The following is an 84427-nucleotide window of genomic DNA, read 5'->3' on the forward strand; positions in this document are numbered from 1 at the left end:
CCAGCTGGACGTCGCCGAGGACCGCGGGGCCCGGGTGAACCAGGCCATCGAGCAGGAGCGGCAGGCCAGGGGGGAGACCCCGCCCGACCACACGGCACGCCTCGTCGGGCACGGCTGACGTACGACAGGATCGACCCGCACGGCAATTCCGAGTCACGGCGCGAGTCCACGCAAGGACGGAGTGCAGCAATGGTGGTATCGACCTGCCCCTACGCCGTAGATCTGACGGGCAGCCATCTGGTGGAGGAGGCCGCGGAGCTCCGGGGGCACGGTCCCGCGGCGCGGGTCGAGTTGCCCGACGGCGTCCTGGCCTGGGCCGTGACGCGGCACGCGTACGCCAAGCGGCTGCTGGTGGACCCCCGGATATCCCGGGACGCCCGCCGGCACTGGCCGAGCTTCGCCGACGGGCGGATCGGCGAGGACTGGCCCCTGTACCACTGGGTCAGCGCGGAGAACATGCTCTCGGCCTACGGGCAGGAGCACTCCCGGCTGCGCAGGCTGATCGCAGGGGCGTTCACGGCGCGCCGCAGCGCGGCCATGCGGCCCCGCGTCGAGACCCTGACAGCCGCCCTGGTGGACTCCCTCGCGGCCCGGCCGGCCGGCCGGACCGTGGACCTGATCACCGAGTTCGCGCTCGAACTGCCCGTCCAGGTGATCTGCGAGCTGTTCGGGGTCTTCGACGAGGGCGACCGGCAGGCACTGCGCCACGGGCTCAGCGAGTCCATGCGCACCTCGGCCACGGCCGAGGAGGTGCGGGCGGCCCAGGCGAGCCTGCACGAGGTGCTGGTCCGGCTCGTGGCCGTCAAGCGGCTCGCGCCGGCCGACGACCTGGCCTCCGCCCTGATCGCGGCGCGGGACCAGGACGGGACCCGGCTGAGCGAGGGCGAACTCGTCGACACGCTGCTGCTGATGATCGGTGCCGGCCACGAGACCACGGTCAACCTCCTCGGCAACGCGATCGTCGAACTCCTCTCCCACCCAGACCAGTTGCAGCATGTGCGCAGCGGCGCGGCCGACTGGGAGGCGGTGGTCGAGGAGACGCTCAGGATGCGCGGGCCCGCGGCGTTCGTCCCGTTGCGGTTCGCGGTCGAGGACATCGACCTCGGCGAAGGGGTGGTCATCCGCCAGGGCGACCCCGTGCTGATCTCCTTCGCGGCCACCGGCCTCGACCCGGACGAACACGGCCCCGACGCCGAGGAGTTCGACGTGCTGCGCGGCGAGCGACGCGATCACCTCGCCTTCGGACACGGCGCGCACCACTGCCTGGGCGCCTCACTGGCCCGACTCGAAGCGCGCGTCGCCCTGCCCGCGCTGTTCGAGCGCTTCCCCCGCATGCGCCTCGCGCGGCCGGCGGCGGAGCTGGAGGCGACCGTCTCCTTCATCACCAACGGCTACCGCAGCGTGCCCGCGGTGCTCACCCCGGAGCCCGGCCGATGATCGCGGTCACCGGCGCCACCGGGACGGTGGGGGGCCTGGTGGCCCGGCTGCTCGCAGACGACCGTCCGGTACGGCTGCTCGCGCGCGACCCCGCGCGGGCCGCGGAGCTGGGGATCCCCGGCGAGGCCGTGGCGGCCGACTTCGGCGACCCCGCCTCGCTCGTCGCCGCACTGGCGGGCGCGCACGCGCTGTTCGTGGTCACGGCGAACCCGCTGCAGCCCGAACACGACCCGAACCTCCTGGCCGCCGCGCGCGAGAGTGGCGTACGGCACGTCGTGAAGCTCTCCGCCCTGGCCGTGGCCGACGAACGGGCCGACGACCTGATCACCCGGTGGCAGCGACGGAACGAGGACCTCGTGCGGGCCTGCGGCCTGCCGTGGACGATCCTGCGGCCCCGGTCCTTCATGTCCAACTCCCTGGCCTGGGCCTCGTCGATCCGTACGCGGGGCGTCGTCCAGGCCGCCGACGGCACGTCACGCAACGCGTGCGTCGCCCCGGAGGACATCGCCGCCGTCGCCGCGCTGGCCCTGACCGGCGGCGCGGGCGAGGGCATGACCTACCCGCTGACGGGCCCGGAGGCACTGTCCGCGGCCGAACAGACCGCCGTACTGGCCGAGGTGCTCGGCCGCCCGGTGCGGTTCGTGGGCACGACCCCGGAGCAGGCGTACGAGGCCTGGTCCAGGCGGTATCCCGAGCCCGTCGCCCAGGCCCTGCTGCACAGCGCGCGCCGGCAGCGGGACGGTGCCAAGGAACTCGTCGACCCCACGGTCGAAAAGCTCCTCGGCCGCCCGGCGCTGACCTACCGCGACTGGGCACACCAGCACCGGCACGACTTTCTCTGACCCGCCCTCCCGCCTCGCCCGCCCGGACCCCGGGCGGGCCGCACGTCCGGGCCGACGCCGACGGAAGGATGCCCATGTCCAGCCCTCCCTGCGAAGTGCTGATCGTCGGCGGCGGTCCGGTCGGCATGCTGCTCGCCGCCGAACTCGGCGCGTACGGCGTCGCCACGACCGTCGTCGAAGCGCGGCGGACCACGTCCGACGAGCCCAGGGCCGGCACGCTGCACGCCCGGACCGTCCAGTCCCTCGCCCGGCGCGGGCTCGCCGTCGGCGCCTCCGACGCGGCGGGCGGGGGCGGCGAGCCGTTCCACTTCGCGGGCCTGCCCGGGCTGTCCATCACCGCCCCGGCCGCGGAGCCGGCGGTCCTCGTCAAGCGGTCCCAGGCGGATCTGGAGCGCCACTTCGAGGCCGTGGCCCGCGAGCGCGGGGTGCGGGTGCTGCGGGGGCACCGCGCGGTGCGGATCGAGCAGGATCCCGGCGGCGTCCAGGTCGTCGTCGCGGCGGACGGCGGCACGTGCCGGCTGCGGGCCTCCTACGTGGTGGGCGCCGACGGAGCCCGCAGCACCGTCCGCGAGCTGTGCGGCTTCGCCGCCGTCACCCATCCCGCGACCGTCTCCGCCCTGATGGGCCGGATACGGTTCACCGACCCGGCCGGCGTCCCGCTCGGGTGGCAGCGCACCGAACGCGGCTGGACCTCCGCCAAGTGCGACGAACAGGGCCGCGGCCGGCTGCTCACCCTGGACTGCCGCGGGCCGCACCCCGACCGCGCCAGCGCGCCCACCCTGGAGGAGCTGAGCGCCGAGGCCGCACGGATCGTGGGCCGGCCCGTGCCGCTCGCCGATCCGGTGCACCTGTCCCGGTTCAGCGACTTCTCCCGGCTCGTGACCGGCTACCGCCAGGGCCGGATCTTCCTGGCGGGCGACAGCGCGCACGTGCACTTCCCCGTCGGCGGGCAGGGACTGAACACCGGTCTGCTGGACGCCCTCAACCTGGGCTGGAAACTGGCCCACGCCCTGCGCGGCCGCGCGGGGAAGAACCTGCTGGACACCTACGACCGTGAACGCAGGCCCGCCGGACAGCGCGTGGTGGACAACACCCGGGCGCAGCTCGCGCTGATGCGACCCGGCCCCGAACTCGACCCGCTGCGCGCCCTGATGGCCGATCTGCTGCCGCTGCCCGAGGTCGCGAGGCGACTGGGCGGGATGGTCAGCGCCCAGGACACGGAGTACCGCGACGGGGCCGCCGCGCAGTCGGTCTGGGAGGGGCGGTTCCTGCCCAACCAGCCGCTGGCCGCGGGCGCCACCGACCTGATCGCCCTGCTGGGAGAGGGCCGGCCGGTGCTCCTGCTGGGCGACGGCGCCGACCGGCCGGGCGGCGCGGAGGGCTGGGCCCACGTGCTGCGCACCGCCAGGGCCGCCGGGCCGCTGCCGGACGCCGACGCCGTGGTGGTGCGCCCGGACGGGTATGTGCTGTGGGCCTCCGACGGCGGGGAACTCGCCGGGACGCTGCGGCAGTGGTTCGGTGAGCCGCGCGAGGAGTTCTCCCGCCCCGCTTTCGCCGGCGCCGACCGCTCAGCCGACCTCGGCCGGTGTCTGATGGGCTACCAGCTGGAGTTCCTGTGACCCCTCGGAAGAAGCCCTGAGGATCGACTGCTGCAGCCGCTGCACCGGCGCACTCGGCTCCAGCCCCAGGTCCCGCACGAGATGGCTGCGCAGCCGTTGGTAGACCCGCAGCGCCTCGCCGGGGCGGCCGGCCCGGTACAGCGCCAGCATGAACTGGCCGTACAGGCTCTCGTGCAGGTCGTACTGGTCGACCAGGACGGTGAGTTCGGGCAGCAGTTCGCGGTGCCGGCCGAGGATCAGGTCCGCCTCGATCCGCCGGTCGAGCGCGCACAGCCGGGCCTCCTCCAGCCGGCGGGCCTGCGCGTGGAGATGCCGGCCCGGCTCCACGTCGACGAGCGCGGGCCCCGTCCACAGGGCGAGGGCCGTGTGCAGCAGGCGGGCCGCGTTGCTGTGGTCGCCGGCCTCCATCGCCCGGTAGCCCTCGTTGCTCAGGCGCTCGAACTCGCGGAAGTCCAGCGTGCCGTCGGCCGTGTCGAGCAGGTAGCCGCCCGGCAGGGTGACCAGCACGTCCTTGGCCGTGCGCGCGGGCGCGCCGCCCGCCGTCCCGGGAAGGGCGGAGTCGATCAGCTCCCGCAGCCGCAGCACGTACGTCTGCAGCGTGGTGCGGGCGCTGCGCGGCGGGTGGGCGCCCCACAGCTCTTCCACCAGGACAGCGGGCGGCACGAGCTGGCCCGCCTTCAGGGCGAGCAGGGCGAGGACCTGACGCGGCTTCGGAGCGGTCGGGACGATCCGCGTACTGCCCAGCCGTGCCGCAAAGCCGCCGAGTACTTCAATCTCCATGTCTCTCCCCAGGTCCGTAGGCGCAAGGCCCGTAAGGGGCGCGCGATGTCTGGCGTGTCTCAGGGAACTCGGGACTTGCTTGACCACCAAATTAAACAGCACGCCCGGTTCTTTTTCCAGGGGGTGGGAAGGATTCGTGCGAGCGGTCTGCGCCTCCGGCGCGCCCGGGGTTCCGTTTTGGCCCCATCCTGCGAAACTTCACACGCCAAGCTGACAAACCGCATCGACGGTTTGTTAATCTTGGCGCAGTTGACGGGCGAGTTCTGCGAGACCGGCAGGTTCGCTCCGTACGGGGGCGTCATCTCCATGCTCCCACCACGGGTTCATGGAGCGGCTCGGGAGCTACGGAGCACCTCGATGGTCAAGCAGGAACGTGCCGTTCGGACCCGCAACGCGCTGATCACGGCGGCGGCCGAAGACTTCAGCCGGATGGGCTACAGCCCTTCCTCACTCCTGTCCATCAGCCGTCACGCCGGCGTGACGAGCGGGGCGCTGCACTTCCACTTCCCGACCAAGGTCGCCCTCGCCTCCGCGGTCATGACGGCCGCGGTCCAGCGCCTGCACGGGATCGTGGAGCGGTGCGAGAAGCGGATGCCCGAGGGCGCCGTGCTGCAGCTCCTGATCGACGCGGGCCATGAGCTGGTCCAGCAGCTGCGCGACGACGTGGTGCTGCGCGCCGGGTTCGACCTGGAGGGGGACCCCGGGTGCCCGCAGGGCGTCGGCGAGGTGCGCGCCCACTGGTACCGGTGGGTGCAGGCGACCCTGGAAAGCGCGCAGGAGGCGGGGGAGTTGCACCAGGGGCTGTCGGTCGAGCACGTGGCGAGCGCGGTGTTCGTGTGCACCGTGGGGATCCAGATGCTCGGCCGGCGGGACGCGAAGTGGGTCTCGCGCCGCACGCTGACCAGGTTCTGGTACCTGGTGCTGCCGCGGATCGCGGCGGGCGAGGACGGTCTGGACGCCGCGGGGTCCGGCTGAGGCCGCGCGCCGTCGTACGGATCAAACCGTACCGGCCGCTCGGTCCGTATGGGGGCTTCGTCGTGTCGGCCGAATGATGAATACGCCGTTAAGAGTCCGCTGAATTGCATTGCCGGCCGGAAGCGGGATTTCCGCTTCCGGAAACTGTGAGGTGAACGGCGCAGATTTTCCTCGGGGAGCACCTGAACTAAACCGGTGAGCCCGTATATTTCATGGGGCGCCCTTTCGAACCACGCAGTCAACCATCCTTGATCCGTCGGGAAGAGGGGATCCCATGACCCTGCTCGTTCGCCAGCAAGAGCCCACCCGCGCTCCCGCCTGGCAGGGAGTCGAGGACCTGCCGCAGCTCACCACCACCGTTCCGCGTGAGTACGTGCACCGCGCCTCACTCGCCGAGGTCTTCCTCACCGGATGCCGCCAACTGGGCGGCACCCACTTCGAGTTGACGGGGCAGTGGCCGCGCGCCCACACCTTCTTCACCAACGGTGACGGGACGCGGCACGACCCCATGCAGGCCGCCGAAACCATTCGCCAGGTCGGTCTGTTCCTCGCCCACTCGGAGTTCGGTGTGCAGCTGGGCCATCACTTCCTGCTGCGGGACATGGAGTTCTCCGTGTGCCCGGACAACCTGGACATAGGGGAGCGGCCCAGCGAGCTCATACTCGACGCCGCCTGCACCGACGTGAAGTGGCGAGGGAACCGCCTCGTCCAGTTCGCCATGAGCATCACCATCGAGCGCGAGGGACGTCTCGCGGCCCGCGGCAGCGGGCACTTCACCTGCGTCGCCCCGGCCGCCTACCGCCGTCTGCGCGGGTCGCGCACCGAGGCCGGCGCCGCGGCGCAGCCCCGTCCGCTGCCCGTCGAGCCCTGGCGGGTGGGCCGCTGCGCCGCCTCCGACGTCGTGCTGTCGGCCACCGACCAGCCGGGCCGCTGGCTGCTCAGCCCCGACCCCCGCCACCCCATCCTGTTCGACCACGGCGGCGACCACGTGCCCGGCATGGTGCTGATCGAGGCCGCCCGCCAGGCGGCCTGCGGGCTCGTGGAAGCCGGCGCGTTCCTCCCGGTGCGGGCCGCCACCGAGTTCCACCAGTACGCCGAGTTCGGCACACCGTGCTGGATCGACGCCGTCCTGGCGCCGCCGGCACAGCCGGGCATGCTCAGTGTGCATGTCCGGGGACTTCAGGACGGCAACGAGGTGTTCAGCACCCGGCTGGACGGGATGTGCCCGCAGAACGGCGAATCCACCGACCGGCCGGCCGGGGAAGAACAGCGTATTGATGCCTGACGGTCGCATCGGTTCGGGTATTCCGGTTCGGTGCATTCCGGTTCGGCGTATTCCGGTTCGATGCATTCCGGTTTCGGGATTCGGGCTGTGACGGGTTCTTCTGAGCCTGTCACAGCCCGAAGTTCCGTACCGGGCATTCCGGTTCGGGTGCGGAGGTCACCGACGGCGCGCTGCCGGCGCCGAGCGTCGCGGTGAGTCCGGCGTCGACGGGAAGGACGACCCCCGTGATCCAGCGCGACCTGGGGCCGGCGAGGAACAGGACGGCGTCACCCACGTCCCAGCCGGTGCCCTCGGTGGCGAGCGGGGCGGCGAGCCTGCGCTGTTCGCGGTCGCCGTCGTCGACGCCCTGGGAGTGGACCATCGGGGTGTAGACATAGCCGGGGGCGAGCGCGTTCACCCGGATGCCCTCGGGCCCGTGCTGGGCGGCCATGGTCCGGGTGAGGCCGACGACCGCGGCCTTGGTCGTGGGGTAGGCCACCGTCGGGTGCCCGCCGGTGAGGCCGACCGCCGAGGACATGTTGATGATCGACCCGCCGCCGGCGACGCGCATGCGCGGGATGGCGGCACGGGACATCAGCACCATGGAGTTCAGGTTCAGGCGCAGGCACCGGTCCCAGGCGTCGAGGTCCACGTCGACCACGGTTCCGGGCGGGCCGGCGACGCCGACGTTGTTGACCAGCACGTCGAGCCGGCCGAAGGCGTCCACCGTCTGCCGGACCACCCCGGCGCAGGCGTCCGGGTCGGTCACGTCGGCGGTGAGCGCGAGCACGTCCCCGCCCCGCTCGGCGACGAGTCGCCGGGTCTCCGTCATGTTCTCGGGCGCGGAGTCGACCACGACCACATGCGCCCCGGCCTCGGCGAGCAGCACCGCGGCGGCCCGGCCGTTGCCGATGCCCGGCGCGCGGGAGCCGCCGCCGGTGACGATCGCGACCTTGCCCCGCAGACCGAAGTCGATGCTCATGCCTGACTCCCCTTCCGGCCGGCCGGCTGCTCAGACCTGCCGGGCGCGGCCGGCCCAGTAGCGCTCGCGCAGGGCGCGCTTGAGGACTTTCCCGTTGGCGCTGCGCGGCAGCGAGTCGACGAACTCCACCCGCTTGGGCGCCCGGATGCCGCCCAGCGTCTTCCTGCACAGCGCGATCAGCTCGTCCTCGCGGATCCGGGCGCCCGGGTTGGGCTCGACCACCGCGGTGACCGCCTCTCCCCAGTCGTCGTGCGGCACTCCGATGACGGCACAGTCCTGCACGGCCGGGTGACTCCAGATCACCTGCTCGATCTCGCTCGGGTAGATGTTCAGACCGCCGGAGATGATCATGTCCTTCTTGCGGTCGGTGATGAACAGATAGCCGTCCGCGTCGAAGTGGCCGATGTCGCCGGTGTGCAGCCATCCGCCGACGACGGTCTCGGCCGTCTTGTCGGGCGCCGCGTAGTAGCCCTTCATGACGAGGTCCCCGCGGACACAGATCTCCCCGGACTGCCCCGCGGCGACGGCGCGTCCGTCCTCGTCCTGGATCTCCACGGTCACCAGCGGGTACGGCCGGCCGCACGAGGTCAGCCGGGAGTCGGGAGCCACGTTCCCGGCGACGAAGTGTTCCTCGGGGCGCATGAAGCAGACCCCGGCGAACGCCTCCACCTGGCCGTAGCACTCCATCAGGACCGGGCCGAACAGGCCGATGGCGCGCCGCAGTTTCTCGGCCGACATGGGGGCCGCGGCGTAGAGCAGGTAGCGCAGCGAGGACAGGTCCCGCCCGGTGAGTCCGGGTGTCTCCATCAAACGGTAGACGACCGTGGGCGCGAGGAAGATCTCGGTGACGCGGTGCCGCTCGATCGCGTCGAGGATCGCCGCTGGCTCGGCCCTGGGCAGCAGCACCACCGTGCCGCCGCGTGCCGTGGCGGCGAGGCTGATGACGCCGGACGCGTGGGCCATGGGCAGCGCGGCCAGGTTCACGATCGGGTCGTCGCCGCGGTACTGGAACGACATCATCAGGTGGGCCAGACACGTCGACAGGGACCGGTGCGTGTTCATCACGCCCTTCGGCGCACCGGTCGTCCCGCCGGTGGACGAGATGGCGACCACGTCGTCCATCTCGTGGTGCACGCGGGGTTTCGTGTCGGGCAGACCGGCGGTCCACTCGGCCAGCGCGGGGTTGCCGTCCGCCGCGTCGTCGAGACACACGTACTGCGCGACCTTCGGCAGCGAGGGCGCCAGCTCGGCCACGACCGGCGCCATCGAGGGGTGGTAGAACAGCACCTCGCAGTCGAACGCGTCGATCACGCGCCGCAGGTCGGCGGGGGGAGTGGTCGGGTTCAGCGGTACCCAGGCCAGCCCGGCCCGCCAGATGCCCAGCACGCCGATCCAGCCCCGCGCGTCGTTCGGGGACAGCACACCGGCCTTGGCCTCGCGGGTGAACCCCGACCGCAGCAGGGCGTGCGCGATGCGGCACGACAGCTTCCCCGCCTCGTCGAAGGTCCAGGTCCGCTCGCCGGACACGTACGCGACCGAGTCCGGGCTGTGCCGCCAGCCCCGGTCGAAGAAGTCGATGATCGCCATCAGGCCCCCAAGATCGTGATGGTGGCGACCGCTTCCTCGCCGGCGTAGAAGCCGCCGCTGTTGTCGGCGATCGCGATCCGTGCGCCGGGCACCTGCCGGACCCCGGCCTGACCGCGCAGTTGACCGACCAGCTCGTACACCTGGGCCAGGCCGGTCGCCCCGAGGGGGTGCCCCTTCGACTCCAGGCCGCCCGACGGGTTGACCGGCAGCCGTCCGCCCAGCGCGGTCACCCCGGCCTCGGCGGCCGCGCCGCCGGCACCGGGCTCGAACAGTCCGAGCAGTTCGGTCTGCTGGATCTCCCCGAACGCCGTGGCGTCGTGCAGCTCGGCCACGTCGATGTCCTGCGGGCCCAGGCCGGCCTGCTCGTAGGCGCGCAGCGCGGCCAGCCTGCTGATGTGCTGGTCCCACGCGGCCGGCGGGTGCGCCACGCCCGTGCCGACCACGCTCGCCAGGACCCGTACGCGCGCACCGCGCGAGGCCAGTCGGCGCAGCCCGCGCTCTCCGCACACCACCGCGGCCGCCGCCCCGTCGGTGATCGGCGCGCACATCGGCACGGTGAGCGGGAACGCCAGCGCGCGGGCGGACAGGACGTCCTCGACGGTGAACTCCTTGCGGTAGTGCGCCTTCTCGTTGTGCACGGAGTGCCGGTGGTTCTTGGCCGAGGCCGCGGCGAGCTGCCGTTGCGTGGTGCCGAACCGGTTCATGTGCGCGCGGGCCCAGGCCGCGTAGACGTCCATGAAGATGCTGCGCTTGCCGGCGTGGGCGGCATCGGCCGTACCGCCGAACGCGGTCAGGGTCGCGGCCAGCGCCGCCGGGTCCGACACGTCGTAGGCACCGTCGAAGACCGCCATCGCGCGGTCGCGGTCCTCGACGTTCATCTTCTCCGCGCCGACCGCCAGCACGATGTCGGCGGCACCGGCGCGGACCTGACCGACCGCCAGGTGCAGTGCGGTGGCGCCGGTGGCGCAGGCGTTCTCGACGTTGAACATGGGGATGCGCTCGAACCCCATGCCGCGCAGGGCGACCTGGCCGCCGATCATGAGCTGGCCCTGAAGGGCGCCCTGGGTGGTGTTGCCGAAGAACGCCGCCTGCACATCGCGCGGCTCCAACCCCGCGTCGGCCAGGGCCTCCCGCACCGCTTCGGCCGCCAGACCGGGCACGTCACGGTCGGTGTGACGGCCGAACCTCGTCATCCCCACCCCGGCGATCCACACCTGCTCCGCCACGGGTCAGCTCCTTTGCGCCTGAAGGAATCTCGTCGGCCGTGCCGGCGCGAGGGCGGCGGCACGCAAAAAGATGTCGCACACGCGGAATTCGCGTCAATATTCGTTTTTCACGTCATGCTGGGAAAAACCATCAGGGGCAGCCGACCACCTGGGCCGCGTACGACAGGCCCGCGCCGAAACCGAGCAGGAGGACGGGGGCGCCGCCCGCGACCTCGCCGCGCTCCACGAGCTTGGACAGGGCCATGGGGATGCTGGCGGCGGAGGTGTTGCCGGAGTCGACGACATCGCGCGCGACGACGGCGCCGGTGGCGCCGAGATGCCTGGTCACGGCCTCGATGATCCGCAGATTCGCCTGGTGCGTGACGACGGCGGCCAGCTCGGACGGTTCGATCCCGGCCCGCTCGCAGGCCCGGCGGGCCACCGGGGCGAGGGAGGTCATCGCCCAGCGGTAGACGACGTGTCCGTCCTGCCGGAACAGCGCGGGCGGACCGGCCGGACCGGTGGTCTCCAGCGTGATGGCCGAGCCCCGCTGGGGCTGCGAGCCCCACACCACCGGGCCGACGGTGCCCGCGGCGCCGCCCTCGGCGGCCGTGAGGACCGCGGCGCCGGCGCCGTCGCCGAAGATGACGCAGGTGGACCGGTCCTGCCAGTCGAGGAAGTCGCTCATCTTGTCCGCGCCGATGACCAGCGCGGTACGGCTGCTGCCGCCGCGCACGGCCAGATCGGCGCCGGCGAGGGCGTAACTGAAGCCCGCGCAGGCGGCGTTGAGGTCGAAGACGGCCGCGGCGGGGATCTCCAGCTGCCGGGCGACCCGGGCGGCGATGCTCGGCATACGGTCCACGGCGGTGCAGGTCGCGACGGTCACCAGGTCGATGTCGGCGGCATCCACCCCGGCCCGGGCGACGGCCTTGGCGGCGGCGATCGCCATGTCGGCGACGCTCTCGTCCGCGGCGGCGATGTGGCGCGTGGCGATGCCGACGCGGGACCTGATCCACTCGTCGGAGGTGTCGACCCGGGCGGCCAGGTCGTCGTTGGTGAGCACGCGCGTCGGCTGGTGGTGGGCGATCGAGACGATCCGGCTGCCGGGCAGGGTGGCGGGCACGAGTCCTCCAGAGGGTCGGTTCCGGGGAAGCGAGGGGTCAGGGCCTGCGGCCAGGGGGTGGCGTTCGGATCAGGCCGGCCGCGACGAACGGTGCGGATCGGCGGACCCGAGCGGGGTCGTGGGGCCCCTCCCGCGCGAGCGAAGCCGAGCGTGGGGGAGTCGGCGAGTGACGACAACACGGCTGGGGGTGCCCCCTCTGGGGGAGTGCGTGCCAGACCCCGCGACGCCGGCGTGATCCAAACGACACCCCCCAGGTCAGGCCACGTCCCGCCGCGCGTGCGGAAGGGGCTCGGGCCCCGCCGCGGCCAGGGCGTCGGCGATCGTCGCCAGCACGTCGGTCACCGCCGAGTGGAGGAAGAAGTGCTCGCCGGGCAGGACGACCAGGCGCGAGGCGGCGCCGGTCTGCCGCAGCCACCGGTGCAGCTGGTCGCTCGCCACCAGGGGGTCGGCGGCGCCGCCGAACACCGTCAGCGGCACCGTGAGCGGCGGCTGCGCGTGGTACCGGTAGGTCTCCAGCAGCGAGAAGTCGGCGCGCAGCGCGGGCAGGATCAGCTCCATCAGCCCGGGGTCGTCCAGCAGTTCGGCCGGCGTGCCGCCGAGGAAGCGCAGTTCCTCCAGCACGTCGGCGTCCGGCGCCGCGTGGATCGGCTGCCGGGTGCGCGGCAGGTCGGGGGCGGCGGAGCCGGAGACGAACAGGTGCGCCGGCTGGGGCAGGCCCCGCGCGCGCAGGGTCCTGGCGAGTTCGAAGGCGATCAGGCCGCCCATGCTGTGGCCGAACAGCGCGTACGGCCGCTCCAGGTGGCCCGCGAGGGCGTCGGCCAGCATCTCGGTCATCAACGGCATCCTGCTGACCGGGGTCTCGCCCCAGCGGGCGCCGCGGCCGGGAAGCTCCAGCGGGTGCACCCGGACATGGCCGGGGGCCAGATCGTGCCAGGTCCGGTACGCCGAGGCGGCGCCGCCCGCGTACGGGAGGCAGAAGAGCCGGACCCCGGCCTCGTCCCGCGGCTCCGCCTGGGCGAACCATGGGTTGCGCATGGTGTGCTTCTCCTTCGTCTCGCCGTCGTCCGCCGCGGTGCGGGCGCGGCGGACCACGGTCGGTCGGTCAGTCGGTCAGGGCGAGGGCGCCCGACGGGCAGGTCGCCACCGCCGCCCGCGCGGCGTCGGCGGCCTCGCGCCCGCACTCACCGGCCGTGAGCAGCACGACGGTCCCGTCGTGCTCGGACTGGTCGAAGAGACCGGGTGCGGTCAGCGCGCACATGCCCGCGCCGACGCAGCGTTCGGTGTCAGCCTGGATCTGCAAGGTCGTACCCCCGTGCCGTGGGTGTGCGCGGACGTCAGACGGCCACGCCGCCGTCGATCTGGAAGGTCGTGCCGGTGATGTACGCGGCCCGGTCCGAGAGAAGGAACGAGACCAGGTCGGCGACCTCGTGCGGCTCGCCGAACCGCCCGAGCGGGATACGCTGCCTGAACCGCTCGCGGACCTCGGCCGGCAGCGCCGCGACGGGATCGGTGGCGACGAAGCCGGGCACGACCACGTTCGCCCGGATCCCGTACCGCCCGACCTCGCGGGCCAGGGACTTGGTGAACCCGATGATCCCGGCCTTGGACGCGGCGTAGTTGGTCTGCCCGGCGTTGCCGTACAGACCGGCGATGGAGGACATCGTCACGATCGCGCCGCGCCTGCGCTCGATCATCCCGTTGATGACGGTGCGGCAGACGTAGTAGGTGCCGTCGAGGTTGACCCGCTGCACGTCCGCCCAGTCGTCGTCCTCCATCGCCGCCAGCGGGCCGTCGCGCAGCACGGCGGCCGAGGTCACCACCGCGTCGAGGGGACCGAGCGCGTCCTCGGCCCCGTCGACGAGTTCCTCCACCGCGACGCTGTCGCCGACGTCGGTCCGGCGGATGTACGACCGCCGGCCCAGCGCGCCGATCTCCTTTCCGAGGCTCTGCGCGGCGGCCGCGTCGGAGGCGTAGCACACCGCCACGTCGAAACCGTCCTCGGCGAGCCGCAGCGCCACGGCGCGGCCGATCCCGCGTGAGCCGCCCGCCACCAGGGCCACCGGGGCGCCCTGGCCCGTCCGGGCCGCGTCGATACCGCTCATGCTCTCTCAGCTCTCCTGGTTCTCTTGGTCCGCGTCCGCCGCGAGCAGGCGGCGCAGCTCCGCCTCCACGTCGTCGTCGGACAGGCCCGCGAGCAGTTCCAGGCCGTCGTCCGGCTCGGCCTCGTCGCGGCTGAGGACCTCGATGGCGGCCTCGGGGCGCCGCGCCGCGCCAGGGGCCGCCGCCAGCAGGTCCGCGGTGCGCGCGACGGTGGGGTGCTCGAAGAAGGCCCGCAGGTCGAGTTCCGTGCCGAGGCGGTTCTTCAACCGGGTGCCGACCTGGACCGCGGCCAGGGAGTGGCCGCCGAGGGCGAAGAAGTCGTCGTCGACGCCGACCCGGTCCACGCCGAGGATCTCCTGCCACACCTCGGCGATCTCCTGCTCCCGGGGGGTGCGGGCGGCGACGTACGGCGTGTCCAGGTCCGGGCGGGGATGGCTGCCGCCGGGCGGCGCGAACTGCCCCATCTCCTGTTCGAGCAGCTCGGGGGTGAGGGAGCGGGCCAGGTCGCGCATGGCCGTGAACTCCCGGTGGGAGACGACGAGATGGGCGGGCAGGTGCGGGGCGGCGAGCAGCCGGGCGAAGACGTCCTTGCCCTGCTGCTCGGTGATGCCCTCGGCGAGGGTGCGCAGGACCCCGCCGGCCCTCTCGCCGGGGCGGTCCTCGCCGGCCGCCCCCTGGCCGGGCGCCGGCTGCTCGACGGCGCGCGTGATCTGCTCGCGCAGACCCTCCAGGTCGTTGATCCGCTTGATGGTGAAGTCGCCGATCCGGGCCAGCAGCCGGCCGTCCGGGTCGAGGATCTCGATGTCGCAGGTGCTGGTCTCGCCCGCGGAGTCCGCGGCCCCCTTCACCTCGACATAGGCGTGCACGGTGCCGGTCAGGCCGTGGAAGACGCGCAGGCTGCGGTAGCTGAACGGCAGATAGTAGGTGTCGGGCGCGTGGACCCGGGCGGTGCCGCCGGCCGCGTCGAGCAGCGCCGGGTGCAGCAGGTAGTGCTCCAGGTCGCCGTGGTACTCCTCGTCGAGGTGCAGGGTCGCCATCACGTGCCTGGGGCCGACCTGGATCTCCCGCATGCACTTCCAGCGCGGCCCGAAGGAGAACTCGATCGGGCCGCCCTTCTCGAACCGGTCGAGCCGCAGCCCGAGTTTGATCGACTCGTCGGTGTCGAGGACCTCCGTCACCGCGCAGGCGGCCCGCAGCGCGGCCAGGTCGCGCACGGTGTCCGGGGCCGGCTCGTGGAAGGCGACGGTGCCGCGCGCGTGATCGGTCCAGGCCGCGGCCCCGGGGGCGCCGGTGCGGCTCTGCACCGCGAAGTGCCAGCCGCCGTCGCGTTCCTCGATCGTGGTGAAGACCTCGCGGCTCTGCCCGTCGGGGACGACGACCGGGATCATGTACTGCACGTCACCGATCTCGATGTCCCGCCCCGCGGCCTGCTCGGCGACGGCGGCCCGGACCAGTTCCAGGTAGGCGGTGCCCGGCACCAGACCGTGGCCCTGGATGCGGTGGTCGGCGACGATCCAGCTGTCGTCGGTGCTGAACACCGTGGCGTAGGTGCGGGACGTGGCGCCGGAGCGGACCAGGCGCCGCAGCAGCGGGTGGCCGTGCAGCGGGGTGCCGGAGTCGAGGCCGAACCGGGAGCCGAGGCCGGCGGCCATGCCGACGTCCCGCCAGGTGTCCCAGCCGACGGCGGTGACGGGCAGCCCGCCCGCCCGGCGCCGGTGCTGCGCCCACGCGTCGAGGAAGGCGTTGGCGGCGGCGTAGTCGCTCTGGCCGGGGCCGCCGAGGACGGCGGTCACGGAGGAGCACAGCAGCATGAAGTCCAGCTCGTCCGCGCGGCAGACCCGGTCGAGGACGATCAGGCCGTGCGTCTTGGCGGCGAGGACCTGGCCGGCGTCGGCCGGGGTCCTGGTGATGATCATGCCCTGGGAGGGCAGGCCGGCGGCGTGCACGACGCCGTTCAACGGGCCCGCCGCCGCGCGCAGTTCGCCCACGGCGCGCAGCATCTGCTCCTCGTCGGTGACGTCGGCGCGGAGCAGCACGACACGGGCGCCGAGGGATTCGAGGTGCCGCAGCCGCCGGATCCGGGTGCTGGTGGGGTCGGCCTCGTCGTGGGCGGCGAGGTGGGTGTCCCAGTCGGCGGGCGCCGGGAACGCGGAGCGGCCCAGCAGGCCGAGGACCGGCCGGTCGGCCGCGGCCGCGATGTGCTCGGCCATGGCGAGGCCGAGGCCGCCGAGGCCGCCGGTGACGAGGTAGACGCCATCGTCGCGCAGTCCGGTGCGCCCGCCGTCACCGGGGTCCGTCCGGTCGATCCAGTCCACCCGGTCGAAGCCGCGCGCCCACACATGCCGCCCGCGCAGGGCGAGTTCGGTCCCGGTGTCCGTGCCGGTGAGGACGGCGTGCACGGCGGGTACGGCGTCCTCGCCCGGGGCGTCCGGGTCGGTGCCGGTGATGTCCAGGACCCGGCAGGCGGTACCGGCGGTCTCCTGGGGGATCACGGTGGCCGCGCCGAGCAGCAGGGCGTGCTCGGGCCGCAGCGGTTCGTCGCCGGTGACGTCGTACACGCCGCGGCACAGCACGTCGAGGACGGCCGGGGCGGGCAGGTGCCCGGCGCCCAGGGCCTGGGCGAGGGCGAGGAGGCTGTCGAAGCCGGTGCGGCGAGCGGCGTCCAGCCGCTCCCGGGTGGGCTCCGTGCCGTCGAAGGGGCCGTCGGCGGGGCCGTCGCCGGGACCGTCGGCGGTGCTCCACAGGTGGACGAAGCGGAAGCACCGCCCGTCCCCGGCCGTGAGGGGAGGCGCGGCCAGGGACGAGACGAGTGCGGACAGGTGGTCACGGTCGGCGGGGTCCAGGGTCCAGGAGTCCTCGCCGGTGCGTTCCAGACCGTCGCCCGCGCGGACGCGCACGACGCGGTCGCCGGCGGCCGCGAGGCGCCCGGCGAGGCTGTCGCCGAGGGCGAGTCCGGCGCCGAGGACCACCCAGGTGTCGCCGGTGGCCGCGGCCCTGCCCGGGGCGGGCAGGGCGAGCCGCTGCCAGCCGGGGGTGTAGAACCAGCCGTCCGCGCCGGCGGCGGGAGCCGCGGTGCGGGGGGCTGCGGCGGGCTCCACCCAGTAGCGGCGCCGCTGGAAGGCGTAGCCGGGCAGCCGCACCGGGCGGCCGCCGTCCGGGCCCTGGACCGCGGCCCAGTCGACGGCGACACCGGCGCTCCACGCGGCGCCGAGCCCCGTCAGCAGGTGGGCGTCGTCCGGGACGTGCTCGCCGGGGTGCCGCAGGGAGCCGACGGCACTGCGGGCCGGACCCCAACCGCGGTGGGCACGGGCGAAGTTGGCGAGGTTCTGGCCGGGGCCGACCTCCAGCAGGACGAGGCCGGGGTCGGCGAGCAGGACGTCGAGGGCGTCGCCGAACCGCACCGTCTGACGCAGATGGGCGCCCCAGTACTCGGGGCTGGTCGCCTGTTCGGCGGTGAGCCAGGTGCCGGTGACGTTGGACAGCACCGGGGTCCGCGGGGCGTGCAGGGTGACGTCGCGGACCGCCTCGGTGAAGGGGGTGACGGCGCCGTCCATGTCGGGGGAGTGGAAGGCGTGCGAGGTGTGCAGCCTGCGGCAGCCCACGCCCTCGTCCCCGAGCCGCCGTTCGAGGGCGTCGACGGCCTCGGGGGTGCCGGAGACCACGGTGAGCGCCGTGGAGTTGACGGCGGCGAGCGCGAGACCCTCGCCGAGGCGGGCGGTGGTCTCCTCCTCGGACAGGAAGACGCTGAGCATGGCGCCGTGCGGCATGCTCTGGACCAGCCGGCCCCGGGTGGCGACCAGCCGTACGGCGTCCTGGAGCGAGAACACGCCCGCGAGGCACGCGGCGACGTACTCGCCGACGCTGTGCCCGACCATGGCGCGCGGCTCGACGCCCCAGGACTGCCACTGCCGGGCCAGGGCGAACTCGACGCAGAACAGCGCGGGCTGGGCGAGCCGGGTCTGCCGCAGCCGCTCCGCGGCCTCGGGACCCTCCGCGTCGAGCACCAGGGCGCGCAGGTCCTCCCCGAGGTGCGGGGCGAACAGCTCCGCGCAGCGGTCGAACTCGGCGGTGAAGACGGACCGGCGGCCGTACAGGCCGCGGGCCATGCCGGGGTACTGGGCGCCCTGCCCGGGGAAGAGGAAGGCGACCGGGGCGGCGTCGGGCGCGGCGGCCGGGGCCGGAGCCTGCGCGAGCCTCCGCAGCGCGGCGACGGCCTCCCCGGTGGTGCGGGCGACGACGGCGCCGCGGTGCGGGAACCGGGCCCGGCGCCGGGCCAGGGTGTGGGCGACGGCGTCGAGGGCGGTGCCGGCGTCGGCCTCCAGGTGGTCGGCGAGCCGGGCGGCCGCCGCGGCGAGCGCGGGCGCGGACTTCGCGGACAGCGGCAGCAGCCGGGCCGGGGCCCCGGTCGCGGCCGTGCCGTCGGGCTCGGCCGACTGCTCGGCGGGGGGCTCCTCCAGGACGACGTGGACGTTCGTGCCGCCGATGCCGAAGGAACTGACCCCGGCCCGGCGCGGGGTGTCCGTGCGCGGCCAGGCGCGCAGCTCGGTGTTGACGTAGAACGGGCTGCTGTCCAGCTCCAGGCCGGGGTTGGCCCGCTCCCAGTGCAGCGTCGGCGGGATCGCCTCGTGCCTGAGGGCGAGGGCCGCCTTGATCAGGCCGGTGACACCGGCGGCGGCGTCGAGGTGGCCGACGTTGCTCTTGACCGAGCCGATCGCGCACGTGCCCCGGGCGTCGGTGCCCGCGCGGTAGGCGCGGGTGAGGGCGGCGATCTCGATGGGGTCGCCCAGCGGGGTGCCGGTGCCGTGGGTCTCCACGTAGCCGACGGTGGCGGGGTCGACGTCGGCCAGGGCCAGTGCCTCGGCGACGACGTCGGCCTGGCCGTCGACGCTCGGCGCGGTGTAACCGGCCTTCAGGGAGCCGTCGTTGTTGACGGCGCTGGCGAGGACGACCGCGTCGACGCGGTCGCCCGCGGCCCGCGCGTCGGCGAGGCGGCGCAGGACGACGAGGCCGGCGCCGTTGCCGGGCACGGTGCCCTCGGCGTCCGCGTCGAAGGCGCGGCAGGTGCCGTCCGGGGAGAGGATGCCGCCGGGTTCGTACAGATAACCGCCGCGCAGCGGGGAGCTGACGGACACGCCGCCGGCCAGGGCGATGTCGCACTCGCCGCTCACGAGGCTCTGGCAGGCGAGGTGCACCGCGGTCAGCGAGGTGGAGCAGGCCGTCTGGACGGTGACCGCCGGGCCCGTCAGGCCCAGCTTGTACGCGGCGCGCGTGGCCAGGAAGTCCTTGTCCGAGGCGAGCATCACCTGGTACATGCCGGACTCGTCCAGGACCCGCTGGTTGTTCATGAGGTTGAACAGCAGGTACGTGTTGAGGCCCGCGCCCGCGAAGACGCCGATCCGGCCCTCGAAGCGGGCCGGGTCGACCCCGGCGGACTCCAGGGCGTGCCAGGCGCATTCGAGGAAGACCCGGTGCTGGGGGTCGAGGAGTTCGGCCTCGCGGGGGCTGTAGCCGAAGAAGCCCTCGTCGAACAGGTCGGCGCCGTCCAGCACGCCCTTGGCCCGGACGTAGTCGTCGCGGGCCGGGAGCGCGGGGTCGACGCCGGACGCGGCGAGTTCCTCGTCGGACAGGACGCTGATGCCTTCGCGGCCCTCGGCGAGGTTGGTCCAGAAGGTCTCCACGTCGTCCGCACCGGGGAAGCGGCCGGCCATGCCGATGATGGCGACGCGATCGACGTCCTCGTGCTGGTCCTGGTCCTGCTGCTGGTCGTGCTGCTGGTCCTGGTGTGGCTGTGACACGTGGATCACCTGTCTCGGCGGGTGGAAGCCCGGCGTTCGGCCGCCTGCTGCCGCCGGTTGCGGGACTGACGTCGGTTCTGTGCGCGCTCCCGGGCGCCCTGCGTGGCGCTCCGGGGCTCGCCGCCACCGCCGCCGAGGCGGGCGGCGAGGGATTCGATCGTGGGGTGCTGGAACAGCTCGACCATGGTCAGCTCGTGGCCGAGCGTGGCCGCGAGGCGGGTGCGGAACTCGGCCATGAGCAGGGAGTGCCCGCCGAGGTCGAAGAAGGTGTCCCGCCTCCCGACGCGTTCGACGCCGAGCAGGTCGCGCCACAGCTCGGCGAGCGCGTGCTCCAGGCCGTCCTGCGGTGCGACGAACCGGGTGCCGAGGCCGGCCCGGTCGGTGCGCGGCTCGGGCAGGGCCTTGCGGTCGGTCTTGCCGCTCGGGGTGAGCGGCAGCGCGTCGAGCACCGTGAAGGAGGCCGGCACCATGTACTCCGGCAGCTGCTCGCGCAGGTGGGCGGCGAGGTCCTGGGCCCCGGGCACGGCGGCGCCGGCCGCGGTGACGTAGGCGGCCAGCCGCACATCGCCCGGGGCGTGCTCGCGGGCCACCACGACCGCCTCGCGCACATCGGGGTGCCGGGTCAGTACGGCCTCGATCTCGCCCAGTTCGAGGCGCTGGCCGCGCAGCTTGACCTGGTGGTCGAGGCGGCCGAGGAACTCCAGCGCGCCGTCCGCGCGGTGCCGGGCGAGGTCCCCGGTGCGGTAGATGCGGGCCCCGGGGACGAAGGGGTCGTCCGTGAAGCGCTCGGCGGTCAGCTCGGGGCGGTTCAGATAGCCGCGGGCCAGGCCCCGGCCGCCGATGCACAGTTCGCCGGGGACACCGGCCGGCACGGGGCGGCCGTGGCGGTCCAGGACGTACATGCGGATGTTGGCGATGGGGCGCCCGATGGGCACCGGGCGGGTGTCGGCCTGCGGCCGGCAGTGCCAGGCGGTGACGTCGATGGCCGCCTCGGTGGGCCCGTACAGGTTGTGCAGCTCGGCCCCGTGCAGGTCCAGGAAGCGGTCCTGCAGGTCACGGGGGAGTTCCTCGCCGCTGCAGAAGACGCGGCGCAGACCGGCGGATCCGGCGGGGGGCTCGGTGAGGAAGAGCTGCAGCATGGACGGCACGAAGTGGATCGTGGTGATCCGCTCGGCGGCGATGGTGTCGGCCAGGTAGGCGCTGTCGCGGTGCCCCTCGGGCCGGGCCATGACCAGCGCGGCGCCGGTCATCAGCGGCCAGAAGAACTCCCACACCGACACGTCGAAGGAGAACGGCGTCTTCTGCAGCACCCGGTCGGTGGCGTCCAGACCGTAGGCCTCCTGCATCCACAGCAGCCGGTTGCGCAGGGCGGCGTGGACGTTCATCACGCCTTTGGGGCGCCCCGTCGAGCCGGAGGTGAAGATGACGTAGCACAGGTCCTCGCCGTCCACGGGCACGCCGGGGTCGTCCGGGGACTGTACGGCCAGTTCGGCGGCGAGGTCCGCCACGCCCAGCACGGGGCAGTCCAGGGCGGGCAGCCGGCCGGCCAGGGTGCCGTGGGTGAGCACCACGCGGGGCCGGGCGTCCTCGGCGATGGCGGCCAGCCGGGCGGGCGGCAGGCCGGTGTCGAGGGGGACGTACGCCCCGCCGGCCTTGAGCACCGCGAGGAGGGTGACGACGAGGTCGAGGGAGCGTTCCATGGCGACGCCGACGAGGACGTCCCGGCCCACCCCGCGACCGCGCAGCAGATGGGCGAGACGGTTGGCCCGCTCGTTCAGCTCGGCGTAGGTGAGGGACGTGCCAGCGTGGCGCACGGCCTCGGCGCCGGGGGTGCGGCGCACCTGCTCCTCGATGCACTCGTGCACCAGACCGTCGGGCCACTGCCGCTCGGTGGCGTTCCACTCCTCGACGACGCGCCGGCGTTCGGCCGCGTCGAGGAGGTCCAGGTCGCCGACGGGCACGTCCGGGCGGGCGGTGACCTGTTCGACGAGGCGGCGGAAGTGACCGGCGAGGCGGACGACGGTGGACTCGTCGAACAGGTCGCGGTCGTACTCGAACCAGCCGGTGACACCGCCGTCGGTGTCGAACGCCTGCAGTTCCAGATCGAAGCGGGCGCCGACGCTGCGCACCGGGAGCCGGGTGAGGCGGGCGCCGGCCATGGCGAGGGTGGGCACCGGTTCCCTGCCGTAGCTGAAGCTGACCTGGTACACCGGCGGCCGGCTGAGGTCGCGGGCGGTGTTGAGGTCGGTGACGATCAGCTCGAAGGGGACGTCCTGGTGGGCGTAGGCGCCCAGGCACGCGTCGCGGACGCGGGTGAGGACGGTCTCGAATCCGGCGTCGCCGCCGACGCCGACCCGGATGGGCAGGGTGTTGACGAAGTAGCCGATGAGCGGCTCGACCTCGGCGCTCGAACGCAGGGCGGTGGGCACGCCGACGACGATGTCGTCCTGGCCGGTGTAGCGGTGCAGCAGGATCTGGAAGACGGCGAGCAGCGCCATGTACGGGGTGGCACCGTGCCGGCCGGCCAGCGCGGCCAGTTCGCCGATCAGGGCGGGCGGCAGGTCGATCGGCACGGAGCCGCCGTTGAAGCCCTGCACGGGCGGGCGGGGCCGGTCGGTGGGCAGGTCGAGGACGGCGGGGGCGCCGGCGAGGTGCTCGCGCCAGTACGCCCGGCCCCGCTCCCAGCCGCCGCCGTCCAGCTGCTGGTGCTGCCAGGCGGCGAAGTCGCCGTACTGGACGGCGAGTTCGGGCAGCTGTGCGGGGCGGCCGGCGGCGCCGGCCTCGTACAGCTCGGACAGTTCGTTCAGGAAGACGGCGAGGGACCAGCGGTCGGAGACGAGGTGGTGCATCGCGACGACGAGCACGGACCGGTCGGGGGCGGTGCGCAGCAGCCGGACCCGCAGCAGGGGACCGGTGCCGATGTCGAAGGGCTCGGCGAGGGCGTCCTCGATCCACCGCCGGTGGTCGGCGTCGGTGTACCGCGGGCCGCTGAGATCGGTCTCCGGGACGTCGATGTCCAGGTGGTGGCGGACGACCTGGACGGGGACGCCGTCGCGAGAGCGGAAGGTGGTGCGCAGCGCCTCGTGCCGGCGGACGACCCCGGCGACGGCGGCGCGCAGCAGGCCGGTGTCGAGGGGGCCTTCGACCCGGACCGCGCCGGGCACGAGGTAGCCGGGGTTGCCGGGCCGGAGCTGTTCGAGGAACCAGGTGCCGCGCTGCAGGACCGCGAGCGGGAAGGTGTCCTCGGCCTGGCGCTGCGCGAGCAGGGCGTCGAAGCGGGCGCGCTCCTCGGGCGTGAGCGCGGCCAGCCGCCTGGCGAGGTCGTCGGTCACGGGCGTTCCTCCGGGCCGGGCACGGATGCGGTGGGGTCGGTGAGTTCGTCGAGCAGCGCCTTGGCGGCGTCGTCGGCCGCCCGGGGCACCCGCCGGATCGCAGCGGGTGCCCCGGAGCCGTCGTGCACGGTGCCCGTCAGGGAGGTGCCGCCGGTCGCGGCCAGCTCCTTGACGATCCTCCTGGCGACGCCGGCGATGGTCGCGCCGCCGAGGAAGTCGGTGATCTGCAGGGTGAGTCCGAGCCTGCTCTGGAGCTCGTTGCGCAGTTCGACGGCCATGAGGGAGTCCAGGCCGAAGCCGGTCAGCGGCTCGTCCGCGCCGATGTGGGCGGAGGTGGAGCCGAGGACGTCCTTGACGCTGAGCACGAACTGGGCGCACAGGGTGTCCAGGCGCTCGGACTCGCTCAGCTCCATCAGCTCGGCGGCGGTGGGGATACGGCTCGCGCGGCGCCGGGTGCGCGAGGAGCGGCGGCCGGCGCGGGAGGCCCTGCCGCGCGAGCCGTCCGTGCCCGTGTCGTCCGTGCCCGTGTCGTCGGTGCCCGTGCCGTCGGCGCCCGCCTCGTCGGCGGCCGTCGGCGCGCTGCCGTCCCAGGGGCGCGGGGGCTGCCAGCAGCGGACCGGGTCGAAGGGGTAGGTGGGCAGCTGCGTCCTGGACCGGGCGTAGTCACGGTCGAAGCCGGCCCAGTCGACGGGGGCGCCGGCCGCGTACAGCTCGGCGACCGTGGGCAGCAGAACCTCCCAGTCGTCCTGCTTGGGCCGCAGGCTGGGCAGCAGCAGGTCGTCGTGGCCGGGCGGCAGGGCGTCGCTGATCACCCCGAGCAGGGTCGGGGCGGGGCCGACCTCGACGAAGGTCCGGTAGCCCATGGACCGCAGGGTGCGCACACCGTCGGTGAACCGTACGGTGCCGCGCACGTGCCGGCACCAGTAGTCGGGGTCCGGCGCCTGGTCCCACGGCCACAGCTCGCCGGTGACGTTGGAGACCAGCGGGATGCGCGGCGCGGTGAAGGCGAGCTTCTGCGCGGCCCGGCGCAGCGGCTCCAGGACCGGGTCCATCAGCGGGGAGTGCCCGGCGGAGGCGATGCGCAGCCGCTTGGCCTTGACACCGCGGGCGCCGAAGGCGGCGCACACGGCCTCGACGAGGTCGCGCTCGCCGGAGATCGCGATGTTCGCCGGGCCGTTGACCGCGGCGACGGCGATCCGGCCGGGGTGCGCGGCGAGCTCGGCGGCGACCTCCTCCTCGGAGGCGAAGATCGCGGCCATGGTCCCGGGCAGGCAGAACTCCTCGATGATGCGGGCGCGTTCCACCGCGAAGGTCAGGCCGTCCTCCAAAGACATCGCGCCCGCGACACAGGCGGCGACGCACTCGCCGAAGCTGTGGCCGAGGACGGCGGCGGGGGTGATGCCCCAGGAGCGCCACAGCTGCGCCATGGCGTACTCGACGACGAAGGTGGCGGGCTGGGCGTAGGCGGTGTCGTTGATCCGCGTGTCGGCGGGGTCGTCGGGGAACAGCACGTCCAGCAGCGGCCGTTCGAGCAGCGGGCGCAGGATCTCGGCGCACCGGTCGACGGCGCGTCGGAAGGTGGGCTGGGTGTCGTACAGGCCGCGGGTCATGCCGGGCCGCTGGGCGCCCTGGCCGGTGAAGAGGAAGACGACCTCGCCGCTGTCGGCCTCGCCCTGGACCAGGCCGGGCGCGCTGTCGCCGGCGGCGAAGGCGGCGAGCTGCCCGGCGACCTCCCGGCGGGTGGCGCCGACGGCGGCGAGCCGGTGGCGGAAGTGGGAGCGGCCGGTGCCCGCCGAGTGGGCCAGGTCCGCGAGCGAGGCGTCGTCGTCGCCCGCGAGCCGCTCGGCGTAGCGGGCGGCGAGGGCGGCGAGCGCGGTCTCGCTGCGGGCGGACAGCGCGAGGACGGAGCCGGGCCTGCGGTCGTCCGCGGCGGCCGGCGCGGACGCGGCCGGGGCCTGCTCCAGGATCAGGTGGACGTTGGTGCCGCTCAGTCCGAAGCTGCTCACCGCGGCCGTGCGGGGGCCGCCGGTCCGCGGCCAGGGGGTGAGCCGGGTGGGCACCTGGAAGGTGGTGCCGTCGAAGGAGATGTTCGAGTTCAGCCGGGAGAAGTGCAGGTTCGGCGGGATCTCGGCGTGCTCCAGGCACATCGCGGCCTTGATGAGACCGGCGATGCCGGCGGCGGCCTCCAGGTGCCCGATGTTGGTCTTGACCGCGCCGAGGTAGACCGGCGCGCCGTTCTCGCGGCCGTACACGTCGGCCAGGGCCTCGGCCTCGATGGGGTCGCCGAGGCGGGTGCCGGTGCCGTGGGTCTCGACGTAGCCGACCTGGTCGGCGCTCACCCCGGCGGCGGCCAGGGCGCGGCGGAACACATCGCGCTGGGCGGCGCCGTTGGGCGCGGTGATGCCGGCGCTGCGGCCGTCCTGGTTGACCGCGCCGCCGCGGACGACGGCGAGGACGCGGTCCTTGTCGCGCAGGGCGTCGGAGAGCCGCTTGAGGACGACGACGCCGCAGCCCTCGCCGCGCACATAGCCGTCGGCGCTGTCGGAGAACGTCATCGCGCGGCCCTGCCGGGACACCGAGCCGAACTGCGACTGGGAGATCATCAGCAGCGGCGACAGCACCACGTTGACGCCGCCGGCCAGGGCCATGTCGCACTCGCCCAGACGCAGGCTCTGGCAGGCCTGGTGGACGGCCACGAGCGAGGCGGAGCAGGCGGAGTCGACGGTCAGGTTGGGGCCGCGCAGGTCGAGGAGGTAGGCGATGCGGGCCGGGATGAAGGACTGGGCGGCGCCGGAGCTGGTGTAGGCGCTGACGTCGTCGGGGTGGCGCAGCTGCGCGGTGATGTAGTCCCAGGAGGCGGCGCCCATGAACACGCCGGTGCGGCTGCCGGCGAGGCCGGAGGGGGCCTGGCCCGCGTTCTCCAGCGCCTCCCAGCACACTTGCAGGCTCAGCCGCTGGGCCGGGTCCATCGCCAGGGCCTCGCGCCGGGAGATGCCGAAGAAGTCGTGGTCGAACAGCTCGATGCCGTCGAGGAACGCGCCGGAGCGGGTGTAGATCTTGCCCGGCTTGCCGGCCTCCTCGTCGTAGAACGCCTCGTGGTCCCACCGTCCGGCGGGGATGTCGCCCACGGCGTCGGTGCCCTCGGCGAGCAGCCGCCAGTAGGAGGCGGTGTCGGTGACGCCGCCGGGGAAGCGGCAGCCGGTGCCGACGATGGCGACGGGTTCGCTGCGGGCCCGCTCGTACTCCTCGACCTGGCGCTGGAGGCGGTCCATCGTCAGGTAGGCGCGCTTGAGCGTCTCGGCCGCGGTCGGTTCCTGTCCCGGTGTCATCGCCGGTCCCCCTCGTCGATCTGGGTGGTCTTGGCCATCAGGAGTGCTTCGAGTTCCGTGGCGGACAGCGCGTCGAGGTCCGTCGGGCCGTCCGCGGCGAGCGGGCCCGCGCCGTCGGGGGCGGTCCGCGCCGGCGCCGGCGCGGCCGGCGCGCGGGACGCGGAGGGTGCGTCCGGTTCGTCCGGCCGCTGCCCGTCCGGGACCCGGCCGGGCTCCAGCTCGATCTCCATGCGGTCGGCCAGGTACGGCACGAGGGCGTCGACGGTCGGGAAGCGCCAGGTGATGGTGGAGGGCAGCTGGATGTGCAGCGAGGACTCCAGGGACTTGCGCAGCTCCAGGGAGAGCAGGGAGTCCAGGCCCATGCTGGTGAGCGGGGCGCCGGTGTCGATCCTGGCGGGTTCGGCGCCGACGACGCGGGCGGTGACGGCCCGGCAGTGCTCGGTCAGTACGGCCCTGCGGCGGCGGCCGGGCTCGACCGCGAGCATCTGGCGGCGCACCTCGTCGCGCGCTCCCGCGGCGCCCCGGGCGTCCTCGCCGGGCTCGTCGAGGAGAGTGCGCAGCAGGCCGCCGCCGTGGTGGCCGCGGAGCTTCTCGCGGTCCAGCGGCAGGACGCACACCTGGGTGGCGTCGGCGCCCAGGATCCGGTCGAGGGCGGCGATGCCCTGCTCGGGGCTGATGCTCTCGATGCCCCGTGCGGCCAGCGCGCCGCCGCGCTCGGGCCGGGCGGCGAGGCCGATCCGCGACCAGGGGCCCCAGTCGATGCTCAGCGCGGGCAGGCCCAGGGAGCGCCGGTGGTGGGCCAGGGTGTCGAGGAAGGCGCTCGCGGCGGCGTAGTTGCCCTGGCTGGCCGAGCCGAGGACGGCGGCGGCCGAGGAGTACAGGACGAAGAAGTCCAGCTCGCGCTCCGCGGTGGCCCGGTGCAGGTGCCAGGCCGCGGCCGACTTCGGGCCCGCGACGGCGCGGAACCTCTCCTGGTCGAGACCGGTGAGCAGGCCGTCGTCGAGGACGCCCGCGGCGTGCACGATCCCCGCGAGCGGCGGCAGGGAGCCGTCGACACGGGCCAGCAGGTCCTCGACGGCGCGCCGCTCGGACACGTCGGCGGCGACGACGGTCACCTCGGCCCGGGCCCGCAGGCCTTCGAGGACCCGCTCGGCGTCCGGGCCGGGCGCGCCGCGGCCGGCCAGGACCAGGTGGCGGGCGCCCCGGGCGACGAGGTAGCGGGCCGTCTCCAGGCCGAGTGCGCCGAGCCCGCCGGTGATCAGGTAGGTGCCGAAGGGGCGTACCGGCGCGGCGCCCGGAGCGGTGGTGACGTTCTCGTCGGCGGCCGGCACGAGCACGAGCTTGCCGGTGTGGCGGGCCTTGGCCATCGCGGTGAAGGCGGCGGGGGCGTCGCCGAAGCCGTGGACGGTGACGGGCAGGGCGGTGAAGTCGCCGTGCTCGAAGCCCTGGACGACGTCGGCGAACAGCGCGGCGATCTCGCCGGGCTCCTCGCGGATGGTGCGTTCCAGGTCGACGGCGAGGAAGGCGCGGTTGTCCTTGAAGAACTCCAGACCGATGTGGCTGTTGTCGTAGATGTCGCGCTTGCCGATCTCCACGAAGCGTCCGCCGGGCGCGAGCAGCCCCAGGGACCGTACGAGGGTCTCGCCGGCGGTGGAGTTGAGGACCACGTCGACGCCGCGGCCCCCGGTGAGGGCGGTGATCTCGGCGGCGAAGTCGAGGGTGCGCGAGTCCATGACGTGCTGGACGCCGAGGCCACGCAGCATCTCGCGCTTGGCGGGGGTGCCGGCGGTGGCGAACACCCGGGCGCCGCGGCGGCGGGCGACCTGGAGCGCGGCGAGGCCGACGCCGCCGGTCGCGGAGTGGATGAGCACACTGTCGCCCGCGCGCAGCCGGCCGAGGTGTTCGAGGCCGTACACGGCGGTGAGGAAGGCGATGGGCACGGCGGCGGCCTGCTCGTCGTCGAGGGCCGCCGGGGCCGGGGCCACCAGGTGTGCGTCGAGGGTGACGAAGGCGGCCATGGCGCCGGGGCCGGCGGCGATGACCCGGTCGCCGACCCGGTGCCCGCGCACGCCGTCCCCGACGGCGGTGATCCGGCCGGCGCACTCGGCGCCGAGCGGCACGACGCCTTCGGCGCCGGGGTAGGAGTCGAGGGCCTTGAGGACGTCGCTGAAGTTCAGGCCCGCGGCGGTGACCTCGATCTCGATCTGGCCGGGACCGGGCGGGGTGCGGTGCCACCAGGTCGGGCGCAGGCCGGCCAGGGTGCCGGGGCGGGCGGCCAGCAGACGGTGGTTGCCGTCGCGGGCGGCGTCGAAGTGCCAGGCGGGACGCCGGTCCTCGGCGGGCCGGCCGGCGGGGGCCCAGGGCTGGAGCGCGGGCGTCAGGCGTGCCTCGCCGCGCAGGGCGACCTGGTCGTCGTCGCCGGGGCGCAGCACCTCGTCGAGCAGGTGGGCGCCCTCGGCCGCCGGGCGGGCCGGGTCCAGGTCGACGACGGTGGTGCGCAGCTCGGTGTGCTCCAGGCCGATCACCCGGGACAGACCCCACAACGGGGCTTGTCCCACGGCCAATTCGTCGCCGTCGGCGGCGCGCTGGGCGCCGCGGGTGACCAGGACGAGGCGGGGGGCGGGGTCCTGGCCGGCGCGGGCGAGTTCCTGCACGAGGTGCAGTACCGGCAGGCAGACGCCGCCGTCCTCGCCGGGGCCGGCGTCCAGGGCCCACGCGTGGACGATGCCGTCCGGGCGGACGCCCGCGTCGGCCAGGTCGGCCAGCAGCGCGGCGAGGTCCTCGCGGCGCTCGGGGTCGAGTTCGTAGCGTTCCGCGCCCGCCTTGCGGTAGGCGGGGCCCGCGGTGACGGTGAGGCAGGTGGCGCCGCGCGAGCGCAGTGCGGTCGCGAGGTCGGTGGCGGTGGTGCCGGTGTCGGCGAGCAGCAGCCAGGTGCCCGGCTGTTGCCCGGTCGCGGGGGAGTCGGCGGGGGCGGGGCGCCAGGCGATGTCGAGGAGCGTCTCACCGAGCGGGTCGGCGGCCTCGGTGCGCTCCAGGCGCTCCAGGGTGATGCCGGTGACCTCGCCGACGGCGGTGCCCGCGTCGTCGTACAGGACGACGGTGGCGCCGCTGATCCGCTCGGCGCCGGGCCGCGCGGTGACGGCGGCGTGGGCCCAGCGGGGTTCGGCGCGGTCGGTGAAGAGGGTGAAGCCGCCGACGGCGACCGGCAGGTAGGTGGCGTCGAGGGGGGTCTCCTGCGCGTCGAGGGCGGCGGCGAGGACCTGGAGGGCGCTGTCGAGCACGGCCGGGTGCACGGGGTGCTCGCCGCGGTCGGCGGTCAGCGCGGTCCGCTCGCGCAGCCGGGCGACGGCCTCGGCCCGGCCCCGCCACAGCTCCTCGACGCCCTGGAACGCGGGGCCGTACGCCAGTCCGGCGCGGCGCAGCGCGGTGTAGTGGTCGTCGGCCGCGCCGGCGGTGGCGCAGCGCGCCCGCACGGCGGCGAGCGGTTCGGCACCGGCGCCCGGGGCGGCGCGGCGGAAGCCCGCCCGCGCGGCCTCGGTCCACTCCTCGTCGGCGCCGGCCCGGGTGAACAGCCGCACCGTGCCGGTGTCGGCGGTGCCGGGCAGCAGGACGAGCTGCAGCGTGCTGTCCTCGGCCTGCTCGGGCACCACGGTGAGCCGGGTGAGGGCGACGTCGTCGAGGGCGGCGCCGTCACCGAGGTGCGCGCGGGCCGCGGCGAGCGCGGCGTCCAGCACCAGGGCGGCGGGCAGGACGGGGCTGCCACCGACCTGATGGTCCGTCAGATAGGGGAACTCCGCGAGGCCGACGGGCGCCGACCAGTGGACGGTGTGCGTCAGCGCCGACACGGTGCGCTCGCGCAGCACCGGGTGGCCGCGGTGCGCGGCCGGCCGGCCGGGCCGCCGCTCATACCAGCTGCGGGTGCGCTGCCAGGGGTAGGCGGGCAGGTCGGCCATGGGGCCGGCCGGGCCGTGGACGCGGGTGAAGTCGACCGGGTGCCCGGCGGTGTAGAGGCGACCGAGTTCGGCGAGGACGGTGGCCCGGCCCGGCTGGTCCCGGCGCAGCGAGGAGACCGCGACCGCGTCGTCGTACGACGCCAGGCGCTCGGTGACGGCGTCGGTGAGCATCGGGTGCGGCGAGACCTCGACGAACACGGTGTGTCCGGTGTCGGCGAGCACGGTGACGGCGGTGTCGAACAGCACCGGCCGGGTGAGGTTGGACGCCCAGTACTCGGCGTCCAGGCGCTCGCCGGGGACGGTCTCGCCGGTGCCGGTGGAGATCATCGGGATCGCGGTGGGCCGGGGCCGCAACGCGGCCAGCTGCCGCCACAGTTCGGCGGCGACGGGCTCCATCAGGGGGCAGTGGGAGGCGAACTCGACCGACTCCAGGACCTTGCAGTACAGCCCGTCGTCCGCCAGGGACTTGGCGAACTTCTCCACGGCGGGGCCCTCGCCGGAGAACACGGTGGAGTTCGGGCTGTTGGCGGCCGCGATCCACACCGGTCCCGGGCTGCGCTCGGCCAGCAGGGCGCGGGCCCGGTCCAGGGAGACGCCCGCGACGGCCATCCGGCCCTTGCCGGTGGCCGCGTGCAGGACGGTGCCGCGGTGCAGGGCGATCAGGAGGGCGTCCTCCAGCGAGATCGCGCCCGCGACCTGGGCGGCGGCGATCTCGCCGACGCTGTGCCCGACGACGGCGGCGGGCTCGACGCCCCAGGAGCGCCACAGGGCGGCCAGTGCGATCTGTACGGCGGTCAGGGCGGGCTGGCCGACGGCGGTGTCGAGCAGCCGGGAGTCGGCCGGAGCGGCCGCGAGCTGGTCGAGCAGCGACCAGTCGGTGTGGCGGCGCAGCAGGGCGTCGGCCCGCTCCAGGACGGCGCGGAACACCTTCTCCCCGGCGAGGTCGCCGGTGAGCAGGTCGGCGGCGAGCGGCCACCAGCGGGGCCCCTGCCCGGAGAAGACGAACACCGGTCTGTCCTGCCGGCCGGCCCGGCGCACTCCGGAGCTGAGGCCGGTGGCGTCCTCGGCGCGGCCGAACGCGGCGAGCGCGCCGCGCAGTTCGGCGGCCGTGGTGCCGACGCAGGCCAGCCGGTGCTCGTGGTGGGTGCGCCGGACGGCGGCGGCGGAGGCGAAGGCGCCCACGGGCGTGGTGTCGGTGAGCTTGTCCGCGTAGCGGGCGGCGAGGTCGCGCAGGGCCTGCTCGTCCCGGGCGGAGACGGTCAGCAGCACGGCGCCGTCGGACCCGGCGCCGTCGCGGCCGGCGGCCCGGGGCGGTTCCTCCACCACGACATGGGCGTTGGTGCCGCCGAAGCCGAAGGAGCTGACGCCCGCGAGGGCGGGGGCACCGGTGGGCCACGGCTGGAGGGTGTCGGCGACCCGCAGGGGCAGGTCGGCGAAGGGGATGTGCGGGTTGGGGGAGCGGTAGTGCAGGGTCGGCGGCACCATGCGGTGGCGGACCATCAGGGCCGTCTTGATCAGACCGCCGATTCCCGCGGCGGCCTCCATGTGCCCGAGGTTGGACTTGACCGAGCCGATCAGGCAGGGCCGGTCCGGGGCGCGGCCGTCACCGAGGACCGCGCCGAGGGCCTTGGCCTCGATCGGGTCGCCGAGGATGGTGCCGGTGCCGTGGGCCTCCACGTAGGCGATGTCGGCGGCGCGCACCCCGGCCCGGGCGTGGGCGGCGCGTACGACCGCCTCCTGGGCCTTCGGGTTGGGCGCCATCAGCCCGTTGCTCGCGCCGTCCTGGCCCACGGCGCCGCCCCGGATCACGGCGTGCACGGGGTCGCCGTCGGCCAGGGCCCGGCCGAGCGGCTTGAGGATCACCACGCCGGCGCCCTCGGAGCGCACATAGCCGTCGGCCCCGGCGTCGAACGGCTTGCAGCGGCCGTCGGCGGACATCACGCCGGCCTTGCTGAAGTTGATGGCGAAGGCCGGGGAGAGCACGAGGTTGACGCCGCCGGCGAGGGCCAGGTCGCACTCGCCGCGGGCCAGGCTCGCGCACGCCTGGTTCACCGCCACCAGCGAGGAGGAGCAGGCGGAGTCGACGGCCATGCTCGGGCCGTGCAGGTCCAGCAGGTACGAGATGCGGTTGGCGGCGATGCTCAGCGCGCTGCCGGTGCCGGTGTAGGCGTCGATGGCGTCGAGGTCGCCCAGCTGGCCGGTGGCGTAGTCGAAGGTGGAGATGCCGATGAACACGCCGGTCTGGGTGCCGGACAGCGAGCCGGTGGGCACGCCCGCGTTCTCCAGGGCCTCGAAGGAGACCTCGGCGAGCAGCCGCTGCTGCGGGTCCATACGGGCGGCTTCCGCCTGCGAGATGCCGAAGAAGCCCGCGTCGAAGCGGTCGACGTCGTCGACGAAACCGCCCCAGCGGCTGTTGGTGCGGCCGGGCGCCGAGGGGTCCTCGTCGGTGAACTCCTCGGTGCTCCAGCGCGACGCGGGCACCTCGGTGACCGCGTCGCGGCCCTCGCTCAGCAACTGCCAGAAGCTGTCGGGGCCGTCGACGCCGCCGGGGAAGCGGCAGCCGATGCCGATGATGGCGATCGGCTCGTCCGCACCCGGCACGTCCGTGGTGTCCGCGGCCGCCGGTGCGGGTGCCGGGGCCGTGAGGGTGGTGGCGGGCTCGTCGGCGGCCGCGGGCGCCGCGGGGCCGGCGGGCCGCCCGGCCAGGTGCCGGGCCAGCTTGGCGGCGGTGGGGTGCTCCCAGACCAGGCCGGCTTCGAGCGGGACGCCGAGGCGGCGTTCCAGGTCGCCGACCATCGTGACCATCTCCACGGACCGCAGCCCGTATCCGGCGAACGGCAGCTCCGGGTCGATGGTGCCGAGCGGCCTCCCGGTCGCGGCGGCCAGCGCCTCGCGCAGCCACAGCTGGATCACGGCGGCGTCCGGTACGGCGGTGACCGCGCCCGCCGCCTGCGTGTCCTGCGCCGCCGGGCCGGAGCCGGCCTCGTCCGCCCGCCACAGCGCGAGCGGCTCGAAGGTACCGTCGAGGAGGTCGTTGACGCAGGCCTGGCGCTGGAGTTTGCCGCTGGAGGTCTTCGGCACCGTCCCGGTGCGGGCCAGGGCGACGATGTACGGCTGCAGGCCGTGCTCGCGGGCGACCTCGGCGCGGATCGCGTCGATGACCCGGGCGCGGTCCTCGGGCGAGCGGCTGCCGCGGTACTCCTGGACGACGACGAGGCGTTCCTCGCCGTCGATCTCGCGGGCGCCGGCCACCCCGCAGCCCGGCCGCAGGCCCGGGTCGACGCTCTCGACGGTGCGCTCGATGTCCTGCGGGTAGTGGTTGCGGCCCGCGACGATGACGACGTCCTTGATGCGGCCGGTGACGTAGATCTGGCCGCCGTCGGAGAAACCGAGGTCGCCGGTACGAAGGAACGTTCCCTCTCCGATGTCGAGGCGGGCCCGGAAGGTCTCCTCGGTGGCCTCGGGGCGGCGCCAGTAGCCGTGTGCGACGCTCGGCCCCGAGACCCATATCTCGCCGACCCGGCCGTCGGGCAGGGCGGCGTGGGTCCGCGGGTCCACGACGGCGACGCGCTGGTCGTGGAGGGAGACGCCGCAGCTGGGCAGGTTGCGCGAGGCCTCGCCCGGGGCCGCGTCCTCGGCGGTGCCCACCAGGAGCGCCTCGGCCCGCAGGTCGCGGTGGACGGGCTCGGCGGCCGGGTCCCCGGTGGAGACCACCAGGGTGGCCTCGGCCAGACCGTAGGACGGGGCGTGGGTGGTGGGCCGGAAGCCGCACTCGGCGAAGGTGCGCGAGAACCGGTCCATGGTCTGCTTGCGGACCGGCTCCGCGCCGTTGAGGGCGACGCGCCAGGTGCTCAGGTCCAGGTTCTGCCGGTCCTCCTCGGTGACCTTGGCCACCGCGAGGTCGTAGGCGAAGTTCGGGGCGGGGCTCGCGGTGGCGCCGGCGTCGGAGATCGCGCGCAGCCAGCGCAGCGGCCGCTTCAGGAACGAGTACGGCGACATGAAGGTGACCGGGTAGCCGCCGTGGGCCGGGGTGAGCAGGCCCATGATGAGGCCGAGGTCGTGGAAGGGCGGCAGCCAGCTCACCATGTGCTGGCGGAGGTCGCCGGCGAAGAACTGCCGGTTCATCTCCGAGATGTTGTGCATCAGGTTGCCGTGGCTGACCATCACGCCCTTGGGGCTGCTGGTGGAGCCGGAGGTGTACTGCAGGAACGCGAGGTCGTCGCGGCCGGTGCCGGGGGCGCGCCAGCTGTCGGCGGCGGCGGTGTTGATGTCGTCGACGGCGATCCAGACGATGTCCCGCAGCGCCGGGGCGTGTTCGGCGAAGCGGTCGACGAGGGCGACCGTCGCGGCGGGCGCGAGGACCACGGCGGGCTCGGCGTCCTCGACGATGGCGGTCAGCCGCGGCAGGGTGCGCATCGGGAACGCCGGGTCCGGCGGGTAGACCGGCACGGCGATGACGTCGGCGTACAGGCAGGCGAAGAACGAGGTGACGTAGTCCAGTCCGGCCGGGCACATGATCAGGGCGCGCTCCCCGGCGGGGAAGCGCTCCTGCAGCGTCGCGGCGATCGTGCGGGCGCGCAGGTCCAGCTCGGCGTTGCCGAGGGCCTGTGGCTCGCCCTCGCCGTCCACGAGGAAGCGGAAGATCGATTCCTGTGCGTGCTCGCCCAGGACCGTACGGAAATGGTCGACAAGCGATCGTGCGTCCCGGCCCGGCATCCGACCGTCCTCTCAATATCGAACGTGCGTGAACTCATACGGAGTACGCGGATCGTGCCGCGCTTTCCTGCTGATTGCTTTGTCTGCGCCGTGCTCGGCGCAGAGGCCGGAGTGCGGCCGGGAGAATCGGAAGAAGATGATTCGAGGAGGCGGTCGGGGAAATGTCGGCCGCTATGTCGCCGACCGGAACTCCCGGTGGAATCCCGCCATTTGCCGTCAGCATCCAACACGTCCCTCGGGACCGTCAAGAAACAGCTGACACAGGGCTGTTGACGCGGCGTCAGGCGGTGCGGAACCTGTTGATCGCCTGCTCGTGCCGGGCCCGCAGCTCCGGGTCGGTGACCCCGAGCCCTTCCCCGGGCGCCAGGCACAGCACCCCGACCTTGCCCTGGTGCAGGTTGTGGTGGACGTCGTGCACGGCCTGGGGGGTGCCCTCCAGCGGCACCACCCGCGACAGCGTGGGATGCACCTGGCCCTTGGCGATGAGCCGGTTGGCCTCCCACGCCTCGCGATAGTTCGCGAAGTGCGTGCCGACGATGCGTTTGAGGTTCATCCACAGATACCGGTTGTCGAAGACGTGCTCGTACCCCGAGGTGGACGCGCAGGTCACGACGGTGCCGCCGCGGCGGGCCACGTACACGCTCGCGCCGAACGTCTCGCGGCCCGGGTGCTCGAAGACGATGTCCGGGTCGTCGCCGCCGGTCAGTTCCCTGATCCGGGAGCCGAACCGCCGCCACTCACGCGGGTCCTGCGTGTGCTCGTCCTTCCAGAACCGGTAGCCCTCGGCGCTGCGGTCGATCACCAGCTCCGCGCCCATCCGCCGGGCGGCCTGCGCCTTCTGCGGGCTGGACACCACGCACACCGGCGTCGCCCCGCCGTTGAGGACCAGCTGGGTGGCGTACGAGCCCAGTCCGCCCGTGGCGCCCCAGATCAGCACGGTGTCGCCCTGCTTGAGCCGGGCGCCGCCGGCGGAGACCAGCTGCCGGTAGGCGGTGGAGTTCACCAGCCCCGAGGCGGCCGACTCCTCCCAGGTGAGGTGACGCGGCTTGGGCATCAGCTGGTTGGCCTTGACCAGCGCCAGCTCGGCCAGCCCGCCGAAGTTCGTCTCGAACCCCCAGATGCGCTGCTCCGGGTCGAGCATGGTGTCGGCGTGCCCGTCGGGGTGGTCCAGCTCCACGGACAGGCAGTGCGCGACCACCTGGTCCCCGGGACGCCAGGCCGCGACCCCCTCGCCGCAGCGCAGCACCACGCCGGCCAGGTCCGAGCCCAGCACGTGGTACGGCAGGTCGTGCCGGGCCGCCTGCGGCGAGGTGCGGCCGTAGCGGGACAGGAAACCGAACGTCGGCATCGGCTCGAAGATCGAGGACCACACCGTGTTGTGGTTGATCCCGCTCGCCATCACCGCCACCAGCACCTCGCCCGCGGCCGGTTCGGGGGTGGCCACCTCGTCCAGGTGCAGCGACCGGCGCGGGTCCTTGTCCGGGCCCGCCAGCCCCTCGAACATCGCCGTCTCGTCGGCGTGCAGCGCCACTCCCCGGTAGAACTCGGGCACCGGCAGGCGGCCCACCTCGTCGAGTTCGCCCGCGAGGATCGCATCGAGGATCTTCTGCATGGTCTCCGGACCTCTTTCCGGCTCAGTCCGCAAAAAACAGAACGCGATTGATTCGCGTTTCCCGCGGGGAGAAAAGCGATGGAATTACGGGGGCAAGCGCGGAATGCATGCTGGCACCCGGAGCGCGGCCGAGTCCAGTGGCCAACGGTTCGCGTACGGTGCATCAAATCGTGTTCGATGACGGGTACTTGCCGGGAGGTTCACGTGGTTGTATTCCAGCCATCCGCGGCCGCGTCTCCCGGCGGCGGTGTTCAAGTGGTCAGCAGTGGGCAGTTGAACGCCTCCGCGGGGCGGTCCGGCGGGTATTTCCGCACGGTGCGCGCGTGCTTAGGGGATCCCCCTGATATGCGCGTAAGGGTTGCCCCTGATGCTGGAGGCTCCTCGTCCGGTTACGTTGAGACAGGTGGACTGAACAGGGCATCTTCGTGTCGCCTTGCAGTGACCGTCTGCGCGAGAAAAACACCGTGCACCCGGATTTGACCACCCGGGTGACGAGACCGAGGAGGATTCTGTGACCGACATGGGTGCCGGGAGTTCCGTGAAGGAGGCGCGTATGCGCACCACGTCCGCCGGCTGGACGGCCGGGCGCGTCACCGCCGTCGTGGTCGGTGCGATCTTGTCCCTCGTCGCGCTGACGCTCGTCGGTCTGGGCGGCACCGCCACCTACATGGCCTCGCACGACGGCGGCTACATCGATCTGGGCACCGCCAAGTACGCACACCGCACCGACACCTACGCGATGGCCACCGACAGCTGGCGCGCCGACAAGCAGATGGGGGGCCTGCTCGACGACATCCGGATCACCTTCAAGCCGGACAACCCCTCCGCCCCGGTGTTCGTCGGCCTCGCCGACCAGGCGAAGCTGGGCCAGTACCTGGACGGCGTCCAGCACGTGACCATCCACGACTCCAGCGACAAGGGCGACAGCGCGAGCACACACGCCGGCGGCACGCCCAGGACGCCCCCGGCCCAGGCCGACGTATGGGTCGCCAAGGCCAGCGGGCAGGGGGCGCAGACGCTGAACTGGTCCGTGAAGTCGGGTGACGTCCAGGCGGTCGTCATGAAGGCCGACGGATCGCGCGGCCAGTCCGGCCATGTCACCGTGGCGGCGAAGGTCGCGGGGCTGACCTGGATCGGCATCGTGACGCTGGTCGTCGGCCTGCTCCTGCTGGCCGGTTCGGTGTGGCTGATCGTGCGCCCGGTCCGCCGGGCCCGGGGGCGCACCGCCTGACCTCCCCTTCGAAGCGGCACACGGCGCAGGCACGGCTCCCCCGTGCCTGCGCCGTTGCGCTGTCCGTTCACCCGCCCCAACCCCGCTTTCCCCGCCCGGAGTTGATTCGCCGTGCCGGGGCGGGCGACCATCCACGGGGGTAGCTCGACCCGTTCGGGGCGCACGACGCGGGGGCCGGGCACCGGGCCGCGGCGGCGAACATGGACAGCGCGATCACCGGTCGGTAGACAGGCACGTGAAGCTCCGGGCGGAAGGCTGATCGTGGCCGCACCCTGGCGGCTCCGTCTCATCCCGGGCACTCGCCCGTACCCGACCCGCCGGCGGACCCGCCGAGTCGAACCAGCCCGCGGCACGGCCGTATCCGCTGCTCGCGGCGGGCAACGCGCCGCGCACGGACGGCCACGGCGCACGCGACGGCACCGCGACCCGCCAGGGCGACAGCACAGGTTGACGAACTCCTCGCCGCGAAGACCAACGATCAGGAGACTGGCGCATGACCGACATCGACCTGACCAGCCTCACGCCGGAGCAGAAGCGCGCGCTGCTGGCAGAGCGGTTGCGGCGCAGGAACGGCCCGCGGCCACCGGCGCGCGAGCGGCGGTTCGCCGCGTCGTTCCCCCAGCAGCGCATGTGGTTCCTGGACCAGCTCAACCCGGGCAGCGCCGCCTACAACATCCCGGCGGCCGTGCGCGTGCACGGCCCGCTCGACCTGGAGCTGTGGCGCCGCAGCCTCGCCGAGATCGTGCGCAGGCACGAGTCGCTGCGCACCACGTTCGAGGAGGCCGACGGCGAGCCCGTGCAGGTCGTGCACGAGAGCGGCGAGCTGGAACTGACCGTCGAGGAGTGCGCGCACCTGCGCGGCCCGGACGGCGAGGAGGGCGTCAAGGAGCTGGCACGCCGGGAGTTCGCCCGCCCCTTCGACCTGGGCACCGGGCCGCTCATGCGGATGAAGTTCCTGCGCCTGGCCGCCGACGAGCACGTCCTGCTGCTCACCATGCACCACATCGTCGCCGACCTGTGGTCGACATCGGTGCTCTTCGGCGAGCTGGTCGCCCTCTACCAGGGCTGTCTGACCGGCACCGGCGCCGAACTGCCCGAGCTCTCCGTCCAGTACGCCGACTACGCGGCCTGGCAGCGGCGGCAGCTGGCAGGGCCGGGCTTCGCGGCCGAACTGGACTACTGGAAGACGGCACTTGAGGGCGCCGCGCCCATCCTCGAACTGCCCACCGACCGGCCGCGGCCCGCGGTGCTCGGCTCGGCCGGCGCCTCCCGGCCCTTCCGCCTGCCCGCCTCGGTGATGAGCGGCGTGCGCGAGCTGAGCCGGCGCACCGGCACCACCCCGTTCATGACCCTGCTCGCCGCCTACGTCGCCCTGCTGCACCGCTACAGCAGGCAGGAGGACGTCGTCGTCGGCGTGCCCGTGGCCAACCGCGGACACTCCCAGGTCGAGCAGCTCATCGGCTACTTCGTCAACACGCTCGCGATCCGCAGCGACGTCTCCGGCAACCCGACCTTCACCGAGCTGCTCGGCCGGGTGCGCGGCGCGGCCCTCGGCGCCTTCGCCCACCAGGAGGTGCCCTTCGAGCGGCTGGTGGAGGAGCTGCGCCCGGAGCGCGACCTGTCGCGCTCGCCGATATTCCAGGTGTCGTTCGTCTACCAGAACATCCCCGTCCCGGAGTTCGGCGTCGGCGGGCTGCGCCTGGAACTGATGGACATGGAGAGCTCCACCGCACGCTTCGACCTGGAGCTGCAGGTGTTCGAGCAGGGCGAGGAGCTGAGCGGCTGGTTCGAGTACAACACCGAGCTGTTCGACGCGGCCACGATCGACCGCATGGGCGGCCATCTGCGGGTGCTCCTCGACAACCTGCTCGCCGACCCGGACCAGCCCGTCCTGGACGTCGCGCTGCTGACCGAGGACGAGCAGCGTGCGCAGTACCAGGAGCGCGCGGACACCCTGAGCGAGTGGCCCGACCAGCTGCTCACCCACCAGCGCATCGAGCGGCAGGCGGCGCTGCGGCCCGAGGCCGAGGCCGTGTACTGCCAGGGCGAGACGCTCACCTACGGCCGGCTCGACGCATCCGCCAACCAGTTGGCCCGCAGGCTGCAGCGGCTCGGGGTGGGCCGCGACGTGCTGGTCGGGGTCTGCCTGGAGCGCTCGCTCGACATGGTCGTCGCCGTGCTGGCCGTACTGAAGGCGGGCGGCGCCTATGTGCCGGTCGACCCGAAGCTGCCCGCCGACCGCATCGCGTTCATGACCGAGGACGCCGGACTGCCCGTCCTGATCACCCAGAGTTCGGTGGCACCGGGCCTGCCGCGGTCCGGGGCCACGACGCTGTGCGTGGACGAGCTGCGCGAGGAACTCGCCGCCGAGTCCGCCGAGCCCCTCGACGCCCCGGTGGAGGGCGCGGACCTCGCCTATGTGATCTACACGTCGGGCTCGACCGGCCGCCCGAAGGGCGTCCAGCTGCCCCACCGGGCCCTGCGCAACCTCTTCTGGGCGATGAAGCAGTGGCCGGGCATCGACGCCGGCGACAGCCTGCTCGCGGTCACCACGCTGTCGTTCGACATCGCCACACTGGAGCTGCTGCTGCCGCTCGTCGAGGGTGCCCGCGTGGTGCTCGCCACCCGCGCGGTGGCCACCGACGGCAAGCTGCTGGCCGAGGAGATGGCCACCACCGGCGCCACCATGATGCAGGCCACCCCCTCCACCTGGCGGATGCTGCTCGACGCGGGCTGGCCGGGCCGCCCGGGCCTGCGCGGGCTGATCTGCGGCGAGGCACTGCCCCCCGACCTGGCGCGGCGCCTGCTGGCCAAGGGCGTGGACCTGTGGAACATGTACGGCCCGAGCGAGACCACGATCTACTCCCTGGGCACCCGGATCGTGGACGACACGATCACCATCGGCCGGCCGATCGCCAACACCGAGGTGCACATCCTCGACCCCGAGGGCCGTCCGGTGCCGCCGGGCGTCCCCGGCGAACTGTGCATCGGCGGAGCCGGTCTCGCCCGCGGCTACATCAACCGGCCCGAGCTGACGGATCGTCAGTTCATCCCCAACCCCTTCGACTCCGGCCTCGCCGACCGGCTGTACCGCACCGGGGACCTGGTACGGCGCAGGGTGGACGGCACCGTCGACTACCTCGGCCGGCTCGACCACCAGGTCAAGCTGCGCGGCTACCGGATCGAGCTGGGCGAGATCGAGTCGGTGCTGATGCGCCGGGAGCAGGTGAAGGACTCGGTCGTCGTGGTCCGCGAGGACCAGCCGGGCGACCAGCGGCTCGTCGCCTACGTGGTGCCCGACCCGGCGGCCGGCGGCGCCGACGGACTGCGCCGCCACCTGCGCGCGGCGCTGGCCGAGAAGCTCCCCGACTACATGGTCCCGGCCTCCTTCGTGTTCCTCGACGCGCTGCCGCTGACCCCCAGCGGCAAGACCGACCGCGGCGCGCTGCCCGCCCCCGAGGGACAGGAGACCCGCACGGCGGCGGTGTACGTCGCGCCCCGCGACGCCGAGGAAGAGGCCCTGTGCGCGCTGTTCGCCCAGGTGCTGAACGTGCCCGAGGTGGGCATCGACGACGGCTTCTTCGCTCTCGGCGGGCACTCGCTGCTCGCCACCCGGCTGGTGGCGCGCGTCCGCGCCACGCTCGGCGTCGAGCTGCCGGTGCGCGCCCTGTTCGAGAAGCAGACGGTGGCCGAGCTGGCCGAACTGCTGCGCCGGGGCGGCGGCGAGACCCGGCCCGCGCTCGGCCCCATGACCCGGCCCGACCCGCTGCCGCTGTCCTTCGCCCAGCGCCGGCTGTGGTTCCTGCACCAGATGGAGGGCCCCTCGCCCACCTACAACCTGCCGGTGGTGCTGCGCCTGACCGGCGCCCTGGACGTGGACTGCCTGCGCGAGGCCCTCGCCGACGTCGTCGCCCGCCACGAGGCGCTGCGGACCGTCTACCCGGACACGGGCGCGGTGGCCTGCCAGCAGATCCTCGACCCCGGGCAGGCACGCCCCGCGCTGGCGGTGACCGAGGTCGACGAGGCCGGCCTGGACGAGGCGGTGGCCGCCGCGGTCCGGCACACCTTCGACCTGACCCGGGAGATCCCGCTGCACGCGCAGCTGTTCGCGGTCGGCGACGACGTCCATGTGCTGGCCGTCGTCGTGCACCACATCGCGGCGGACGGCTGGTCGCTGACCCCGCTGCGGCTCGATCTGGCCACCGCCTACCGGGCCCGGCTGGCCGGCCACGCCCCCGCCTGGGCGCCGCTGCCCGTGCAGTACGCCGACTACGCCCTGTGGCAGCGTCAGTACCTCGGCGCGCAGGACGACCCCGAGAGCACCTGGTCGCGCCAGCTCGACTACTGGCGCGACGCGCTGGAGGGCCTGCCGGAGCGGATCGCCCTGCCCGTCGACCGCCCGCACCCGGCCGAGGCCTCCCACGACGGGGACACGCTCACCTTCCAGTGGGACGCGGACCTGCACGAGGGGCTGGCCCGGCTGGCCCGGGGCTGCGACGTCAGCATGTTCATGGTGCTCGACGCGGCGCTGGCGGTGCTGCTCAGCCGCCTCGGCGCAGGCTCGGACATCCCCGTCGGCGTGGCCACCGCGGGACGCGACGACCAGGCCGCCGAGCACCTGATCGGCTTCTTCACCAACACCCTCGTGCTGCGCACCCGGGTGTCGGACCGCCAGACGTTCCGGGAACTGCTCGCCGCGGTGCGGGAACGCACCCTCGACGCGCTCGCCCACCAGGACATCCCCTTCGAGTCCCTCGTGGACAGCCTGCGGCCGGCCCGCACGATGTCCCACCACCCGCTCGTCCAGGTCATGCTGTCCTGGCAGACCGTGACCGACGAGACCCTGGACCTGCCCGGCATCGAGGCGGCGCCGGTGGTCAGGAGCACCGGCACGGCGCGGATGGACCTGGTCCTGCTGGCGCACGAGCACCTCGCGGCCGACGGCACACCGGGCGGCATCGACGGCGGCATCGAGTACAACGCCGACGTCTTCGACCCGGAGACCGTACGCACCATGCTGCGCAGGCTGCGCCAGGTCGTGCTGGCGATGATCGCCGACCCGGACCAGCCGGTCGGCGACGTCGACCTGCTCACCCCGGCCGAGCGGCACCGCGTGCTGCGGGAGTGGAACGGCACGGCCGGCGAGGAGCCCGCGGCCGCACTGCCCGAGCTGTTCGAGGCACAGGCGGCCCGCACCCCGGACGCCGTCGCCGTCTCCTGCGGCGACGAGCGGCTGACCTACCGCGAGCTGTCCGCGGTCTCGGACCGGCTCGCCGCGCGGCTGCGCGAGCTCGGCGTCGGCGCCGACGGCGGCGAGGACGCGGTGTGCCTGCTGATGGAGCGCTCCGTGCGGGTGCCCGTGGCGATCCTGGCCGTGCTCAAGGCCGGCGGCGTGTACGTGCCCCTGGACCCCCGCTACCCCGACTCCCGCATGCGGCTGATCATGGCCGAGACCGGGGCGGGCCTGCTCCTGGTGGACGGGGACGGGCTGGAGTACCCGGCCGTCGACGGGGTGCGCGCCCTCGACGTGTCCGCCGAACTGGCCGCCGCGGACGAGGCGCCGGCCCCTGTCGCCCCGGCCGCGGGCGGCCCGGACCGGATGGCGTACGTCATGTTCACCTCCGGTTCCACCGGGCGGCCCAAGGGCGTGGCGGTCACCCACCGGAACGTGGCGAGCCTCGCCGCCGACCACGTGTGGCGCGGCGGCAACCACACCCGCGTCCTGATGCACGCCCCGACCGCCTTCGACGCCTCCACCTACGAGCTGTGGGTGCCGCTGCTGGCCGGCGGCGAGGTGGTCGTCGCGCCGCCCGGGGATCTGGACCCGGACGTGCTGGTGCGCACCATCCGCGAACAGCGCGTCACCGCGGCCTTCTTCACGGCCGCGCTCTTCAACCTGCTGGTCGAACGGGACCCCGCGGCGCTGGCCGGGATGCGCGAGGTGATGGCCGGCGGCGAGGCGCTCTCGCCTCCCGTGGTGGCCCGGGCGCTGGCCGCGTGGCCGAAGACCGTGCTCACCAACGGCTACGGCCCGACGGAGACGACCACCTTCGCCGTGCTGCACAGCACCCGCGAGGTGACCGACGGCACCGTGCCGATCGGCACGCCGATGGACGACACCCGCGCCTACGTCCTCGACGAGCGGCTGCGCCCGGTCCCGGTCGGCGTCCCCGGCGAGCTCTACCTCGCCGGATCGGGCCTGGCCCGCGGCTACTTCGCCCAGCCCGGCCTGACCGCCCAGCGCTTCGTCGGCTGCCCGTACGGCACACCGGGGACACGCATGTACCGCACCGGCGACCTGGTGCGCTGGCGCGCGGACGGGCGGATCGAGTACCTCGGCCGGACCGACGACCAGGTCAAGATCCGCGGCTTCCGCATCGAGCCGGGCGAGATCGAGAACGCGCTCGGCGCACACCCCGCCGTGGCGGACGCCGCCGTGGTGGTGCACACCAAGCCCTCCGGCGGCAAGGACCTCGTCGGCTACGCCGTACTCGCCGACGGTGCCCTCGCCGAGCCCGCCGAGCTGCGCGCGTTCGTGGCCGAACGGCTGCCGCAGTACATGGTGCCCGTCGTGGTGATGGTGCTCGACGCGTTCCCGATGACCGGCAACGGCAAGCTCGACCGCCGTGCGCTGCCCGCCCCGGACCTGGGCGCCGCAGCCCCGTCCCGGGCGGCGCGGACCCCGGTCGAGCGGACCCTCGCCGCCGTGTTCGCCGAGGTGCTCGGGCTGCCGGAGGTCGGCGCCGGGAGCGGCTTCTTCGACCTGGGCGGGGACAGCATCCAGGCCACCCAGCTGGTCGCCCAGTCCCGCACGGCCGGGCTGGTGTTCACCGTCCGCGACGTGTTCACCCACCAGACGGTGGAGGCGATCGCCCGCGTGGCGCGGCCGGCCGGCGAGGAGGCCGCGGCGAGCGTCACCGACATCGGCACCGGCGAGATCCCGCTGCTGCCCGTCGTGGAACGGCAGCGGCAGCTGGGCGGCTCGGTGGTCGGCTTCGACCTGTCCGCGACCGTCGGCCTGCCGTCCGGCGTGGACGAGGCCCGGCTGGTCACGACGCTCCAGGCGGTCGTCGACCGGCACGACGCCCTGCGCACACGGCTGGTGACCGGGCCCGACGGGCAGTGGTCGCTGCACGCCGACGAGCCCGGCACGCTGCGCGTCGCCGACGTCCTGCGCCGCGTGGACATCAGCGCGTCGGCCGACGCCGACGCGCGGGCGCTGATCGCCGAGGAGACGGCCGCGGCCAAGCGGCGGCTCGACCCGGCGAAGGGCGCGATGCTCCAGCCGGTGTGGTTCGACGCCGGGCCCGGGCGCCCGGGCCGGCTGCTCCTCGCCGTGCACCACTTCGCCGTCGACGGAGTGTCCTGGCGGATCCTGCTGTCCGACATCGCCGTCGCCTGGGAGGCGGTCACCGCGCGGCGTGAGCCGCTGCTCGCACCGGTGGCCACGTCCCTGCGCGGCTGGGCGCAGCGGGTGGCCACCGGCGAGGGCATCGCCCGGCACCGCGCCGAACTGCCGGTGTGGCAGGACGTCCTGCGGGGCGCCGAGCCCCTGCTGGCCGCGGAGCTGGACGCCGATCGCGACGTCACCGGCACCGAGGGGCGGCTGACGCTGACCCTGTCGGCCGAGGACACCGCGCCGTTGGTCGGGCAGGTCCCAGCGGTGCTCCGCCGCGGCATCCAGGACGTGCTGCTGACCGCCTTCGGACTCGCCGTCGGCCGCTGGCGCGCCCGCCGCCACGGCGGCGCCGGCGCCCCGGTGGTGCTGGACGTGGAGAGCCACGGCAGGCACGAGCACCTGGTCGACGGCGTCGACCTGTCCCGCACGGTGGGCTGGTTCACCAGCGTCCACCCGGTCCGCCTCGACTGCGCCGCGCTGCCCTGGGACGAGGTCGCCGGGGCGGGCGCCGAGCTGGCCGCCGCCCTCGCGCGCACCTCCGCACAGCTGCGGGCGCTCCCGGCGGGCGGCCTCGGCTACGGCGTGCTGCGCCACCTGGACCCGCAGTCCGCGCCGGAGCTCGCGGCGCTGCCCGCACCACAGGTGCTGTTCAACTACCTCGGCCGGGTGCCCGTCACCGACGAGGAGCGGCCCTGGCTGCCGCTGCGCGACGACACCGCGCCCGGTACCACCGGCGTGCGGCCGCTGTCCCACCCGCTCGAACTCAACGCCGTCACCCAGGACGGCCCGGACGGCCCGCGGCTGGTGGCCAACTGGAGCTGGGCGAGCTCGCTGCTCACCGAGGACGAGGTCCGCGAACTGGCGCAGGCCTGGTTCGAGGCGCTGCGCGCCGTCGCCCGGTGTGCCGACGCGGTCGAGAACGGCACGGTCGAGCTGCCCCGTGAGGACGACGGGCACGCCGCGGCCGTCGGCGCGGCCGACCTGCTGGGCGCCGCGATCCCCAGGGCCGACCGCAGCGACGGCGCCGGGCTGTCCTTCGGGCAGCTGGAGTTCCTGCTCCAGCCGGTCGGCCCCAACCACGCGCACCACGCCGTCATCACCGCGTACCGTGTGCGCGGCGAGCTGGACACCGTCGCACTGCGCCGCTCCCTGGACGACCTGGTGCGCCGCCACGACATTCTGCGCACCCGCTACGTCCAGCGCGGCTCGGCGACCCTGCAGTTCGCCGACGGCCGGCCCGAGTGGCCGCTCGACACCGCCGACCTGCGCGCCCACGAGGGCGAGGCGCGGCAGGAGCGGCTGCGCGAACTGCTCACCGAGGAGACCAGGCGGCCGTTCCGCATCGAGGACGGCAACCTGGTGCGCGCCCTGCTCGTGCGGCTCGCCGACCGGGAACACGCGCTGGTCCTCGTCGCCCACCACATCCTGGTGGACCACTGGGGCTTCCTCGTGGTCTTCGACGAGCTGTCGACGCTGTACGCGGCCCACGCGGCGGGGCGCCGGCCGCAGCTGCCCGACGTCATGGTCCAGCACCTGGACTACGCGGCCTGGGAACAGGGGCTGCTGGCCAGCGGCGCGCTCGACGAGCACGTCGGCCACTGGCGCAGGGAGCTGGACGGTGCGGCGCGGCGGCTCGACTTCGAGGCGCCGGAGCACCAGCTCGACGACTTCATCGAGGGCTTCAGCCACAGTGTCGTGGTCGGCGCCGAGGTCATGACGGCGGTGAAGGAGGCCGCCCGCCGCGAGGGCGTGACCCTCTTCATGATGCTGATGTCGGCGTTCCACGTGCTGCTGCACAGCTACTCGGGCGCCACCGACATCGCGGTCAGCCACCCGCTGGCGGGCCGCGAACGGCCGGAGACCAGGGCGATGGTCGGCCCGTTCATCAACATCATCCTCAACCGGTCGCGGATGGCGGACGACCCGACGTTCCGCGAACTGGTCCAGCGGGTCCTCCAGGGCGAGCTGGACGCGTACTCGCACCAGAACGTGCCGGTGCGCGCGCTCGTGCACGACGGCGTGGTCGGCGACGGCAACCAGCTGCCCCTGCGCGTGATGCTCAACCTGCTCGGCGTGCCGAGCCGGACGCTCACCCTGGACGGGCTGGAGGTGACACCGCTGGGCGTGCAGGTCGGCGACGTGACCCCGCTCCCGGAGCTGATCACCGCGATCGAGCCGCACAACCTCGACCTCTACCTGGTGGCCCGCGACGTCGAGGGCGAGCTGCACGGCCTGTGGGTGTACTCGCCGGACTACATCGAGCCGGCCGTCATGGGCGCGATCGTCCGCCAGTGGCCGCTGGTCCTCGAACTCATCGCCCACCACCCGGAGTTGACGGTTTCCCAGCTGCGCGCGCGCGTGCGGGCCGAACAGGAGTAGAGAACATGACCAAAACCACGCACGCCGTCACGGGCGGGCTGCCGACGCACCGGGAGCGGCCGTTCGACCCGCCCCGGGCGCTGCGCACCGAGGGTCCGATCGGCCGGATGACCTTCCCCGACGGATACGAGGGCTGGCTCGTCACCGGGCACCGGCAGGGCCGGCAGATCCTGTCCGACAAGCGGTTCAGCTCGCACGCCTCGCACAAGCACCTGGCGTTCCCCTCCGACCGCCCGTCGGACCTGGAGGCGGACATCCCGGGCCTGTTCGAGCACATGGACCCGCCGGACCACACCCGCTTCCGGCGGCGCCTGGCCGGTCAGTTCACGCTGCGCCGGATGCGCCTGCTCGCCTCGCGGATCGAGGAGATCACCGCGCAGTACGCCGACGCGATGCTGCGCAAGGGACCGCCCGCGGACCTGGTCGCCGACTACGCGGTACCGGTGTCCTCGCAGGTGATCTGCGAGCTGCTCGGCGTGCCGGCCGGCGACCGGGACCGGTTCGTGGGCGACTCGGAGAACCTGCTGCGCCTGGACGTCGACCCGCAGCAGGCACAGGCCTCGCTGAAGGACCTCGTCGACCTCACCGGCGAACTGCTCCTGCGCAAGCAGGCCGAGCCGGCCGACGACGTGCTGAGCGTGCTCGTGGCCGGGGACGACATCAGCCTCCAGGAGTCCGTCGGCGCCACCCTGCTGCTCCTGGTCGCCGGGCACGAGACCACCGCCAACATGCTCTCGCTCGGCACGTACGCGCTGCTGGACAACCCGGACCAGATGGCCCTGCTGCGCGCGGACGAGTCGCTGATCGAGAGCGCCGTCGAGGAACTGCTGCGCTACCTCACCGTCGTCCACGTGGGCGTGCAGCGCACCCCCACCGAGGACGTCGAGATCGACGGGGTGACCCTGCGCAAGGGGGAGACGGTGCTGATCCACCTCCCCACCGCGAACCGCGACCCGGAGCAGTTCACCGACCCGGACCGCCTCGACGTCACCCGGGGCGGACACAGCCACCTCACCTTCAGCCACGGCATCCACCAGTGCCTCGGCCAGCAGTTGGCCCGGCTGGAACTGCGCATCGGCTACACCGCGCTGCTGCGGCGCTTCCCGGACCTGCGCATCGCCGGGAACCCGGACGAGATCCCGATGCGCTCCGACATGGCCGTCTACGGCGTGCACCGGCTGCCGGTGACGTGGTGAACGGCCGCGGCGAGAAGGAGAGCACCATGGCGAACCCGTTCGACGACCCCGACGGCGTCTACCGGGTACTGGTCAACGCCGAGCAGCAGTACAGCCTCTGGCCGGGTGACATCGGCGTGCCCGCAGGCTGGTCGCCGGTGTTCGGCCCGGGCACCCGGGACGCCTGCGTCGAGTACGCCGAGTCCCACTGGAGCGACATACGCCCGGCCTCGCTGCGGGCGGCCCGGTGACGACCGCGACGGTGCCGCGCTCGCCCCTGCGGAGCCGCCAGTTCCGCAGGGTCGTCGCCGCGGAGTTCACCTCCTCCGTCGGCACCCAGATGACGACGCTCGCACTGCCCTGGTTCGTGCTGATGACCAGCGGCTCACCGGCGCGCATGGGCCTGGTGTTCCTCATCCAGATCCTGCCGGTGCCGCTGCTGAGCATGCCGGCGGGACTGGTCGTGGCCCGCTGGGGCGCCCGCCGCGTCACGATCGTCGGCGACCTGTGCAGCGCGGTGCTGACGGCGGCCGTGCCCACGCTGTATCTCGCGGACATGCTGCCGTTCTGGGCGCTGTCGGTGATCGTGGCCCTGGTCGGCTGTGTCGCGTCGGCCTATCTGTCCGCGCAGCGCATGCTGCTGACCGAGACCATCGGCTCGGACGAGGGTGTCGTCACCGCGGGCAACGCCCTGTTCGAGACGGCGACCTCGACGGCGCGGCTGGTCGGCCCGGCGGTCGCCGGTTTCCTGATCGCCCAGTTCGGCGCGCTCAACGTGCTGTGGATCGACGCGGCCTCGTTCGCGGTGTCGGCCGCGCTGCTGGCCGGGCTGCCCCGGCACCCGCAGGCCCCCGAGGCACCGTCGGCGAACAACATGGCGGAGGGCGTGCGCTACCTGTTCCGGGATCCGGTGCTGCGCACGATGTCGCTCGCCGCGCTCGGGTACGGCACGCTCATGCCCGTCGTGCTGCTCGCCCTGCCCGTCATGGCCAGGAGCCGCTACCACGCCGACCCGCACGTGGCCGGCTGGCTGCTGGCGGCGTGGGGCGGCGGCACCGCGCTGGGCACCGTCGTGGTCGCCCGGCTCGCCCGCCGGATCCCGCCCGTGCGGCTGGCGGCGGCGGGCGGCGTCGGCGCGGCGGTCGTGCTGTGGCTGCTGCCCTGGAACCAGCCGGTCACGACACTGGCCCTGACGGTGGCGGCCAGTTGCATGTTCCTGCCCGGGGTGACCGCGCCCGCCGTCGCCCTGATGATGCTGCGGCCGCCGGAGCACCTGCGCCCGCACGTGGTCCCGGTGTTCGGCGCGGCCGTCTTCGTCGCGAGCCCGATCGCCTACGGCGTGGCGGGCCTGCTGTTCGAGCAGCTCACGGTGGGCACCGTGCTCGCCGGGGTGGCAGCCGGGGCGAGCCTGTGCGCCCTGCTGCTGCTGAACCTGGCGCGCCGCCCCGACCGCCCCTGAGCCGGCGGCGCCGGCCGCCGACAACCCGCCCGGGCCCGTCGCCGTGCACGCAACGGCGGCGGGCCCGCGCCTCACGCCAGGGCGTCCAGCGCCTGCTTGACCGCGTTGCCCACGTTGATCCCGGCGTGGTGCAGCAGGAACTCCTCGCCGCCCACCAGGTCGTAGTGGACGTCCGGCACACCGATCCGCCGCACCGGCGGGCCCCCGGCCTCGGCCACCACCTCGCACACCGCGCCCCCCAGACCGCCCAGGGCGCGGTGGTCCTCGATGGTCACCACGACTTCGGCGTTGGCGCTCGCGTGCAGCACGGCCTCCTCGTCCAGCGGCTTGACCGTGTGCATGTTCAGATGCCCGGCGCTCACACCGCGCGCCGCGAGTTCGCGCGCCGCCTCGGCCGCGACCAGGTTGGGGTGGGGGCCGGCGGCGACGAACAGCACACGGCCGGGCGGGCGCAGGACACTCGCCCGGCCCAGCACGAACGCGGTGCGCTGCGCGTACAGCGGGCTCGTGGCCCCCCGCCCGAGCCGCAGGTACACCGGTCCCGGATCCTCCGCGATCGCCACGGTGGCCTGGGCGGCCTCGAAGGCGTCGGCCGGGACGACCACCGTCATGTTCGGCAGCATCCGGACCATGCCGATGTCCTCCAGCGAGTGGTGGGTCGGGCCGTAGTGCCCCGACGCCAGACCCGCGTGCGTCCCCACGATCTTGACCGGGAGGTTCGCGCCCGCCACGTCGATCTTGATCTGTTCGTAGGCCCGGGCGACGGCGAACGGGCTCATGCCGTTGGCGAACACCGGCCGCGCGGACACCGTCATGCCGGCGGCGACCCCGATCATGTTCTGCTCGGCGATGCCCAGGTCCACGTGCTGGCGCGGCAGTTCGCGCGCGAAGTGGTCCTCGAAGTTCATGTCGGCGGTCAGACACGCCAGGTTCGGGTTCTCCCGCGCGAGGGCGAGCAGCATCATCGCGTAGGCGTCGCGGCCCTGGACGGTCGAGCGGTTCTCCCAGACGTGGTCGAGCACCTCCGCGACGGTGCGGCGGACCGCGAGGTCGGAACTCATGCCTCGTCACCTGCCAGGGCCGCGAGGGCCCGCCGCCGCGCCTGCTCGTCGAGGGTCGCCGAATGGCTCTGCTTGGTGTCTTCCAGGCCGGGCACCCCGCGCGCCTTGATCGTGCGGGCGATGACGACCGTCGGCCGGCCCGGCTCGACGGGCCCGGTCAGCGCCGCGCGGATCTGGTCGTGGTCGTGCCCGTCGATCGTGAGCACACGCCAGCCGAAACCGGCCCACTTGCCGGTCAGGGGCTCCAGCGACATGCAGTCGTCGGTACGGCCGCTGATCTGCCAGCCGTTGCGGTCGACGATCGCGATCAGGTTGTCGGCGCCGTGGTGCGCCGCCGCCATCGCCGCCTCCCAGTTGGAGCCCTCCTGCAGCTCCCCGTCGCCGAGGATCACGAAGGCCCGCTTGTCGTGGCCGAAGCGCCGGCCGGCGAGCGCGACACCGAGGCCCAGCGGGAGCCCGTGTCCGAGCGCGCCGGTCGAGAAGTCCACGCCCGGGAGGCGCTTCATGGGGTGGCCGCCCAGCCGGCTGTTCTCCTGAGCGTAGGTGGCCAGCTCCGCCTCGGGGATGATCCCGGTCGAGGCGAGCACCGCGTACAGGCCCGCGGACGCCTGGCCCTTGCTGAGGATCAGGTGGTCACGGTCGTCCGAGGGCCCGGTGCCGGCCGGGTCGCGCAGCACCTCCGCGTACAGCACGGCCAGCAGGTCGGCGATCGACAGGCTGCCGCCGATGTGCACGCCGTTCGGCGACGCGCTCATCTCGATGACCCTGCGCCGGATCTGCACGGCGAGTTGTTCCGCCACGGTCCGCGGCGGCGTCTGTGTGAGCATGCTTGATCCTTCCGAAAGCCGTCCGGCAGGGCGTCACACGAGGCCGCAGGCGGCCCGGGGCGCGGTGGGCCGGACCTCGAAGAGCGATTCGCGGACGCGCTCGACGAACACGTAGTCCAGCTCCAGCGTGACGGGGTCCGGGTGTGTCATGAACACCCGGAGCGGGCTGGTGAGCAGGTCGTGGGTGGGCACGATGGGGTCGCCGGGCGCCCGCTTGACCACGAGGTCCACCACCGAGGGCCGCTCGCGGATCTCCTCGACCAGCGCCTGGTCGACCGAGACGACGGTGCCGGACAGGGTCGTCGGCGCGTTGTACACGACGGCGGGCTGGCGCCGTGTGTAGACACCGTCGCCGTAGCGGGCGAGGAACTCCTCGGGACGCAGGTAGGCCAGCGCCGTCAGGTCGGCGCTGTTGACGCCGATGGCGGTGTCGTGGAAGGCCGGGTGCAGATGCCCGTTGACCCGGGCGCCGACCTCCACGAGCGCCGGTCCCTCGTCGGTGACGATGAGTTCGGTGTGCGCCGGGCCGTGGTGGATGCGCAGGGCGTCGAGCACGGTGCGGGTGTAGGCGATGAGCGCCTGGGCCACCAGGGTGTCCGAGGGCACCAGGATGTCGCGGTTGTAGATGGGCTTGCCGTTCGGCAGCAGGCGCTTCTCGTACTGCCACACACCGCAGACGAAGGCGTGGCCGTCCACGCTCACGGTGTCGACGATGTACTCGGTGCCCTCCAGGTAACTCTGCACGAGCACCTCGGTGTTGGCGCCGTTGAAGACGGTGGTCGTGCCGAGCACCGCGCGGCACGCGGAGCGCAGCTCGTCGGCGCTGCGGCAGACGGTGACCCCGTCCGTGGAGGCGGACGCCAGCGGCTTCGCCACGCACGGCCAGTACGCGTGCGCCTCGGCCCACGCGACGGCCTCCTCGGCGTCGTCGGTGAGCAGTTGCCGTGCGGTGCGCAGCCCGGCCGCGGCGACCGTCTCGATCATCTTGTGCTTGTCCCTGCGCGCCGCGGAGAACGTCGTGCCGTTGCTGCGCACGTCCAGCGCCTCGCTCAGCCGGTCCGCGAGCAGGACGCCCGGCTCCTGGCCGGGCAGGACGAACCGCGGCTCGATCTCCTTGAGCACGCGCTCGGTGCTGCCGTCCGGGGAGTAGACCAGCCAGTCGAGGTACGCGCCCCGGTCCCACGGCTGCATACGGGAGATCGGCTCGGCGGAACTCTGCACGTGGATCACGTCGACCCCGAGCCGGTTGAACGCCGCGGGCAGGAAGTTGCCGGTTCCGTACGCGTCGACGAGGACACCGACCGCACGGCCCCTGGCCCTGCGCACCACCTCCGCGGAGCGGTCCGCCGGCTCCTGCGTAGCCCTGCCCACGGTCAGCTCGGTCATCGGGTCCTCCGCTGTCGGGTCGTCACGGTCTGCGATCAGCACCGTAGGAGCCGGGGCGTGCGGGACAGCGGGATCTACGACTTGAGTCACATGGGGTGCCCCCCAAAGGCACACGGCCCGCCCGTCGCCGGTGACCGGATTTCCGTCCGTGTGCTGCCTGCCGCGTCCGGGCACCGGTAGCGTGGCGGGCACTCCGCCTCCCCCCGTGCGAAAGGTGCCCGATGTCCTACTCGGCCGACGAGAGCCGCTACGACCGTCTGTCCTACCGGCGTGCCGGGCGCAGCGGGCTGCTGCTGCCACCGCTGTCCCTGGGGCTCTGGCACAACTTCGGGCCCGACCGGCCGGCCGACACCCAGCGCGCCCTGCTGCTGCGCGCCTTCGACCTCGGCATCACGCACTTCGACCTCGCCAACAACTACGGCCGGCCGGTGTTCGGACACGCGGAGACCCGCTTCGGCGAGGTGCTGCGGAGCGATCTGCGCCGCTACCGGGACGAGATCGTCCTGTCCACCAAGGCCGGTTACGAGGGGTGGCCCGGACCGTACGGCATCGGCGGCTCCCGCAAGTACCTGACGGCCTCGCTGGACCGCAGCCTCGCCCGGCTCGGCGTCGACCACGTCGACGTCTTCTACTCCCACCGGCCCGACCCGGACACCCCGGTCGAGGAGACCATGGGGGCCCTCGCGGACGCCGTACGGCAGGGCAAGGCGCTGTACGCGGGCATCTCCAACTACTCCCCGGAGCAGACGCGGCAGGCCGCCGAGGCGCTCGCCGCCCACGGTGTCCCGCTGACGCTCCACCAGCACCGCTACTCGATGTTCGACCGGGCGCCCGAGCGCGGGCTCTTCGCCGAACTGGCCCGGCTCGGCACCGGCGGCACCGTGTTCTCCCCGCTCGCGCAGGGCCTGCTGACCGACCGTTACCTCACCGGCTCCGTGGCGTCCGACAGCCGCGCCGCGACCAGCATGTTCCTGTCCGCCGACGACATCACCGAGACCTATCTGCAACGGGCCAAGGCACTCGACGCCCTCGCCGGCGAACGCGGCCAGAGCCTCGCCCAGCTCGCCCTGAGCTGGGTGCTGCGCCGTCCGGAGGTCACCTCGGCGGTCATCGGGGCCAGCAGCGTCGCCCAACTGGAGGCCAACGTGGCGGCCCTGGACGCCCCGCCGCTCTCGGAGGAGGAACTGGCCGCCGTCGAGCCCTACGCGGTGGACCCGGCCACCACCTGACCCTCCGGGCCGCCGCGTGCGGCTTCGTCCGGGCTGCCCTGCGTGTTTTCCGCGGCTTGTCGTGTGCGTCTTCGCGCAGGCTCTCAGGTGCGCTGGGTCCGGGCCGCCGCGCGCGGCTCTTCCCAGGTCGCCAGGTGTGCCCCGTTCCGGCCGCCGCACGCTGGTCCTCTCCGCCCGCTGCGTGCGTCTTCGCCCAGGCCGCGGCGCGCGGCTCCGTTCAGGTCGCCACGCGCAGGCGGCGGGTGCCGGGGGCGTCGCCGGGGTGGATGAGGCGCATGGAGGCGGCCTTGTTCACGGCGTCCAGGCGGCTGACCGCGTCGAGTTTCTCGAAGATGTTGCTCAGATGCCGCTTGACGGTACCCTCCGCGATCCCCAGCTGGACCGCTATCTGACGGTTGCTCAGGGCGGCCGCCGCGTGGGTGAGGACCTCCACCTCGCGTGCCGACAGATCGGCCCCGTACGCCGGGCCGGTGCCGGCCGCGCGCAGCGGGCTCTGGTGCAGGGGCAGCGTCACCGTCTGGTACAGCCGGGCCCCCCGCTGTGCGCGCACGGCGTCGACGAGGGCGCCGTAGCCGATGCTCTTGTGCAGATAGCCGTGGATGCCGAGGTCCAGCAGGGACTGCACGAGGCGCGGCTGCTCCAGCAGGGACAGCACGAGCACCCGGCAGGCCGGCATGCCGTGCAGCAGCCGGTTGGCGAGGGCCTCCCGGTCGTCGGCGGGGGCCATCTGGACGTCGAGGACCACGAGGTCGGGACGGGTCCGGGCGACCAAAGTGAACAACTCCGCCACATGGCCCGTCTGGCCCACGACCTCGATGCCGGGCTCCGTGTCCAGCAGCGCGCACAGGGACTCGCGCAGCAGCCTCTGCTCGTCCGCGATCACGACGCGCAAGGATGCATGGGGCATGACAGGCATGACAGGCAGCACTCCTGATGTCCGGGGCGGAAAACCACTCGGGATGACGGAGAAACTCACGTCCCGCTCGACACCGTGGATTTCCACGGCCGCGATTTCCTTTGCGCCTGAAACACATTAGTGGCGTTCAGCTTCGCGGGCCTATATGCACGCGTCACGAACGCCTGTGGATGGTTCCTGGCCTGCTGCCCGGCGCCCTGATGTGCCTTTGAGCGCGGTGACGTGTGACGGAAGTCGTAGCGCCGCAGGCCCAGCCGTCTTCGGCGCCCTAAGTTCCTGGCGTCCCCGGACCGGCGAGGCCCGCCGGAGGAGAGGCCGACATGAAGAAGATCATCATTCTCGGAGTCAACGCGACAAGCGCCAAGTACGTGCCCCAGGCGCTGCGTTCGGCGGGATTCGAGCCCGTCTTCCTGGCGGACCCCGACGCGTTCGCCGGGCAAGCCGCGCAGAGCCTGCGCGGCTGTTCCTGCGTCCCGGTGAACATCCAGGACCGGGCCGCGGTACTGCGTGCGCTGGCCGACGATCCGTCGATCACCGACGAGGCGTTCGCCATCACGGGCCTGTACGACGAGAAGTTCCCGCTGATCGCGCAGATCGCCGCCACCTACGACCTGCACGGCCCGGAACCGGTCGCCGTACGCCTGGCCTCCAAGGGCGAAGTCGCCGCGCTCATACCGGAGTTCAGCCCGCCCACGATCCGCTTCACCGACGCCGAGGCGGCCCGGCTGGCCGTCGACCCCGCCGCCCTCACCCCGGCGCCCGACGGCTACGTCCTCAAGCCGGCCGAGCAGGCCGGCGGGCGCGGGGCGACGCGGCTGCCGCAGGGCGCCGGACCCGTGGACGTGTGGAACGCGGTGGCCGCCACCGGCCTGTCGCAGGACGGGTCGCACCCGTGGGTGCTGCAGGCGGACATCCGCGGACCGCTGTTCAGCCTGGAGGGGTACGTCACCGACGGCCGGATCGTGTTCATCGACTTCTCGCAGCGCGGGCGCATCGCCTGGACCGAGGTGAGCAATCTGCTCCCCGCCGACCGCCGGCTGCCCCACGGCGTCGAGGAGCGGTGCAAGGCGGCGGTCACGGCGCTCGTCGAGCGCTCCGGCCTCGCCCAGGGCTACTTCCACTGCGAGTTCCTCGTCGGCGGCGGACGCCCGTACCTCATCGACGCCAACGTCGGACGCCTCGGCGGCGGCGCCATGGTCGAGCAGCTCGCGCTCTCCCACGGCCTGGACCCGGTCGAGATCATCGCCCATGTGCTGACCCTGGGCCTGCCGGCCGCCGGCACGAGCCCGGAGCCCGCCTACGGCCGCCAGGGGAGCGGCAGGTCGACCCTGTCGTACTACTACGGCCTCGAAGGCGGCGGGCAGGTCACCTCGGTGTCCGTGCCGGACGACGGGCGCTGCCTGCACACCCAGGTCGTGCCGGACGGCGGGCGCGTCGGCCCCGTCGGCACCGGCGACTCCGTCTGGGTCGGCATGCTGACCGGGTTCACCAGCGACGTGGCCCGGGACATCGAGAACGTCGTGGTGCACACCGCCGACGGTCCGCGCCCGCCGGCCTGGGTCGCGCCGTCATGACCGGCGTGCGCGGCGCCCCGCCCGGCGGCTGGACGATCTACGTCGTCCGCTTCCTCACCTACAGCACCTGGGGCGTGCTGTACCCGTTCTTCACCGTGTGGCTGCTGGACCAGAAGCTGCTGTCGGCCGCGGACTGCGGGCTGGTCACCGGGGCCGCGGTGCTGGCCAACCGGCTCGGCTCGCTGGCGTTCGTCCGCGTCCTGCCGCCGGGCAGCGAGCGCCGCTCCATCGTCGGCTCGCAGCTCGCGATGGCGGCGGCCGCGGCCGTGATGTGCGCGATGGCGCTGCTCAGCGTCCGCTCCCTGGCCGGCTGGGTGCTGCTCGCGGCGGCCTTCGGCCTGGCCGGCTCGCTCGCCACCCTGGCCCAACTGACCCTGATAGTCCACCAGTTCGGCCCCGAGGAGACCCGCAGGGCCTTCTCCTACGAGAACGTCGCGCTGAACGCCGCGGGCGGCCTCGCCCCCTTCGTCTCCGCGCTGGCCTACGCCGCCACCGGCCGGCTGTACGTGCTGGCCCCGATCGGGTTCGCCGTCGTAGCGGGCCTGCTGGCGACCCGCCTGGCGCCGGGACGCGCACCTGCCGTCGGGACGCCGGCGGCCGCGCCGGACCCCGCCTCGGCCGGGCCGCGCGGCATGCTGACCCTGCTGGGGGTCAACTTCCTGACCCACGTGACCTACGCGCAGTTCTACGGCGTGTTCGCCGTCTACGCGAGCCCCACCCTCGGGGCGCGCGACGTCGGCCTGCTGTTCGCCTTCGCCAGCGTCGCCATCGTGGCGCTGCAGTCGCTGGTGACCCGCTGGGCGCGCGGAGCCGGCGAACCCGCGCTCATCGTGGCCGGCAACCTGGCGCTCGGCACGGGCACCGCGCTGCTCGTGGCGCCCGAGGGCGGCATGGCGCTGATGCTCCTGGCCGTGGTCGCCGTCTCCGTCGGCGAGATGCTCTACGGCCCCGTCTACCAGACGCTGGCCGTGGCCGTCGCCGGAGGGCGGACCGGCCTGGCCGTCGGCTCCCTGACCTTCGTGTGGGGCCTGGCCGAATCCCTCGCCGTGGCGGTGGGGCTGTGGCTGGTCGGGGCCGGGCTCGGCGCCCTGACGTTCCTGGCCGGGGCCGGCGCTGCCGTGGCCGTCGTCGTGATCGTCGCCGTCCTGCACCGCCGCTTCAGCGCCATGGCGATCACCGCCGAGGCCGCACCCGCCGCCCGGCGCGCGGCCGGTACCACGTCGTGACAGGAAGGGACATCGTGGCATCCGCATTCTCCGCCGCCCGGCGCTCCGCCGCCGGGCGACGGCCGCTCCGCGTCCTCAAGTTCGGCGGGACCTCGATGGGGACCACCCCCGAGCGGCTCGCCCGGATCGCGGGCATCGTCGCCGAGGCACATCGCCGCGGCGGCGTCGTGGCGGTCGTCTCCGCCCGCGGGGACTCGACCGACCGGCTCATCGACGAGGCCCGCACCGCGAACGCGCTGCCGCCGGGCCGGGAACTCGACCAGCTGCTGGCCACCGGCGAAGCACGCTCGGCCGCCCTGCTGGCCATGGCCCTGCACGGGGTGGGCGTGCCCGCCGTCTCGCTGCTCGGGGCGCAGGCCGGGGTCAGCGTCTCGGGCCGGCACACCGACGGGCGCATCAGGGACATCGACACCGCCCGCGTGCGCGAGGCACTGGCCCGCGGCGACGTGGCCGTCGTGGCCGGCTTCCAGGGCCTGAACGCGGCCGGCGACGTCACCACCCTGGGCCGGGGCGGCTCCGACACCTCGGCCGTGGCGCTGGCCGTCGCGCTCGGCGCCGACGGCTGCGAGATCTACACCGACGTCGACGGGATCTACTCGGCCGATCCGCGCATCGTGCCGGACGCCCGGCTGATACCGGTCGTCCGCAACAGCGTCATGGCCGAGATGGCCTACGCGGGCGCCCGCGTGCTGCACACGCGCTCGGTGGAACTGGCGGGCCGCGCGGGCCTCGACATCCATGTACGGAGCGCCTTCAACCATCGCCCGGGGACCGTCGTGGTCCCCGAACCGGAGGGAGCTGACACAGCCGTGCTCGAAACCGAAGACCGTGTGGTGGCCGTGTCCCACGAGCCGGGCAACGCCCGGGTCACGATCGTCGCCGTCTCCCCGGACGTCCCGCTGCGCGGGACGGAGGTCCTCGCCCTGCTGGCCGACGTGTCCGTGCCGGTCGACGTGATGACCAGGTTCACCGACCGCTCGGGGCGGCACGGCTGGGACTTCACCGTCCCGGCCGACGACGTCGACACCGTCACGAGCCTGCTCACCACCCTGCCCGGCAGCCTCGCCGTCGACGCCGCCGTGGCGAAGGTGTCCGTCGTCGGCGCCGGGCTGATGAGCGACCCCCGGACCATGGGACGGATGCTGAACGCGCTGCTCGCCACGGGGATCGACCCGCTGTCCATGGCCACCTCGCAGAGCCGTATCTCCGCGACGGTGCCCGAGGCGGACTGCGCCCGCGCGGTGGCGGTGCTGCACGAGGAGTTCCTGTCCGGCCCCCTGCTGCACGAGGCGATGCGGCCGCAGACGGTCGCGGTCGGACCGCGCATCTGATCCGGCGGGCGGCCGGCGGGAGAACACCGGCGGCGCCGTGCGGCGGCCGGCCGCACCCGTCCGGCAGCTCTCCCGTGTGCTTCCCCGCCGTCACCGAAAGGGGCCCTTCATGACCGAGCCGGAACCGCCGCGCACCGGGTGCCGCCCGCACGCGCCGGTGCCGCAGCCCCGCAGGACCGAGGTCGCCGACGGGGTGTTCGCCTGCACCCCGCCCGGCGACGGCGGGTGTCCGAGCAACGCGGGCCTGATCAGCGGGCCCGACGGGGTGACCCTCATCGACACGGTGGCGGCCGGGTCGCGCGCGCTGGCCCTCGCCGCGTCCGCCGAGGCGCTGCGCGCGGGCCCGGTCCGCGCCGTCGTCAACACCCACCACCACGGCGGTCACGTCCTCGGCAACGCGGCCTTCCCCGGCGCGACCGTCATCGCGCACGCGCTGGCCCGCAGCGAGATGGCGGAGACCGGTCCGGCCCCGACGCAGCGGTGGCCCGACGCCGAGCGGGGCGACGTCCGGCTCGTCCTGCCGTCGGTCACCTTCGACGAGCGGCTGACCCTCTACAGCGGGGAGCGCCGGATCGAACTCGTCTTCTGCGGACCGGCGCACACCACCAACGACGTGGTCGCGTGGCTGCCGGACGACGGGGTGCTGTTCACCGGGGACGTGGCGCTGTCCGGGGTCACCCCCAGCGCGCTGACGGGATCGGTGGAGGGGGCGCTGCGGGCCGTCGCGACGCTGCGGGGCTTCGGCGCCCGCACCGTCGTCTGCGGGCACGGCCCCGTGTGCGGCCCGGAGGTCTTCGACGAGACGGAGGCCTATCTGCGGTGGATCCAGGTCATCGCGATGGAGGGCTGGCAGCAGGGGCTGACCCCGCTGGAGACCGCCAGGGAAGCGGGACTCGGCGACTTCGGCCGGCTGCTCGACGCCGGGCGCATCGTGGGCAACCTCCACCGGGCCTACGCCGAACTCGACGGCGGCGCCCTCGGGCGGCCCCTCGAACTGCCGCCGGTCTTCGCGGAGACGGCGCAGTACACCCGGGACACCCGCCCCGCGTACCTGGCCTGATCAGCGAACCCATTGACTAAACCAGATGGTTGGTTTCTTATGAACCGAGGATGGAAGGAAACAGCCAATGTCTGCTGAAACCATTGCGGACGCGCAGGCCGGGATACCCGACGTGGTCCGGCTGACCCCGACCTTCGACGTGGACTCCCTGGTGCGCGACGTGAAGTCGCTGCGCACGGAGCAGGCCGCCGACTGGAAACTGCAGAACACCTTCGTCAGCGACGACAACCTGATCGAGACCGAACTCGACTGGCGCATCATGCCGTTGCACAGCACGGGCGGTGACAAGACGCGCACCGACCCCGGCGGCCCCGGCCTGCTGCCGTTCGCCGACACCCCCCACGTGAGGCACGCGCCGTACCTGCACTCGGTGATGCGCTCGATCCCCTCACCGCTGCGCTCGGTGCGTCTGATGGCGCTGGGTCCGGACACCTACGGCCCCGACCACTTCGACAACAAGTACGCGCTCACCTGGGGCATCGCCCGTCTGCACCTCCCCGTGCTCACCCTGCCGCAGGCCAGGCTGTTCTTCGGCGAGACCCCCTACGTGTGGGAGGCCGGCTCGCTGTGGTTCGGCAACTTCGCCCGCACCCACCGGATCGAGAACAGCGGCCGTACCCACCGCGTGCACTTCGTGCTGGACGTGCAGGTGACCGACGGGTTCTTCGACCTGTTCCCCGAAGAGGTCCGCGCCGCACTGCCCTTCGACCGGATCATGGTCAACCGTGCCGAGCGGCCGCTCACGCCGGCCCCGCTGCACCAGGTCGCCTTCGAGGTGCCGAAGTCCTTCACCGACTGGGAGGAGGAGGACGGGCAGTTCCTCCAGGAGCAGCCGACGGTCGCCGCGGAGATCAGGGCGCGGGACGGCGGCCTGGTGCTGCACTACGACGGCACGCCCTACGCGGGCCTGGTGCACGTCGGGGACAACGAGTTCCGCTTCCAGGGCTGGACCGACGAACGCAGCGTCCAGGTCGTCGACGAGGCCGGGCAGCGCCGGGCCGTGCTGCGCACCCGCGCCGGCAGGCAGGTGCGGACGCTGGCCGTCCCGGCGACCCCGCTCGGCGCGTGAACGGCGCGGTGGAGGGCACCATGGCCACGACGGTGAGGACGCCGCGACCGGCGGGCTTCGGCTCCCCGACCGAGGGAGTGGGCACCGAGGAGTGGGACCGGCTGGCCGGCGACCACTTCTACGCCGCCAGCGGATGGCTGGACTTCTGCGTCCACGATCCCGGCGGGCGCACGCTCACCGGCAACGTGCACACCCGGCTGTCCGACGGCGGCACCGCGGCCGTTCCGGTCACGGCCGTCTGGGAGGAGAACAACGGGTTCTACCAGTGGGGCCGGCTGCTGGAGCGGGCCGGCCTGCCCGCGGTGCCCACACAGGGCCTGCTCGTCGGCCCGCACCGCGGCTACCAGACGAACCTGCTGGTCAGCGAGGGCGCGGACCGGGTCGAAGCGGCCGGGGCCCTGCTGGACGAACTCGCCGATCTGCGGCTGCGGACCGCCGAGGAGCGGCTGTTCGACGACGCTCCGCACCACGGGATCCCGACGTACGCCATGTTCCTGGACAGCACCGACGTACGGGCCCTGCGCGCGGCCGGAGTGCGCGCCGAGCCCGTCCTGTGCGCCGCCGACGCGTGGATCCGCACCGAGGGCGAGGACTTCGGCGGCTGGATGCGCACGCTGCCGTCCAAGCGGCGCGGCGAGCTGATCCGCCGGGACCTGCGGCGTTTCGACGACGCCGGCTACCACTTCATGGAGAAGCCGCTGGCCGAGTGCTGGCAGGAGGCGGCCCTGATGTCCCAGGGCACGCAGGCCCGTTACGGGCAGCCCGCGGACGTGGGCGTGCTCGCCGAGTCACTGCGGGTCCAGGCCGAGGCGATGGGCGACGCCGCGCGCGTGCTGATGTGCGCCCGGGACGGCGAACCCCCGGTCGGCTTCCTGCTGTTCTACCGCTGGGGCGACGCGACGTTCCTGAAGGGCGCCGGATTCCACTACGACCGGCTGGTGGGCGCCGCGGAGTACTTCAACCTCGTGTACTACGAGCCGATCCGCGACGCGCTGCGCGCCGGCCGGCGCCGGCTGCACGCCGGGATCGCCTCCACCGACACCAAGGCGATGCGCGGTGCCGAGGTCCGCCCCCTGTGGATGCTCGACGTGTTCGGCGACGGCACCGGCAACGACGTGATCCGCGCGTACAACGCGGCGCAGCTGCGCGAACTCACCGAATCCTCCACGGCGGTGGCCAAGGCGGTGGTCGAGGACGACTGGATGGAGTTCTGTTGAGTTCCCGTCTGCTGATCAACCGGGACTACGGCCGCTTCTGGCTGAGCCAGGTGCTCACCAGCGTCGCGTCGAAGAGCATGACGATGGTCTTCCCGCTGCTGGCCACCCTCTCGTTCGCGGCCTCGCCCTTCGAGGTGGGCGTGGTCGCGGCCGCCCAGTACGTGCCCGTGCTGGTGGTGACCCTGTTCGTCGGGGTCTGGCTGGACCGCCGGCCGAGGCGCCCCACGCTGCTGTTCACCGACGTCGCGGGCGGGGTGGCGCTGCTGGTCGTGCCGGTGCTCAGCGGTCTCGACGCCTTCCGCCTCGGCGTGCTGTACGCGGTCGCCTTCGGGTTCGGCTCGCTGGTCGCGATCGCCGAGGTCTGCGCGCAGGCCTATCTGCCGAGCCTGGTCCCCGAGTCCGACCTGGTCGCCGCGATCGGGCGGCTCGAAGCGGTGTTCACGCTGGTCGTGGTCGCCGCGCCGGGCCTCGGCGGCCTGCTCATGAACTGGCTGGGCGGCTCCGGCGCGGTGCTGACGGGCGCGGTGCTCTATCTGATCGCCGCGCTGGTCCTGATGACCGTGACCCGGCGCGAGCCGCCGGTCGCCGTATCGCAGACGCGCGAGCGTGTGGCCGGCGAGATCGCGGCGGGAGCGCGGTTCCTGCTCTCGGTGCCCCTGCTGCGCACGCTGATCGGGCAGGCGGCGCTGTTCAACTTCTTCGAGCAGGCCATGCTGACCCTCTACACCGTGTATGCGGCCTCCGTCGTCGGCATCACGCCCGCGCTGCTCGGCCTGACCGTGACGCTCGGCGCCATCGGCTCCATGCTCGGCGCGGTCGCCGCCGCGCAGGCCGAACGCAGATGGGGGCTCAAGCGCGTCGTGGTGGCCGGCATGGCGATCGCGTCGGTCGCGCCGGTGCTGATCCCCCTCGCCGCGGACCCGGGCGCGCTCACCGTGACGGTCTGGTCGGTCTCCTTCGTGCTGTACGGCTTCGGCCTGACCGTCTACAACGTCTTCAGCACCTCCACGCGCCAGCGCCTCACCCCGGACCGCCTGCGCGGCCGGGTCGCGGCGACCACCCGGCTCGTCGCCTACGGCCCGCTCAGCGCCGGCACCCTGCTCGGCGGCACCCTCGGCTCGCTGTTCGGCACCCGCACCGGCCTGTGGATCGCGGTGGCCCTGCTGGCGGCCTCGTTCCTGCACTTCGTCGTGGCGATACGGCGCACCACGATTCCCGACATGACAAGGACTGGGCTCATGGCCGACCACGGCCACCGACGAGGGGGTGTCGAGGCATGAGCGCGAGAGTGACGGCGGTCAGCAGCAACGGGGAGCACTCGTTCACCAAGCCGAACCGGGAGAGCGTCAGACTGCTCGCGGGGCTCGGTGTGGAGGGGGACGCGCACGCCGGTGTGACGGTCAGGCACCGCGCGCGCGTCGAGCAGGATCCCACCCGGCCGAACCTGCGCCAGGTCCACCTCCTGCACGAGGAACTCTTCGACGAGGTCGGCGAAGCGGGGTTCAAGGTGGCGCCCGGCGAACTCGGCGAGAACATCACCACGCGCGGCATCGATCTGCTCGCTCTGCCGGTCGGGACACTGCTGCGCATCGGCGACCGCGCGGTCGTGGAAGTCACCGGCCTGCGCAACCCCTGCCTGCAGATCGACGAGTTCCAGGACGGGCTGCTGAAGCAGGTCGTCGGCCGCGACGAGGCGGGGAACGTCGTGCGCAGGACCGGAATCATGAGCATCGTGCGCGAGAGCGGTGTGGTGCGCCCCGGCGACCCGATCGAGGTCGAACTTCCCCCCGGTCCGCACCGCCCCCTGGACCGGGTCTGACCGGCGTCCCACGGGGGCAGCGGCGACGTGACAGCCCGGGCCGGACGGCCCGGGCTGTCACGTCGCCCGCACCGCTCAGCCTTCCGTCTGCCAGAACCACGGCTCGTCGAAGGCGGGTTTGAGGTCGTCGAACCACACCGCGTGCTCGTCGAACTTCGCGAAGAACGGCCGTGCCACCCAGCCGGGATCGCGTGCCTGCAGAAACCGGCAGCAGAACGTGTCCTGGCCGGCGATCCGGACGACGCCGTCGATGACCACCTTGCCGGGCGAGGCGGACATCACCGGCCCGCGCGCGGTGCGCTCCAGCCCGGAGACCGAGGAGATCGCGTCGCGGTAGACGGACACCGCCCGGTGCAGCGGCACCTCGAAGTACTGGCTGGCGCCGGTGTCCCGCTCCACGAACATGTAGTAGGGCACCACACCGAGGCCGGTCATCGTCCGCCACATCCGCGCCCACACCGACGGGTCGTCATTGACGTGCCGTACCAGGGGCGCCTGCGCCCGGATGACCGCGCCGGTCTCCCGGATGCGCCGTACGGCCCGCCGGCAGGCCTCGGTCTCCAGCTCGTGGGGGTGGGAGAAGTGCGCCATCACGGCAATGTGCTTGCCCAGCGCGGTGGCTCGCTCCAGGAGCCGCAGCAGCTCGTCCGCGTCGTCGTCGGTGGTGAACCGGTACGGCCAGTAGGACAGCGCCTTGGTGCCGAAGCGGATGTTGCGGATGTGCTCGAAGCGGGGGTCCATGAGCGGGGTGAGGTAGGCCCGCAGCCGCTCGGTGGACATGATCATCGGATCCCCGCCGGTGAACAGCACGTCCGAGACCTCGGGGTGTCCCGCGAGGTAACCGAGCGCCTGCTCCGGCCCGGACACGGCCTGCTTCAGTTCCGGGACGCCGATGAACTGGGCCCAGCGGAAGCAGTATCCGCAGTAGGCGTGGCAGGTCTGGCCCTGTCCGGGGAAGACCAGCACGGTCTCCCGGTACTTGTGCTGCAGGCCGCCCAGCGCCCCGTCCTCCCCCTGGGGCACATTGGCCTGCAGCTGGTCTCCGGGATGCGGATTGAGCCGCAGCCGCGCCCGGTCGACCGCCGCGCGCAGTTCCTCCCGGCCGGCGTTCCGGTCGATCAGCGCGGCGACCTCGTCGTAGACCGGCTCCGGCAGCATGCCGCGGTCCGGGAAGGTGAGCCGGTAGAGGGGATCGTCCGGCGCCCGGTCCCAGTCGATCAGCTCGTCGAGGACGTAGTTGTTGACCTTGAACGGCAGGACCGAGCTGACCACCTCGATGTCCCGGCGGACGTCGGCGCCCAGCCGCTGCACCTGCGGCAGCCCGGCCAGCCGCGCTCCGGGAACCGCCCGCATCCGCATGCGCGACGTGCCGGCCTTGACGGTCATGCCCGCTCCTTCGTCCGGCCCGCGTGCGCGGACCCGGTGGCCGCGAGGACGGCACGGGACAGCGCGCGCAGCGCCTCGTCGACCTGGTCGTCGCTCACCGTCAGCGCGGGCAGCAGGCGCAGCACGTTGCGCAGCGGTCCGCCGATCTGGAGCAGCAGCCCCTGGGAGATGGCCTCCTGCTGGACGCGGAGCGCCCGGGCGGAGTCCGGCCGCCCCTGGGCGTCGGAGAACTCCCAGCCGAGCATGAGCCCGAGTCCGCGGACGTCACCGGTGATGCCGTGGTCGGCCGCGATGCGTGCGAGGCCCTCGGCGAGGGTGCGGCCCTGGCGGGCCGCGTTCGCCACCAGCTCCTCCTGGTCGATGACGTCCAGGGTGGCGAGCGCGGCGGCGCACGCCACCGCGTTGCCGCCGTACGTCCCGCCCTGGGAGCCCGCGGGCGCCGCGAGCATCAGCTTCTCCGAGGTGGCCATCACGGAGAGCGGGAGTCCGCTGGTCATGCCCTTGGCGGCGACCAGGATGTCCGGCTCCACACCGAAGTGCTGGTGTCCCCAGAACCGTCCGGTGCGGCCGAACCCGGTCTGTACCTCGTCCATCACCAGCAGGAAGCCGTGGCGGTCGGCGCGCTCGCGCAGGCCCTGCAGGAAGGCGGTGTTGGCCGGGACGAACCCGCCCTCGCCCAGCACCGGTTCCACGATGAGGGCCGCGGTGTCCTCGGGGGCGGTCACCGTCGCCAGGAGGAAGTCGAGTTCCTGGAGGGCGAACCGGGTGGCAACGTCCTCGCTCCAGCCGTACCGGTAGGCGGCCGGGAACGGCGCGATGTGCACCCCGCTCATCAGCGGCGCGTAGCCCGTACGGAACCGGGGGCTCGACGTGGTCAGCGAGGCGGCGCCCACCGTGCGGCCGTGGAAGCCGCCGTGGAACACGATGACGTTGGGACGCCCCGTGGCCTGCCGGGCCAGCCGCAGCGCCGACTCCATGGCCTCACTGCCGGAGTTGGCGAAGAACAGGGACTGCAGGGGTGCCGGAAGCACCTGTCCCAGCCGCTCGCACAGGTCGAGCAGCGGACGGTGCCGGACCGTCACGTACTGACCGTGGATCAGCTTGCCGGCCTGCCGCGCGATCGCGCTCACCACCGCGGGGTGGCAGTGTCCCGTGCTGGTGACCCCGATGCCCGCGGTGAAGTCCAGATACCGCTGTCCGTCCTCCCCGTACACGTCGAGCCCTCTGGCATGGCTGACGGTCACCGGAGTCGCCTGTTTGAGAACGGGTGATAAGCGTGCCATGGCCTTCCCCTCCGCGTCGGCGCACCCCTGTGGCGCCCCGCCGCCAGCCGACGGTAGTCAGACCGATCACAAAAGGCAACCGGACAGTCGGTTTTTATCTGGTTGACAAAACCACATGGTCGGTTTTCAAATTGGGGGCGGCCAGCACGTCGCTTTCACACCAGCGGCATGGCACCAGGAGCACCAGTGGTCGATCACCTGCCGGTCAGAGCAGGGGAATTGCGAGGGGTCCGATGACTGCGCCGTTACTGGAACTCACCGATCGAGAACGCTCCGCCCTGTGGGACCGTGCCGAACGGATCGTGCACCGAGGTCCCGAGGCCGTCGGCGCCGACGCCCTGCCCGAGCGGGTACGGCAGGCGGTGCTGCGCTTCGGCGAGGACTCGGGCCGGACGGGCTTCATGCTGCTGCGCGGCCTGGAGATCGGCCGGCTCCCGCCCACCCACTCCGGCGGCGAACCCGCGACCCTGCCGGGCCACGGCACGGCCGGCCTGGGCATGATCATCGCCGAGACGCTCGGCACCATGATCGGTTACGCCGACGAGAAGAACGGCGAACTGGTCCACAACGTGCAGCCGCTGCCCGGCGAGGAGACGCGGATCGAAGGCTCCGGATCGGTGGCCTTCGACTTCCACATCGAGAACGTCCACCACGCGCTGCGCCCGGACTTCATCGGCCTGATCTGTCTGCGCCAGGACCACGACAAGGTCGCCGCGACCCGCATCGCCTCCATCCGGGAAGCCGTCGAGCTGCTCAAACCGGAGACGCTGGACGCGCTGCGCCAGTGCCGGTTCTACAGCAACTACCCGGGCTCCTTCACCCGGGACAGCACCGTGGAACCCGCGCCGGCCGGCCCCCACCCGGTCGTCTTCGGCGGCGCCGACAAGCCGTTCATGCGCTTCAACTCGCACAACACGGTCTCCCTCGGCAAGGCGGGCCGCGTCGCACTGCGCGCGCTGGCCGAGGCGCTGGAGGAGGTCTGCCACGAGGTGATCATGCAGCCGGGCGACTGCGCCCTGCTGGACAACCACGTCGCGGCGCACGGACGGTCGGCGTTCACCCCCCGCTACGACGGACAGGACCGGTGGCTGCGCCGGTTCTACTCCATCGGCTCCCTTCCCCGCCCGGTGCTGCAGATGATGGACGGATCACGCGTCATCCCGCCGATCCCGGCCATCGACGGCATCTGGTGAACCGACAGGAGACACCGGTGACCGAACTCGACGCGCTGCTCTCGCTCGCCGACTTCGAGCAGCGGTGGATGGCCGAGGCGGACCGGCCCATCGCCCAGTACGTGGCGGGCGGGGCCGGTTCGGACGGCGTGGTCGCGGCCAACACGGCCGCCTTCGGCGAGGTGTGGCTGCAGCCGCGAGGACTGCACGACGGTCCGCACGCACTCGACACGTCGGTCACGGTGCTGGGCCACACCCTCGCCATGCCCCTCCTGCTCGCCCCCACGAGCCCGCAGCGGCTGGTGCATCCGGACGCCGAACTGGCCACCGCGCGCGCGGCGGTCCGCCACGGCCTGCTCTCGATCGTCAGCACCGACTCGCACTTCCCCTACGCCGACATCGCACGGGCGGCGCCGGGACGCACCTGGTTCCAGCTGTTCCCCTACCGCTCCCGCACCGACGTCGAGGCCACCCTGGCGTACGCCGAGGAGTGCGGGGCCTCGGCCATCGTGATCACCGTCGACGCGTCGTTCGCGGCACGCCGGCTGACCACCCTGCGCGCCGGGTACCGGCTGCCCCCGGGAGTCGACTACGGCACCCTGCGCACGCTGGGCATCCTGCGGGGCGACCCGCCGGTCAGCGGACGGCACGAGAAACTCCCCGTCACCTGGGCCGACCTGGAGTGGATCCGCGGCCGGACCCGGCTGCCGCTGCTGGTCAAGGGCGTGCTGCGGCCGGCCGACGTCCGGCGCTGTGTCGACCTGGGCATGGACGCGACCATCGTCTCCAACCACGGCGGCCGCCAGCTGGACGGCGTCGTACCCGCCCTGTTCGCCCTCCGCTCGGTCGTCGAAGCCGTACCGGACGACCATCCGGTGCTGCTCGACGGCGGCGTCCGGTCCGGGACCGACCTCGCGAAGGCGATCGCGCTCGGCGCACGGGCCGTGTGCATCGGCAGGCCCTATCTGTGGGGCCTCGGACTCGGCGGCCGGCAGGGGGTGGAGCGCGTACTGGCCCTCCTGCGGGCCGAGTTCGACGACGCCCTGCTGCAACTGGGCATCGACACCGTCGACAAGCTGGACGACACCTTCGTGACCACGGCCCGCCGGCTCACCTCCGTGGCCGCCGGCTGACCCGGCCCACGCGGGCGACGAAGCACACACGGACGAGAAGGCGAAGGACACGACAGCGCGGTGGCGGCTCCGAAGCAACACGGCGGTACATCCCCGTCTCCCGTGCGCGCCCCCGGCGGGCACGGGAGCGGCGGAATCCTCCCCGGTATCGCCCTGGCGGTCGGGGCCGCCGTCGCGATGGGCGGCGCGGCCCCCGCGCTGAAGGCCCTGGGCGCCGCCGGTCTGTCGGCGGTCAACATCATCCAGGCCCGGGCGGTCGTGGGCGCCGCGCTGCTCCTGCTCATCGCCGCGGCCGTGCACCGCGGCCGTCTGCGGATCAGGGTCCGCGACTGGTGGCTGGTCCTGCTGTACGGCACGGTCAGCCTCGCCCTGAACCAGGTCGCCTTCACCATGGCCCTGACCCGGCTCCCCGTGGGCATCGCACTGCTGGTGGAGTACCTGTCCCCGGTGCTGGTCGCCCTCTGGGTGCGGCTCGTGCAGCGAAAGCGGCTCTCCGGCCTGGTGTGGGTGGGCATCGCCCTCACCCTCGCCGGTCTCGCGCTGACCGGGCGCATCTGGTCCTCCGGCGGCGGCCTCGACCGGGCCGGCCTGGCGCTGGCCCTGCTGGCCGCGCTGACCCTGGCCGGGCGTTTCCTGCTCGCCGAACGGGGCCTGCGCGTCTACGAACCGCTCGTGATGTCGGCATGGGGCACCGCCGTGGGCGCCGCCGCCCTCACCCTCGTGGGCCTGTTCGAACCCTTCCCCTTCGACGCGCTCCGCCGCGAGACCGCGCTGAGCGGCTGGTCCCTTCCGGTGTGGGCGCTGGTGATCTGGGTGGGCGTGATCGGCATGGCCGGCGGGCTGGCGCTCGGTGTCGCGGCGCAGCGCCGGCTGCCGCCGACCTCGGCCAGCCTGATGCTCACCCTGGAGGTGGTGGCCGGAGCCGTCCTCGCCTACCTGGTGCTCGGCGAGGTGCTGACACCGCCGCAGCTGGCCGGATCCCTGCTGATGCTCCTCGGCATCGTGCTGGCCCAACTGGCCGCCCTGCGGCGCCGGCCGGGCGGCCGGCTCACAGGTCCAGCACCAGACGGGGGCCGCGGGAGCGGGAGACGCAGATGAGCATCAGGTCGCCGGCCGCGCGCTCCTCCTCGGTCAGGAGGCTGTCGCGATGTTCCGGGGTGCCGCCCAGCACGGTGGTCTCACAGGTGCCGCAGGTGCCCTCCTCGCACGAGGCCAGCACCGCCACCCCCGCGTCCCGCACCGCCCTGAGCAGCGAGGTGCCGGCGGGCACGAGGACCGACCTGCCGCTGCGCCGCAGCACGGCCTCGAAGCTGGTGTCCGCTCCCGCCCGCACGGCGCCGGGAGCCGCGGCGGCGGTGAACCGCTCGGTGTGCAGCGTCAGCCGGGGCAGGGCGGCACAGCGCTCCCGCACGGCTTCCAGCAGCGGCTCGGGACCGCAGGCGTAGACCCGCGCGCCCGCCGGCGCCTCGGAGAGCAGTCCGGCGATGTCGAGCAGTCCGCACTCGTCCTGCGGCACGACCGTGACGCGGTCGCCGTAGACCGCGAGTTCGGGCAGGAACGCCATGGACGCCCTGGTCCGGCCGCCGTAGGCCAGCCGCCAGCGGACGCCGTCGCGCTCGGCCGCGGCGAGCATGGGCAGCAGCGGGGTGATGCCGATGCCGCCCGCGATGAACAGCAGGTCGTCGGCGGGCAGCAGGGGGAACCGGTTGCGGGGGCCGGTGGCCCGCAGCCGCATGTGCACCTCGGCCTTGTCGTGCAGCTCCGCCGACCCGCCGCGCCCGTCGGGCTCGCGCAGGACGGCGATGCGCCAGGTGCCGGGCCGCTCGCCCCGGCCGCACAGCGAGTACGGGCGTACGAGCCCGGACGGCAGCAGCAGATCGACATGGGCTCCGGGCGCCGCGGCGGGCAGTGCGCCGCCGTCGGCGGCCGCCAGCTCCAGGCCCAGTACGCCCGCGGCGAGTTCGGTCCGCTCGCTGATCAGGACGTCGAACGTGTCGTCGAACGTGTTGTCGGCCATTCGCCCTCCGGGACTCCTCGCGGACCGGTTACCGGCTGATCTTGCGGATCATCTCGCGCGCCGCGAGGCCGCCCGCGTCGATCGCGACGCTCAGCTCCTGCGTCCCCGGCGGCTCGCTGGCCACGACCTGCTCCAGGACGGTCAGGGCGTCCAGGTCCTGCTGCACCACTTCCTGGTTCATCGTCAGCAGCGCCTGGCCGACGGACGCGTCGTCCAGGGCGAAGTCGCGGACCACGGCCCAGAAGTCCCAGGTGCTGTGCTCGGTCTCGGGGGTGAGCCCGTGCAGGATCTTCACGTGCGCGCCGCCCTCGTCGCCGTTCGGGCCGACCGGTGTGCCGTGCGGGGCGACCCGGACGTTGTTCACCCAGAACGCCGGCGGCTGGAAGTACACGTCCTGCCAGCGGTCGATCGGCGTGGTGTACCCGGTGGTCTTCTCGTAGAAGGGCGGGCACGCCACGGCCTCCATGTGGCGGGAGAACTCGATCCGGTCGCGCTCCTGGTCGACGCGGGTGGTGAACGGGGTGCGGGCGATCTCCGGCGTGCCGATCAGGCCGGCGTGCAGATACGTCTCGTGGGACAGGTCCATGAGGTTGTCCACCAGCAGGCCGTAGCGGAACGGCGAGTGCGCCATGTCCTCGACCGACGCCCACGCGGGGTCGTCCAGCCAGTGCGCGTCCGGCACCAGGTCCGGGTCGGCCTTGCTCTGGTCGCCGATCCAGATCCAGATCCACCGGTCGCGCTCCACCAGCTGGTACCGCGGCACCCGCGCGGTGCGCGGCACCCGGTCCTGGCCCGGTACGAAGGTGCAGGTACCGGAGCAGTCGAAGACGAAGCCGTGGTAGCCGCACTCGATGGAGTCGTCCTGGAGCCGGCCCAGCGACAGCGGGTAGCGGCGGTGCACACAGCGGTCCGCGAGGGCCACGGGCGCTCCGTCACGGCCGCGGTAGAGCACGACCGGCTCGCCGCATATCGTCCGGCCGAGCAGTTCCCGGCCCACCTCCCTGCTCCAGGCGGCCACATACCAGTAGTTCTGCGGAAACGCACTCATCGAGCACTCCTGAAATATCGGTGGGCGCAATTCGGCGGCCACCAACAATACGTGCGACAAGCACCCTGTCAATCGAGTCCCGGTACTCTACTCGGCCTTGTGGATTGCGACTTGACATTCCCGAATCATTACGACTTCCTTAAGTGACGTCCCGTCGATCAGGCACCTTCCTGCCCGCAGTTCCGGGGCGTTCTCCCAACCATCTGTCACCGCGACGGCCTCCATGCGCCACGTGGTCGCATCCGGCGTGAGAGGAATCCCCATGGAAGTGGTCCACCACTCCTCCGGAAAGAGCCTGCGGCTGAGCCGCCTCATCAATCCGGTCTCCGGCCGGACCTTCGTGGTGCCTCTCGACCACTCGGTCGCCGACGGCCCGGTCGCCTCCGCGCCCGCCTTTCGTGACATCGCCCGCGCGGTGTCCCGCAACGGCGGCGACGCGTTGCTGGTCCACAAGGGCCGCATCCGGTTCCTGCCGGGCGACGTCCTGCGCGGCACGGCCCTCGTGGTCCACCTCAACGGCATCACCCGGCACGCCCCCGACGCCAACGCCAAGGTCCGCCTCGCCGAGGTCGAGGAGGCCCTGGAGCGGGGGGCCGACGCGGTCAGCATCCACATCAACATGGGCTCCGACACCGAGGCCGAGCAGCTGGGCGACCTGGCCCGGGCCGCCGACGGCTGCAGCCGCTGGGGTCTGCCGCTGATCGCCATGGTCTATCCGCGCGGGCCCCGGGTGAGCGACCCGACCGACCCCGAGCTGGTGGCGCACGCCGCGAGCCTCGCCGCCGACATCGGCGCGGACATCGCGAAAGTCCCCTACACCGGCTCACCGGTCACGATGGCCGAGGTCGTCCGCAGTTGCCCGATCGGCGTCATCACCGCCGGCGGTGCCCCGCTGGGCGACCGGCAGCTGACCCGGACCGTCGGCGAGGTCGTCGCCTCCGGCGCGCTCGGCGTGGCCATGGGCCGCAACGTATGGGCCTCGCCCGACGTCGCGGCCTCCGTGCGCCTGGTCGCCGACGCCCTGCACCAGCCGGCCGCGGCCCGCGCCGGCGACAGCGCTCCCGCCCCCGCCGCACCGGTACGCCCCGCACCCCTGCCCGAGCCAGTCCAGATCTGACCGACCATGCCGAGGAGTTCGCAGTGAAGCTCACCTGGATCGACGTCCGCGGTCTGAAGGACATCGCCACCCCCGTGATCGAGGAGGCCGTGCACGTCGGCGTGGACGGGTTCGTCTCCGACGACCCCGAACTGCTCGCCTCGATCCCGCCGAGCAAGCGCAGAGTCGGCCTGATACTCCCCGACACCCCGAAGCCCGCGGCCGAGAAGCTGGCCCAGACCGCCGACCTCCTGATCGTCGACCACACCCTGGCCGGGCAGTACGAACCCGCCTCGCCCGACGCGGAGAAGGGCGTGTTCGTCACCGTCACCGGCGAGGAGTCGCTCGACGTGGCCTGCACGGTGGCGGCGAGCGCCGCCTGGACGGTGGTGGAGTTCCAGCAGGACCCCAGCAAGATTCCCCTGGAGATCCTGCTCGGTGCCACGGACAAGGCCGAGGGCAAGCTGGTCACCGTGGTGACCGACCTGGAGGACGCCGAGATCACCCTCACCGTGCTGGAGCGCGGGCCCGAGGGCGTCCTGCTGCGGCCCGCCGCGGTGGGCGAGGCGACCGCGCTCACCGACATCTGCCGGGAGAGCACCGAGCAGCTCCAGCTGGAGGAGCTGACGGTGACCCGGCTGGCCCATGTGGGCCTGGGCGACCGGGTGTGCGTGGACACCTGCACCCACTTCCGGCAGAACGAGGGGATCCTGGTCGGCTCGCACGCCACGGGCATGATCCTGGTGAGCAGCGAGACCCACCCGCTGCCGTACATGCCGACCCGCCCGTTCCGGGTGAACGCGGCCGCGCTGCACTCCTACAGCCTCACGCCGGCCAACCGCACCCGCTACCTCGCCGAACTGCGCTCCGGCTCCGAGCTGCTGGCCGTGGACACCGACGGCAGGACCCGGCGGGTCGTGGTCGGCCGGATCAAGATGGAGAGCCGCCCGATGCTGCTGATCGAGGCGGAGTCGCCCTCGGGCGCCACGGTGAACGTGATCGCCCAGGACGACTGGCATGTGCGGGTGCTCGGCCCCGGCGGCAGCGTCCACAACATCACCGAGCTGAAGCCGGGCGACGTCATCCTCGGCTACGCACTCACCGACCAGCGCCATGTCGGCTACCCGATCCGGGAGTTCCTGCACGAGCAGTGACCCGGCCCGCGCCCCGGCCCCCTCGACCGTACGACCGGCCGAGGGGGCCTTCGCCGTCTCAGCTCAGCCGGAGGAGCGCGTCCTTCGTCGCCTCGTCGGCCGGGAAGCGGGCCAGCAGATGGATGCGCGGGTCGTCCGCGGCGATCAGCTTCGACTGGCGCAGGGTGAGCCGGCCGGCCCTCGGGTGCGCGAAGTGCTTGTGCACGGTCCGGTAGTCGGCGACGTCGTGCCGCTGCCAGTGCCGGGCGAAGTCCGGGGTGTGGGCCAGCAGATCGGCCACCACCGCCGCGTAGCGGGGGTCCGCGGGCTCCTCGTCGGCGCGCATCCGGAACTGGGCGAGCACCTGGGTGGCCTGGGCCTCCCAGTCCGTCATCAGCGAACGCGCGGGCGGCCAGCCGAAGATGACCCACAGCATGTTGCGGCGCGCGGCCGGCAGTGCGCCGAAGTCCGTGAAGAGCGCCGCCTCCGCCCGGTTCCAGGCCACGACGTCCCAGTGGTGGTCCAGCAGTACCGCCGGGTTGGGCTGCAGGGCGTCCAGCATGGCTTCGAGCTGCTCGTCGCGTACGGGGCAGCCGCGCACCTCGCCGAGGTCCGGGGGCAGTTCGTCACTGAGCCGGTACAGGTGCCGGATCTCCGGTGCGGAGAGTCTCAGGGCTCGCGCGAGCGAGGCGAGAACCTGACGCGAGACCTTGATGTCCCGGCCCTGTTCCAGCCACGTGTACCAGCTCAGGCTCACCCCGGCGAGCGAGGCGACCTCCTCGCGGCGCAGCCCGGGAGTCCGGCGGCGCGAGAAGTCGGAGATTCCCACTTCGTCGGGTGACAGGCGCTCGCGCCGTGACCTCACGAACGCCCCGAGCGTACGGCGGCCGGTGTCGCCGGAATCCGTCATGGCTGCCATCGGCACAGGTTAACAGCCGCACGCCGGCCGTCCCGGAATGCCCGGCGCCGACCCCATTCGACTCGGCCACGGCGCAATGGGGCCATGAACGCCATTCCGTATTGCCGTGAAAAGCGCTCCGCACTTGTTCAAGTGTTCTTTATGGGCGGTTGAACGGACGCGGCGGCGTACGCGGTCACGAGCCTGTGAGTTTTTGTCTCCTGGCTGTCCGCCCGCCGGCGGCCGACGCTTGTGTCGGATCACCTGTTCGCGTTCCGTGGAAAGGCCCTGCGATGTCCCACGACGTTCAGCCCGAGACGACCGGAGCCGCCCTGCCGCCGAGCGCGCGGGCCGACTCGCCACCGAAGCCGCAGACCGCGGCGCGGGTGCCACCGGCACTCGCCGTGGCCTGCTTCCTCAGCAACTTCGACCGATTCGCCATCACGCCCCTGCTGCTGGCCATCGCCACCGGATTCCATGTCCGGCTCGGCCAGGTCGTGCTGGTCGCGAGCGGCTACTTCTTCGCGTACGGGTGCGCCCAGCCGGTGTGGGGCATGCTGTCCGACCGCTACGGGCGCATGCGGGTCATCCGCTTCACGCTGTGCGCCGCGGTGGTGTGCGGGCTGGCGTCCGCGGCCGCCCCGACCCTGACCGTGCTCGTGGTCCTCAGGATCGTCACCGGAGCGTTCTTCGGGGCGGTGGTCCCCGCCTCCCTGACGTACGTCGGCGACACCGTCCCCGCGGCCGTACGCCAACGGGCCCTGTCGGACCTGCAAGTGGCCCTCGCCATCGGCACCGCGGCCGCCACCCTGGTCGCCGGCGCGGTGGCCGCCCTGTTCAGCTGGCGCGTGATGCTCGCGCTGTCCGCCGTCCTGGCCGCGATCACGGTCGTCGGCATGCGCGGCCTGTCCGAGTCCCGTACCGACGCCACCCTGCGGCGGCCGGCCGAACAGCTCGCCTCGGTGCTGCGGCTGCGCTGGTCCTGGCTGGTCATGGCCTTCGGCCTGGTCGAGGGCGCGGTGCTGCTGGGCTGCTTCACCTTCCTGGCTCCCGCCCTGGAGGACCGGGGGATCGGCGCGCTGGGCGCGGGCGGCGTGACCGCCCTCTACGGCGCGGGCACCCTGGGCTTCTCCCGGCTGCTGAAGCGGGTGGCGATGCGCCCGGCGTGGTCGCTGCTGGCCGCGGGCGGCGTGATGATGGCGGGCGGCTTCCTCGTCGCCTCCGCCGGTCTGAACGTGTGGGGGATCGGCGCGGCCGCGATCCTGCTGGGCGGCGGCTGGTCCTTCTTCCACTCCTCGCTGCAGAACTGGGCCACCACGCTGGTGCCCGCGGCCCGCGGCACCGCGGTCGCGCTGTTCGTGGCCTCCCTGTTCGTCGGCAGCGCGATCGGCTCGGGCCTCGGCGGACCGCTCGCCCAGCACGGCCACTACCAGCAGCTGTTCCTCCTCGCGGCCGCCACGGCCGTACCCCTGACCGTGCTCGCCGCCTGGCTGCGCACCCGGTACACGCCTAGCGGCTCCTGACCTCCACCGGCCGCGGCACCGCAGACTCCAGGGCACCGTCCTTTCCCCCGGGGACGGTGCCCTGGTCACGCCTGGCGACGAGCCGGTACACGAGGGCCGGCAGCACCAGGCCCACGATCCACGAGACGTCCGCGCCGCCGAGCCGGGAGACCAGCGGCCCGGTGTACAACTCGCTGGACAGGAACGGAAGTTGTGCCAGGACGCCGATCGTGTAGGTGGTCAGTGCCCGTACGTTCCACGCGCCGTAGCGGCCGCGGGGGTCGGCCAGCGCCGCGATGTCGTACCGCTCCCTGGACAGCAGATAGAAGTCGACCAGGTTGATCGCGCTCCAGGGCGTGAAGAAGATCAGCAGGAACAGCAGGAAGGTCGAGAACGACTCCAGGAAGTGCCCCCGTCCCAGCAGCGCCAGGGCCGTGCCGGTGAGCATGATGGCGCCGACGTACAGGGCCCGGGCGCGGGGACCGACCGGGCCGAGCCGGCGGAAGCCGCTGATCCCGGTGATCACGCTCATGAAGCCGCCGTAGGTGTTGAGCACGTTGACCGTCAGCTTCCCGAAGGCGACGGCGAAGTACAGCAGCAGGGTGACGGCCGCCGAGCCGCCCATGCCGACGACGCGCCCGACCTCGTCGCCGTCCCCGCCGCCGTGCCAGGCGGCCGCCAGCGCCCCGAAGCCCATGGACCACTGCGCGCCGAGCACACTGCCGCCCAGCGTCGCCCAGAACACCGAGCGCGGCCGGGTCTCGCGCGGCAGATAGCGGGAGGAGTCCGCGACGTACGGGCCGAATCCCAGCTGCCACGAGGCGGACAGGGACATGGCCAGCAGGAACAGCGGCGCCGAGAAGTGGTGCGCGGCCAGGATCGTCCCCAGCGGCGTGGCGTGCGCCATCCGCACGCCCAGGTAGAGGAAGGCGACGGCGCCCACCGCCGCCGCGATCTTTCCGACCCGGTGGATCATCCGGTAGCCGACCGCCGCCGTCACCGCGGTGGCCACGGCGAAGACGACGATGCCGGCCGTCTCGCCGGTGTGCGCGAGGTGGCCCACGGCCTGCCCGGCGAGCACGCTGCCGCTCGCGAAGAACCCGATGTACATCGTGACCGAGCAGACCAGCGGCACCACCGCGCCCCGCACCCCGAACTGGGCCCGGGAGGAGATCATCTGCGGCAGCCCGAGCCGCGGCCCCTGGGCGGCGTGCAACGCCATGACCGTCCCGCCGAGCAGATTGCCCGCCAGCAGCGCCACCAGGGACCACAGTGCGTCGAGCCCGAACACCACGGCAAGCGATCCGGTCACCACCGCGCTGATCTGCAGATTGGCGGCGAACCAGAGCGAGAAAAGACTGGACGGCCTGCCGTGCCGCTCGCTGTCGGGTATGAAATCGATGGAGTGCCGCTCGACGATCCCACCTGGCCGGTGTGTCTTTTCATCCCTCGGCATGAAAATCTCCACAGCAGAATTCCGGCGAATAGTGAGCGCCATGATGGCCATGTCCGCGAAACGAATGTCAAGAACGGCCGACGCTCAACTCACCACTGCCGAGGGATGTTTCGGCGACCGCTTTCAGTCCGTGCCGTGCAACGACACCGCGCTCACCGGGCAGGCCCGCACCGCCTCCCTGACCATCGGGTGGTCCGCGGCGGCCGCCTCGCGGCCGGGGAGGATCTCGCTGAACCCGTCGTCGTCCTGGGTGAACACGTCCGGCGCCGTCAGCGCGCACATGCCCGCGCCCACGCACCGCTCCCTGTCGACCTGGATCCGCATGGCGCTCACCACTGCACGGGCAGTTCGAGCAGCCCCGCGATCGTCGAGTTCGCGGGCTTGGGGCGGATCTCCTCGGGCGGGACGGCGAGCCGGAGATCGGGCAGCCGCTCGAAGAGGGAGCCCAGCGCGATCTCCAGTTCCATGCGTGCGAGATTCTGGCCGAGGCACTGGTGGGCCCCGAAGCCGAACGCCAGATGGTGGCGCGCGGAACGGTCCCAGTCGAGGCCTTCCGGCTGCGGGAAGAACCCGCCGTCCCGGTTGATGAGCGCGGTCATGAAGATCACGCCCTCGCCGGCCCGGATCGTCCGGCCGGCCACCTCGATGTCCTCGGCCGCCACCCGCAGGATCCAGTTCGAGACCGACAGATACCGCAGCAGCTCCTCCACCACGACGGTCCTCGACGTCTCACCGGACCGCAGCGCCGCCAGCTGCTCGGGATGGCTCAGCAGCGTCAGCACGCCGAGCGAGACCATGTTGGCCGTCGTCTCGTGCCCCGCCGCGAGGAGCAGCTCCGCGAGCCCGACCAGTTCCTCGCGGTCCAGGGGGCCCTCCGGGGTGTCCACGCGGATCAGCTCGTCGATCAGCCCCTCGCCCGGCTCGCCGCGCTTGCGGTCGACCAACTCGCCCAGGTACCGCTCCAGTTCCGCCCTGGCGGCGGCGACCTCTTCCACCGTCTCGCCGGACAGCAGCCGCTGGGAGCACTCCTCGAAGAACTCGTGGTCGCCGTACGGCACGCCCAGCAGGGTGCAGATCACCATGGACGGCATCGGCAGGGCGAAGGCGGGGACCAGGTCCGCGGGGGAGCCCTGGCGCTCCATCGTGTCGAGCAGTTGGTCCACGATCTGCTGGATGCGCGGGCGCAGTGAGGCGTTCCGCTTCAGTGTGAAGTGCGGGATCAGCAGGCGGCGCTGGGCGTTGTGCTCGGGGTCGTCGACCGCGATCAGCTTCACACCGCGCGACCTGACCTTGGCGAACTGCTCGGACGGCGCCGGGAATCCGGGCCTGGCGCGGTCGGAGGACAGGCGCGGGTCGGCGAGCAGGTCGCGGGCCAGCCCGTGCCCGGTCACGGCCCAGGCCGCCCGTCCGTCCCAGAGCGTGACCCGGCCGAGCGGATGGGACGCGTGCAGCGGGGCGTAGCCGGCGGGCGGCTGGTAGGGGCAGCCGCGGGGTTGCGGGAAGGGGACGGGAGCGTCGAGGCCGCCGGGGTCCTGAATCCCCGGGTTCGTCGCGGAGTGCGTCATGGGTTCGGTTCGCCTCACAATTGCTTGGTCGTGGGGGGTGGAGTCCGTGATTCCGTGCTTCCTCGATATGTGATGCTCGGTGCACCCATCCGGCACACCGGAAAAATCAGCCAGTCCGTACGGACACGGGACGGGGCCGGAATCGACGGCGGATCTCCAACGGGAATCCAGCGAATTTCCGGCGGGGGTCCAGCGAATTTCCAGAAAGAATCCGGACGGGGTCGGCACGGACCGCCGGCCGGCGCGGGAGCCGCACACGCGGGTGCCTGATGCCGGACGTACGGGACCGCTGATGCGCCGATGTGCTTACGACATATACAGTTGACGGGCGGGGGCAACGGGAGTCGCGCGAGCAGACGTCGAGGCGCGCACGTCGAAAGGGAGGGCCCATGGCCGGCCGGAACGCCAGGGAGCAGCACAGGCAGCGCGACCCGCGAGCGAGCCTCGCCCTGCTGTGGGGCGAGCAGGGGCCGCCCACCCGGGGCCCCAAGCCGAGCCTCACCCCGCAGCGGATCGCCGCCGCCGCCGTCGAACTCGCGGACACGGACGGGCTGGACGCCCTCTCCATGAACAAGGTCGCCGCGGGCTTCGGTCTCTCCGCGATGGCCCTGTACCGGTACGTCCCCGGCAGGACCGAACTCGTCGAGCTGATGGTGGAGTCGGCGCTGGCGGCGGCCCCCGACGCGGCCGTGGCGCCGGACGGCGACTGGCGGGCCGCCGTACGCGAGTGGACCCGCCGGTGCGCCCGCGTCTACGCGGCCCACCCCTGGCTGCTCACCGCCACCGCGATGCGCCGGCAGCGGATGGGCCCGAACCAACTGAGCTGGCTCGAAGCGGCACTTGCCGCCCTGGAACCCACCGGCCTCGGCGCCGCCCAGCGCCACCAGGTCTTCCTGCTGCTGATCGGGCTCGTCCGCAACCTCGCGCAGCAGCAGGGCGACCACGACGAGGAGCAGGACCGGGAGTGGAACCGGCTCACCGCCGAGCTGCTCGCCCGGCACGCCGACCGCTACCCGGCGCTGACCAGGGCTATCGCCGAAGGCGCCTTCGGCCCCGACGACGACACCGACCCCCTGGAATTCGGCCTCGACCGGATCGTCGACGCCGTCGACGCCCTGATCGGCTCCCGCACCTGACCGACCCCCGGCCTCGCTCCCGGGTACCGGATCCCGCCCCTATGCCGCACGTCACATCCGAGCCGCCTGCTTGCGTCTGGTGGGCATCGGCTGACGAGACGATGAGCCCACGGCAGGAGCGCGCGAGGGCGACCACGCGCCGCGTGGTGATCCTGGGGGCCGGGTGCGCGGGCCTGGCGGCGGCCGTCCGGCTCGCGTCCCGGACCGGGGGACGCGGGGGAGGGGCGGCGGCCGAGATCACCGTGGTGATCGCGCAGGACCGGTTCACCGGACGCATGCGGCCGCACATGACGGCGACCGCGCAGCCGGCAGCCGAGCTGGACATCCCGGAGCTGCTGGAGGGCACGGGCGCGCGGTTCGTGCGCGGCTGGGTGACGGCGGTGGACGCCGGGGCACGGACCGTGCGCATCGACGACGACCGGGTCCTGCACTACGACACGCTGGTGTACGGACCCGGCAGCGCGGCGGACACGTCGGCGGTGCTGGCTCAGCCGCCGGCTCTACGGCGACCAGACGGCCGAGCCGACCGGGCAGGAGATGCGGCAGGCCCTGGACCACTTCGCCCACACGGCGGACGGTCGCCGGGCGCCGCCCGCCCGGCGCGACGCGGCCGGGCCCCCGGTGTGTGGCGGAGAGGGCAGGATTTGAACCTGCGTGGACCTGGTGTGGGTCCGACCTCGGGCTGCTGCCCCGGTCCCCGATAAGCCGCTCCGGGCACCTCTCCTCGCTCCCGGCCCCCGCGGTGTCCCGCGGTGCCGTTCACGAGTACGACGATGCCAGGCCCGGCTGACGCGGCGCTGACACACGCCCTTCGGCACGCTCACCCCGCCGTGCTGGCGTCCGGGGCCGTCCCGGATTTCGTGTGGAGGACTTCGCGGGCCTGGTCCGCGGCGCGGGCGAGGCTCTCGGAGACGAAGTCGAGGAAGCGGCCGATGTTCTCCAGGCGGACGGCGGCCGGGGTGCCGGGGACAAGGATGTCCACGCCCTGGCGTGCGGTCTCGGCGACCTGGGCGGTGGAGCGGACGCTGGACATCATGGACTGGTACCAGACGTCGTCGTCGATGGCGTAGCGCTCGCGGCGGCGTTCGTCGCGGTCCCGGCGGACGAGGTCCTGACTCTCCAGGAACGCGATCGCCTTGGAGATGGACGCCGGGCTGACCTGGAGGCGCTGGACGAGTTCGGATGCGGTGAGGCTGCCCGCGTCGCTGGTGCAGAGGCAGGCCATCACCCGGGCCATCATCTTGGGCGTGCCCGAGGCCATGAAGACGGTGGTGAGCGTCTCCTCGTACTCGCGCACCGCCGCGGCGTCGCGCCCATGGGGCTGCGGGGGCGTCGTCGTGTCGCGGGGCGTGGCCGGCTTGCGCCGGTGGGCGCGGCGCTCGGTGGCGCGGTGGGCGAGGTCGGCGCGGTAGGCGGTGGGGCCGCCGTTGCGCATGACCTCGCGGGTGACGGTCGAGGTGGGGCGGTCGAGGCGGCGGGCGATCTCGGCGTAGGCGAGGCCGTCGGCCAGGCCCAGCGCGATCTGCTGGCGTTCGGGCTGCGTGAGCCTGCCTCCGGGCATCGCGGTCTCCTTCGTGTTCCTCGGTGTTGCCACTCTAGCGTTCACCTCCATTCCATTGCAACGCAACGGGTGAACTGCATTGCGTTGCCGTTCAGGCCACTGCAACGATTTATCGGCCTCTACCTGCGAAAATGTCATTCATGCGCAACGAACTTGTTGTCTCATCCTTGAACGCAACGTAGCGTTTCTCATGTCAGAAACGACGAGCCCAAGGAGCCCACCATGCAGAAGTTCGCCACCCCCGCCCCGATCTCCGCCGTCCTCGACATCCCCGCCGGACGCATCCAGTTCATCGCCGCCGACCGCGGTGACACCACGGTCGAGGTCCTGCCCGCGAACCCCGGCAAGAGCCGTGACGTGAGGACGGCGGAGCAGATCGAGGTCGCCTTCCGCGAGGGCGTCCTGCGCATCACGACCCCGCAGGCGAAGAACCGGCTCCTCGGTCACTCCGGATCCGTCGAGGTGACCGTCAAACTGCCCGCCGGCTCGCGCATCGAGGCGAAGGCGGAGGCCGCCGAGTTCCGGGGCGTCGGACGGCTCGGCGACGTCGCCTTCACGGGCGGCTACCGCTCGGTCAAGGTCGACGAGGCCGCGAGCGCCCGCCTCAGCTCGCACGACGGCGACGTCTCGGTCGGCCGCCTGACCGGCCCCGCGGAGATCAGCACCCAGCGCGGCGACATCCAGGTCGCCGAGGCAGCGCGCGGCGCGGTCACGCTGAGCACCCAGCAGGGCGACATCTCGGTCGGCGCCGCCCGCGGCGTCTCCGCCTCGCTGGACGCCGGCACCAGCTACGGCCGGATCCACAACGCGCTCAAGAACGCCGACGGCACCGCCGGCCTGAACATCCACGCGACCACCTCGCACGGCGACATCACCGCCCGCAGCCTGTGAACCCGCAGCTCGCAACAAGGGGGAACTCCTCATGACCGACCTGGCCATCGCGGCGCACGGGCTGCGCAAGTCCTACGGGGACAAGACCGTCCTCGACGGCATCGACCTCCGGGTGCCCGCCGGCACGATCTTCTCTCTCCT

At 73.2% G+C, this 84427-nt stretch carries 54 protein-coding genes, 1 tRNA gene and 2 pseudogenes (1 of these 57 only partly in view); 30 read left to right on the plus strand and 27 right to left on the minus strand.

The window, feature by feature from the left end; genetic code table 11:
• The 4 genes from ACZ4MF_RS26060 to ACZ4MF_RS26075 all read left to right on the plus strand — a co-directional run.
• Positions 1 to 118: the 3' end of a ScbR family autoregulator-binding transcription factor gene (locus ACZ4MF_RS26060; protein ID WP_356029665.1), read on the plus strand. 584 nt of this gene lie to the left of the window's left edge; only the last 118 of its 702 coding nucleotides appear in the window; the start codon falls outside the window, past its left edge; its stop codon occupies positions 116 to 118.
• Positions 119 to 189: 71 nt separating this feature from the next.
• The gene (locus tag ACZ4MF_RS26065) at positions 190 to 1437 is read left to right on the plus strand and encodes a cytochrome P450 family protein (RefSeq protein ID WP_467494335.1); all 1248 of its coding nucleotides are present in this window, start codon (positions 190 to 192) and stop codon (positions 1435 to 1437) included.
• Positions 1434 to 2279 carry an SDR family oxidoreductase gene (locus ACZ4MF_RS26070; RefSeq protein WP_467494336.1) on the plus strand — a complete coding sequence of 282 codons (846 nt, stop codon included), beginning with the start codon at positions 1434 to 1436 and terminating at the stop codon, positions 2277 to 2279. Before ACZ4MF_RS26065 ends, ACZ4MF_RS26070 begins: the two co-directional genes overlap by 4 nt.
• A gap of 74 nt (positions 2280 to 2353) precedes the next feature.
• Positions 2354 to 3898, plus strand: coding sequence for an FAD-dependent monooxygenase (locus ACZ4MF_RS26075; RefSeq protein WP_467494337.1), 1545 nt, complete (start codon positions 2354 to 2356; stop codon positions 3896 to 3898).
• On the opposite strand, the gene ACZ4MF_RS26080 is transcribed toward ACZ4MF_RS26075, so the two are convergent.
• Complete coding sequence (locus ACZ4MF_RS26080; RefSeq protein ID WP_467494338.1) at positions 3848 to 4678, minus strand: AfsR/SARP family transcriptional regulator; 831 nt, start codon at positions 4676 to 4678, stop codon at positions 3848 to 3850. The genes ACZ4MF_RS26075 and ACZ4MF_RS26080 overlap by 51 nt on opposite strands.
• Before the next feature lie 357 nt (positions 4679 to 5035).
• On the opposite strand from ACZ4MF_RS26080, the gene ACZ4MF_RS26085 reads away from it, so the two are divergent.
• Positions 5036 to 5653 carry a ScbR family autoregulator-binding transcription factor gene (locus ACZ4MF_RS26085; RefSeq protein WP_467494339.1) on the plus strand — a complete coding sequence of 206 codons (618 nt, stop codon included), beginning with the start codon at positions 5036 to 5038 and terminating at the stop codon, positions 5651 to 5653.
• Between the two features lie 274 nt (positions 5654 to 5927).
• Complete coding sequence (locus ACZ4MF_RS26090; RefSeq protein ID WP_467494340.1) at positions 5928 to 6938, plus strand: ScbA/BarX family gamma-butyrolactone biosynthesis protein; 1011 nt, start codon at positions 5928 to 5930, stop codon at positions 6936 to 6938.
• A 109-nt stretch (positions 6939 to 7047) separates the two neighbouring features.
• On the opposite strand, the gene ACZ4MF_RS26095 is transcribed toward ACZ4MF_RS26090, so the two are convergent.
• The 12 genes from ACZ4MF_RS26095 to ccrA form a co-directional block, all read right to left on the minus strand.
• Positions 7048 to 7899, minus strand: coding sequence for an SDR family NAD(P)-dependent oxidoreductase (locus tag ACZ4MF_RS26095; RefSeq protein ID WP_356029655.1), 852 nt, complete (start codon positions 7897 to 7899; stop codon positions 7048 to 7050).
• A gap of 30 nt (positions 7900 to 7929) precedes the next feature.
• Positions 7930 to 9486 (minus strand): class I adenylate-forming enzyme family protein, encoded by a 1557-nt coding sequence (locus tag ACZ4MF_RS26100; RefSeq protein WP_467494342.1) that lies wholly within the window; start codon positions 9484 to 9486, stop codon positions 7930 to 7932.
• Complete coding sequence (locus ACZ4MF_RS26105) at positions 9486 to 10712, minus strand: thiolase family protein (protein ID WP_467494343.1); 1227 nt, start codon at positions 10710 to 10712, stop codon at positions 9486 to 9488. The genes ACZ4MF_RS26100 and ACZ4MF_RS26105 overlap by 1 nt, the downstream gene beginning before the upstream one ends.
• A gap of 130 nt (positions 10713 to 10842) precedes the next feature.
• Positions 10843 to 11802 carry a beta-ketoacyl-ACP synthase III gene (locus ACZ4MF_RS26110; protein ID WP_467494394.1) on the minus strand — a complete coding sequence of 320 codons (960 nt, stop codon included), beginning with the start codon at positions 11800 to 11802 and terminating at the stop codon, positions 10843 to 10845.
• Between the two features lie 267 nt (positions 11803 to 12069).
• Positions 12070 to 12906, minus strand: coding sequence for a thioesterase II family protein (locus ACZ4MF_RS26115; protein ID WP_467494344.1), 837 nt, complete (start codon positions 12904 to 12906; stop codon positions 12070 to 12072).
• Positions 12907 to 12916: 10 nt separating this feature from the next.
• A complete protein-coding gene (locus ACZ4MF_RS26120) occupies positions 12917 to 13114 on the minus strand; it encodes a ferredoxin (protein WP_356029651.1) in 198 nt (65 codons plus the stop codon).
• Positions 13115 to 13148: 34 nt separating this feature from the next.
• Complete coding sequence (gene fabG / locus ACZ4MF_RS26125) at positions 13149 to 13916, minus strand: 3-oxoacyl-ACP reductase FabG (protein WP_356029650.1); 768 nt, start codon at positions 13914 to 13916, stop codon at positions 13149 to 13151.
• A gap of 6 nt (positions 13917 to 13922) precedes the next feature.
• The gene (locus ACZ4MF_RS26130) at positions 13923 to 19709 is read right to left on the minus strand and encodes a type I polyketide synthase (protein ID WP_467494345.1); all 5787 of its coding nucleotides are present in this window, start codon (positions 19707 to 19709) and stop codon (positions 13923 to 13925) included.
• Between the two features lie 5 nt (positions 19710 to 19714).
• Positions 19715 to 23041: an amino acid adenylation domain-containing protein gene (locus ACZ4MF_RS26135; RefSeq protein WP_467494346.1), complete on the minus strand. Its 3327-nt coding sequence runs from the start codon at positions 23039 to 23041 to the stop codon at positions 19715 to 19717.
• Entirely contained in the window at positions 23038 to 26370 is a 3333-nt protein-coding gene (locus ACZ4MF_RS26140) for a type I polyketide synthase (RefSeq protein WP_467494347.1), read from the minus strand. Before ACZ4MF_RS26140 ends, ACZ4MF_RS26135 begins: the two co-directional genes overlap by 4 nt.
• Positions 26367 to 35039, minus strand: coding sequence for an SDR family NAD(P)-dependent oxidoreductase (locus ACZ4MF_RS26145; protein WP_467494348.1), 8673 nt, complete (start codon positions 35037 to 35039; stop codon positions 26367 to 26369). Before ACZ4MF_RS26145 ends, ACZ4MF_RS26140 begins: the two co-directional genes overlap by 4 nt.
• Before the next feature lie 280 nt (positions 35040 to 35319).
• Positions 35320 to 36651 carry a crotonyl-CoA carboxylase/reductase gene (gene ccrA / locus ACZ4MF_RS26150; RefSeq protein ID WP_467494349.1) on the minus strand — a complete coding sequence of 444 codons (1332 nt, stop codon included), beginning with the start codon at positions 36649 to 36651 and terminating at the stop codon, positions 35320 to 35322.
• A gap of 553 nt (positions 36652 to 37204) precedes the next feature.
• Here ccrA and ACZ4MF_RS26155 point away from each other — a divergent pair.
• From ACZ4MF_RS26155 to ACZ4MF_RS26175, 5 genes are all read left to right on the plus strand, one after another.
• Positions 37205 to 37882: a hypothetical protein gene (locus ACZ4MF_RS26155; protein WP_467494350.1), complete on the plus strand. Its 678-nt coding sequence runs from the start codon at positions 37205 to 37207 to the stop codon at positions 37880 to 37882.
• 493 nt (positions 37883 to 38375) lie between these two features.
• Positions 38376 to 47660: an amino acid adenylation domain-containing protein gene (locus tag ACZ4MF_RS26160; RefSeq protein ID WP_467494351.1), complete on the plus strand. Its 9285-nt coding sequence runs from the start codon at positions 38376 to 38378 to the stop codon at positions 47658 to 47660.
• A gap of 5 nt (positions 47661 to 47665) precedes the next feature.
• Positions 47666 to 48856, plus strand: coding sequence for a cytochrome P450 (locus tag ACZ4MF_RS26165; RefSeq protein ID WP_467494352.1), 1191 nt, complete (start codon positions 47666 to 47668; stop codon positions 48854 to 48856).
• 26 nt (positions 48857 to 48882) lie between these two features.
• Complete coding sequence (locus ACZ4MF_RS26170) at positions 48883 to 49086, plus strand: MbtH family protein (protein ID WP_467494354.1); 204 nt, start codon at positions 48883 to 48885, stop codon at positions 49084 to 49086.
• Positions 49083 to 50294, plus strand: coding sequence for an MFS transporter (locus ACZ4MF_RS26175; protein WP_467494355.1), 1212 nt, complete (start codon positions 49083 to 49085; stop codon positions 50292 to 50294). The genes ACZ4MF_RS26170 and ACZ4MF_RS26175 overlap by 4 nt, the downstream gene beginning before the upstream one ends.
• Positions 50295 to 50365: 71 nt before the next feature.
• Here ACZ4MF_RS26175 and ACZ4MF_RS26180 read toward each other — a convergent pair whose 3' ends face one another.
• From ACZ4MF_RS26180 to ACZ4MF_RS26190, 3 genes are read right to left on the minus strand one after another with little or no spacing between them, the layout of a single operon-like run.
• Positions 50366 to 51355: a transketolase family protein gene (locus ACZ4MF_RS26180; RefSeq protein WP_467494356.1), complete on the minus strand. Its 990-nt coding sequence runs from the start codon at positions 51353 to 51355 to the stop codon at positions 50366 to 50368.
• Complete coding sequence (locus tag ACZ4MF_RS26185; protein ID WP_467494357.1) at positions 51352 to 52182, minus strand: transketolase; 831 nt, start codon at positions 52180 to 52182, stop codon at positions 51352 to 51354. Before ACZ4MF_RS26185 ends, ACZ4MF_RS26180 begins: the two co-directional genes overlap by 4 nt.
• A gap of 33 nt (positions 52183 to 52215) precedes the next feature.
• Positions 52216 to 53568, minus strand: a complete 1353-nt coding sequence (locus tag ACZ4MF_RS26190) for an ATP-grasp domain-containing protein (RefSeq protein ID WP_467494358.1) — start codon at positions 53566 to 53568, stop codon at positions 52216 to 52218.
• A 221-nt stretch (positions 53569 to 53789) separates the two neighbouring features.
• Between ACZ4MF_RS26190 and ACZ4MF_RS26195 the strand changes: the two genes are divergently transcribed.
• The gene (locus ACZ4MF_RS26195; protein WP_467494359.1) at positions 53790 to 54797 is read left to right on the plus strand and encodes an aldo/keto reductase; all 1008 of its coding nucleotides are present in this window, start codon (positions 53790 to 53792) and stop codon (positions 54795 to 54797) included.
• Positions 54798 to 55014: 217 nt separating this feature from the next.
• Here the strand turns inward: ACZ4MF_RS26195 and ACZ4MF_RS26200 are convergent, their stop codons facing one another.
• Positions 55015 to 55704 carry a response regulator transcription factor gene (locus tag ACZ4MF_RS26200; RefSeq protein WP_467494360.1) on the minus strand — a complete coding sequence of 230 codons (690 nt, stop codon included), beginning with the start codon at positions 55702 to 55704 and terminating at the stop codon, positions 55015 to 55017.
• A 329-nt stretch (positions 55705 to 56033) separates the two neighbouring features.
• On the opposite strand from ACZ4MF_RS26200, the gene ACZ4MF_RS26205 reads away from it, so the two are divergent.
• From ACZ4MF_RS26205 to ACZ4MF_RS26240, 8 genes are all read left to right on the plus strand, one after another.
• Positions 56034 to 57287 (plus strand): ATP-grasp domain-containing protein, encoded by a 1254-nt coding sequence (locus ACZ4MF_RS26205; protein ID WP_467494361.1) that lies wholly within the window; start codon positions 56034 to 56036, stop codon positions 57285 to 57287.
• Complete coding sequence (locus ACZ4MF_RS26210) at positions 57284 to 58513, plus strand: MFS transporter (RefSeq protein ID WP_467494362.1); 1230 nt, start codon at positions 57284 to 57286, stop codon at positions 58511 to 58513. Before ACZ4MF_RS26205 ends, ACZ4MF_RS26210 begins: the two co-directional genes overlap by 4 nt.
• 14 nt (positions 58514 to 58527) lie before the next feature.
• The gene (locus ACZ4MF_RS26215; protein WP_467494363.1) at positions 58528 to 59844 is read left to right on the plus strand and encodes an aspartate kinase; all 1317 of its coding nucleotides are present in this window, start codon (positions 58528 to 58530) and stop codon (positions 59842 to 59844) included.
• A 109-nt stretch (positions 59845 to 59953) separates the two neighbouring features.
• Positions 59954 to 60904, plus strand: coding sequence for an MBL fold metallo-hydrolase (locus ACZ4MF_RS26220; protein ID WP_467494364.1), 951 nt, complete (start codon positions 59954 to 59956; stop codon positions 60902 to 60904).
• 67 nt (positions 60905 to 60971) lie between these two features.
• A complete protein-coding gene (locus ACZ4MF_RS26225; protein ID WP_467494365.1) occupies positions 60972 to 61973 on the plus strand; it encodes an aspartyl/asparaginyl beta-hydroxylase domain-containing protein in 1002 nt (333 codons plus the stop codon).
• 20 nt (positions 61974 to 61993) lie between these two features.
• Positions 61994 to 63190 carry a GNAT family N-acetyltransferase gene (locus ACZ4MF_RS26230; RefSeq protein ID WP_467494366.1) on the plus strand — a complete coding sequence of 399 codons (1197 nt, stop codon included), beginning with the start codon at positions 61994 to 61996 and terminating at the stop codon, positions 63188 to 63190.
• Positions 63187 to 64470, plus strand: a complete 1284-nt coding sequence (locus ACZ4MF_RS26235; RefSeq protein WP_467494367.1) for an MFS transporter — start codon at positions 63187 to 63189, stop codon at positions 64468 to 64470. The genes ACZ4MF_RS26230 and ACZ4MF_RS26235 overlap by 4 nt, the downstream gene beginning before the upstream one ends.
• A complete protein-coding gene (locus ACZ4MF_RS26240) occupies positions 64467 to 65009 on the plus strand; it encodes an MOSC domain-containing protein (protein WP_467494369.1) in 543 nt (180 codons plus the stop codon). Before ACZ4MF_RS26235 ends, ACZ4MF_RS26240 begins: the two co-directional genes overlap by 4 nt.
• A 75-nt stretch (positions 65010 to 65084) precedes the next feature.
• On the opposite strand, the gene ACZ4MF_RS26245 is transcribed toward ACZ4MF_RS26240, so the two are convergent.
• Together ACZ4MF_RS26245 and ACZ4MF_RS26250 are read right to left on the minus strand one after the other, a co-directional pair.
• A complete protein-coding gene (locus ACZ4MF_RS26245) occupies positions 65085 to 66395 on the minus strand; it encodes a KamA family radical SAM protein (protein ID WP_467494371.1) in 1311 nt (436 codons plus the stop codon).
• Complete coding sequence (locus ACZ4MF_RS26250; protein WP_467494372.1) at positions 66392 to 67678, minus strand: aspartate aminotransferase family protein; 1287 nt, start codon at positions 67676 to 67678, stop codon at positions 66392 to 66394. Before ACZ4MF_RS26250 ends, ACZ4MF_RS26245 begins: the two co-directional genes overlap by 4 nt.
• 233 nt (positions 67679 to 67911) lie before the next feature.
• Between ACZ4MF_RS26250 and ACZ4MF_RS26255 the strand changes: the two genes are divergently transcribed.
• From ACZ4MF_RS26255 to ACZ4MF_RS26265, 3 genes are all read left to right on the plus strand, one after another.
• Positions 67912 to 68871, plus strand: a complete 960-nt coding sequence (locus ACZ4MF_RS26255) for a TauD/TfdA family dioxygenase (RefSeq protein ID WP_467494373.1) — start codon at positions 67912 to 67914, stop codon at positions 68869 to 68871.
• Positions 68872 to 68888: 17 nt separating this feature from the next.
• Complete coding sequence (locus ACZ4MF_RS26260; RefSeq protein WP_467494374.1) at positions 68889 to 69983, plus strand: alpha-hydroxy acid oxidase; 1095 nt, start codon at positions 68889 to 68891, stop codon at positions 69981 to 69983.
• 102 nt (positions 69984 to 70085) lie between these two features.
• Positions 70086 to 71081, plus strand: a complete 996-nt coding sequence (locus ACZ4MF_RS26265; protein WP_467494375.1) for a DMT family transporter — start codon at positions 70086 to 70088, stop codon at positions 71079 to 71081.
• Here the strand turns inward: ACZ4MF_RS26265 and ACZ4MF_RS26270 are convergent.
• Together ACZ4MF_RS26270 and ACZ4MF_RS26275 are read right to left on the minus strand one after the other, a co-directional pair.
• The gene (locus ACZ4MF_RS26270) at positions 71032 to 72000 is read right to left on the minus strand and encodes a PDR/VanB family oxidoreductase (protein ID WP_467494376.1); all 969 of its coding nucleotides are present in this window, start codon (positions 71998 to 72000) and stop codon (positions 71032 to 71034) included. The two genes, ACZ4MF_RS26265 and ACZ4MF_RS26270, sit on opposite strands and share 50 nt — an antisense overlap.
• 28 nt (positions 72001 to 72028) lie before the next feature.
• Positions 72029 to 73048, minus strand: coding sequence for an aromatic ring-hydroxylating dioxygenase subunit alpha (locus ACZ4MF_RS26275; protein WP_356029608.1), 1020 nt, complete (start codon positions 73046 to 73048; stop codon positions 72029 to 72031).
• 262 nt (positions 73049 to 73310) lie between these two features.
• On the opposite strand from ACZ4MF_RS26275, the gene ACZ4MF_RS26280 reads away from it, so the two are divergent.
• A complete protein-coding gene (locus ACZ4MF_RS26280; RefSeq protein WP_467494377.1) occupies positions 73311 to 74165 on the plus strand; it encodes a 2-amino-3,7-dideoxy-D-threo-hept-6-ulosonate synthase in 855 nt (284 codons plus the stop codon).
• Between the two features lie 23 nt (positions 74166 to 74188).
• A complete protein-coding gene (locus ACZ4MF_RS26285; protein WP_467494378.1) occupies positions 74189 to 75298 on the plus strand; it encodes a 3-dehydroquinate synthase II family protein in 1110 nt (369 codons plus the stop codon).
• Positions 75299 to 75356: 58 nt separating this feature from the next.
• Here the strand turns inward: ACZ4MF_RS26285 and ACZ4MF_RS26290 are convergent, their stop codons facing one another.
• Complete coding sequence (locus ACZ4MF_RS26290; protein WP_356029603.1) at positions 75357 to 76196, minus strand: helix-turn-helix transcriptional regulator; 840 nt, start codon at positions 76194 to 76196, stop codon at positions 75357 to 75359.
• Between the two features lie 272 nt (positions 76197 to 76468).
• Here ACZ4MF_RS26290 and ACZ4MF_RS26295 point away from each other — a divergent pair, with 272 nt between their 5' ends.
• Positions 76469 to 77698, plus strand: coding sequence for an MFS transporter (locus ACZ4MF_RS26295; RefSeq protein WP_467494380.1), 1230 nt, complete (start codon positions 76469 to 76471; stop codon positions 77696 to 77698).
• On the opposite strand, the gene ACZ4MF_RS26300 is transcribed toward ACZ4MF_RS26295, so the two are convergent.
• From ACZ4MF_RS26300 to ACZ4MF_RS26310, 3 genes are all read right to left on the minus strand, one after another.
• Positions 77685 to 79133: a purine-cytosine permease family protein gene (locus ACZ4MF_RS26300; RefSeq protein ID WP_467494381.1), complete on the minus strand. Its 1449-nt coding sequence runs from the start codon at positions 79131 to 79133 to the stop codon at positions 77685 to 77687. The genes ACZ4MF_RS26295 and ACZ4MF_RS26300 overlap by 14 nt on opposite strands.
• Before the next feature lie 123 nt (positions 79134 to 79256).
• A complete protein-coding gene (locus ACZ4MF_RS26305) occupies positions 79257 to 79457 on the minus strand; it encodes a ferredoxin (RefSeq protein WP_467494382.1) in 201 nt (66 codons plus the stop codon).
• Between the two features lie 5 nt (positions 79458 to 79462).
• A complete protein-coding gene (locus ACZ4MF_RS26310; protein ID WP_467494383.1) occupies positions 79463 to 80698 on the minus strand; it encodes a cytochrome P450 in 1236 nt (411 codons plus the stop codon).
• Positions 80699 to 81087: 389 nt separating this feature from the next.
• Here ACZ4MF_RS26310 and ACZ4MF_RS26315 point away from each other — a divergent pair, with 389 nt between their 5' ends.
• Positions 81088 to 81834, plus strand: coding sequence for a TetR/AcrR family transcriptional regulator (locus ACZ4MF_RS26315; RefSeq protein WP_467494384.1), 747 nt, complete (start codon positions 81088 to 81090; stop codon positions 81832 to 81834).
• 101 nt (positions 81835 to 81935) lie between these two features.
• A pseudogene (locus tag ACZ4MF_RS26320) lies at positions 81936 to 82316 on the plus strand (FAD-dependent oxidoreductase); the annotation flags it as partial.
• A gap of 144 nt (positions 82317 to 82460) precedes the next feature.
• Here ACZ4MF_RS26320 and ACZ4MF_RS26325 read toward each other — a convergent pair.
• Both ACZ4MF_RS26325 and ACZ4MF_RS26330 read right to left on the minus strand, forming a co-directional pair.
• Positions 82461 to 82558, minus strand: a tRNA-Cys gene (locus ACZ4MF_RS26325).
• A gap of 96 nt (positions 82559 to 82654) precedes the next feature.
• Complete coding sequence (locus tag ACZ4MF_RS26330; RefSeq protein WP_467494385.1) at positions 82655 to 83395, minus strand: helix-turn-helix domain-containing protein; 741 nt, start codon at positions 83393 to 83395, stop codon at positions 82655 to 82657.
• A 222-nt stretch (positions 83396 to 83617) separates the two neighbouring features.
• On the opposite strand from ACZ4MF_RS26330, the gene ACZ4MF_RS26335 reads away from it, so the two are divergent.
• Together ACZ4MF_RS26335 and ACZ4MF_RS26340 are read left to right on the plus strand one after the other, a co-directional pair.
• The gene (locus ACZ4MF_RS26335) at positions 83618 to 84286 is read left to right on the plus strand and encodes a DUF4097 family beta strand repeat-containing protein (RefSeq protein ID WP_356029586.1); all 669 of its coding nucleotides are present in this window, start codon (positions 83618 to 83620) and stop codon (positions 84284 to 84286) included.
• A 31-nt stretch (positions 84287 to 84317) separates the two neighbouring features.
• Positions 84318 to 84427 (plus strand): annotated as a pseudogene (locus tag ACZ4MF_RS26340) (ABC transporter); the annotation flags it as partial.

The sequence above is a fragment of the Streptomyces sp. NPDC025793 genome (assembly GCF_055558375.1).

Bases quoted from the DNA above. Each gene is read 5' to 3' on its own strand.
- ACZ4MF_RS26230 (WP_467494366.1), top strand. From the start codon at position 61,994: ATGGCCACGACGGTGAGGACGCCGCGACCGGCGGGCTTCGGCTCCCCG.
- ACZ4MF_RS26225 (WP_467494365.1), top strand. From the start codon at position 60,972: ATGTCTGCTGAAACCATTGCGGACGCGCAGGCCGGGATACCCGACGTG.
- ACZ4MF_RS26095 (WP_356029655.1), bottom strand. From the start codon at position 7,899: ATGAGCATCGACTTCGGTCTGCGGGGCAAGGTCGCGATCGTCACCGGC.
- ACZ4MF_RS26160 (WP_467494351.1), top strand. From the start codon at position 38,376: ATGACCGACATCGACCTGACCAGCCTCACGCCGGAGCAGAAGCGCGCG.
- ACZ4MF_RS26155 (WP_467494350.1), top strand. From the start codon at position 37,205: ATGCGCACCACGTCCGCCGGCTGGACGGCCGGGCGCGTCACCGCCGTC.
- ACZ4MF_RS26165 (WP_467494352.1), top strand. From the start codon at position 47,666: ATGACCAAAACCACGCACGCCGTCACGGGCGGGCTGCCGACGCACCGG.
- ACZ4MF_RS26170 (WP_467494354.1), top strand. From the start codon at position 48,883: ATGGCGAACCCGTTCGACGACCCCGACGGCGTCTACCGGGTACTGGTC.
- ACZ4MF_RS26245 (WP_467494371.1), bottom strand. From the start codon at position 66,395: ATGACCGTCAAGGCCGGCACGTCGCGCATGCGGATGCGGGCGGTTCCC.
- ACZ4MF_RS26180 (WP_467494356.1), bottom strand. From the start codon at position 51,355: ATGAGTTCCGACCTCGCGGTCCGCCGCACCGTCGCGGAGGTGCTCGAC.
- ACZ4MF_RS26315 (WP_467494384.1), top strand. From the start codon at position 81,088: ATGGCCGGCCGGAACGCCAGGGAGCAGCACAGGCAGCGCGACCCGCGA.
- ACZ4MF_RS26305 (WP_467494382.1), bottom strand. From the start codon at position 79,457: ATGCGGATCCAGGTCGACAGGGAGCGGTGCGTGGGCGCGGGCATGTGC.
- ACZ4MF_RS26140 (WP_467494347.1), bottom strand. From the start codon at position 26,370: ATGACACCGGGACAGGAACCGACCGCGGCCGAGACGCTCAAGCGCGCC.
- ACZ4MF_RS26250 (WP_467494372.1), bottom strand. From the start codon at position 67,678: ATGGCACGCTTATCACCCGTTCTCAAACAGGCGACTCCGGTGACCGTC.
- fabG (WP_356029650.1), bottom strand. From the start codon at position 13,916: ATGAGCGGTATCGACGCGGCCCGGACGGGCCAGGGCGCCCCGGTGGCC.
- ACZ4MF_RS26090 (WP_467494340.1), top strand. From the start codon at position 5,928: ATGACCCTGCTCGTTCGCCAGCAAGAGCCCACCCGCGCTCCCGCCTGG.
- ACZ4MF_RS26335 (WP_356029586.1), top strand. From the start codon at position 83,618: ATGCAGAAGTTCGCCACCCCCGCCCCGATCTCCGCCGTCCTCGACATC.
- ACZ4MF_RS26295 (WP_467494380.1), top strand. From the start codon at position 76,469: ATGTCCCACGACGTTCAGCCCGAGACGACCGGAGCCGCCCTGCCGCCG.
- ACZ4MF_RS26085 (WP_467494339.1), top strand. From the start codon at position 5,036: ATGGTCAAGCAGGAACGTGCCGTTCGGACCCGCAACGCGCTGATCACG.
- ACZ4MF_RS26080 (WP_467494338.1), bottom strand. From the start codon at position 4,678: ATGGAGATTGAAGTACTCGGCGGCTTTGCGGCACGGCTGGGCAGTACG.
- ACZ4MF_RS26280 (WP_467494377.1), top strand. From the start codon at position 73,311: ATGGAAGTGGTCCACCACTCCTCCGGAAAGAGCCTGCGGCTGAGCCGC.
- ACZ4MF_RS26100 (WP_467494342.1), bottom strand. From the start codon at position 9,486: ATGGCGATCATCGACTTCTTCGACCGGGGCTGGCGGCACAGCCCGGAC.
- ACZ4MF_RS26240 (WP_467494369.1), top strand. From the start codon at position 64,467: ATGAGCGCGAGAGTGACGGCGGTCAGCAGCAACGGGGAGCACTCGTTC.
- ACZ4MF_RS26145 (WP_467494348.1), bottom strand. From the start codon at position 35,039: ATGCCGGGCCGGGACGCACGATCGCTTGTCGACCATTTCCGTACGGTC.
- ACZ4MF_RS26065 (WP_467494335.1), top strand. From the start codon at position 190: ATGGTGGTATCGACCTGCCCCTACGCCGTAGATCTGACGGGCAGCCAT.
- ccrA (WP_467494349.1), bottom strand. From the start codon at position 36,651: ATGCAGAAGATCCTCGATGCGATCCTCGCGGGCGAACTCGACGAGGTG.
- ACZ4MF_RS26255 (WP_467494373.1), top strand. From the start codon at position 67,912: ATGACTGCGCCGTTACTGGAACTCACCGATCGAGAACGCTCCGCCCTG.
- ACZ4MF_RS26310 (WP_467494383.1), bottom strand. From the start codon at position 80,698: ATGACGCACTCCGCGACGAACCCGGGGATTCAGGACCCCGGCGGCCTC.
- ACZ4MF_RS26190 (WP_467494358.1), bottom strand. From the start codon at position 53,568: ATGACCGAGCTGACCGTGGGCAGGGCTACGCAGGAGCCGGCGGACCGC.
- ACZ4MF_RS26200 (WP_467494360.1), bottom strand. From the start codon at position 55,704: ATGCCCCATGCATCCTTGCGCGTCGTGATCGCGGACGAGCAGAGGCTG.
- ACZ4MF_RS26300 (WP_467494381.1), bottom strand. From the start codon at position 79,133: ATGCCGAGGGATGAAAAGACACACCGGCCAGGTGGGATCGTCGAGCGG.
- ACZ4MF_RS26275 (WP_356029608.1), bottom strand. From the start codon at position 73,048: ATGAGTGCGTTTCCGCAGAACTACTGGTATGTGGCCGCCTGGAGCAGG.
- ACZ4MF_RS26075 (WP_467494337.1), top strand. From the start codon at position 2,354: ATGTCCAGCCCTCCCTGCGAAGTGCTGATCGTCGGCGGCGGTCCGGTC.
- ACZ4MF_RS26220 (WP_467494364.1), top strand. From the start codon at position 59,954: ATGACCGAGCCGGAACCGCCGCGCACCGGGTGCCGCCCGCACGCGCCG.
- ACZ4MF_RS26185 (WP_467494357.1), bottom strand. From the start codon at position 52,182: ATGCTCACACAGACGCCGCCGCGGACCGTGGCGGAACAACTCGCCGTG.
- ACZ4MF_RS26330 (WP_467494385.1), bottom strand. From the start codon at position 83,395: ATGCCCGGAGGCAGGCTCACGCAGCCCGAACGCCAGCAGATCGCGCTG.
- ACZ4MF_RS26205 (WP_467494361.1), top strand. From the start codon at position 56,034: ATGAAGAAGATCATCATTCTCGGAGTCAACGCGACAAGCGCCAAGTAC.
- ACZ4MF_RS26270 (WP_467494376.1), bottom strand. From the start codon at position 72,000: ATGGCCGACAACACGTTCGACGACACGTTCGACGTCCTGATCAGCGAG.
- ACZ4MF_RS26070 (WP_467494336.1), top strand. From the start codon at position 1,434: ATGATCGCGGTCACCGGCGCCACCGGGACGGTGGGGGGCCTGGTGGCC.
- ACZ4MF_RS26210 (WP_467494362.1), top strand. From the start codon at position 57,284: ATGACCGGCGTGCGCGGCGCCCCGCCCGGCGGCTGGACGATCTACGTC.
- ACZ4MF_RS26290 (WP_356029603.1), bottom strand. From the start codon at position 76,196: ATGGCAGCCATGACGGATTCCGGCGACACCGGCCGCCGTACGCTCGGG.
- ACZ4MF_RS26195 (WP_467494359.1), top strand. From the start codon at position 53,790: ATGTCCTACTCGGCCGACGAGAGCCGCTACGACCGTCTGTCCTACCGG.